The 115343-nt window shown below is 47.0% G+C and carries 119 protein-coding genes, 1 other RNA gene, 5 pseudogenes and 1 other annotated feature (1 of these 126 only partly in view); of the genes and pseudogenes, 29 read left to right on the plus strand and 96 right to left on the minus strand.

What is annotated here, in order from left to right; translation table 11 throughout:
- Positions 1-95: 95 nt before the first annotated feature.
- The 3 genes from ACFYU8_RS10110 to ACFYU8_RS10120 form a co-directional block, all read right to left on the minus strand.
- Positions 96-2012 carry an ABC transporter ATP-binding protein gene (locus tag ACFYU8_RS10110; protein WP_390297720.1) on the minus strand — a complete coding sequence of 639 codons (1917 nt, stop codon included), beginning with the start codon at positions 2010-2012 and terminating at the stop codon, positions 96-98.
- 296 nt (positions 2013-2308) lie between these two features.
- The gene (locus tag ACFYU8_RS10115; protein WP_390298604.1) at positions 2309-3031 is read right to left on the minus strand and encodes an NAD-dependent deacylase; all 723 of its coding nucleotides are present in this window, start codon (positions 3029-3031) and stop codon (positions 2309-2311) included.
- A gap of 102 nt (positions 3032-3133) precedes the next feature.
- A complete protein-coding gene (locus ACFYU8_RS10120) occupies positions 3134-3889 on the minus strand; it encodes a cupin domain-containing protein (protein ID WP_390297723.1) in 756 nt (251 codons plus the stop codon).
- 177 nt (positions 3890-4066) lie between these two features.
- Between ACFYU8_RS10120 and ACFYU8_RS10125 the strand changes: the two genes are divergently transcribed.
- From ACFYU8_RS10125 to ACFYU8_RS10150, 6 genes are all read left to right on the plus strand, one after another.
- On the plus strand, positions 4067-4852 hold the full coding sequence (locus tag ACFYU8_RS10125; RefSeq protein WP_390297726.1) for a metallophosphoesterase family protein: 786 nt from the start codon (positions 4067-4069) through the stop codon (positions 4850-4852).
- Between the two features lie 171 nt (positions 4853-5023).
- On the plus strand, positions 5024-5452 hold the full coding sequence (locus tag ACFYU8_RS10130; protein WP_047072664.1) for a disulfide oxidoreductase: 429 nt from the start codon (positions 5024-5026) through the stop codon (positions 5450-5452).
- A gap of 3 nt (positions 5453-5455) precedes the next feature.
- Positions 5456-5926 (plus strand): thioredoxin family protein, encoded by a 471-nt coding sequence (locus ACFYU8_RS10135; protein ID WP_390297730.1) that lies wholly within the window; start codon positions 5456-5458, stop codon positions 5924-5926.
- A 176-nt stretch (positions 5927-6102) separates the two neighbouring features.
- Positions 6103-6972 carry a cytochrome c oxidase assembly factor CtaG gene (gene ctaG, locus ACFYU8_RS10140; RefSeq protein ID WP_390297733.1) on the plus strand — a complete coding sequence of 290 codons (870 nt, stop codon included), beginning with the start codon at positions 6103-6105 and terminating at the stop codon, positions 6970-6972.
- Positions 6973-7005: 33 nt separating this feature from the next.
- Positions 7006-7620 carry an SCO family protein gene (locus ACFYU8_RS10145; protein ID WP_390297736.1) on the plus strand — a complete coding sequence of 205 codons (615 nt, stop codon included), beginning with the start codon at positions 7006-7008 and terminating at the stop codon, positions 7618-7620.
- 6 nt (positions 7621-7626) lie between these two features.
- Positions 7627-8400 (plus strand): FixH family protein, encoded by a 774-nt coding sequence (locus tag ACFYU8_RS10150; protein ID WP_390297739.1) that lies wholly within the window; start codon positions 7627-7629, stop codon positions 8398-8400.
- Positions 8401-8459: 59 nt separating this feature from the next.
- Here ACFYU8_RS10150 and ACFYU8_RS10155 read toward each other — a convergent pair whose 3' ends face one another.
- Both ACFYU8_RS10155 and ACFYU8_RS10160 read right to left on the minus strand, forming a co-directional pair.
- Complete coding sequence (locus ACFYU8_RS10155) at positions 8460-8801, minus strand: transporter (RefSeq protein ID WP_390297742.1); 342 nt, start codon at positions 8799-8801, stop codon at positions 8460-8462.
- Between the two features lie 146 nt (positions 8802-8947).
- Complete coding sequence (locus ACFYU8_RS10160) at positions 8948-10114, minus strand: UDP-N-acetylmuramoyl-tripeptide--D-alanyl-D-alanine ligase (protein WP_390297745.1); 1167 nt, start codon at positions 10112-10114, stop codon at positions 8948-8950.
- 152 nt (positions 10115-10266) lie between these two features.
- On the opposite strand from ACFYU8_RS10160, the gene ACFYU8_RS10165 reads away from it, so the two are divergent.
- Together ACFYU8_RS10165 and ACFYU8_RS10170 are read left to right on the plus strand one after the other, a co-directional pair.
- The gene (locus ACFYU8_RS10165; RefSeq protein WP_390297748.1) at positions 10267-11334 is read left to right on the plus strand and encodes a CapA family protein; all 1068 of its coding nucleotides are present in this window, start codon (positions 10267-10269) and stop codon (positions 11332-11334) included.
- A gap of 150 nt (positions 11335-11484) precedes the next feature.
- On the plus strand, positions 11485-12453 hold the full coding sequence (locus ACFYU8_RS10170) for a GNAT family N-acetyltransferase (protein WP_390297751.1): 969 nt from the start codon (positions 11485-11487) through the stop codon (positions 12451-12453).
- A gap of 66 nt (positions 12454-12519) precedes the next feature.
- Here ACFYU8_RS10170 and ACFYU8_RS10175 read toward each other — a convergent pair whose 3' ends face one another.
- The 5 genes and pseudogenes from ACFYU8_RS10175 to ACFYU8_RS10195 all read right to left on the minus strand — a co-directional run.
- Positions 12520-13023 (minus strand): CarD family transcriptional regulator, encoded by a 504-nt coding sequence (locus ACFYU8_RS10175; protein ID WP_390297753.1) that lies wholly within the window; start codon positions 13021-13023, stop codon positions 12520-12522.
- Between the two features lie 102 nt (positions 13024-13125).
- On the minus strand, positions 13126-13593 hold the full coding sequence (locus ACFYU8_RS10180; RefSeq protein ID WP_390297755.1) for a DMT family transporter: 468 nt from the start codon (positions 13591-13593) through the stop codon (positions 13126-13128).
- Positions 13594-13614: 21 nt separating this feature from the next.
- Positions 13615-14313, minus strand: coding sequence for a Crp/Fnr family transcriptional regulator (locus ACFYU8_RS10185; protein ID WP_390297757.1), 699 nt, complete (start codon positions 14311-14313; stop codon positions 13615-13617).
- Positions 14314-14336: 23 nt separating this feature from the next.
- Positions 14337-14762 (minus strand): DMT family transporter, encoded by a 426-nt coding sequence (locus ACFYU8_RS10190; protein ID WP_390297760.1) that lies wholly within the window; start codon positions 14760-14762, stop codon positions 14337-14339.
- A 137-nt stretch (positions 14763-14899) separates the two neighbouring features.
- Positions 14900-15361 (minus strand): annotated as a pseudogene (locus ACFYU8_RS10195) (DUF1648 domain-containing protein); the annotation flags it as partial.
- Here ACFYU8_RS10195 and ACFYU8_RS10200 point away from each other — a divergent pair.
- The gene (locus ACFYU8_RS10200; RefSeq protein ID WP_390297762.1) at positions 15289-15618 is read left to right on the plus strand and encodes a hypothetical protein; all 330 of its coding nucleotides are present in this window, start codon (positions 15289-15291) and stop codon (positions 15616-15618) included. The pseudogene ACFYU8_RS10195 and the gene ACFYU8_RS10200 overlap by 73 nt on opposite strands.
- Before the next feature lie 230 nt (positions 15619-15848).
- On the opposite strand, the gene ACFYU8_RS10205 is transcribed toward ACFYU8_RS10200, so the two are convergent.
- Positions 15849-15971: a hypothetical protein gene (locus ACFYU8_RS10205; protein WP_390297765.1), complete on the minus strand. Its 123-nt coding sequence runs from the start codon at positions 15969-15971 to the stop codon at positions 15849-15851.
- A gap of 177 nt (positions 15972-16148) precedes the next feature.
- Between ACFYU8_RS10205 and ACFYU8_RS10210 the strand changes: the two genes are divergently transcribed.
- Both ACFYU8_RS10210 and ACFYU8_RS10215 read left to right on the plus strand, forming a co-directional pair.
- Positions 16149-16940: a DUF2935 domain-containing protein gene (locus ACFYU8_RS10210; protein ID WP_390297768.1), complete on the plus strand. Its 792-nt coding sequence runs from the start codon at positions 16149-16151 to the stop codon at positions 16938-16940.
- A gap of 244 nt (positions 16941-17184) precedes the next feature.
- Positions 17185-18078: a discoidin domain-containing protein gene (locus tag ACFYU8_RS10215; RefSeq protein ID WP_390297771.1), complete on the plus strand. Its 894-nt coding sequence runs from the start codon at positions 17185-17187 to the stop codon at positions 18076-18078.
- A 108-nt stretch (positions 18079-18186) separates the two neighbouring features.
- Here ACFYU8_RS10215 and ACFYU8_RS10220 read toward each other — a convergent pair whose 3' ends face one another.
- Entirely contained in the window at positions 18187-18612 is a 426-nt protein-coding gene (locus ACFYU8_RS10220) for a DUF2059 domain-containing protein (protein ID WP_390297774.1), read from the minus strand.
- Positions 18613-19109: 497 nt separating this feature from the next.
- Between ACFYU8_RS10220 and ACFYU8_RS10225 the strand changes: the two genes are divergently transcribed.
- Entirely contained in the window at positions 19110-19538 is a 429-nt protein-coding gene (locus ACFYU8_RS10225; protein ID WP_390297777.1) for a NucA/NucB deoxyribonuclease domain-containing protein, read from the plus strand.
- Between the two features lie 65 nt (positions 19539-19603).
- On the opposite strand, the gene ACFYU8_RS10230 is transcribed toward ACFYU8_RS10225, so the two are convergent.
- From ACFYU8_RS10230 to sigK, 13 genes and pseudogenes are all read right to left on the minus strand, one after another.
- Positions 19604-19861, minus strand: a complete 258-nt coding sequence (locus tag ACFYU8_RS10230; RefSeq protein WP_390297780.1) for an SOS response-associated peptidase family protein — start codon at positions 19859-19861, stop codon at positions 19604-19606.
- Between the two features lie 139 nt (positions 19862-20000).
- Positions 20001-20597, minus strand: a complete 597-nt coding sequence (locus tag ACFYU8_RS10235; protein WP_390297783.1) for a hypothetical protein — start codon at positions 20595-20597, stop codon at positions 20001-20003.
- 46 nt (positions 20598-20643) lie between these two features.
- Positions 20644-21180, minus strand: coding sequence for a matrixin family metalloprotease (locus tag ACFYU8_RS10240; protein WP_390297786.1), 537 nt, complete (start codon positions 21178-21180; stop codon positions 20644-20646).
- Between the two features lie 525 nt (positions 21181-21705).
- Positions 21706-22257: a hypothetical protein gene (locus tag ACFYU8_RS10245; RefSeq protein WP_390297789.1), complete on the minus strand. Its 552-nt coding sequence runs from the start codon at positions 22255-22257 to the stop codon at positions 21706-21708.
- Positions 22258-22413: 156 nt separating this feature from the next.
- On the minus strand, positions 22414-23133 hold the full coding sequence (locus tag ACFYU8_RS10250; RefSeq protein ID WP_390297792.1) for a hypothetical protein: 720 nt from the start codon (positions 23131-23133) through the stop codon (positions 22414-22416).
- A gap of 319 nt (positions 23134-23452) precedes the next feature.
- On the minus strand, positions 23453-23851 hold the full coding sequence (locus ACFYU8_RS10255; RefSeq protein ID WP_390297795.1) for a hypothetical protein: 399 nt from the start codon (positions 23849-23851) through the stop codon (positions 23453-23455).
- Positions 23844-24117 (minus strand): annotated as a pseudogene (locus ACFYU8_RS10260) (hypothetical protein). Before ACFYU8_RS10260 ends, ACFYU8_RS10255 begins: the two are co-directional and overlap by 8 nt.
- 124 nt (positions 24118-24241) lie before the next feature.
- Positions 24242-24469, minus strand: a pseudogene (locus ACFYU8_RS10265) (DNA methyltransferase); the annotation flags it as partial.
- Between the two features lie 894 nt (positions 24470-25363).
- Positions 25364-25696: pseudogene (locus tag ACFYU8_RS10270) on the minus strand (sigma-70 family RNA polymerase sigma factor); the annotation flags it as partial.
- Positions 25697-25953: 257 nt separating this feature from the next.
- A complete protein-coding gene (locus ACFYU8_RS10275) occupies positions 25954-26508 on the minus strand; it encodes a GNAT family N-acetyltransferase (protein WP_390297798.1) in 555 nt (184 codons plus the stop codon).
- 198 nt (positions 26509-26706) lie between these two features.
- Positions 26707-27543: an MBL fold metallo-hydrolase gene (locus ACFYU8_RS10280; protein WP_390297801.1), complete on the minus strand. Its 837-nt coding sequence runs from the start codon at positions 27541-27543 to the stop codon at positions 26707-26709.
- A gap of 315 nt (positions 27544-27858) precedes the next feature.
- Positions 27859-28254, minus strand: a complete 396-nt coding sequence (locus tag ACFYU8_RS10285) for a VOC family protein (protein ID WP_390297804.1) — start codon at positions 28252-28254, stop codon at positions 27859-27861.
- 368 nt (positions 28255-28622) lie between these two features.
- Positions 28623-29333 (minus strand): RNA polymerase sporulation sigma factor SigK, encoded by a 711-nt coding sequence (gene sigK, locus ACFYU8_RS10290; RefSeq protein WP_007727902.1) that lies wholly within the window; start codon positions 29331-29333, stop codon positions 28623-28625.
- Positions 29334-29515: 182 nt separating this feature from the next.
- Between sigK and ACFYU8_RS10295 the strand changes: the two genes are divergently transcribed.
- Positions 29516-29713 (plus strand): hypothetical protein, encoded by a 198-nt coding sequence (locus ACFYU8_RS10295; RefSeq protein ID WP_390297807.1) that lies wholly within the window; start codon positions 29516-29518, stop codon positions 29711-29713.
- Positions 29714-29733: 20 nt separating this feature from the next.
- Here the strand turns inward: ACFYU8_RS10295 and ACFYU8_RS10300 are convergent, their stop codons facing one another.
- From ACFYU8_RS10300 to ACFYU8_RS10310, 3 genes are read right to left on the minus strand one after another with little or no spacing between them, the layout of a single operon-like run.
- Positions 29734-30228, minus strand: a complete 495-nt coding sequence (locus ACFYU8_RS10300; protein WP_390297810.1) for an ankyrin repeat domain-containing protein — start codon at positions 30226-30228, stop codon at positions 29734-29736.
- A gap of 13 nt (positions 30229-30241) precedes the next feature.
- Positions 30242-30670: an immunity 22 family protein gene (locus ACFYU8_RS10305; RefSeq protein WP_390297813.1), complete on the minus strand. Its 429-nt coding sequence runs from the start codon at positions 30668-30670 to the stop codon at positions 30242-30244.
- Between the two features lie 16 nt (positions 30671-30686).
- Complete coding sequence (locus ACFYU8_RS10310) at positions 30687-32006, minus strand: SMI1/KNR4 family protein (RefSeq protein WP_390297815.1); 1320 nt, start codon at positions 32004-32006, stop codon at positions 30687-30689.
- A 190-nt stretch (positions 32007-32196) separates the two neighbouring features.
- On the opposite strand from ACFYU8_RS10310, the gene ACFYU8_RS10315 reads away from it, so the two are divergent.
- The 4 genes from ACFYU8_RS10315 to ACFYU8_RS10330 all read left to right on the plus strand — a co-directional run bounded on the left by ACFYU8_RS10315 (position 32197) and on the right by ACFYU8_RS10330 (position 37402).
- A complete protein-coding gene (locus ACFYU8_RS10315) occupies positions 32197-33897 on the plus strand; it encodes a molecular chaperone HscC (RefSeq protein WP_390297818.1) in 1701 nt (566 codons plus the stop codon).
- On the plus strand, positions 33897-35822 hold the full coding sequence (locus ACFYU8_RS10320; RefSeq protein WP_390297821.1) for a tetratricopeptide repeat protein: 1926 nt from the start codon (positions 33897-33899) through the stop codon (positions 35820-35822). Before ACFYU8_RS10315 ends, ACFYU8_RS10320 begins: the two co-directional genes overlap by 1 nt.
- Positions 35823-35842: 20 nt before the next feature.
- Positions 35843-36535, plus strand: a complete 693-nt coding sequence (locus ACFYU8_RS10325; protein WP_390297824.1) for a DUF1266 domain-containing protein — start codon at positions 35843-35845, stop codon at positions 36533-36535.
- A gap of 237 nt (positions 36536-36772) precedes the next feature.
- A complete protein-coding gene (locus ACFYU8_RS10330; RefSeq protein WP_390297827.1) occupies positions 36773-37402 on the plus strand; it encodes a LysE family translocator in 630 nt (209 codons plus the stop codon).
- Between the two features lie 98 nt (positions 37403-37500).
- On the opposite strand, the gene ACFYU8_RS10335 is transcribed toward ACFYU8_RS10330, so the two are convergent.
- A complete protein-coding gene (locus tag ACFYU8_RS10335) occupies positions 37501-38058 on the minus strand; it encodes a GNAT family N-acetyltransferase (RefSeq protein WP_390297830.1) in 558 nt (185 codons plus the stop codon).
- A 190-nt stretch (positions 38059-38248) separates the two neighbouring features.
- Positions 38249-39313 (minus strand): HD-GYP domain-containing protein, encoded by a 1065-nt coding sequence (locus ACFYU8_RS10340; protein ID WP_390297833.1) that lies wholly within the window; start codon positions 39311-39313, stop codon positions 38249-38251.
- A gap of 217 nt (positions 39314-39530) precedes the next feature.
- Between ACFYU8_RS10340 and ACFYU8_RS10345 the strand changes: the two genes are divergently transcribed.
- On the plus strand, positions 39531-40022 hold the full coding sequence (locus tag ACFYU8_RS10345; RefSeq protein WP_390297836.1) for a Mov34/MPN/PAD-1 family protein: 492 nt from the start codon (positions 39531-39533) through the stop codon (positions 40020-40022).
- On the opposite strand, the gene ACFYU8_RS10350 is transcribed toward ACFYU8_RS10345, so the two are convergent.
- From ACFYU8_RS10350 to ACFYU8_RS10390, 9 genes are all read right to left on the minus strand, one after another.
- Positions 39934-41760, minus strand: a complete 1827-nt coding sequence (locus ACFYU8_RS10350) for a peptidoglycan D,D-transpeptidase FtsI family protein (protein ID WP_390297839.1) — start codon at positions 41758-41760, stop codon at positions 39934-39936. The genes ACFYU8_RS10345 and ACFYU8_RS10350 overlap by 89 nt on opposite strands.
- Positions 41761-41866: 106 nt before the next feature.
- Positions 41867-42511 (minus strand): uridine kinase, encoded by a 645-nt coding sequence (udk, locus tag ACFYU8_RS10355; protein ID WP_106839307.1) that lies wholly within the window; start codon positions 42509-42511, stop codon positions 41867-41869.
- Between the two features lie 51 nt (positions 42512-42562).
- Positions 42563-43198, minus strand: a complete 636-nt coding sequence (locus tag ACFYU8_RS10360; RefSeq protein ID WP_390297842.1) for an O-methyltransferase — start codon at positions 43196-43198, stop codon at positions 42563-42565.
- A 107-nt stretch (positions 43199-43305) separates the two neighbouring features.
- On the minus strand, positions 43306-44406 hold the full coding sequence (gene mltG, locus ACFYU8_RS10365; RefSeq protein WP_390297845.1) for an endolytic transglycosylase MltG: 1101 nt from the start codon (positions 44404-44406) through the stop codon (positions 43306-43308).
- Positions 44407-44556: 150 nt separating this feature from the next.
- Entirely contained in the window at positions 44557-44847 is a 291-nt protein-coding gene (locus ACFYU8_RS10370) for a DUF1292 domain-containing protein (RefSeq protein ID WP_390297848.1), read from the minus strand.
- A 5-nt stretch (positions 44848-44852) separates the two neighbouring features.
- Positions 44853-45269: a Holliday junction resolvase RuvX gene (gene ruvX / locus ACFYU8_RS10375; protein WP_390297851.1), complete on the minus strand. Its 417-nt coding sequence runs from the start codon at positions 45267-45269 to the stop codon at positions 44853-44855.
- A gap of 10 nt (positions 45270-45279) precedes the next feature.
- Positions 45280-45540, minus strand: coding sequence for an IreB family regulatory phosphoprotein (locus ACFYU8_RS10380; RefSeq protein WP_007727936.1), 261 nt, complete (start codon positions 45538-45540; stop codon positions 45280-45282).
- A 111-nt stretch (positions 45541-45651) separates the two neighbouring features.
- Positions 45652-48300: an alanine--tRNA ligase gene (gene alaS / locus ACFYU8_RS10385; protein WP_390297854.1), complete on the minus strand. Its 2649-nt coding sequence runs from the start codon at positions 48298-48300 to the stop codon at positions 45652-45654.
- A 313-nt stretch (positions 48301-48613) separates the two neighbouring features.
- The gene (locus ACFYU8_RS10390; RefSeq protein ID WP_390297857.1) at positions 48614-49678 is read right to left on the minus strand and encodes an AI-2E family transporter; all 1065 of its coding nucleotides are present in this window, start codon (positions 49676-49678) and stop codon (positions 48614-48616) included.
- A gap of 378 nt (positions 49679-50056) precedes the next feature.
- On the opposite strand from ACFYU8_RS10390, the gene ACFYU8_RS10395 reads away from it, so the two are divergent.
- The gene (locus tag ACFYU8_RS10395; RefSeq protein ID WP_390297860.1) at positions 50057-50743 is read left to right on the plus strand and encodes a TerC family protein; all 687 of its coding nucleotides are present in this window, start codon (positions 50057-50059) and stop codon (positions 50741-50743) included.
- Positions 50744-50852: 109 nt separating this feature from the next.
- On the opposite strand, the gene ACFYU8_RS10400 is transcribed toward ACFYU8_RS10395, so the two are convergent.
- The 7 genes from ACFYU8_RS10400 to cymR all read right to left on the minus strand — a co-directional run bounded on the left by ACFYU8_RS10400 (position 50853) and on the right by cymR (position 57639).
- Positions 50853-51047: a hypothetical protein gene (locus ACFYU8_RS10400; protein ID WP_390298607.1), complete on the minus strand. Its 195-nt coding sequence runs from the start codon at positions 51045-51047 to the stop codon at positions 50853-50855.
- Positions 51048-51074: 27 nt separating this feature from the next.
- Positions 51075-51281, minus strand: coding sequence for a hypothetical protein (locus ACFYU8_RS10405; RefSeq protein ID WP_007717618.1), 207 nt, complete (start codon positions 51279-51281; stop codon positions 51075-51077).
- 34 nt (positions 51282-51315) lie between these two features.
- Positions 51316-51795 carry a PRC-barrel domain-containing protein gene (locus ACFYU8_RS10410; RefSeq protein WP_390297863.1) on the minus strand — a complete coding sequence of 160 codons (480 nt, stop codon included), beginning with the start codon at positions 51793-51795 and terminating at the stop codon, positions 51316-51318.
- Between the two features lie 74 nt (positions 51796-51869).
- Entirely contained in the window at positions 51870-54131 is a 2262-nt protein-coding gene (recD2, locus tag ACFYU8_RS10415; RefSeq protein WP_390297866.1) for an SF1B family DNA helicase RecD2, read from the minus strand.
- An 80-nt stretch (positions 54132-54211) separates the two neighbouring features.
- Positions 54212-55876: a methyl-accepting chemotaxis protein gene (locus tag ACFYU8_RS10420; RefSeq protein WP_390297869.1), complete on the minus strand. Its 1665-nt coding sequence runs from the start codon at positions 55874-55876 to the stop codon at positions 54212-54214.
- A 170-nt stretch (positions 55877-56046) separates the two neighbouring features.
- Complete coding sequence (locus tag ACFYU8_RS10425) at positions 56047-57192, minus strand: cysteine desulfurase family protein (protein ID WP_390297872.1); 1146 nt, start codon at positions 57190-57192, stop codon at positions 56047-56049.
- Between the two features lie 27 nt (positions 57193-57219).
- Positions 57220-57639: a cysteine metabolism transcriptional regulator CymR gene (gene cymR / locus ACFYU8_RS10430; RefSeq protein WP_137029833.1), complete on the minus strand. Its 420-nt coding sequence runs from the start codon at positions 57637-57639 to the stop codon at positions 57220-57222.
- A 97-nt stretch (positions 57640-57736) separates the two neighbouring features.
- Here cymR and ACFYU8_RS10435 point away from each other — a divergent pair, with 97 nt between their 5' ends.
- Positions 57737-57910, plus strand: a complete 174-nt coding sequence (locus tag ACFYU8_RS10435; RefSeq protein WP_390297875.1) for a hypothetical protein — start codon at positions 57737-57739, stop codon at positions 57908-57910.
- A gap of 15 nt (positions 57911-57925) precedes the next feature.
- Here the strand turns inward: ACFYU8_RS10435 and ACFYU8_RS10440 are convergent, their stop codons facing one another.
- From ACFYU8_RS10440 to ACFYU8_RS10470, 7 genes are all read right to left on the minus strand, one after another.
- Entirely contained in the window at positions 57926-59284 is a 1359-nt protein-coding gene (locus ACFYU8_RS10440) for a replication-associated recombination protein A (RefSeq protein WP_390297878.1), read from the minus strand.
- Positions 59285-59290: 6 nt separating this feature from the next.
- Positions 59291-60046 (minus strand): tRNA threonylcarbamoyladenosine dehydratase, encoded by a 756-nt coding sequence (locus ACFYU8_RS10445; protein WP_390297881.1) that lies wholly within the window; start codon positions 60044-60046, stop codon positions 59291-59293.
- A 95-nt stretch (positions 60047-60141) separates the two neighbouring features.
- Positions 60142-60323: non-coding RNA, 6S RNA (gene ssrS, locus ACFYU8_RS10450), on the minus strand.
- Positions 60324-60373: 50 nt separating this feature from the next.
- Positions 60374-62164, minus strand: coding sequence for an aspartate--tRNA ligase (gene aspS / locus ACFYU8_RS10455; RefSeq protein ID WP_390297884.1), 1791 nt, complete (start codon positions 62162-62164; stop codon positions 60374-60376).
- A gap of 24 nt (positions 62165-62188) precedes the next feature.
- Positions 62189-63463, minus strand: coding sequence for a histidine--tRNA ligase (gene hisS, locus ACFYU8_RS10460; protein ID WP_390297887.1), 1275 nt, complete (start codon positions 63461-63463; stop codon positions 62189-62191).
- A gap of 488 nt (positions 63464-63951) precedes the next feature.
- A complete protein-coding gene (locus ACFYU8_RS10465) occupies positions 63952-65475 on the minus strand; it encodes a coproporphyrinogen III oxidase (protein WP_390297890.1) in 1524 nt (507 codons plus the stop codon).
- Positions 65476-65647: 172 nt separating this feature from the next.
- On the minus strand, positions 65648-65818 hold the full coding sequence (locus ACFYU8_RS10470; protein WP_390297892.1) for a hypothetical protein: 171 nt from the start codon (positions 65816-65818) through the stop codon (positions 65648-65650).
- Positions 65819-66028: 210 nt separating this feature from the next.
- Here ACFYU8_RS10470 and ACFYU8_RS10475 point away from each other — a divergent pair, with 210 nt between their 5' ends.
- From ACFYU8_RS10475 to ACFYU8_RS10485, 3 genes are all read left to right on the plus strand, one after another.
- Positions 66029-67858 carry an N-acetylmuramoyl-L-alanine amidase family protein gene (locus tag ACFYU8_RS10475; protein ID WP_483862284.1) on the plus strand — a complete coding sequence of 610 codons (1830 nt, stop codon included), beginning with the start codon at positions 66029-66031 and terminating at the stop codon, positions 67856-67858.
- Between the two features lie 239 nt (positions 67859-68097).
- Positions 68098-68592, plus strand: a complete 495-nt coding sequence (locus ACFYU8_RS10480; protein WP_390298610.1) for a DinB family protein — start codon at positions 68098-68100, stop codon at positions 68590-68592.
- Between the two features lie 290 nt (positions 68593-68882).
- Entirely contained in the window at positions 68883-69683 is an 801-nt protein-coding gene (locus ACFYU8_RS10485) for a cysteine hydrolase family protein (protein ID WP_390297898.1), read from the plus strand.
- 70 nt (positions 69684-69753) lie between these two features.
- Here ACFYU8_RS10485 and ACFYU8_RS10490 read toward each other — a convergent pair whose 3' ends face one another.
- The 8 genes from ACFYU8_RS10490 to ACFYU8_RS10525 form a co-directional block, all read right to left on the minus strand.
- Positions 69754-70305: a short-chain dehydrogenase gene (locus tag ACFYU8_RS10490; protein WP_390297901.1), complete on the minus strand. Its 552-nt coding sequence runs from the start codon at positions 70303-70305 to the stop codon at positions 69754-69756.
- Between the two features lie 26 nt (positions 70306-70331).
- On the minus strand, positions 70332-70769 hold the full coding sequence (dtd, locus tag ACFYU8_RS10495; RefSeq protein ID WP_142063218.1) for a D-aminoacyl-tRNA deacylase: 438 nt from the start codon (positions 70767-70769) through the stop codon (positions 70332-70334).
- A 51-nt stretch (positions 70770-70820) separates the two neighbouring features.
- Positions 70821-72992: a RelA/SpoT family protein gene (locus tag ACFYU8_RS10500; RefSeq protein ID WP_390297905.1), complete on the minus strand. Its 2172-nt coding sequence runs from the start codon at positions 72990-72992 to the stop codon at positions 70821-70823.
- Positions 72993-73375: 383 nt separating this feature from the next.
- Positions 73376-73888 carry an adenine phosphoribosyltransferase gene (locus ACFYU8_RS10505; RefSeq protein WP_137029842.1) on the minus strand — a complete coding sequence of 171 codons (513 nt, stop codon included), beginning with the start codon at positions 73886-73888 and terminating at the stop codon, positions 73376-73378.
- Between the two features lie 12 nt (positions 73889-73900).
- Positions 73901-76249 (minus strand): single-stranded-DNA-specific exonuclease RecJ, encoded by a 2349-nt coding sequence (gene recJ, locus ACFYU8_RS10510; protein ID WP_390297908.1) that lies wholly within the window; start codon positions 76247-76249, stop codon positions 73901-73903.
- A 163-nt stretch (positions 76250-76412) separates the two neighbouring features.
- Positions 76413-77330 (minus strand): protein translocase subunit SecF, encoded by a 918-nt coding sequence (gene secF / locus ACFYU8_RS10515; RefSeq protein WP_390297911.1) that lies wholly within the window; start codon positions 77328-77330, stop codon positions 76413-76415.
- Positions 77320-78558 (minus strand): protein translocase subunit SecD, encoded by a 1239-nt coding sequence (gene secD, locus ACFYU8_RS10520; protein ID WP_390297914.1) that lies wholly within the window; start codon positions 78556-78558, stop codon positions 77320-77322. Before secD ends, secF begins: the two co-directional genes overlap by 11 nt.
- A 185-nt stretch (positions 78559-78743) precedes the next feature.
- Entirely contained in the window at positions 78744-78980 is a 237-nt protein-coding gene (locus ACFYU8_RS10525; protein ID WP_390297917.1) for a post-transcriptional regulator, read from the minus strand.
- 87 nt (positions 78981-79067) lie between these two features.
- On the opposite strand from ACFYU8_RS10525, the gene spoVB reads away from it, so the two are divergent.
- Positions 79068-80654 (plus strand): stage V sporulation protein B, encoded by a 1587-nt coding sequence (spoVB, locus tag ACFYU8_RS10530; protein ID WP_390297920.1) that lies wholly within the window; start codon positions 79068-79070, stop codon positions 80652-80654.
- A 3-nt stretch (positions 80655-80657) separates the two neighbouring features.
- On the opposite strand, the gene ACFYU8_RS10535 is transcribed toward spoVB, so the two are convergent.
- Positions 80658-81371 carry a DUF421 domain-containing protein gene (locus ACFYU8_RS10535; RefSeq protein WP_390297923.1) on the minus strand — a complete coding sequence of 238 codons (714 nt, stop codon included), beginning with the start codon at positions 81369-81371 and terminating at the stop codon, positions 80658-80660.
- A gap of 68 nt (positions 81372-81439) precedes the next feature.
- Positions 81440-82417, minus strand: a complete 978-nt coding sequence (corA, locus tag ACFYU8_RS10540; protein ID WP_390297926.1) for a magnesium/cobalt transporter CorA — start codon at positions 82415-82417, stop codon at positions 81440-81442.
- Positions 82418-82547: 130 nt separating this feature from the next.
- Between corA and ACFYU8_RS10545 the strand changes: the two genes are divergently transcribed.
- A complete protein-coding gene (locus ACFYU8_RS10545) occupies positions 82548-82964 on the plus strand; it encodes a TIGR04086 family membrane protein (protein WP_390297929.1) in 417 nt (138 codons plus the stop codon).
- A 49-nt stretch (positions 82965-83013) separates the two neighbouring features.
- Here ACFYU8_RS10545 and yajC read toward each other — a convergent pair whose 3' ends face one another.
- From yajC to ACFYU8_RS10590, 9 genes are all read right to left on the minus strand, one after another.
- Positions 83014-83334, minus strand: a complete 321-nt coding sequence (gene yajC / locus ACFYU8_RS10550) for a preprotein translocase subunit YajC (protein ID WP_390297932.1) — start codon at positions 83332-83334, stop codon at positions 83014-83016.
- Positions 83335-83352: 18 nt separating this feature from the next.
- Positions 83353-84483 (minus strand): tRNA guanosine(34) transglycosylase Tgt, encoded by a 1131-nt coding sequence (gene tgt / locus ACFYU8_RS10555; RefSeq protein ID WP_390297935.1) that lies wholly within the window; start codon positions 84481-84483, stop codon positions 83353-83355.
- Positions 84484-84601: 118 nt separating this feature from the next.
- Positions 84602-85630, minus strand: a complete 1029-nt coding sequence (queA, locus tag ACFYU8_RS10560) for a tRNA preQ1(34) S-adenosylmethionine ribosyltransferase-isomerase QueA (protein WP_390297938.1) — start codon at positions 85628-85630, stop codon at positions 84602-84604.
- Positions 85631-85673: 43 nt separating this feature from the next.
- Entirely contained in the window at positions 85674-87608 is a 1935-nt protein-coding gene (locus tag ACFYU8_RS10565) for a SpoIID/LytB domain-containing protein (RefSeq protein ID WP_390297941.1), read from the minus strand.
- A gap of 157 nt (positions 87609-87765) precedes the next feature.
- Positions 87766-87984 (minus strand): DUF2905 domain-containing protein, encoded by a 219-nt coding sequence (locus ACFYU8_RS10570; protein WP_012685583.1) that lies wholly within the window; start codon positions 87982-87984, stop codon positions 87766-87768.
- A complete protein-coding gene (gene ruvB, locus ACFYU8_RS10575; RefSeq protein ID WP_390297944.1) occupies positions 87981-88979 on the minus strand; it encodes a Holliday junction branch migration DNA helicase RuvB in 999 nt (332 codons plus the stop codon). Before ruvB ends, ACFYU8_RS10570 begins: the two co-directional genes overlap by 4 nt.
- Positions 88980-88983: 4 nt before the next feature.
- Positions 88984-89601 (minus strand): Holliday junction branch migration protein RuvA, encoded by a 618-nt coding sequence (gene ruvA / locus ACFYU8_RS10580; RefSeq protein ID WP_390297947.1) that lies wholly within the window; start codon positions 89599-89601, stop codon positions 88984-88986.
- Complete coding sequence (gene ruvC / locus ACFYU8_RS10585) at positions 89598-90098, minus strand: crossover junction endodeoxyribonuclease RuvC (RefSeq protein WP_390297950.1); 501 nt, start codon at positions 90096-90098, stop codon at positions 89598-89600. Before ruvC ends, ruvA begins: the two co-directional genes overlap by 4 nt.
- Positions 90099-90262: 164 nt before the next feature.
- Positions 90263-90454 carry a hypothetical protein gene (locus ACFYU8_RS10590; protein WP_390297953.1) on the minus strand — a complete coding sequence of 64 codons (192 nt, stop codon included), beginning with the start codon at positions 90452-90454 and terminating at the stop codon, positions 90263-90265.
- A gap of 132 nt (positions 90455-90586) precedes the next feature.
- Between ACFYU8_RS10590 and ACFYU8_RS10595 the strand changes: the two genes are divergently transcribed.
- Positions 90587-91672 (plus strand): hypothetical protein, encoded by a 1086-nt coding sequence (locus ACFYU8_RS10595; RefSeq protein WP_390297956.1) that lies wholly within the window; start codon positions 90587-90589, stop codon positions 91670-91672.
- Positions 91673-91758: 86 nt separating this feature from the next.
- Here the strand turns inward: ACFYU8_RS10595 and ACFYU8_RS10600 are convergent, their stop codons facing one another.
- Positions 91759-92349, minus strand: coding sequence for a BofC C-terminal domain-containing protein (locus ACFYU8_RS10600; protein ID WP_390297959.1), 591 nt, complete (start codon positions 92347-92349; stop codon positions 91759-91761).
- A 196-nt stretch (positions 92350-92545) separates the two neighbouring features.
- On the opposite strand from ACFYU8_RS10600, the gene ACFYU8_RS10605 reads away from it, so the two are divergent.
- Positions 92546-94534, plus strand: coding sequence for a bifunctional 2',3'-cyclic-nucleotide 2'-phosphodiesterase/3'-nucleotidase (locus ACFYU8_RS10605; protein ID WP_390297962.1), 1989 nt, complete (start codon positions 92546-92548; stop codon positions 94532-94534).
- 47 nt (positions 94535-94581) lie between these two features.
- Here the strand turns inward: ACFYU8_RS10605 and ACFYU8_RS10610 are convergent, their stop codons facing one another.
- From ACFYU8_RS10610 to ACFYU8_RS10640, 7 genes are all read right to left on the minus strand, one after another.
- A complete protein-coding gene (locus ACFYU8_RS10610; RefSeq protein WP_390297965.1) occupies positions 94582-95610 on the minus strand; it encodes a phosphotransferase in 1029 nt (342 codons plus the stop codon).
- A 12-nt stretch (positions 95611-95622) separates the two neighbouring features.
- Positions 95623-97287 (minus strand): LysM peptidoglycan-binding domain-containing protein, encoded by a 1665-nt coding sequence (locus ACFYU8_RS10615; protein ID WP_390297968.1) that lies wholly within the window; start codon positions 97285-97287, stop codon positions 95623-95625.
- A gap of 116 nt (positions 97288-97403) precedes the next feature.
- Positions 97404-98267, minus strand: a complete 864-nt coding sequence (pheA, locus tag ACFYU8_RS10620; RefSeq protein WP_390297971.1) for a prephenate dehydratase — start codon at positions 98265-98267, stop codon at positions 97404-97406.
- Positions 98268-98289: 22 nt separating this feature from the next.
- On the minus strand, positions 98290-99219 hold the full coding sequence (thrB, locus tag ACFYU8_RS10625) for a homoserine kinase (protein WP_390297974.1): 930 nt from the start codon (positions 99217-99219) through the stop codon (positions 98290-98292).
- Entirely contained in the window at positions 99216-100298 is a 1083-nt protein-coding gene (gene thrC / locus ACFYU8_RS10630; protein ID WP_390297977.1) for a threonine synthase, read from the minus strand. The genes thrB and thrC overlap by 4 nt, the downstream gene beginning before the upstream one ends.
- On the minus strand, positions 100298-101599 hold the full coding sequence (locus ACFYU8_RS10635) for a homoserine dehydrogenase (protein ID WP_390297980.1): 1302 nt from the start codon (positions 101597-101599) through the stop codon (positions 100298-100300). The genes thrC and ACFYU8_RS10635 overlap by 1 nt, the downstream gene beginning before the upstream one ends.
- A gap of 38 nt (positions 101600-101637) precedes the next feature.
- On the minus strand, positions 101638-102081 hold the full coding sequence (locus ACFYU8_RS10640) for an ACT domain-containing protein (protein ID WP_390297983.1): 444 nt from the start codon (positions 102079-102081) through the stop codon (positions 101638-101640).
- 185 nt (positions 102082-102266) lie between these two features.
- Between ACFYU8_RS10640 and ACFYU8_RS10645 the strand changes: the two genes are divergently transcribed.
- Positions 102267-102419 carry a hypothetical protein gene (locus ACFYU8_RS10645; RefSeq protein ID WP_167402472.1) on the plus strand — a complete coding sequence of 51 codons (153 nt, stop codon included), beginning with the start codon at positions 102267-102269 and terminating at the stop codon, positions 102417-102419.
- 50 nt (positions 102420-102469) lie between these two features.
- On the opposite strand, the gene ACFYU8_RS10650 is transcribed toward ACFYU8_RS10645, so the two are convergent.
- The 9 genes from ACFYU8_RS10650 to ACFYU8_RS10690 all read right to left on the minus strand — a co-directional run bounded on the left by ACFYU8_RS10650 (position 102470) and on the right by ACFYU8_RS10690 (position 109699).
- Positions 102470-103648 carry an NAD(P)/FAD-dependent oxidoreductase gene (locus ACFYU8_RS10650; protein ID WP_390297987.1) on the minus strand — a complete coding sequence of 393 codons (1179 nt, stop codon included), beginning with the start codon at positions 103646-103648 and terminating at the stop codon, positions 102470-102472.
- A 42-nt stretch (positions 103649-103690) separates the two neighbouring features.
- A complete protein-coding gene (locus ACFYU8_RS10655; protein ID WP_007728644.1) occupies positions 103691-104146 on the minus strand; it encodes a helical membrane plugin domain-containing protein in 456 nt (151 codons plus the stop codon).
- A 296-nt stretch (positions 104147-104442) separates the two neighbouring features.
- Positions 104443-105108, minus strand: coding sequence for a PilZ domain-containing protein (locus ACFYU8_RS10660; protein WP_390297990.1), 666 nt, complete (start codon positions 105106-105108; stop codon positions 104443-104445).
- An 8-nt stretch (positions 105109-105116) separates the two neighbouring features.
- Positions 105117-106394: a GTPase ObgE gene (gene obgE, locus ACFYU8_RS10665; RefSeq protein WP_390297993.1), complete on the minus strand. Its 1278-nt coding sequence runs from the start codon at positions 106392-106394 to the stop codon at positions 105117-105119.
- Positions 106395-106407: 13 nt separating this feature from the next.
- Positions 106408-106992: a Spo0B C-terminal domain-containing protein gene (locus ACFYU8_RS10670; protein WP_390297996.1), complete on the minus strand. Its 585-nt coding sequence runs from the start codon at positions 106990-106992 to the stop codon at positions 106408-106410.
- Between the two features lie 108 nt (positions 106993-107100).
- The gene (gene rpmA / locus ACFYU8_RS10675) at positions 107101-107394 is read right to left on the minus strand and encodes a 50S ribosomal protein L27 (protein ID WP_005832382.1); all 294 of its coding nucleotides are present in this window, start codon (positions 107392-107394) and stop codon (positions 107101-107103) included.
- A 7-nt stretch (positions 107395-107401) separates the two neighbouring features.
- Positions 107402-107752 (minus strand): ribosomal-processing cysteine protease Prp, encoded by a 351-nt coding sequence (locus tag ACFYU8_RS10680; RefSeq protein ID WP_390297999.1) that lies wholly within the window; start codon positions 107750-107752, stop codon positions 107402-107404.
- Positions 107753-107765: 13 nt separating this feature from the next.
- Positions 107766-108077, minus strand: a complete 312-nt coding sequence (gene rplU / locus ACFYU8_RS10685) for a 50S ribosomal protein L21 (protein WP_144616760.1) — start codon at positions 108075-108077, stop codon at positions 107766-107768.
- A 10-nt stretch (positions 108078-108087) separates the two neighbouring features.
- Positions 108088-108166: a sequence feature (ribosomal protein L21 leader region), on the minus strand.
- A 57-nt stretch (positions 108167-108223) separates the two neighbouring features.
- Positions 108224-109699, minus strand: coding sequence for an Rne/Rng family ribonuclease (locus ACFYU8_RS10690; protein WP_390298002.1), 1476 nt, complete (start codon positions 109697-109699; stop codon positions 108224-108226).
- Positions 109700-109806: 107 nt separating this feature from the next.
- On the opposite strand from ACFYU8_RS10690, the pseudogene ACFYU8_RS10695 reads away from it, so the two are divergent.
- A pseudogene (locus ACFYU8_RS10695) lies at positions 109807-110213 on the plus strand (GNAT family N-acetyltransferase).
- A 3-nt stretch (positions 110214-110216) separates the two neighbouring features.
- Here the strand turns inward: ACFYU8_RS10695 and ACFYU8_RS10700 are convergent.
- The 7 genes from ACFYU8_RS10700 to ACFYU8_RS10730 form a co-directional block, all read right to left on the minus strand.
- Positions 110217-111053 carry a M50 family metallopeptidase gene (locus ACFYU8_RS10700; RefSeq protein WP_390298005.1) on the minus strand — a complete coding sequence of 279 codons (837 nt, stop codon included), beginning with the start codon at positions 111051-111053 and terminating at the stop codon, positions 110217-110219.
- Complete coding sequence (locus tag ACFYU8_RS10705; protein ID WP_390298008.1) at positions 111046-111834, minus strand: peptidoglycan DD-metalloendopeptidase family protein; 789 nt, start codon at positions 111832-111834, stop codon at positions 111046-111048. Before ACFYU8_RS10705 ends, ACFYU8_RS10700 begins: the two co-directional genes overlap by 8 nt.
- 157 nt (positions 111835-111991) lie before the next feature.
- The gene (locus ACFYU8_RS10710) at positions 111992-112192 is read right to left on the minus strand and encodes a cold-shock protein (protein ID WP_390298011.1); all 201 of its coding nucleotides are present in this window, start codon (positions 112190-112192) and stop codon (positions 111992-111994) included.
- A gap of 311 nt (positions 112193-112503) precedes the next feature.
- On the minus strand, positions 112504-113634 hold the full coding sequence (gene rodA / locus ACFYU8_RS10715; protein ID WP_390298015.1) for a rod shape-determining protein RodA: 1131 nt from the start codon (positions 113632-113634) through the stop codon (positions 112504-112506).
- Between the two features lie 59 nt (positions 113635-113693).
- Positions 113694-114488, minus strand: a complete 795-nt coding sequence (gene minD, locus ACFYU8_RS10720) for a septum site-determining protein MinD (RefSeq protein ID WP_390298018.1) — start codon at positions 114486-114488, stop codon at positions 113694-113696.
- 20 nt (positions 114489-114508) lie between these two features.
- Complete coding sequence (gene minC, locus ACFYU8_RS10725; protein ID WP_390298021.1) at positions 114509-115186, minus strand: septum site-determining protein MinC; 678 nt, start codon at positions 115184-115186, stop codon at positions 114509-114511.
- Positions 115187-115337: 151 nt separating this feature from the next.
- A protein-coding gene (locus ACFYU8_RS10730; protein WP_390298024.1) for a peptidoglycan D,D-transpeptidase FtsI family protein crosses the window boundary here: on the minus strand, positions 115338-115343 show its 3' end. 2427 nt of this gene lie beyond the right edge of the window; 6 of the gene's 2433 nt are visible here — the last part of the coding sequence; its start codon lies off the right edge, out of view — the gene reads right to left on this strand; its stop codon occupies positions 115338-115340.

The raw sequence follows: 115343 nt of genomic DNA on the forward strand, positions 1-115343 counted from the left end.
TCTACTCTAGTAATCTATTCTAGTCTACAGGTGGAAGCGTCGCTTTCCCAACCCTCAATTACTGGCTATACACACAGAGATTGGTACGCAACTAATTATTTCCCTTGCTCCAATTCCTCTACCAAAGCAGATAATTCCGCCCAACGCTCAACGGTTGCTTCCAGCTCTGCCGCCACTTGCTGTTCCTCTGCATAGAGCTTTTCAATTTTGCCGTAATCACTGCCAGACGCTGCAATCTCTTGCTTTAGTTTGACGCTGCGCTCTTCCAAAGCCGCGATCTTGCCTTCAATCGCATCCCATTCCTTCTGATCCTTGTAGGACAGCTTGCGCGTGCGGTTGTTGCCGCGATTAGCCCCGCTGTTGCTTTGCGCCTTTTCTGCCTGTTGATCCGCTTCTTCCACCTGTGCTGCTTTTTCCTGACGTCTTTCTTCCAGGTACTCAGAGTAGTTGCCGTAGTAATGACGAATGCTTCCTTGCCCTTCAAAAGCAAACAAATGGTCAACGGTACGATCAAGGAAATAGCGGTCATGCGATACCGTGATGACTGCGCCTGGGAACTGCTCGAGATAGTCCTCTAAAATACTGAGCGTTTGAATATCCAAATCATTCGTTGGCTCATCTAAAAACAGGACATTCGGCTCTCCCATCAGCGTACGGAGCAGATAGAGACGTCTGCGCTCTCCCCCAGACAGGCGGGAAATCGGCGTCCATTGCATATGCGGCGAAAACAGGAACCGCTCCAGCATTTGCGAAGCCGTAATCGACTCTCCATTGCTCGTCTGAATTACCTCTGCTGCTTCCTTTACATATTCGATGACGCGCAGCTTTTCATCCATCTCGATACTATCTTGGGTGTAGTAGGCGATTTTAACAGTCGTCCCGATTTCCAATGAACCGCTATCCGGTTGAATTCTTCCTGCCAGCATGTTCAAGAGCGTCGTTTTCCCGCTTCCGTTTGGCCCTATAATCCCCACACGATCACCTGGCAGGACGATATAGCTGAAATCGTTGATGAGTTTTTGCTCACCGTACGCTTTATGGATGTTGGTAAGCTCGATCACCTTTTTGCCGAGACGGCTGGCGCCGAGTGCCATTTCCATCTTGGCAGCAGGTCCATCTACGGCTTTATCTCGTAACTCCTCAGCACGTTGCACACGCGCCTTTTGTTTGGTCGTACGCGCTTTTGCTCCACGACGAAGCCATGCCAGCTCTCGACGAAGCAGATTTTGCCGCTTGCTCTCTACGGCAGCCTCATTTTCTTCACGCTCCGCCTTTTTCTCCAGAAACATACCGTAGTTGCCTTCATAGCTGTACAGCTTGCCGCGATCCAGCTCAAACGTGCGGTTCGTCACACGATCCAGGAAGTAACGATCATGGGTAACGAGCAGCAAAGCACCCTTGAAGCGGGACAAATACTCTTCCAGCCACTCGACTGTCTCATTATCAATATGGTTCGTAGGCTCATCCAAAATGAGCAGGTCTGCTGGTTGGATCAAAGCACGTGCCATTGCTACCCGCTTTCGTTGTCCACCGGAGAGCTCGCCTACCTTTTGCGAGAAATTGTGCAGTCCTAGCTTGGTCAAGATCATTTTGGCTTGCGTATTGCTCTCCCACGCATCAGCCGCATCCATCCTGTTTTGAACAGCAAACAATCGCGCCTGCTTTTTCTCGTCGTCAGGCGATTCCTGAACAGCCTCTAGTGCTGTTTCATAATCACGCAAAAGCTGAATGAGCGGTGAATCGCCGTAAAATACTTGTTCAAGTACGGAGGAGTTTTCGTCAAAATCGGGATTTTGCGGCAAATACTCCACATGGAAATGATTCGCGTGAACGATTTTCCCGCTATCCGCTGTATCCAAGCCCGCCACGATTTTGAGCAAAGAGGATTTTCCCGTACCATTTACACCAATCAGACCAATGCGCTCTTGCTCGGCAATATGAAAGGAAATGTTATCAAACAATACTTTTTCTCCATAGCCTTTGGAGAGGTTTTCTACTGATAATATTTGCATGAACGTCACCTGTACTTTTCTATTTGCTTATCGAGAAGCCATATGAATCTTACACTCGATGGTATCATGTTTTTCGCGCAAGCTCTAGGGTGATTCACATGGTTCGAACAAATATTGGAATACCGTCTCAATAATGGTAAAATATTGAATATAAATACTAATTGTACATGGTCGAAAATATAATAGGAAGCGTCACCGTCAATAAGGATGATCAATTGAACGCAAACACCATCAAGCAAGCATGTCAACGAGTCCGAACTGAAGAGGCATACTCTTTTCATCGAGCACGCCTGCTTTTATTCTCCTAACGACTGTCCTACTCTTTGCAGCACGTCGCCGATCTGTTCATTTTGGATGACCAAATCTGCCCACGCATCCAATGGAGTTGGTTCTTGATTGACAATGACCAGTTTGGCTCCTCTTTCTTTTGCATGCGGCGGGAACCAATTGGCTGGACTCACGGTAAGCGAAGAGCCTAAGACGATAAACAAATCGGCTTCTTCTGTCCACGAGATGGCTTGATCGACTTGCGATTGCGGCAATGATTCTCCAAACAGGACTACACCTGGACGCAAAAATCCTCCGCATGCGCAGATCGTTCCTTGTTCCTCCAGATAATGTGTGTTGGCATACTCGGTCCCGCAGGCGAGACAGCGGATTTTTGCAAGGGAGCCGTGCAGTTCGGCTACAGCCAAGCTTCCCGCCTCTTGATGAAAGCCATCTACATTTTGTGTAATGATCCCATGAATCAAGCCACGCCGCTCCCATTCCGCCAAGCATTCGTGTCCGGCATGTGGCTTGCAAGAGATCAGTCCTTGAATGCGCATTTGATAAAATTCCACAAACGCTTCCCGATTCTCCATCATCGCATGTGTACTCGCGAGCTGCATCGGATCTTTGCCGCGCCATAGCCCAGACTGTGAACGAAAATCAGGCAAGCCACTCTCTGTCGACATGCCTGCTCCGGTAAATACAACTGTATAGGAAGATGTCCGCAACCAGTGTGCCAGATGATCCATCATGGTCTCCCCTTCTTCTTTGAAAATGTTCTACTCCTGATTGTAATAGAAGAATGCTGGATTTGGGAGACCTGCTCATCAGGACGCCATCTGTCTTTCCATTCAATAAGATGGATAAACGGGCTGTGGCGGATATCCGGTATGGTAGGGTGGCGTGCCATAGTGCGGATAACCAGTCGGCTGTTGATAGACTGTGTGCTGTCCATATCCACCCTGCTGCACATAGTTGGCATCGTAATAACCGTAACTGTCTGGCAGTTGGCTCGAGTAGCCATAGTACGGGTACTGACTTGAGGCAGCTCTATCTGGTAACTGCCCTTGCTGCTGACATCCTACTGGCGGTCCAATCACGACTGTTTTGGTAAGAGGCGCAAATGTTTCTTTTACCTTTGCTTCGTCTAAACAATACGTATGTGCCCACACACTCGCTGGAGTCAAGCGCAAAATATCGGAGCCAAAGATCACCTCAGGAGTAGGCGCATCAAAAATAGCCAGTAAGTGCGTATCGTCAGTCAAGGCCATTTCATAGTGCCACCAGCCCTGCGGGATATTGGCAACTTGTCTCGGTTTCATATTGTAATTGAGCAATTGATTGGTAAAAGGATTGATTAAGGACACAATGGCCTCACCAGCGATGCAGTACACCAGCTCCGATGCATTTTGATGGATGTGTGGCTCGACAACGTTTCCGGTTGTCAGGAAAATATCCAGCAACGAACTGTTGCCTAATGTATTTAATTGTGCGATCCCCAGGGAATCGATGAAGTTCCGATCGTCCTTTTTGAAAAACAGATTATTTCTCATATCGTACGTAAACTGAGTATTTGGCGATGTATAGTCGCGATAGGAAGTAGCCATCGTCGTTTGATCCTCCCACCGTATGGGTATTTGACTCATTCTGTATCTCTATTCCCGTTCACAAAATATGTGCACCCATCTAAACAACCGAGAAAGAGACACACCCTTTCACCCTCCACTTTGCACAAACATATCCTACTAAAAGGCACAACGGGTAATCGAGGAGGATGATCTTGTTTGGCTACTTATTTGGTCTCAGACATACATGGTCAAAATCAGGCTTTTCAAAAGGCGCTGGGGGACGTTTCCTTCTCCCCTCAGGCTGGTGATCGGCTGTATGTATTGGGGGATATGATCGATCGGGGGCCTGAATCAAAGGAAGTTTTGCTCGATCTACTCGCTCTTCGGCAGGCGTATCCGAACCAAATCTATCTCATAAAAGGCAACCACGAGCAAATGCTCGAGGATTGGCTGTCTGGCAACGGCAATCCGGAGTTATACCTGCGCTACAATGGCGGCGATGCCACCATACGCTCTTTCTTAGGAAATCACCCGCTTCGGCGAGCTTTTCTTAACCGGATGCCTTCTTTGCAAGAACAAGAAGAAGCGCGGCAATTCATCCTTTCACGCTATCCAACAATTTTGCCAGCCTTGTCATCTCTTCCTTTGTATATAGAGCTGCCAGCCGATCCGAGAACAGGAGCTCCAGCCGTACTTTTGGTCCACGCAGGAATTCGACCCGGCATCCCCTTGCAGGAACAAAATCCGCACGATTTACTATGGATTCGCGAGCCGTTTTACCTTTATTATGATGGAGATCTCCCTGTCATTTTTGGCCATACGCCTGTTCCAGGATTACCTCAATACTCAGGCAACGGTCCTTGGCGCAGAGACAATATAGTAGGCATTGATGGTGGTGCAGGATATTGGCGAGGGGTCATGCTCGTCGAATGGCCTTCTCTCCAATCCATTTTCGTACCGATTCGGGATAGGCACTCCTCCCCACAAGTACGAGTCTACTGATCATGCTTGGGAAAACTGGGAGCTTACGCACTGGTGCTCCTACCTGCTGCAAGCGCATCGGGTAGTGCATCCAGTATGGTGCATGAGACAAGCCCAATCGTTCAACAAATTATTACTTTTTATAATCAACTTTCGATTTGTAATATGTTAATATATGAACGAGGTGTTTATATGAAACGTCAGCAAATCGTGGAACAAGCCATGTTTGCCGCATGGGGAGTCTCCCTAATCGCCACAGGAGGCAGTTTGTTTTTTTCAGAGGTGTTAAAGTACATACCGTGTGACCTGTGCTGGTACCAGCGAATCTTGATGTACCCGCTCGTCATCTTACTCGGGGTTGCCTCCGCGAAGAAAGATGACAAGATCGCGTCGTACGCCTTGATTCTCTCCATCATAGGAGGACTCACATCGCTGTATCATTACTCGATTCAAAAAATACCTGCCCTGCAAGATCTGGGTAGTGCTTGCGGCATTGTGCCATGCAACACGGACTATATTAACTGGCTTGGGTTTATCACCATTCCGTTCCTTGCGCTCATTGCCTTCACCTTGATCAGCATCCTGCTTGTCATCGTTATGAAAAATGCAAAGGAGAAATGATTCATGAAAAAAGTCATCTTTCTATCCATCCTTGTGGCTGCTATCCTGATCGGTGCAATCGTGTACGCTGATATTTCGAACCGTCAGCTTGCGGAAGGAAACCCTTATGGTAAAGCCAATTTGCATCCTTCCACTCTCGAACAATTGAGTGACCCGCTGTACGATAATCTCATCATGCCTGATGAGCTCAAAACCAAGCTCGATAATCAGGAGGACATGTTTGTATACTACTTCAGTCCACTCTGCGAGCATTGCAAAGCAACGACACCTGTCTTGGTGCCGATTGTCAAAAGCTTGGATATCGACATGAAAAAGCACAACCTGCTCGAATTCAATGGCAGCTACAACGATTACCAGATCGAGTTTACCCCGACCCTTGTTCATTACAAGGGCGGCAAGGAAGTAGCTCGACTCGTCGGCGGACGCGAAGCAAGCGAATGGAAAACTTGGTTGGAAGAACAGAAAAAATCATAACGTGTGGTAGCCTCCCTCGATTCTTTGTGGGAGGCTCTTTTCATTTGGACATACGTGACAAATATGTGAAGAATTCCGTTTCCTTGGAAGAAATAGCCCGAACGAGTCATTAGGCTTTTCCAGTTATTTGCCTATAATGAGTACTGGGGATAATCCTTGAAAACGGAGGTAATCGCATGACCCTCACTTATTTCACTGAAACCTTTGGCTTTCGGGCGACGTGGAATCCAGAGCTGATTCTTCTGACCTTCTTGATCGGTCTGGCTTATTTCGCGCTGATCGGACCATTACGCCAAACTTTTCAAGATTCCACACCTGTTACACGTAAGCAAAAGACTTTTTTCACTCTCGGCTTAATCGGTTTTTACTTTAGTATGGGGAGTCCCTTGAACGTAGCCGGGCATTTTTTGTTTAGCGCCCACATGCTGCAGCAGTCGCTGCTCTATCTCGTAATGCCCTTGCTGCTCTTGGCTGGTACCCCATCATGGTTGATCCGTTCCCTGTTCTATCGCCGGGGGCTCAAGATTTTCATGCGTATAGCGAGTCACCCGATACCCGCTATTCTCATGTTCAATGCCCTGTTCTCGTTTTACCATATGCCTGTTATTTTAGACTTGGCGATGAACAACCTGGCCCTACATAATTTGATTCATTTACTGTTGCTGGTGACTGCGATTTTGATGTGGATGCCTGTTATCGCACCAATACCAGAAATTCATCGTCTGTCGGAACTGCAAAAGCTTGCCTACATCTTTGCTAACGGTGTTTTGATTACACCTGCGTGCGCACTGATTATTTTTTCAGCAACACCATTGTATACGACATATGTAGACGGTCCTTCCCTGCTCTGCGCTCCATTCTTTTCCACGCCGATCGACAAATCGATGTTCGCCGTTCCACTGCCCCCTCTGGAAGATCAACGGCTGGGCGGAATTGTGATGAAGCTCATGCAGGAGCTGACGTACGGTGTCGTCCTGGCTTACATCTTCTCTACCTGGTATCGAAAAGAAAAGAATCAGGAAGAGGACGGACTCATGACACCATAGTCCAAATAGAATCAGAAAGGAGGCGATACTCACGTGAATATCGCCCCTGCTACCGCTATTCGAATCAGACGGTTGCTCTTGCTATTACCCATTCTTGTCCTTGTTGCTCTTGTCGCTTCTTGGGTTTGGTTCGGACCCAAAAATGCCCAGGCGAAATTACCAGATGACGTGACTCTGCAAACCATCGATGGACAATCCTATTCGTTGGCACCGCAAAAGAAAACGTTTCGTTTGGTGGAGCTGATTTATACCCGTTGCCCGGATATTTGTCCCACGACAACGGTAAAAATGGTTCAGCTGCAAAAACGCTTGCTTGAAGCAAACTTGATGGGGCAAGACGTTGAATTTTTGACCATCACGATTGATCCGCAAAACGACACTCCTGATGTCATGCGCTACTATGCCAAGCAGTTGGGGATTCAAGAACAAGGCTGGACCCTGCTTAGGGGTGATGACGAAACGATCAAAACGGTTACAAATTCACTTGGCTTTTTTTCCAATAAGATGGAAGATGGATTCATCTCTCATACATCGAGTACGTATCTCGTGGATGATAACAATGCCGTCATTCAAAAATTCGGCATGGGAGACGATTTCGATCCCGAACAAATTTATCAGGAACTGTTGAAATTGAAGAAGGAAGGGTAATCCAACATGAAACGTACAATGATTCTGCTCTTATCCATGCTCATGCTCCTTTTAGCCGCTTGTGGAAAAGAGAACGAGCAACAAGCCTTGCTACCCGGATCTCCCGTCGAGGCTGCCTTTACATTGGAACCAAAAGAGCTTGTAGCGGGCGACACGGTTACCTTCTCGGTTAAAGTTACACAAGATGGGCAACCCGTGGACGATGCCAAGGAAGTGAAGTTCGAATGGTGGAAAGATGGGCAAGAAAAGCATGAAACGATCCCGGCTGCGCTGCAAGGAGACGGTGTCTATACGGCCCAACAAACCATTAGCGAGCCAGGTTCCTACTTTGTCTACTACCACGTAACGGCACGTGATTTCCACAATATGCAGAAGACACCGTTTACCGTAAACAACAAGGGTGGCGAGACTCCCGGGGCGACGCCATCCACACCTCAAGCTGGCGCAGGTCAGTCACACGATCATGGGGCGGCAGGTCACGCAAATGCTCAAACAGTGGATTATCATTTCTCCCCAGCCGATAATATTCAAGTAGCAACACCAGCTGCTCTCACGGTTCATCTCATGAAAGACAACAAAGCGTTGGACAAAGCGACAGTCAAATTCGAGTTCTGGCTGGGAAATGCCGAGAAGCACAGCTTCGTCGATGCAACGGAAACTGCTGCAGGGCAGTATGGAGGCAATGTACAGTTCCCGACCACTGGGGATTATACAGTGAAGGTCCATGTGGAAAAAGGAGACATTCATGATCACAAGGATTTTTCACTCTCAATAAAATAAGTAGTTCAAAATAAAAAGGCCATCCTCCCAGGGAATGGCCTTTTTGCTTGTATATGGAGTTAGCAGGTGAAATAGGAAATCCGATCCAAGTCTGTCCCGTAATACTCCCAGCGATTTCCTCTCCAGCGGTATCCGGTTACAGAGTTGCGACTGACATAGACGGGATAAAACCAGAAAGAACGGCCATTTCGCAGCCAAACATACGTGTACCGATATAAACAGGGGCGGAATCCGCCAGCATCAATACGGCGTGTTCCCCCATAGCCTCTTGCTCCCGGTGCACTTGGCGTCCTACTCGGTGGAGGACCCGGTGGTGGTGGAGGAAAACCTCCCGGTGAACCGGGGGAACCTTGATAACCTGGGGAACCTTCTGAACCGCCAGGGGGAAATTGATATGACATGACGTGTCACCTCCTACTAGTCTCCCTATAGGAGATGCAGCAAACGCACAGATGGTATGTGCGTTTGCCCGTCGTCATTCACCTATTTTTTCCGCAATAGCCTGTATGCAATTCCTTGTCCGCCATCGAGGTTGCGTCCCACTTTTTCATCTTTTTCGCCTGTTTCGATTGGCTGTTACCCTGCACAAAAATTGTACAGTCTCTCCCATTTTCAACCGATTTGATCCTTTTACGAGGAATGCTGTATTTGGCTTCAACTGTTTTGCTAGACGCCGATGCAAGCCTGCCTTACTCAAGCAATGTCTGACCCGATTTGCCGGAAATCCGGAGAGAATCGCTGCTCTGGCAATATTCCTAGCACTTCTTCCCAGTGTATATAAGTAATCTATATTTTTCTGGCTCAAATATTTCCCGACATCTTCATGACCTTTCACGTCGTATTTGCCCATTTCCAACATACTGGCGAGCACTGCAATCTTTGTGGTATTCCCTACCTGGCTTAACACATCAATAGCCGCCTTGGCCGCATCCGGATTCGAGCTGTAGGTATCATCCAGCACCTGAATGTTATCCGCGAGTCTATAGCTAGTTAGTCGTTTGCGCTGTCCGCGAAACTGACTTAACCCGCGGCGAATATCATCGACGGGAATCCCCATCGTATGCGCGACAGCAATAGCAGCCAAAGCGTTGGACAAATTATGCTCTCCCGGAATAGGGACAAAAAATGACTCCTTCTCTCCGCGCAAAGAACAATCGAATCGCAACCCATTCCCCTCTAATTTCGTTCGTCCCGCCTTATAGTCCGCCTCCTGCTCCTTGCCAAATGTCACGATTTTTCCCGTGAACGAACCTAAGTAAGGCTGTTGAATAAACTCCCGAGAAAAGGGACAGTCCCAATTGAGAAAAATGGTTCCCGTGGATTTCATATGACGAATTAACTCCGTTTTGGCTAACGCCAGTTGCCTGGCATCACCGCCAAAATTTCCGATATGGGCCGTGCCAATATTCGTGATAACTCCCATAGACGGCTGTATGATTTTGCAATGCTGTCGCAAATGACCGCTTCGATATATACCATACTCAAGCACTACGGCCTTGTGCTCGTCCCGAATTCTTTTGGTATGCGCTCTTGTATTTCCCAGGAAGTTCTTGTTGTACATCGATTTATACGTGGGCATGCGTAGATTCAGGATGGAATAGATCATTTCCTTTGTTGTGGTCTTCCCTGCACTTCCCGTCACAGCGATAACCGGCTTGTCGAGAATTAGTGTCTTTACAGGTACAACAGCTCTTCTCTTCTTTTTCACGGGCATCACCCCCTTTGCCTCGTTCTTCTCTCGATCAGCTTTCCTATTGTATGAACGACATAGACAGCCTGTATAGACCATTATCTATGAAAACGTTCCGCTACTATCCAAATCAGACGGACGACTTCTGGAATAGAGTAGGAGGGGAGGTGAAGCGTATGAAAAAGAAGGCCACCATCGCTGCTGTAGGCGACATCCTTATGTGGAAAGAACAGGTGGCAACTGCTAGACTGCTTGGAGGCGATCAATTCTCTTTTATGGATATGTTTCTTCCCGTGGCACCGATTCTCTCAGCGGCAGATCTCACGATTGGCAATTTAGAAACCACCTTTTCCGGGAATACACAGCCCTATCAAATCGGTTCGGCACGAACTGGTTACCCACGCTTCAACTGTCCAGATGAACTGGCTCGGGACTTGAAAACATCTGGATTTGACGTATTGACTACAGTGAACAACCACTGTCTGGATGGCGGAGTAACCGGACTATGCCGAACCCTTGATGTTTTGGATCGATACAAGCTTGCTCATACCGGAACCTATCGAAGCCCCGAGGAGGCGAATACCTACCTGATCAAGGAGGTAAACGGCATTCGCATCGCCCTGCTTGCTTACACTTACGGGACAAACAAGCAGGTAATCCCCGCTCATACACCATGGATCGTCCGACTCCTTCAGCTTGACACGATTTTATCTGACTTAAGAAAAGTCCGTCCTCTCGTCGATGTTGTGATCATCTCTCTTCACTTTGGGATTGAATTCCGCTATACACCGACGACTCGCCAGCGGCAGTTCGTACAAAGCCTGCTCGACAACGGTGCTGATGTCATCCTCGGGGCTCATCCACATGTTCTGCAACCTGTTGTCACCCCGAGTATCACGACGGCTCAAGGAACAAAGAGACAAACGCTCGTCGCTTATTCTTTGGGCAATTTCACCTCTGAGAAAATGCTCTCGTTTGATCAATCCCAGTGCGGGGCAATCCTGCGATTTACTGTCGAAAAGGATGAGAGGAATCAGATTTCAATCGAGCAAATTTCGGTCATCCCAACGTATTCGCAGCGTTATGTAAGTCAAGGGCGTATATGCTTTCGTGTCATCCCCATGCGTTTGTATCTGAAAAGCCCTGATCTGTATTTGAGGCCCCTGCAGAGAAAAAAACTCCAGTTGCTGTGGAATCGCGCCATCCGCATCATAGGTAGGTCGCGGGGCGTATTGATTGAATAACACAGGAGCAAACAGGGAGCACGCATTTTGCTCCCTACCCTCCCTATTTTTCTACATAGACGACGATTGACGATTCACAGAACATTTTGGTAAAATCCATTTGTAACTAACGAAATTATTTTAGATAGTTACAAAGGAGAGATTACTTGCATGATCACCGTTCGCCGTATCCACCCGGAGGATTTACCAGCATTTATTGCATTCCCGGATCACCCTGCGTCAGTTCGAGATGATATTGCCGCTTACCTCGATAAAATGTTCACACAAGGAGCCATGCGTCAGGACTGGTGCTTCGTTCTGGAGGTACATGGTAAAATGGCTGGTCGTCTCGCCTTCTGGACATTGCCTGGCAGTGAGCAAGCGTCTGATTTGGGATTGTGGGAGCTACCATGGAAAGAATCAGAATGCCCTTCTCTCGGAGCTCATTTCTTACGCGAAGCCTTCACACTCATGGCGGGAAATCTTACGGAGAAAATCGGCTATGTTCTGGATTCACCATCCTCCTCTCCTCAATGGCAAACGAATCACCAAGAGCGAAGAAATGTTCTAGAAGCGCTCGGCTTTCGGATCAGCCGAGAAACAAACCGATTCGAACGGCATGCTCCGATTGAGGAAACTTCAATACCATCAGAAGAAACGCATGATCCGATCGTGTACCGCAGTCTTCCTGAGGTTGGTGAAGCTGCATTTGTGGATGCCATCCTGCGTGTCTCGCAATTCACCCATGATCAACAAATTGCAGAGGAGCGTTTGGAAAAAGGCCCACTAGCCCAAGCACAGGAAATGTTTCAAGATTTGCAACAAATGAAATACGAACCAGAATGGTGGCAGCTTGCCTATACAGCAAAAAATGAGCTGATCGGTTTTTTGATGCCTACGGTCAGCCCTACCTTTGCTACGATTGGTTACATCGGTGTTCTCCCCGAGCAAAGAGGACACGGCTATATTGATCGATTGCTGAAACAGGCCACAGACGTCCTTGTACAAGCAGGAGAAACATACATCCGCGCAGATACCGATGTAAAAAACACGCCAATGGCCAAAGCCTTTGTACGTGCTGGATACCACCATTTTGCCAGTCGCCAAGAATTTTCCCTGGATCATGGCTCGTTGCTCTAACGGACAAACAAAAAAGGGGGCGATTGTAGTAACAATCACTCCCCTTGCTTACTTGTATGACGATGTTTATGGCACAATCTCAGACATTTCTTCAGGGCAAACAGCATGTTTTAGCATTTCTGTTGCCTGTTCCGTATCTACACCTTTTACCAGTTCAATTTCACTAATAAGAAGCTGCTGCGCAGTATCCAGCATCATTTTGTCGCTCGTTCCCAATACTTTTTCTTTACTCATGCTAACCAAATCGCGAATGACCTCAGATTGCTCGTAAATATCGCCACTCTTCATTTTTTCTGTATGAAGCTTGTAGCGCTGTGCTGCATTCAAGGTGGTGTCGCGCTTCCCCTCTCGTATGGCGGCCAAAACATTCTCCAGAATGTCGGCTTCGACCACCTTTCGAATACCAAGAGCGGACATCTTTTCAACCGGGACCATGATGTTTAACTCTTTCAGCAGCATGTTGAGCACATAATAGAGGTGTTTTTCACCCAGAAATTCTTTATCCTCCATCGCCTCGATTACGCCTGCTCCGTGCATCGGATAAAAAACCTTGTCTCCAACTTGAAACATACGTCCACCTCCTTCAAAGCAATCTATAGCCATTATAGCACACTTATCGAATTTAAAATTTTTTATTTTATCATGACGCTTAAATTTTAGTCAACAAAAAATTTACATCTTACTGATTGAGCGTTTTTGTTGCCATTCGCCGCCTAGTTTAAATACGATCACACCCCCGACAATGACCAGAACACCAAACCATTGCGTAAAAGTTATCGGCACTTGAACCAGCCCTAACCAGCCGATTGAATCCGACCATAAAGCAAAGCCGAGCTGGGCAGTGAGAACGATGGAGATGGCGTACGTTGGGCCAAGCAGTCTCATCCCTTGCACCAGACAAAAAACCACCCCGACGCCGATCATGCCGCTGAACCAGTACCACGGTTGCATAGATGATAGCGAAAACAACTGATTTCCTTCGAAAATGAGCCCCATCGCCAAAGACGAAAGAAACCCCATCCCAAGCACAAGTGTCGTCGTAGACCATGTTCCTGCCTGTTCACTTACTTTTCTGTTGAAAATATTTTGCAGGCTAACCAACAAGCCAGCCAATAGCGCGAAGAATAACCCAACTACCATGATTTTGACACTCCTGTCCCATTATTTGTTCAGAGTCTCGCTCGCCATTTCAGCTAAACCTTCCCTATCCTTGATCAGGAGGAATCCATTGGAACGCTCAATCAGTCCCTCCTTACAGAACTGCTGGATGACCCGATTCAAATGTCTGTAACTCGTTCCTATCATATTCGCTGCATCCAAGAGATTACTCGTACTAATTTGTTCTTCAGTGGCAGGATTCCACTCTTCTATAGAAACGGACAACAAATAACGGGCGAATCGTACTTCTACGGGGTACAGTAGGTTGAAGCTTAATGAGTTGGACTTTACACAAAATTTATGCGTTATGATTTGCAATAAAAATTGCAGCAGGGGAGCGTAGTCTGTTCCGTATTTTTTCAACCAGCGATAATGAATCCCGATCATCTGAACAGACGAGGCCGCTTCCACTGAATTCAGATAAGGAATTCCCCTTACATACTCAATATCTCCAATCACTTCAAGCGGCTTTTTAAAGGAAAGAATCAGTGTTTTACCTTCGGAAGAAGTCGTAAAAATCTTCACTTTTCCCTTCACCAAAACATACAGATGACAAGCAGATTCCCCCTGGGTACAAATGAGCTCCCCTTGCTCAAATTGGTACAAGAACAAATGCGGCAGAAAAGGCTCATGAAAGACAGACGCTAACTGGTGATCATGGAGATATTGTTGCAAATGCTCGCGATTTTCGATTTCCTTCATTCCTCGGTTTCACCCTCTCGCCATCAGGCTCTCAGTATCAGCACACCCAGAATCATCATCCCGATCCCAATAAAATGCGGCAACCTCATCTTTTGTTTATCAACACCGAACCACCCATTACTGTCAATGAGAAAAGTCAGATTTAGCTGCGCAATCAAGAGGGCTGAAATCGTCATGGTTACCCCGATATGCTGGATGGCCGTCACATTGCTAAAAATGATAAACGCGGCGAATGCCCCACCTGTCAAATATAACGGCTTCACTCGCCTATATGCCTGCCATTTTCCATCTCGAAAAAACAACAGGAGTAAAAAAGCTGTGAGGAAGCCCGTTAACTGCGTAAGTGTCGCAGTTTGCCAAGTACCAATATCCTGACTGATCCTCGAATTCGCAACACCTTGCAAAGTAATGAAAACGCCGCCCAATATAGCAAAAACAATTCCTTTCATCCTCTCACCTCACACTGATCTGTTCCTAATTAAAAAGGATGGCAAGATGAATAGGGAAGGACATATGTCCTAATTATTTTCGTTGTAAAAAAACAAAGGAGAGGCCCTTCCTGTTAGAAGGACCTCTCTCACTCTTCTCATTGAATCTGTTTTTGTTTCACGATCCCGATCACAAGCAGAACGATCATCCCAATGATGGTGATAGGCAGAAACCACTTTCCAAAGCCGCCACCCCACCCTAGCGCAATGGAAACCGACTCCAACAAGATGACGGAAAAAATAATTAAGCAACTATTTTTTATTTGGTTCACGATTTTTCGACTGTGCAAATAAAACTGCTTGGCATTTGATTCATGGAAGCGTGCCGGATAATTATGTAGCTCTGGATGCTGTTCGAGTACCTGCATGAGGAAAATGATAAAGACTCCAATCCCAGGTAAAAGAAGCGGTTCCCATTTTGAGCCCCAGCGATCTACTTCCCCCAAAGCATTGTAATGGGCAGGCACCTCGTCAGGAAGCTTATTCCATGCAAAGACTAAAAAGAGTAGCGATCCCACGAAAAATAAAAAACCAACTACATCCCATAACCATTCGCTGCCTCCCCCCTTACTGCTGCTCCTCCTACAAGTATTTTATCATTTATGTCCATTTGGGAGTCAAGGAGCATCCGTTACACACTTCTGGGCGATCATGCCCGCTCAATGAGCTAGAAGAGTACGAACGAATCTTGCATGCTTTTCTCTCCGAAAGCTTGCCACCTGCCAATCACCCGGTAGAGCTCCACCTTCTGTGGCTATCCGATGCGGTAGGGCATGCAGCCAACGATTTACCAAACCGTTCGAACACCTTTACCTAAAAGCGGTGGAATTAGCCGGAAATTAACCTTGTGAGAACAGGGCGAAAGCTAGAGGATTTACGCCTCTTTTCCATTCATTCTTTGCATTCTCCACTCATGCATAAGCAAGCAGGAAGCTGTCCTCATATTCTATACAGTACCAACATTAAGGGGGAAGTGTCATGGATCCGATTGATCATCATAGGCAGAGAATGCATCATCACATGCGGCAAGCAGAACGTTTTCGCTCTTTAGCTTTTGAACATCGTCATGATCGCATGCGTCATCATACCTTTAGAGAAAGAGAACACTTCCATCGCATGCGGGCCCATCACCACAGAACGCAAATGCATTCGATGCGTCGCTATTGACATCGAAAACTCCCGTCACAGGGAGTTTTTTTTGTAGGACAAGCCAAATGAACGCCCGAGACAATCGCTAGAAGAAATGGGCTTTGTTCTTATGTAGATTCTGTGCTCATGCCCACTCACGGAACTGGGTAAACACATAGAAATACAATTATCCACCCAAATTCTTAATCGGAGGTCCATATGACAGATGTATTTGTTGATCGATCATTAGAGGAAATACGTTTTTGGTCTCGCATCATGAAAGAACATTCCTTGTTTCTCAAATTGGGCTTTAACTGTGAAGACACAAAATTAATTGAAGAAGCGAATCGCTTTTACAGCATTTTTGAAGAAATTGAAAGTCAAGCACTTGCCTTTTCTTCTGATGCAGACCCTCAACGAATCTATGACTTTAATCAAATCGTTCACAATGCCGTTTCGTATATTTGGGCCTTTAAACGCAAAGTACTCGGACTCATTATTCGTTGCAAAATTGGTGGTAACAACTTTCCACTGTTAGTCGATCATGTGAGCAGGGAAGCCAACTATTTTCGGAATCGATTAGAACAACTGAATACGGGAAACCTTGATCCCTTACCTGATGCGGTGATTAATGAGAATGTCTTCTTTCTACGAATCATGTCTGACCATGCCAAATTTATTAACCATTTGCTCGATCCTTCCGAAAGAAAGCTAGTGGACCAAGCTAGAGAATTCAGTCATGATTTTGATCAATTATTATTCCAAGCACAGGATCTTGATTCCATGCGCCCCCAGTCTCAAACGAAACCACTACTGAATCAATTCGTCGATCAAAATCGCGTATCCGTCCGTCAATTGCGTGACTTCAAAAAAACAGCTCATGATCTTATTGAGGAATGCAAAATAAAAAGCATCATCCCCCCATTGCTCGCTGACCATGTATTTAGAGAAGCCTCGCATTTTCTAGAGATTTTAGATGCCTTTGAGGTATCCCTTACACACGCAAAGTAGCGAATCTGGAGGAACATCTTCTATCTAACAAAATTCACAATCCAATTCTCAGAAATAAGAATAACCCGTCTCCTAAAATCAGGGACGGGTTTTGTATTTCTTGAACTAACTAAATAAATTCCCAAGTTTATCCTTTTATTTGTAATTTATCCCTTTTTATGTTTTGCTTAAACGAAAGAACTATACTATATTTTTATTGGAAATAGACGAATTATCCAGTTTTAACAATTCAAGGAGGTTCTTGATGTTTTTAGCAAAAAGGTATCGTAAGCAAATTTTTAGTTTGGCAATCATGTTTTCTGTTATATTTTCTGGTCAAAGCATTGGGCATGCAGAAGATCAAAACTCAGTTGATTTAGTTCCAACTATGACGAGTAACACATCACCTACAGGCATCGCAAGTGCGAATAACATTTGGAGTACAGAAACTGATGCATATAAAGCCTTCGACGATGATGAAAAAACCTCTTGGCATCCGGCTAATATTAGTAGTTTCCCTTATTATTTGGGATATGAATTCCCAACTGAAACAGTAGTAGGAAAGTATACGATAAAATTAGCCTCTGACATGACCTATAGACATTTAGAAGCTCCTACCACTTGGATGTTGGAAGGATGGAATGGTACTAACTGGATTAGCCTAGATGTAAAAACGAATATAACAGGATGGAAACTTGGTGAGAAAAGAGAATTTACATTTAATAACTCCAAGCCCTATAAAGCGTATCGTTTAAATATTACTGCCAATAATGGGCATGGCAATACTCATACTGTAATTAGTGAAATTGAATTCATGGAAGGAAATGCTGAGATGCCAGATCCAGATCCAAATCCAAATCCAGATCCGAATCCGAATCCAGACCCTAATCCAGAACCGAATCCAGACCCAAAACCTCAGCCATCTGGTGATAACGCACTTCTTGTTATCAAGATGATCAGTGGACTCGAGAAAGAGTTTGAATTAACTGCATCCGAAGTGCAGAACTTCATCGACTGGTATAATGATCGTGCAGACGGACGTGGAAAAGAAACCTATATGTTCGATAAGGACTTTAACAAGGGACCATTTACTGCTAGAAAAGATTATGTAGCATTCAGTAAGATCCAATCCTTTGAAGTCATGGAATATACCAAATAATACGATGAGGCACCTCCTATAAGACAGGATGGTGCCTCTATCACCGAACCCACCTCGATAAAAAAAGCACCCAAGAGGTGCTTTTTAGTCTATCTATAGAGTTAGCCATTACTTTAACATAAGATAAATAACCGTATCGTGACCTCTTGCCCCTCTAATTTCTACCGCGTTTGATACTGCGATTACATTATTGTTTTGGTCTAAAGCATAAGCATGTATTCTGTATAGTTTTCCAATACTGAAACTATAAATTTTTGTGCTAGTAGTGTACGAGGTACCACCCATATCCTCATATCCATCGGTTACATTGTAACGAACCCACTTATATCTATCTACATTTGGAACATGATTAAAACGCACCTCAATATCTTGAAACACATCTTCATACTTTTCATCTTCGTTAGAAGATACTTTTGATGCTGAATATTGAGCGGTTGCAGTAGTTGCAGGTGATTGCTGTCCCTCCTGTGCAAATGCAGGAACCGCTGAAGTCAATAATGCCACTATTGCTAAACTTGTCATAAACTTTTTCATCGTAAAACACTCCTTCTTAATCTTCTTTTTACTCGCCATCGGAAGAGAAGCAAGTTGATCGGGAGTGGACTTGGTAGCCGACATCTGAGCAATGGTATCATCGTAATCAAGGTGAGTCTCAGTGTAATTCGCACCAAGACTAAGATAGATCCCTCACTAATGTCACCTATCAATTTACATTTACTTCCAATTACACAGACATCATAACACGCATTTTTAAACAATACAACTGTACTATTTAAAATTTTTCTGGATTTTTTATTGTTGCAATTCCCGGAGCCATTTTAAAAATCTTGTGTTTAGTAAACATTGACAATCAAACAACAGCCCTCCAATATGTTTGATTGAAGAGTGATAGTTTTGAAACGATGCGGATATTTAGCATAATTGCCGATGTGTTAAGTGCTTACAGAAGGTTATAGGCAATCACAACGTTTCGATATAATGTTTGGCGGTGTTATTATTTGAAAAAGAACTTATATTTGGAGGACAAAAGCATGACACAGAGAAAAATGCTGATGTTGATTGTGGCGCTGTTGATAGGCGCCGCCTATTTCTTTGGACTTGTGCCAACAGAAAACAAAACAGTCAGCAACGGGAACGTTGACCATACGATTGTTTTTCCGTCTGATCGATACCCAGAGACGGCAAAGCATATAAAAGATGCGATTGCTTCTGGGAAGTCTGCTTTATGCACGATTGACCGCGATGGAGCCGATAAAAACCGTAATGAGTCCCTAAAAGGAATTCCCACAAAAAAGGGGTATGATCGGGACGAATGGCCAATGGCCATGTGTGCAGAGGGTGGCACAGGGGCACATATCAAATACATATCGCCTTCAGATAATCGAGGAGCCGGATCGTGGATTTCCAATCAGTTAGAGGATTTCCCTGACGGAACAAAGGTTGAAATCGTAGTCAAATAAAGTCCGTTTTGTGTGACCGCAGATTCCAGCTACACATAAACATTTCGCAGTAAAAACCCGTCTCCTTAAAACAGGGACGGGTTAGATATTTCTTGAATACATTCTGGCATGTCATTTTTTGGACTTCCAACCATTACTTGAACAGGGTAGGCTTTCATTTGTTCGTGATCATATGGTACTAGCAATGATTGGAGCAAGTCAGAATTAAACTTATCACGATCTAGCCTTATTCCCTCGTCTTCATGTCGCAGTATCACGGGCATATGATCATGAATATCAGCAACTACATCGTTTGGCTTTGTTGTGATGATTGTGCAGGACACCGTGTCCTCCTATATGCACGACTGTTAAATTGTCTGTTACAATTGCAACAATCATATCGGGAAAAATTAAGTGGGACTTGCAGGATTAAAACACTTGCACTCGCGTGTTTGCGGGGGCAAGTGTCTAGTGTCATTAATTTTATTCAAGTCCTAATTGACTTTCGCTTTTTACCTGCAATCCTTTGGCCACTCCGTTAGGAGACTGCAACTTACCTTCTTCTTCTAGGAATTTTCCTTGATATACCCCTTTAATTACGTACGCATCTTCGGCAACAGGACCTTCATATTTTTCTAAGTATACATACGCTTTTTCACCTGTTTCGAATACTTCATTACCTTCGAAAGTATACTCTGTTCCATCTTTATATCCGCCGGTCTCTAGTATTTTGATCACATTTTCCGGATCTACATCACCCTTATACACTTGCTTGACTTTTGCATCACTAATGGTAAATACGACGTTTTTATACTGGAAGCTCTCCGATTCATTGATTTCAACCTCGGCAATCACTTCAGCGCTTTCATTAAGCTTTTTGATACTGTCGAAACCCTCTACTACATCTCCCGATACATCTACTTTTTTTATAGTCTGCTTATCGCTTTTTGCTGGATTATGAGATGTTTGGTCGTAAGCACGACTCGTTTCGATTTTATTAGAATCTAAAAATAGATAGCCCCCACCGACAAGAACACCTAATGCAAGTGTAGATAATATGATTTGCTTTTTGTTCTTCATTACATTCTTCATCCTTCCCGTATGAGATTAATTCACTTTACATCTATTATTTGTATATCGATTTAATACCAGCAATATCATCTTTTCCAGGCTCTTTTACTTTCCGCCCATCTTTAGTAGTAGACATGACTTGTTGAGGATCTTTAACATGGTCTAGACCAAGAACATGACCGAGTTCGTGAGCAAAAACACCTTCTTTTTTACTTGCACTCATATCGTCCATGTAATAAGAGTTTAGATTCATCGAAGCATTTCTAATTAAATCTGATCCATCGTACGGAGTAACTGATGTTTCGGCAGTCCAGCCTGTTTTTCCATAGTCCTCCTCTTTGAAGATGAACACTCTGCTCTTTTTTGTATCTCGCCCAAAGGCTATATATTTTTCCACAGCATTATTCCATGAAGCTAAAGCGTCCTTCAACTCGTCTTCGTAATCACTACTCATATCATCAGCGTAGTTAAACCTAACTACACTATTATCCCAATAGTACCCTGTAGTGGAATAAGCAGAAGTGTTGTTTGGTACGGACAGTAAAGTGGCAATTGATATAAATCCTAGCATCAATGAGGTACTTTTTTTCATTTTACTTCCTCCATTTCTATTTTGTTACAAAAAATTAGAATACTATAACGTTTTCAAACTGTAAATATATGGTGTTTTTCCCCTTGCTTACTTTGACGAATTATTCTCACTTTTGTTTCACGACTAGTTCACCAATTTCTTCTGGGGAGTTGCTTTACTTGATGTCAACAAAAAACCCTCCCCGGATTGCTCCAAAGGAGGGATTCGCCTTTTAGAATGCAATTAAAATTAACTCAAAAAAACCCGTCTCCTCAAAACAGGGACGGGTTAGATATTTCTTGAATGGAATCAGGAACATCGTTTTTAGGGCACCCGACCATTGCTGGTACAGGATAGGCTCTCATCTGATCATGGTCATATGGCACGAGCAGTGACTGCAAAAGATTGGCGTCAAAGTTCTCCCGATCAAGCCAGATTGCTTCATCCTGCTACCGCAGTATTACAGGCATCCGGTCGTCTGCTCATACACAGATTTCATTTTCATGGAATAGTGAGCCTCGATTCAATGACTCTAATCATTTCTAGTTACAAAAAATCAACACAATACAACCACTGAGTAGCCCGTTTTATCCTGTCTTCATAATATTTATTGTTAAAACCGGACTTTATCATCAATTCACTGAATTTTATGGTTTCTACTAGGATGAATTCGACAAATTCCTTTTTAGGCAGAATAGTTTCTATCTCAAAATCAAAAATCGGGTCAGCCACTTTAACTGAATATTGAATTGTATTATTCGGAAGATCTACTAGTGAGAAATAACTCTGTGTAGTGAATTGAACATTAGCAAAATTAAATTTGATAAATTGACTCACGAGGGATAAAAGATCGCCCCAAAGATCCATATCGAAGACATGTTTATGCAACAATGTATCCTCGTTGAAGGTAAGATGAATTGCTGTATCAACATACCGGCGCTCTCTTTGACACGAGAGGTATTTATTCATTTCTTCACTATCGTCCAATGGGACAAAAACTAAATCAAAGCAGTCAATTAAGGTTTTGTTTTCTTTACACATTTCTTCTTGGTTTATGAACTGATTTGGTATTAAAATATATGTTTCTTGTGCGAACATATGGCGTTCCCTTTCTATATACCAATCATAAGTTTAGCTCGTAATCAAAAATATATATGTAATCGTAATATATTTCCCTTGTTACTCGCAACATTTTCGCCCTGTTTCATAAGGTATAGCCCTCTTTTATTAAAAAGAGGGCTATCAAATCTATCTTTAATCGTATGTTGCTTGGTTGATTTCTGTTGGATACAGTGTTGTTACATTACCGTCTCTAACCACCAACGTATACATGACATCATCACTGTAGCCAGTTACGGTATGCTTACCGTCCAAACCAAATTCAATAATGTCATTAATATTACCTCTATTGTAGTGACTTACATCCTTAATAATTTTCTCAATTGCTTCTGGATTAGCACGTTCCTCCGGGATAAAGGAATGTTCTTTTCCCCATCTGAATAATCCTGTCCAATATTCCGAAGTATGTTTACCTAAAATGTGAGTCAAGCCAAATTTATCAGGGTCTCCGAACGTAAGATACATATAATGATTAGATGAACCAAGCCTATAGCTTCTTATTTCCTCATCTTCGCATACGCCATACCAACAATTCTCTTCCAGATTATACTCATGTTTTACAATCGCTTCTAGCTTTGCTTCAGACATCTTTTCATAATGCTTACCACCAGCGATGAGAACACCTGCGGCTGTAATAATATATGGAATGAGTGGAGCAACTCGTACTTGTACTTCTTCTATTACCTCTTCTTCAGTTACAACTTCTTCTGTCAACTTGACTTCTTGACTTTTCTTTACCAATTTAGAAACTTCGACTTGCTCTTCTGCATAAGCTGCCGCAGTTGGCGAAAGAATTACTACAGTGGTTACGGATAAAGTTAAAACTATACTATTTATCTTTTTAATAAAACTCACAATTTCACCTCTGATATAATTAATGATAGGTTTAGGTGAACACCATTTGCATGCATGCTTTTGCAATTATAATAAATAACGGTATAATTGGCAGTATATAGATATAAATATATAATTATTTTATGATATCTTTTGGCAATCTGACTTGCGTGTCCCCCTCCTAAGCTTCTTGAAACGTGTTATTTAAACTCAATTTGCATAAAAAATTCCCTCCTCCTTGCACCTTTTCTTTTTAGGATTCCTCGCCATCTACATGACCACCATCTCACCACTTCATGAGGTTGTTTTCAAAAAAAAGAGCGCCCCGATTGGATGCTCTTTACTCTTCGATATTAATCATCATGCGAATTAATTTGAGTACTGCTACCGTCAGCATAATAAATGCCAACATACTACCAGCATAGATAAGCATATTAACCTTTTGAAAATAAACATTAAAAGAAAATCCACACAAAAACATATCTGAGAAAATCATCAGACAAAACAATTTAATCACGTTATATAAATCTTTCTTATTTTTCGAAAACTGATCTTTATGTTTTTGAGTTGCAGCTATCAAAGCTGCGTACCCCAACATCACAGTTACCTTTATTTGTGCAATTCCTTTAGTAAATTCCCCCCATGAAGCAAAATTTTCATCCCTAACAAAACTCAGCATAATAAGAAGCAGTGCTATGTAAACCAAAACATACAAAAAGAATTCCTTCAATTTAGCCATCTGCTCCCTCCTGTATATTTTTTACGTACAGAAGTGAAAATAGTCTCAAAAATTCCTTTTGCAGCTCAATGTCCAGCTCGATCAGCTTTTTCAGGTCATCCACCGTCTTAATCTCGATATGGCCTGATTTTAACCCACTTTGCAATAGCTGCTTATACGACTTTCCCATATTGCTCCTTTGATTCAATGATACTTTCGATGACGCCAATCTCGTATTGAAGAAGCAAGTCATCAGAAAAAGAGGAATGTTTGTTTGTATTTTTCAATGTGACACCCTCGGATTCCCTATAAAATGGAAGAAGAGATAGCGAGTGATGATGAGGTATCGCTATCTCTGCCGGGGTGACTCGGTTGCTTAGGGGGACGTTGACGCGTCTCCCTTTTGCTATTTTAAGCAGCTTCACCAAGTCTTCTAATGAGTACAGGTACAAGGCCTGTTGCTTCGAAGAACCTCCTCTTGATGACATCACAGTATTTTGGATCAAGTTCCATAGTTCTACAGCTACGCCCCATTTGTTCCCAAGTTATGAGTGTTGAGCTGCTGCCGCCAAAGAGATCTACAACGATGTCATCCTTTTGACTACTGTTACCGATCGGAATTGCCAACAATTCGAGTGGCTTTCGGGTAGGATGAACGTACTTGCTGAAGTCCCCACGTGAGACCTCCCAGACTGATTTGGCTCTTGTTGCTCAACTAGTAGACCTGAGCACCAAACAGTATTCTGCTTGCGATCGCCATACCATGCCGGAGCTTGTCCTATCAACTGCGCATAAAATACCAGTTCATATTTGAATTTGTACTGAGCAAATCCAAATGTAGCTGCATTCTTTACCCAGACACATTGCGTACGGACACGGACCACAATACCTGCTTCGCTCATTTTTTTAGTTTCAAACTCACGTTGATAGCTAGACGGATTTATACGTAAATTGCCGCTTTGTCATCCATTAGGTCCGAATAGTTCTAAAATGTGCACCCTAGAACTCCTCAAATTGTTCCTTTGCCATATCATCGTTCATTATGCTCGCCCTGCCTGCCATCTGCAACAAGCTCTGACGAAACACTCTTGAATGCAAAGTTATAGGGCGGGTCAGTTACAACCAGGGCCGCCTTTACTCCATCCATTAGAGTTGGGACATCATGTCGACTGGTAGAATCTCCACATTTGTCTCGGGCTCATTGGATCTCACCTAAAGGCTGCTGAACGTCAAAATCATCGTCAACGTTCGGTTACTCTCCCCTTCCACCTGCGTTTTGACTGATACAATAAAAGCATCCTGATCACAAGCAAATAGAAAAGCCACCCAGTATCCGGTGGCTTCATCTCATTCACTTGTCTGTATTTTTTTCAGAATGTTAAATATAACCATTTAAAGCGCTTCTTGTGTAAATTTTTGTAGTAAAATGTAATTTTTCGCAACTCATTATCATTCACTTTGAATGGAAGTATAGAACAAGCTACGAAAGGTTTCCCTCAAAATAGCGGCCTCCGCTGCGAAAAACTACCGATTCTACGGCTGCTTCATCCGATAAAACTCATTAAACAACTTCATTAACGCTCGCTTTTCAATACGGGATACATACGAACGAGAAATGCCCAGCTCACACGCAATTTCGCGCTGTGTCTTTTCTTTGTCCTGATCCAGCCCAAACCTGCCGATGATAACCTCTTTTTCGCGCTCGTCGAGGATGTGTATGTGCTGGTAAATTTTATTGGACTCCAGCTTGAGCTGTACAGCGTCGACCACTTCGTCGGTTTCTGTGCCAAGGACGTCGATTAATGTGATTTCATTGCCTTCTTTATCCGTCCCGATTGGGTCGTGCAAGGATACGTCTTTTTTGGTTTAGGAGTTGTTTCAGGAAAAATCTTCAGTCGTACAAAATAAGTTTTAGACTCATACTCACATCTAAAAAGCCGCTGACTATGACTTGAAAAATAAAGTCTTAGACTGCGGCTGCTTATTTTGCGCTAACGTTCTCCAATAGTTGAAAAGTGCTGTTGATCATGACGTTCTACATTTATTCCTAGACTTGGGGAATGTCTTAAAGAAGCTGCCATTATTTCGGCTTCTTAAGACATATGCTGAGGATCAATCACTTATTAATCAAGCAAGAGATACCAATATATTGCTATCTCATCACTCTCTTTATCTAGACCTCTGTAAACGTAGGAATCGAAACCTCCGATGACAAAACCACAACTTTCATAGAATTTACATGCGCGGACATTATTACTTTGTGTCTCCAGCATGATTCCCGTCATACCGCCATCCTTCATCCAGCGTTTAGCCTGTTCGATTAATTTTTTACCAACACCGTATCCTCTATATTGCTTGTCAACTTTGATATCTTCCACATAGGCATATTTGTTCCAATTTCTTTTCAAAACAATTCGACCCACAACTTGATTATTTACGAGCGCTAAATAAATGATTTGATGGGGATTGTCGATATAGTTCGAATAATCCTCAACAGTATCTTCTTCAAGCTGTTCATCATCGTAGCTTTTATTCCTAAGAGGTCTCTCCTTCACCGTATATCCGATTCGCTGTCCCATTAGTTGCAAGACAAGGGTAGAGTCCACGATAAAGCTACCATCAATGTTTGTACCACCCTCATCGTCCCCAGCCCTCAGTTCTCTAATTAAAATATCCATATTCGTCCTCCTATATTTTTATAAGGTGAGAATAGAGATATTATGGGGGACCACGGACTTAACGGAATACATATTGCTCCGTCATTTTCATAACCTCCTAGTATTATTTAGCATTTATGATTCTCTAGATAATTGTACAATCATTGCTTAGCAGGTGCGATAGCTTTTCAATTGTTAAGCCCGTTAGCTTAATGAATCTCATCTAAATTCAAGAGTTAAACCCACTCCAACCTCCAATACATTCGCCACATCTGATAATGCAATTTTCGATTTCAAATCTGTACAATGACAAGCATGTAAATATTTCGGTTTGACAGTCTGAAAATATTCCACGGTTTTGTTCATCTGGTATTCTCCAGGGTTTAGCAGATGAAACCCTCCGATTATATCGAGAATCCTATCGTCTCCACAAACTTTTTTGGCATATTCAATGGTATTGCAGATTCCTGAGTGTGAGCATGCAACAATGATGACAAGTCCGTTTTCAGCTTTATAAACCAGTGCAGAATCATCCAGCAGGTAGTCCTCTGAGATTTCGCCATCTCTTGCAATTTGTCCAATAGCGTTATCCGCTTCAAAAGGCATAGTCCTTTCCATTTCACCTAGGAAGACCAACTTCTCCGTCAGCCACACCGGCTTTTTGGTGTATTCCAATTTAAAATGCCTAGTGATTTTCTCAGCAGTTAGCAAACTCCCTATTTCTTCTCCATTCAAGAGTTTGCTGTAGAATACATCGGGATGAGCAATAATGGTTGGAAGTCTGAATTCTAATTGTTCAAGTTTCGCTTCAGAAAACATTCGTATGAGCGGATCCAATCCCCAGGTATGATCGTTATGTCCATGTGACAACGCAACGTAATCAAGTTTTCTCAAATCAATTCTCATCTTTTCTGAATTGCGAATGAATGCATCTGAGTATCCTACGTCGAACAGTATCCTCTTATCTTCATCTTCGATTAAATAAGAAACAGCTGGCTCACCAACAAAGTAGCGGTCGATGTAAGTGTTATTATCAACCAGCACAGTTAATTTCATTGAGATATCCTCCTCTTCATGTCGTAAGACCTAATGCCCCTCCACAAAACCAAGCAATTATATTATACCGAAATTTCTGCCACTAAATGGACGAAACTGCCCGTTAGCGTAATGACTCAAGTTAGTCTAAAACATTATTTTCTTAGTCTACAACTACATTTTCACAGTTTAATACTTTATTTTCAGTCAACACTAAATACCTTTCTCAGGCCTGCATTGCCGCCGTTTTAATCTCTTGCTTCAGCAATGGGAAATCGAAATCCATCGGGGCGACTCCTTCCGCGAACCCGTTAGTTCAATACTTTAAATCTGTTCCTATGGCAATTGTTTCGCGATCTCCCAGGCATGTCCTGCCGGATCGATGAATGAAGCCGTTCGCACTCCCCACGGCCGGTCGAATGGACCGTTCAGTAGAGCAACACCACGTTTTTTCAATTCTTCACAGACCTCATCCACGTCATCGACCCAAATGGTGAGTAGGAAACGGAATCCGGATTCACGTGTTGCGACTGTTCCCGGTTTCATCAATTCGTGTGACTCGGAAATATCCAAAAGGTTCACGCTCATATTCCCGAAGTTAAACACCGACGAGACTTCGTCTTCATATACGGCTTGAAATCCGAATACTTCCTGATAGAACGCCTTCACCTTCTGAAAATCCTCAACAAACAGCGTAATGACATCCACATTCATAGATCCTAAACTCTTCATATGAACACCCTGCTTTCTGCTTGTAAATTGTTATCATTAATTCAATCATAGCAGATATGAAAATTGATACTTCTTATGAATTGCTTTCTTTTCACTAAACCGCCACTCCTGTTTTTGTAATCCCCACGGTGATTGGACTTCCTTTAAATAACTCCACATTGACGATAAGTTTGAATTTGGTCTGGTGTTCGATTTGTCATTTGATTTTCTCCTTTGTAAAAGTAATTTGCGCTATGATCAGCAAGCAAATAGAAAAGCCACCCGGCATCCGAGTGGCTTCATCCCATTTACTTGTCTGTATTTCACCAAAATGTTAAATATAACCATTAAAAACGCTTGTTGTGTAAACTTTTGTAATGAAATGTTATTTACCGATTCTGCGGCTGCTTCGTCCGATAAAACTCATTAAACAACTTCATTAACGCTCTCTTTTCGATACGGGATACATACGAACGAGAAATGCCCAGCTCACGTGCAATTTCACGCTGTGTCTTTTCTTTGTCCTGATCCAGCCCAAACCTGCCGATGATGACCTCTTTTTCGCGCTCGTCGAGGATGTGTATGTGCTGGTAAATTTTATTGGACTCCAGCTTGAGCTGTACAGCGTCAACCACTTCGTCGGTTTCTGTGCCAAGGACGTCGATTAAGGTGATTTCATTGCCTTCTTTATCCGTCCCGATTGGGTCGTGCAAGGAAACGTCTTTTTTGGTTTTTTTCAGGCTTCTTAAATGCATGAGGATTTCATTCTCAATACAACGCGCAGCATACGTAGCCAACTTGGTGCCCTTATCCACCTGATAACTCTCGATTGCTTTGATCAAGCCGATGGTACCGATGGAAATCAGATCTTCACTGTCCTCACCCGTGTTCTCGAATTTCTTCACAATATGCGCCACCAAACGCAAATTGTGCTCAATCAGCTTGTTGCGGGCGTAAGGGTCGCCTTTGGCCATGAGTCGGAGGTACTTTTCTTCTTCGGTGTCCTGAAGCGGTTGCGGGAAAGCATTGTTCTTAACATAAGCCACGAAAACAAGAAGTTCTTTAAAAACAAGGGAAAGCGCCGCGATAATGCTGGACATGGCTGCCACCTCCACGTCTGGAATAGCTTACTTCTATCCTTATGTGGGCGGCAGCCTATGCGTGCCTGTACGCAGGGAGTTGTTGTCGATTAATTCACTGTTGCTTGTATCGCAAAGAATTGTTTCGAAAAAATGAGATATTTTGGTAAAATGAACAAAACGAATGACTGGAGTGATCACCCTTGGTAGAATTTGGCGCCGTATCGATCGAATGGGGTACTGTGCTCATTCAACTCGTCATGTTAGTACTGCCTTTAGCACTCGTCATTGCTTGCTGCTTGTTCATCGTAAGACGTACGGCAACCAAGCAAAAAGCAATCGACGAGCTGGAAAAACGTGTCGCAGCACTCGAGCAAGAAATAAAGCGTCCGAAATCATAACGGACGCTTCCCTTTTTCCCCTATTCAAATAAAGCCATCATCTCTTCGTCTTCTCTCTCGCGCGCAATATCGTATGGTGTTTGCCCCTCATGATCCTTGTTGTTAGGATTCGCACCTTTAGCCAGCAGCAACTCTACCACATCCACTCGCTCTTCACCATCCGCTACCTGAGTGTGCAGTGGGGTACTTCCATCATGAGCGCTGGCGTTTATGTCTGCACCATGAGCGATGAGGGCCTCTGCAACCTCTGGATAGATCGCGATATGCAACGGGGTAATACCCTCATCGTTTTTCGCATGGACATCCGCACCCTGCGCGATCAAATATGTAATGAGCTCTACATCATCCGTCATCACTGCTCTATGCAGTACGGAAAACTCATACTCATCCTTTTCATGCAGCAATTCCGGCTGTTTCGTCACGATCTTTTTTACGAGCTCAACGTCTCCCACTTCTGCCGCATCGTATAAAGCTGCGAAATTGTACGCCATTTCTGTCTCTCCTATCGTAAGCATTCTTCCCTGCTCCTTACCGCTCCTCTGTCTCAAATACAAATTTGGCGAGCAGGACCACTGGTGAACCTTTTTCTTGTCCGTCTTCTGTGAGATCGAATAATTTTTCATTAATCGGACCGTACCGCGATTCATTGCCGTACAGCAAAATCACATGCGGGTACGTGCCAATCTCCTCTGTTAGCTGTTTGGGCCATTCTTTTCTATCCAGTGTTGCATTCATCGCATATTCGTTTTCCAAATACGTGAAAAAGTCCGCTCTGGCCTCTGCATCCTGTACCTCATGCACTTCAAAAAAGTCCTCGTCTACCCATTCAAGGCCCGACGCTGTTAAAAAGCCAGACGGTATCACGTCCCCGTTCTCATCGTAAACCGGTGTCAAAAAATCCGCTAGCTCATCAGAAGACTGCAAGGTCGTTCCCCATACCGTTACCACATTTCTCATTGTCTTTCCCCCTCGCCTATTGCTTTGCTGTTTCCAAGGAAGAGCGAATGCGATCTACACGCTCCTTTTCCTTGCGCAGAATGGCTTTCTCGTATGCTACATCTAACAACTGATTAATTTCTTGCCAATTCGCTTCTCCAGAAGGTGTCTCACCATTTGTCAGCATTTTCCCCCAAGCACTTAATGCAATCTGCCTTTGTGCTTCATTTCCGTCCAGCCAGCGAATAAGATCGTTCCATTGTGGACATGACACCGCGAATAGCTCATCCCAGCCTTCAATTGGGTACGCCACATGTGGTTCCATCCACAAAATGACTTCTCGGGAGCAAAAGTGATGCAAATGACTATTGGCAGTATATCCTACCAGGCATTCTTTTCTGGCAACGACTTCGTCCATTTCAGCCAAAACTCGCTGCATGCCTTCTTCTTCTGGCAAACAAGCTGCCGTTACATAAGCACGTAGGCTTGAGCCTAGCCGTTCATAATGTGGCCCAGACTCCCATAGCGAGCGTACCCAGTTCTCCGCGTTCTTGCCAACTGTCTCGACAATGAGCTGGCACCAGAGCAACAGATTGCTTGATGAGATTTCCTCCTCGATTTGCGTTATCCATTTAAGCAAAACCGGCTCCCAATCGTACTGAGCAAATGCCTCTTGGATACGTTTATCTCCTGCACCGTGCATTTTGGCAAACAAGACCAGCTTCTCGAAATCTTGCGCAGCCTCTTCAAAGGTTAGCGTCCGATAGGTTCGCAGCCATTCTTTCCACTCTTGTGCGACTTGCCCTTCGACATCGAGTCCCTCTGCACTTGCAAGTGCCTCATAATTCCAGCACTCCGCCCCAATACAGCCCAGCTCCGTAACACGTTCAACGAACTCAGTGAAGCTTTTACCGAGCAATAGAAACTCGTCTGTCTCATGCCCCCAGGAATAGACAGGCGGGTCATCCGCGGCTGTCGATAAATCGAACAGCAGCATGTCGCCATTACCGCCAACGTGAAAACAGAGATACCTTTTCTCGTCCTCACTCTCTTCGTCCCCGCCAAAGTACGGCCACTCAAACGCATCCAATGACCAGCCCAAATCCCCACTGAGCGAAAATGGATCTAACGCCCGAGATGGCAGCGACCAATTTAATTGAACTTGACTGCTGCCCGCAAGCAAAATAGTACGGATCGTCGCGGGAAAGCTGATCCCGAGACTTTCCTCTCTTCTTTCGATTTCTTCCAGCCCCGCCGGTGGTTCTATGGTGAGCGGCCAAACCCGGGCTCCTTGTCGCTCCATATCATGCATAAGTAATTTCCACGCTTCAAACCACTTTTCCATTTGCTGCTGCATTGGCATAACGACCTCTCTCGTTTGTCGTTTTCTATCTTACGAATTCTATTTCTATTTTCTTTATCTAAAAATCGATTTCATATCCTACTAAAGCACCAATTATATCCATTTTTTTCATGGTAAAATTATCAACAAAGACTCTAATTTTGCCGATATTAGTAGAAATAACACGGAAATGAGGACCTAGCTGATGACCACCATTGGAATTGATTTGGGCACGACAAACAGTCTGGTGGCCTACTGGACTGATAATGGACCAGTGCTCATTCCCAACGCTCTCGGAGAGACACTGACTCCTTCTGCGGTCAGCGTCGATGAGAACGGCGAGATCTTGATTGGAAAAATCGCCAGAGAGCGCCTCTTGACTCACCCTGATCGTACTGCTTCTACCTTCAAACGGTTTATGGGGACAGAAAAAAGGTACCAACTAGGAAGATATTCCTTTTCTGCAGAAGACCTTTCCTCCTTTGTGATTAAATCTTTGAAGGCGGATGCAGAGGCTCATTTGGGACACCCCGTTCACGAAGCGGTTATTAGTGTGCCTGCCTATTTCAACGACACACAACGCAAAGCAACGAAACGAGCCGCGGAGCTTGCTGGCCTGAAGGTAGAGCGTTTGATAAGCGAACCGACTGCCGCCGCGATCTCATACGGGCTCCATCAGGAGGAATCCGAGACGCAATTCCTCGTATTCGACTTAGGTGGCGGAACGTTTGACGTTTCTATCTTGGAAATGTTCGAAGGTGTGATGGAAGTAAAATCAATCGCTGGTGACAACTTTTTGGGCGGAGAAGACTTTACCGATCTGATCGCCTCTTATTTCATAGAAGCCCATAGGCTCGATATCAACACGCTGGACAGCAAGACTCTTTCGTCTATCCACAAACAAGCTGAGTTGTGCAAGCGCGCCTTGTTTTCTGACCAAGAAGGGAAAATGAGTGTCAATATCCAGGGAGAGCCAGTTCAAACGACTCTCAGCAGGAATCAATTGGAAGATCTCGCGTTTCCTCTACTGCAACGACTGCGTCAACCGATCGAACGTGCTTTGCGAGACGCATCCATCTCACCTCAGGAATTGGACGCGATCGTGCTTATTGGCGGTGCTACGCGGATGCCGCTTATCAAATCCATCGTAAGCAAAATATTTGGGCGACTGCCCTATTCCCATATTAATCCCGATGAAGCTGTCGCATTGGGAACAGCGATTCAAGCAGCACTCAAGGAACGCAACGAAGCGTTAAACGAGCTCGTTCTGACAGATGTTTGCCCATACACACTCGGTACGGGTATTGTACAAACCATGGCAAACGGCAAACACGAGGATGGCTACTTCTTTCCGATCATCGAGCGCAATACACCCATCCCGGTCAGCCGAGTAGAACGGCTATACACCGTAATCGATTATCAACGCTCCATTCTCGTTGACGTGTATCAAGGGGAAAGCAGACGTGTCGAACATAACCTCAAGCTTGGCGAATTGAATGTAAAAGTTCCCCCTGCCAAAAAGGGCGAAGAGTCTATCGATGTTCGTTATACATATGACATCAACGGGATTCTCGAGGTCGAAGTGACCGTCGTATCTACAGGTGTCAAAACAAAAGCTGTCATCGAAAAAAATCCGGGCAGCCTAACAAAAAAAGAAATTGAGGAACGTTTTCAAGCTCTTCAAAACATTAAGATCCATCCCAGAGAACGAACCGAGAATCGATTACTTCTCGCAAAAGGCGAGCGTATGTATGAGGAAGCGTTGGGTGAAGACCGTATGATCATTGCGAACTACTTGCGCCGTTTTGAAAGTGTCCTCTCCACCCAAAATGAAAGAGACATCGCCAAAGCAGCAGAAGAATTGAAGCAGCAGCTGGATATGTTTGAAGGGTGGAATGAGTATTAATGGGGATTTGGGAGATTCTCGGGATTGAACCAACAGACAATCCTGCCCAGATAAAAAAGGCGTATGCCAAAAAATTGAAGGTGCACAATCCTGAAGTTGATCCTGAAGGCTTTCAGCGATTGCGAGAGGCGTATGACCTCGCCTTGAAGTACACGCGCAATACCAAGCGGAATCGTATGAGCGAAGAAACGTCGGATCATGAATCGGTAGAAGAATCTGTTCACCTCCAGCCGCCGAGACGTCTTTATGAGCTGTGGCATTCTGAACCAATAGAAGAAGAGCAGCCTAACTACGATCCACCCCAGCGGTACGATTTCACAGGGAGCTACGATCATTCCGAACGTTCCTTGAACCTCGATGACATGGTGGAGCGTTTTTTCCGCCGTACACACGAGCTGTACGATAACTATCACGAACGCATCCAGCTTGAAAACTGGCGTGAGTTACTGAATGACGAGGCCATGTGGAATGTCGGCTGCCATCAACTCATCGATACGCGATTTCTCCACTTTTTAGAAGAACACTATCATTTGCCTCATGAGGTATGGAAGCTGCTCGATTCCCATTTTCAATGGCGAGAGAAATCGGAGAAGTTCGCAAGCCAGCTGTCAGGACGCTTTGCCGCTTACCTGAACGGCCAGCTCAATCAGACCTTCACGCTGCGCTACCACACTTTTGAGAATCGCGATGACTTGGATATTGAAGCGTTTCTAGAATGGCGCAGCGATGCGTTATTTGCCCTCATGGAAAATGATTGGGAAACGGCACAGAGCTATTTGGCAAAAGCCCATGCCCTGTACGCTCTTGACCCCGATTTGATCCGTTTGGAGGGCGAATATTTTTTACGAACCGGAAATAAGAATCGTGCCTTTTACACCTTTGATCAATTAATACGTCTTGATCCCGATAACGTCGATGCTTATCTGTATCGTGCCCGTTTTTTCCTCGAAAAGGGAGATGCAGCTGATGCGATCAGAGATTGCGAGGAGATCCTCTCTCGCATGCCAGAACTGTCGGACGCTCGCAGCTTGCTGGGTAAGGCATATCTTCAGCTCGGCGATTGGGAGAAGGCTCAAGAGGTTTTTCAGGAGATCCTTCTGCATAATCCCTCCGATATCGACGCGAAAATATGCCTTACGCAAATACAATCACCGTTTGCCAGGATGACTGGACCCGTAGCGAACAAACAAGCCAAAGCAGCTAGGAGAAAAAACTTGCAAGCACTCGAGCTTCCTGGCAAGCTAGCAAGGCTCAAGCAATTTTTTCAAATCTACACGAGACGTAACATTTGGACGATGATTTTTCTCCTTCTCCTGCATGCCGTTGTATCCATGAATCTGGATATGACTTCGGAGCAGATGTTTGACTCCTTGGTCAATAAATTTAAGCCTGTCCAAATTAAGACGATGGACGAGTTGAAACAAACTCCCCTTGGCTACCAGGTGGAATTTACATTGACCAAAGCTTCTTATATCAATATGCTCCGTGTCTATGACAAAGAAAAGCATCCCGAGCCAAGAGCCGAGTTCATTCCTGCTCCCAAAGCCGAAGAACGGGATCTGTTAAACTCTGACACCGGCTATGTGAGTGTGGGTTACCTGGATCAACAAGCGATTATTGTCATTACGGACTACGACCATGCCAAAGAAATACATGACAAAAAATCCATTACGATGCAAGGAACGCTCAAGGCCATACCGGATGGCGAAATGTTACCTGTCATTGCGAATGCTTTGGAAGAACGCAAGCATCCGTACCAGTCGATTCTCGTGACCGATACGTATATCAATGCCAAGCCTGACTTAGAAGAAAAAGGATGGCAGGGGTCATGGCTTCTGGGCATTCTCGCGATGATTTCCATGTTGTATTACATCCGCATCATTCGTGAGATTCCCAAAACACGCAAAGCATTGACATTCCACTAAAGGAGGCAGAGAGAAATTCCATGACAAAAGAAGCAGAAGACGAAAAAGAGATCGACCCAAAGTTAAGCCGCTACTTGCATGCTCTCTCCTCGGTTTGTTTAACCCAGAAGCATCTCGCGTATTATTTGGCAATCCACGACTACCACCGCCTTCGCGATACGTTTCTGCGGCTTCGAATTGATAACAGATGGGACACGGGTGATGCTGCCAAAACGCAAGAGCGCTTGACCTGGTTTCTGGAGCATGGGCGAAGAGCCGAATTTGATCAGCATCGTTTCGTATTATCTGCGCTCAGTGTTGCCAACCGTTCCAACTACATCGCATCCTTAAAAAAAGGCGACACGGAGTCGGCCCGGCAGTTGATCGTGTACGCATACATGAACAGACTCCCATATGCCGGCATTGCCGCCTTTGATTACGCCTGGTATCTCATTATTTGCAAAGCTGGCGCCCAGCAGTCCTATCTTCCCAAGGCAGATGCCGTAGAAAGCATGCTGGACGTAGCCAAGCGAATCCAACTCGCTTATTCGAGCTGGGAAGAGTATTTATTTGCGTATGCATGTGGCAATCTTTACGACGAAGCAGGCGCGGCCAAAAATACGAGTAAAGCAACCGAAGCTCATATTTTGAAGCTCCTGACGGGCAAGTACAGCCCGATCCATGAATTTGACTGGAAGTTTGATCTCACACCTTACCTGCCCTCACCCAATTAATCTCTCTGTATCTCTTCCCTGCTCGACCTAGCTTGGTCTTGGCGTAAGCGCTCGTGATTTTTGGCGGATTGCCGATATATTCAATCCTTTAGCTGCCGGATGAGTTACAATACCAGCATGTGTGCAGAGATCAACTATCCGGCGGTTTAATGGAATAGTTGCAGCGTTCTTGGCAATTCCGTTCATTGGTAATAATGGTTTCTAACTTTGATGAACCACGGAGAGGAGTAATGAAAATTGGTGAGTTTTGGTACTCTTATTGCTTTTGTATTTGTTTCGCTTGGTATGGTCTGTTCTCCTGGTCCTAACATGATTTACCTCATTTCTCGTACGATTTCGCAAGGTCGCACAGCTGGAGTCATCTCGCTTCTTGGTGTTATACTTGGATTCGTAATTTACATGATCGCAACCATGCTCGGTCTCTCGGCGCTTTTCTTAACGGTTCCATTCGTTTACGAATCAGTCAAGTGGGCCGGGGCTGTCTACCTGCTCTGGCTCGCTTGGAATGCGGTCAAACCAGGTGCTGCTTCCATCCTCAAGCCTGATACTCTTCCTATTGAACCGCCGAAAAAGTTATTTTTGATGGGATTGATCACAAATCTACTGAACCCCAAAATTGCTATTTTGTATGTTTCACTCTTACCGCAGTTTGTAGATCCTGCGCAGGGATCGGTGCTCCTGCAAAGTGCTACGTTAGGTCTAACACAAATAGCTGTCAGCTTTACCATTAACCTGCTTATTGTTCTTGTAGCGAGCAGAGTTGCTCTGTGGTTTGGTACACGCCCAACATGGATACGGGTGCAGCGTTTGCTAATGGCAAGTGTCTTGACAGGTCTTGCTGCAAGTCTTGCTTTTGATCGCAGATAGTTCGCTCAATAAAAAACAGCGACCAGTCTAAGACTTTATTTTCAGGTCTTAGGTGGTCGCTGTTTTTTCAAGCCTCGATAGAGGTCCTCTTACGCCTTTTACGCTATGTCCTTCACCATATGGCTCAATTTATGCCCGCTTACGATCACTGTCCCGTCCTCACGGTAGCCAAGTGATTCATACAGCTTGCGCGCACGTGGTTTTTCCTCGTCAACGAGCAAAGCGATCCGGTCATGCCCGCGCTGAATCGCTTCTTTTTCAAAGGCATCGAGCAGAAGTGATCCGATCCCCTTCCCTCTGCATGAAGAATCAACCGCGACAGAATCCAAATAAAATTCGTCGTCCTTTGCTTCTTTTACGAGCGTAATCGTCTCACCAGTCAAACGTTGGACATGCTCAATAAAGGGGCGATCGAGCACCTCTGTTTGGCTTCCATGATAAAAGAGCGCCAGTCCTACCGGTACATCTCCATCCATGGCAATCACCGCGTTTTCGTAGCTGAGTCGGTTATTTGCCTTCGCAAAAAACTCCTCCATCACGCGAATCGCAACCTCTTCCTCCGTTGCACCTGTCAACGTATGCGCGATATCTCCAATGGCATCATAAATTAAGGGCGCAGCAAAAGCTGCATCTGTGGGTTCCGCTTTGCGTATCATGTGTTTCCTCCTTGCGTTTCGAGCATTCGCACGACACGACTCTTTTAGATTCTTTGTATATCATGCACTCTTTCATTGTGTCACAATCTGCCAAGCTGATCGAGCTTTCCCGACGATCGTTCACAGATCAGCAACAATGAAACCGCTCTCATTTTCCAGGAGCGGTTTCACCTTTTTTGCGTCGTCTTCTCTATCCAATCATTTTTTCAATTGTCAGCTTGCGATCATGCCGCAAATCGAGGAATTCACCCATTCTTCTTACCAACGGACGCATTGGTTCATCTTGATGGATGAGAATCACTTCGACTTCTTCCCCACTACTCAACCTCGCCTTCGCACCTACGTACAGCAAGGCAATGTAGCGGACAAACTGCGCAACGATCTCAACGTTCAACGTCCCATTACAAGCTTCCTTCCACAAGAGCTGTGCCGCCTCGAATGGGGACGTCCTCCCTTTGTACACCCGATCAGAGCAGATCGCGTCAAACATGTCGGCAACCGCGAGCACCTGACATTCGATCGGAATGCTATCGGCTTTTCTTTGCTCCGGATAACCAGATCCGTCGAGTCGCTCGTGATGCAGCAAGGCACACAATGCCAACAGCTCAGACGCACCCTTCATCTCACGGATTATTTCATAGCCGTAGACGGTATGCTTCTTCATGATCGCAAATTCTTCTGCACTTAGCTTGCCCGGCTTAAGCAATATTTCCTTCGGTACCCTCATTTTTCCAATATCATGCATAAATCCGGCTGTCCCCATGAATGCTACTCGCTCTTCATCCCATTTCATCAAGCGAGCAATGAGCGAACAGAGAATGCCTACATTTAATGAATGTCGGTATGTATAGCTGTCTGCCCCTTCCAGTACGTACAAGTTCCGGAACAAACCCAAATGCTTCGTCGATTTTTCTGCTACATCAAAAAAGATGTTGGAAAAATGATCAAGACTCGGTGCCCCGCCAACTGTCAGTTCATCGAAGAGAAGTCTCGTTTTGTCGAGAGCTTGTACATAAGCAGCAACGGTCTCAGAGTCTGCTTCTAGTTGAAAGAGTTGAGAAGTAACTTCCTTACCGTTTCCCTCCGTAAGGCTCTGAATAATGTCAACCTCACGCACTCGTTGTTTTTGCAATAAGATCACATGGGCAGCCGTGATCGTCGTGTTTTGTCCCAGCAGCAAAATTCCTTGTTCGGTGTACAAATCAGCCGCTAATACTTGCCCAATCAGTGAGAGATCAACAGGTGCCAAAGGCATACGATCAACCTTTCCAGTCTCCGTCTTTTTAGATGTTGTTCAAAAAGTGGACTTTTTGAACTTGCACTTTTACTCAAATTATAGAAAGGAAGAGGGGGAGTTACAATCTTTTTTTCGACAATTCATAACTTTGCTGGTCACCGTGACCTTTCACTATTCGCATACATATGATATCAAGCAAATGTCAGTGGTTTTATCAAGGAGGGACGAACGTCTCATGACGACGCTGTACATCACACCAAAAGCGTGGAAACAGATTGAGCAGGCCGTACGGAAAAAACCCTCTCTGGAAACAGGAGGGGTCATGATGGGATACCCACTTAGTGAGGATAGATGGGTCGTTACGTATGCAAGTGAACCAGGCCCAAATGCGATTCACCAGCCACATTCTATATTTTTCGATGATAGCCATCTCAATAAGCTCGTCCGCAAATTAAGTAGACATCGACAATGGAAATACATTGGTGATTGGCATAGCCATACGATAAAACGCCTATCTCCCAGCAAAGGTGATAAGAGAACGATCTGGTCAAAAGCGTCGCAATCCATGTACATGTCCTCCTCTCCCCTCATGTTGATCGTCGGACTAGGTAAAAACGATCAAATTAACGCAAGGGGCTTCATCCTCGGAGATACTCTTCGCGAGGTGGGGAAGATTGAACTGTATGATCAGCAAGCTCAGCGACAGCTCGGCGAAAAAGCTCCATAGCCTGATTTTTCCCCGAGCTCGGCTGATTTTCTGCCACAACACAAATAGCGTATCGCGGCTCTTCTAACGGAGCGTACCCGAGAAACCACAGATGGTTGTTTCCATTCGCATCCCCGATTTGCGCAGTCCCGCTTTTGCCCGCCACCTGCCAAGCGGAATGCATGAGCATCTGCCCTGTTCCCTCTGTGACGACTTTGCGCATCATTTTTCGCAATTTGTTGGCTGTGACGTAGTCAATTCCGTCCAAAGAGAGCTCCTGCTCTGGAAACGTGTGGAACGACTGTCCATTTCGGTATGCGATCTCTTTTACTAGCCGTACCTGAGAGCTTTGACCGCCACGCAAAATCGTTACCATCATGTTTGCTGCTTGCAAGGGGGATATTCGTACATCCCGCTGACCGATAGCGCTTTGAATCAGGACGCCTTCATCGTCGCGGGATACTCCCTCTGCAAAAACTCTGCCCGGCTCTTCTCCATCCAGCTGCTTGAAGTTGTTGAGTTTATATAGATGAGGGGTAATATGCCCTACTTGAGTGGTCAAGCCCAGCTTTTTCGCATATTCCTCCAACTTTTCTCCGCCCACCATCTTGGCGATATGTGCAATTGCAATATTGCAGGATTGGGCATACGCTTCTTCCAGTGTCACACTGCCGTGACCTTCTTTTTTCCAGCATGAGAATTGGTACTTCCCGTACTCCCCTGTACATGTGAAACGGTCAATTGGCGAAACGATTCCTTCCGCCAAGGCTGCTGCAGCCACTACTGTTTTATAGACGGAACCAGGCGGGAGTTGTTTGAACACGCGATTCTTCCAGTCGCTTGCGTTACCCGTGACATTCGTTTGATCATAAGTAGGGCGGCTAACAGCTGCAAGAACATCGGCTGTTTGTACGTCCAAAACGACGATACTTCCCTCTTTTAACCCTACTTGATCGGCTGCTGCCTCCATGCTTCGTTGGATTGCTGCATCCAAAGTAGTCGTTAATGACAACGGATAGTATTGATTCGATTGCTTCGTATAGCGAATATCCAGCCCTCGGAGCGGTTGTCCGTGTCCATCTACGTAATAGGACAAGACAGACGGCTCTACCCCCTGTAAAAATCGGTCAAAACTTCGCTCCAGACCAGATGCCCCCACCGTGCTCTCGGCATTCATTTTGCCACTGGACCATTCATCTGGATACAGCTTCTGCACCATGCCGGGGTTTTTATGGATAAAACCAATCAGATGCTTGGCTACTTCATCAGCGCGGTATCGCTCTGTCACCGCCAATGCCACAACTCCCGGAATGGCAAGTGCATTGATTTCCTCGGCCTGCCGCTCTGTGAGCATCACCAGCTTGCCTGACTCCTCTCGCATGAGCAGCGGCGCTTTTGCCCCTTCCATGGTCTCCGACAGCCGTTCCTTGGCTTCTCCGGTTATTTGAGCCAATCGCTGCAAGCCATCTGTTCCTTGCAAGCTCCCACGCGCCAACGGGAACAATATCAAGGCGAGATGCTCTTCTCCAGTAAAGGCGTATCCATTTCGATCCACGATATCGCCACGCCCGCTATGCAGCACGATGCTTTGCTGCCTTTGCTTTACGGCTGCCTTTACCAAATCAACGCCATGCCTGGAAAATCGATGGGGCGAACCGAGTTGAATCCACCACAATCGCACGACCAAACCGAGCCATAACAACGACATGGACAGCAGTACAAGAAAGTGACGTCTTTTGATTCGTCGATCCAGCTGCATCGAATTCCCTCCCTGGCTTTTTTCACCAGTATTGCCGGAATATCCGCGACAGAAACAACGAACAAAGAAAAAAGCACACCGTACGTCACGGTGCACTTTTAGGTGTTTAGGATTGATTGGCGAATTGTTGCTTCTCCAGCAAAATATTGCTGATCTTTGTGGATAACAGATCCAATGCTACTCGGTTGTAGCCGCCCTCTGGGATGATGACGTCTGCATATCTTTTGGTCGGCTCAATAAACTGCAAATGCATCGGTCGAACGACGTTTAAGTACTGTGTTACAACAGAATCGAGGGAACGACCGCGCTCTTCGATGTCACGTACGATTCGGCGTACAATACGCACGTCCGCATCGGTATCGACGAATACCTTGATATCCATCAAATCACGAATCCGCTCATCCTCCAGAATCAGCATTCCTTCCAGAATGATGACATCCTTCGGGTCGACCTGGATTTGCTCCGCCTTGCGGTTATGCTCCTTGAAGTCGTAAATCGGTTTTTGGATCGCTTTTCCTTGCATCAGCTCCTGCAAATGCGCAAGCAACAGATCATTGTCAAAAGCGAATGGATGGTCGTAGTTAGTCAACGCCCGCTCTTCTGGGCTCAAATGGCTTTGATCCTTGTAGTAGGAGTCCTGCTCAATCATCGTTACACTATCATTTTGGAACTGGCGGTACAGCTCCTTTGCTACAGTCGTTTTTCCAGAACCACTGCCTCCCGCTACCCCAATCAATACGGGGTTACCCATGCTTCATGTCCCCTTTCTCATGATGCTTTACACGTTTACGACCCTATGTTTTTATTTCTTTTTCAGACTGATGGCCAGCCCGTCTCCTACTGGGATAAACGTCGTCTCTAAATCAGGACGCTCCATCAGATGTGCATTATAAGAAAGCAGCTTGTCCACCATTGGACGCTGGCGCTTGCCCGCTTCTTCAGGGGTCGCCACTAATCCGCGGAACAGGACATTGTCGCTGATTACCAAACCGCCTTCACGTAGAAGCGGTAGATACAAATCGAGGAATGCTCGATACTGACCTTTCGCCGCATCGATAAACAAGCAGTCAAATTGATACGACTCCGGCAGCCCTAAGGTGGCATCACGTGAGAGAATCTCCACACGGTCTGCACATCCTGCTTCTTTTATATTTGCCCGTGCTCTCACCAATCGATCTTCATCTATGTCCATCGTGACAATTCGCGCTTCCGGTGCAGCTTCTGCAAGCCAAATGGTGGAATAGCCAATTGCCGTTCCCACTTCAAGAATCGCTTTGGGACGATGCAGCAATAACAACATCCGCATGACTTGAGCGGATGGGAGCTGCACAATCGGAATATTTTCCTCTGCCGCCTCCTGCTCCAGTCGCTTGAGCAGCGGAGAACGCTCGGGAACCAGGCTTGACACGTAGTCGTCAATTGCCGGATTGGTAATCATGATTTCACTCCTCTTTCGTTACAACCGAATTATTATAGCACACCTTAGGAAAACTTGGCTACGTCAAGCGCCGTTGATCGCATGCCAAAAAAAAAGAGGAAACTTGGTTAGTTTCCCCTGCTTTTCTTATCATTCGCTTCATGCTCTTGCAGTGTTTTGGAAAAGTAATGCTCAGACGTTCCATCTTTTTTCGTCACGTAGAAAAAGTAATCATGTTTAGCCGGATTCACCACTGCTTCAAGCGAAGCTCTGCCTGGGCTAGCAATCGGCCCCGGTGGCAGTCCAGGATTCGTGTACGTGTTGTACGGGCTTTTTACTTTCAGGTCCTCGAAGGTCAGACGGTCTCGTTGTTTGCCGAGAACAAATTGGACGGTAGCATCTGCCTGCAACGGCCATTTGTCGCGAATCCGATTGTAGTACACGCCTGCTACAAGTGGGCGCTCTTTGTCTGCAGTTACTTCACGCTCAACGATCGATGCGAGATTAACCGCTTCATCCAATGTTAAATCGTACTGCTTCAACTGCTCTGTCCACTCCAGGTTCCATTCCTTTTGGAATTGAGCCAGCATACGCGAAACGACATCATGTGCCGTAGCGTCTTTGTCCACCTCATACGTTTCCGGGAACAAATACCCTTCCAAACGATGTTTTCGGTCTGCATGTTTCGGTATGGCTGCGACAAAAGGATAGTCGGGGAATTTACCTTCATTTACTTCTTTTAAGAATGCCGCCTTCTCTACAATGCCTTCTTTATCGAGATGATCTGCGATCTGTTCGACATTCCAGCCTTCTGGGATCGTAAAGCGGTTCGCATTGATCACCGTGTTTCCTTCCACCATGGCTGTTAGTATCTCGTCGATGGCTTGCCCAGTCGTAAATTGGTATTCTCCCGCCTTAAGCTCAGGCGCCACACCTTTATACTTCACGTAGTAATTAAATACATCGGCATTTCGGATCAGACCTTGTTCTTCCAGTAGTCGACCGATTTTTTGTACGGATGAACCGGACGGAATCGCCACGTTCTTCACCGTTTGTTCACCTGCAACCGGCTGTAATTGCTGGTACACGTACCACGCTGCTCCCCCCGCAGCCAAAATGATCAATAAAAACAAGGCAACCAGCCACATCACAATTCTTCCGCCGCGTCTGCGTCGATGCGCCACTGGGCGGCCGGGGTTAAAATCAGGCTTCGCTGACATTGGTTTCAAGCTAGAAATCCTCCCTTTAGGGTCTCTTTATCTCCATCCCATTCATTATACAAGAGGCTTATCCACCTGTCACTTCATGGGTGATTTTGGCGAAAAAAGACAAACAAAAAAGAGAGCCCGTCAGTTGCGGACCCTCTTGCCACGAATCTATTAAATTCCGTCTTTCTCCAAATCAGCAATCAGAGTTTCGAAGGTAGCTTCTACTTGCTCCCACTCTTCATCATCCTCGATTGGCTGGAGCATGTCTGTACCGTCATAACGCAGGAAGTGAACCTCGTACTCTTCTTCCTCTTCCTGATCTACTGGTACGAGCACCAAATAGCTGCGGTCTTCAATGTCAAAAATGTACATGATACGAAAATCTCGCGGTACCTCGGTACCTTCTTCCGTCAGCGCGATCACATCGCCCACTTCGAACTCTTCCATCATCTCTTCACTCATTGTGGTCACCTCGATTTCGCGTCCATATATCCTTGGAGGATGAAAGTGGCCGCCATTTTATCTATCACTGTCTTCCGCTTTTGACGGCTGACATCAGCAGAGATCAGCATACGCTCTGCCGCCATCGTCGTCAAGCGTTCGTCCCACATGTGGACAGGAAGAGACGTGCGTTCCTCCAAAAGCTTGCCAAATGCTTGACACATTTCAGCACGCGGGCCTATGGTTCCGTTCATGTTTTTGGGCAAACCAACGACGAAAGCCCCAATTTGATACTGCGAAACTAATTCGCTCAGGCGGGCAAGATCCTTTTCCTTGGATTGTCGCTTGATGGTCTCTACTCCTTGCGCAGTCCATCCCAGCTCATCGCTGACAGCCACTCCAATCGTCTTGTCGCCTACATCCAACCCCATCAATCGTGTCATCGTTTTAGGTCTACTTGCGCTCTGACAAGTAAACGGTCACCAACTCTTCTATGATTTTGTCCCGTTCCAATTTGCCGATCAGGCTCCGCGCGTTGTTGTGGCGTGGGATAAACGCCGGGTCGCCAGAAAGCAAGTAACCGACGATCTGGGTGATCGGGTTGTATCCTTTTTCCTGCAGGGCTTTGTACACCTCTGTCAATGTTTCTTGCACATCCGCCGCATTCGCTTCCTTGGGCACCGTGAATTTCATGGTATTATCCAACGAACTCACAATCAACACCTCGATTTCCTTTGAGACTCTTTTTTATTACATACTCTTTCTGTATTCGACTCGGATTTCATTTACTCCTTGTCGATTGTACAAATTTCTCGCGCAATCGCACTATTTCGCTACTGCTTGACTCTTTACGAAGTCAACCACAGCATCCAGTGCTTCTTGTAGCTTGGATGGGTCCTTACCACCGGCTTGCGCCATGTCAGGACGTCCACCACCGCCGCCACCGCAACGCGTTGCGACTTCCTTGATGATCTTACCAGCGTGAATGCCTTGATCCATGAGATCTTTGGTTACACCTGCAACGAGGTTCACCTTGTCGCCATCGACCGCACCCAACACAATGACAGCGGAGCCGAGTTTGTTTTTCAGCTCGTCCACCATACCGCGCAGGTTGTCCATATCGACAGCGGAAACACGTGCAGCCAGTACATTCATGCCGTCTACTTGTTGGAGTTTATCCGTCAACGATGCTGCCTCGATGTTCCCCAGTTTTGCACGCAGGGACTCGTTTTCGCGCTGTACTTCTTTCAATTGTTGTTGCAGACCTTCTACACGTGCAGGTGCTTCAGCCAGTACTGGTGCTTTGAGTGCTTGCGCCACTTCTTTGAGTGTAGTGAACTGCTGGTTCAAGAACTGATAAGCGCCGCGTCCTGTTACTGCTTCGATCCGGCGCGTACCTGCACCGATACCGCTCTCGCTAACCAGCTTGAACAGACCGATTTCCGCGGTATTGTTCACATGGCATCCGCCGCACAGCTCCAGGCTATATTCGCCGACTTTTACAACGCGTACAACATCGCCATATTTTTCACCGAACAACGCCATCGCACCCATAGCTTTTGCCTCAGCCAACGCTTTGTTGGAGATCTCGACACTCAGGTTTGCCCACACTTTTTCATTCACGATTGCTTCGATACGCTCCAGCTCTTCTGGCGTAATGGAGCTAATGTGAGTAAAGTCAAAACGGAGACGCTCTGGTGCTACCAAGGAGCCTGCCTGATTAACATGCGTTCCCAGTACATCCTTGAGTGCTTGGTGCAGCAAGTGAGTCGCTGTATGGTTTTGTGTGATAGCCAGACGTGCTTCACGGTTTACTTCCGCGCGAATCTCAGCGCCTTTACGCAGGGTACCTGCTTCGACGATGACGGAATGTACGTTTTGACCCATTGGTCCTTTTTGTACATCTGTCACACGTGCTTTCACGACATCAGAAATCAGGAAACCTTCGTCATTGATCTGACCGCCGCTTTCTGCATAGAAAGGGGTTTGGCTCAAAACGACTTGTACGGTTTGACCTTCTTCTGCTTCTTCTACCAGCTGGTTGTCCAAAATAATTGCTTCAACTTTACCTGTTGCTACCAATTCAGTATAACCAACAAATTGGCTCGTAACCGTCAAATCAGACAATGGACCACCTTGGATTTGCATGCTGTCTACATCTTGACGTGCTGCACGTGCACGCTCACGCTGTTCTTCCATTGCTTGATCAAAGCCATCGCGATCGACAGTCAGTCCTTGCTCGTCTGCGAAGTCTTCCGTCAAATCAACAGGGAATCCGTAAGTATCGTACATTTTGAACACATCTTGACCAGACAGTTGTGTCTTTCCGCTTTCTTTTGCTGCCTTCACCATGTCAGACAGGATCGCCAGACCGTCGTTCAGTGTCTCGTGGAAACGATCTTCCTCGGCACGAATAACTTTTTCGATGAACGCACGCTTTTGGACAACCTCTGGGTAGAATTCGCCCATCATTGTGCCTACCGTCTCAGTCATGCTGTACAGGAATGGCTTCTCTACGCCCAGCTTTTTCCCCATACGTACGGCACGGCGAAGCAGACGGCGAATGACATAGCCACGTCCTTCATTGGATGGAAGCGCGCCGTCACCGATCGCAAACGCAACCGTACGTGCATGGTCAGCGATTACCTTCAAGGCTACATCCATCTCAGGGCTTGTTTTATACTTCACACCGGAGATTTCCGTGGTCTTTTCGATCAGAGGGAACAGCAAGTCTGTCTCAAAATTGTTATCTACGCCTTGGATGACAGACGCCATGCGCTCAAGACCCATCCCCGTATCAATGTTCTTCTTAGGCAGCGGCGTGTAGGTACCGTCTGGATTGTGGTTGAACTGGGAGAATACCAGGTTCCATACTTCTAGATAACGCTCGTTCTCCCCACCTGGGTACAGCTCAGGGTCGCTCGAGTCGTTTCCGAATGCTTCTCCACGGTCATAGAAAATCTCCGTGTTCGGTCCGCTCGGGCCTTCTCCGATATCCCAGAAGTTGCCCTCCAGTCGGATGATTCGCTCTTCTGGAACACCGATTTTCTTGCTCCACAGCTCAAATGCTTCTTCGTCCTCTGGGTGAATGGTAACGGAGAGCAGCTCCGGATCAAAGCCGATCCATTTTGGGCTCGTCAGAAACTCCCAAGCCCATTCAATCGCTTCTTCCTTGAAGTACTCCCCAATAGAGAAGTTACCCAGCATTTCGAAAAAGGTATGATGGCGAGCAGTACGTCCCACATTTTCAATATCGTTGGTACGAATAGACTTTTGCGAATTCGTGATGCGCGGGTTGTCCGGGATGATGCGGCCGTCAAAATATTTCTTGAGGGTCGCCACACCGCTATTGATCCACAGAAGGGTAGGATCGTCGATTGGAACCAATGGAGCGCTAGGCTCAATGCGATGTCCTTTTTCTACAAAAAAGTCGAGGAACATCTGGCGGATTTGATTGCCTGTCAGTTTCTTCATCTACATTCTCCTCATCTAAAAATAAAAAAAGCCCCCATCCCCTCAGGGACGAGAACTGATTTTCTCGCGGTACCACCCTGCTTACAGGCTCGCTACACGTATCTGAGCCAAGGCCTGTCGCTTAAGTGGCGTCTAACGGTGCCAAGCCGCCGGGTTTTGCCCGGTCTTAGGAGTAGCCTTCTGCTGCTCTTCTTTTGGTCGCCCTCTCAACCATGGAGCGTCCTCTCTGTAAAAGGTCTGCAACATACTCGTTCCCTCATTGATTTCACATAAATCACTTTGTCCATATTATAAATATTTTACCTGATCACTGTCAACTTTCATGCATCATGACAGCGATTCGGCTGACGATCACTTTGCAGACGGCAAGAATCGGGACAGCAACGATAAGCCCGATGATCCCCCCTACGGTCTCCCCTACCAGCAGTGCCAATATAATGAGAAGCGGGTGTAAATGCAAAGAACGACCAACGATGTTGGGAGACAGTATGTTCCCTTCCACGATCTGAATGATGAGATTGACAACGACGACGAGTAGTAGTGTCTTGGTGGAAATCGTAATCGCGATCACAACTGCTGGTGCCGCCCCAATCAATGGTCCGATATAGGGAATGATGTTGGTGAGACATACGAATGCAGCCAGTACAAAAGGATACGGCATGCCGATCCACCTGTAGCCCAAGTATGCGACCCCCCCTACGATCAGGGCTACAATCATTTGTCCATGTATGTATTTGCCCAAGGATTCATTAATATCCCGCAGGACGATCAGCACTTGCTTCCGATAAGCCTTCGGAACAACCGCCATCCCCGTCTCATGCAATTGCTTCATATCTTTCAAAAAGTAAAAAGCGATAAACGGCACGATAGCAAAGGCAAATAGCTTTCCCATTGAATGACGAGCGTTATCCACGATTTTCGCTACAGAATGAGACATCCCCTCATTCGACTGGATGATCACCCGGTCCACACCCTTCGAGATGCTATCCGGCAAGAAATACTTTCGTGCCTCCCACTCACTCATCCATGTATAGTACCAATCCATCAGCCGGGGAATATCGTCTGACAGCTCCACCAATTGTTTCGTGAAAACTGGAATCGCATTAATGATTGCAATGGTAATCACCAATACAAACGATCCATAAATGAGTAGGACTGCCATTAAGCGCGGAACCCTTCTTTTTTCCAGCAATTGCACAATCGGATGGAGTAAGTAAGCAATGACGAGTCCCAATATGACAGGAACGAGCACTTCCTTTATGAGCGAAAACAACTGTGACAGGACTGGTCGGAGCAGCCAAAGCAGATTGCCTATGACCAAAAGTGCGATGAGCCAAACAGCAGCAGCAAATAGACGACTTCGCCGAAGTTCATCCACGTTCCCCAACTCCTCCCTATTGAGTACATCTTTTTTAGCTTGTCTCATTCACATTAATTTCATGTAACCTATTGACACACAATTTCGTGTTCAGTAGTATGTAATTACAAGAGGATATCTCCAAAGGGGAGTAGCTTTTTCGCAACATAGTCGTCATTACGGGATTTTTCCCCGGCTATGTTGGCAACATTTACGAAAATGTTGTAAGCAAGACCTTTGCCGAACAGGTAAAAGGTCTATTTTTGTTTTTCAAACGACCTTTGCCTGTCCCGGGAAAGGTCGTTTTCTTTTTCGCCCCTTTACACACACTATAGGAGGTATCAAGAAAACGGCCAGCGGATTATTCGCTTCCAAAATGGATTAGGAGGAGGAAGAGAAATGGATTTATTGTTAACACCTGAGTTTTGGACTGCATTACTCTCTATTATCATCATCGACCTGGTGCTGGCCGGGGACAACGCGCTCGTCATCGGGATGGCCGCTCGCAACCTGCCTGCGCATCAGCAAAAGCAAGCGATCATTTGGGGAACGGTTGGTGCGATTGTCATTCGCGCGCTGGCGACATTAGCGGTTGTTTGGTTGCTGAAAATTCCTGGTCTGCTGCTTGTAGGTGGTTTGATTCTCATCTGGATCGCCCTCAAGTTGCTGACTCAAGATAATGGTCATGATAATATGAAAGCAAGTGGTACTCTTGGTGCAGCGATTTGGACGATTATCGTTGCCGACACCGTTATGGGCTTGGATAACGTTATCGCTGTAGCAGGTGCAGCACACGGTGATTTCCTTCTGGTAGTTATCGGCTTGATCATCAGTGTTCCGATCATGGTATGGGGTAGCACATTGATCTTGAAGCTGATCGAAAAATATCCGGTTGTCATTTATATCGGTTCTGCTGTATTGGCGTATACCGCTGCGGGCATGGTAACAAGCGAAAAGTTCCTCGCACCGTTCTTTGCATCTTACCCTTGGGTAAAATGGGTATTCATCGTAGCTGTTGTGGTTGGTGTCCTCTTGATCGGACGCATGAAAAGCCAACAGCAAAAACGCTTGGCAGAACAATCTTAATGCAAAACAAGACTCCGTCGTTTCCGCGACGGAGCTTTTTTCATGTATGTCGAAAAAAAAGCACCCGAACACAGTTTATGTTCGGGTGTTTATTTACGTTCCAATTGTGTTAACGAGTAACGGCACGCATCAGCTTGCGACCTGATTTCCACATACGCGTCACATCACGCATGGAGAAGGGCAACTGATTCCAATTCAATGAAAACCGACTGCGACGTCGCGGAGCCATCCAATAGCCAATGATCGCCACAATTCCGCTTGTGGCAAGAACCCGCAACAGGCTTCGAGTGAACAAGCGTGCCACCTCCATTGGTTTTGCCGCTCAAATCCACTACATATTCAAGTGAGCGGTTACTGTCTGATCCTCAATAAACAGATCGTTGAGCGAATGCAAGGATCCATCTTCCTCAACTTGGTAGACAGAAGCGATCTGCTCATTGGAAACGCTCATTTCTATAAAGCAGTTCCAGCAATAGTATTGATTGGTTCCAATCTTTCCTACGTCTTTGGAACTGCAATTCGGGCATATGACACGCATCACGCTTTTCCTCCCTTTCACGCCTGGCCACGAACTAGTCCGGCACGATCAGGTTCTCTTCCCCGACGATAACGGATGCTGGTGCAGGGAGGCGCTTTCGTCCTTCCGTAATATCTGCAAACCAGCCATTCGATAGTTCGTACCCTACAAGTTTCTCCCAGTTGGCTGAAAAGTAAACGTCTTCCAGCCTCCCCAAACACTCTCCGGATGCGGTAATCACCGCTTTTCCTTTTAGCTTCGTCTTTCCCGTCACAATGCCGACAGGCTCTAGTCCGGCGAGATGAGGTAAGGGCGTGATCGCGTCTTTTCCCGATACGGTAAGGCAGGACTCCCCGACCGCATGAATATGTTCGGTAGGAATATAGGTACCTGATTGGAACCAGCCCTGTTCGCTCAGCAAGACTCCTCGTACATGCCAAGTGGCGTCGCAAAGAATGTCACGCACGGTTCCAATCGTCTCCCCTGTTTGAAGGCAAACAACTGGCAATCCGACTGCATCCATTGCCTTGCGCATGTGGGACATCCCCCTTCCGCCTTGTTAGTATCAGGCGAAATGGACATGTCCATTCGGCGCAAATGGTTCCAACTTCACTCTTGCTTCAGCCGTTCCTCCAAGTAGCTGTACCGTACCCCCTCCTCATCAGACTCTACAGCAGCACGGAACGCATCCGGCTCTCCACACATGATGAGGAATGATTTGCTCCGGGTAATCCCGGTATAGACCAGCTTGCGTCTGAGCATACGATAGTAGCTTTTGACAAACGGCATGATCACAATCGGAAATTCGCTGCCTTGAGACTTATGAACCGAGCAGCAGTAAGCAAGCGTCAGCTGATGATAATCCGAACGCTTGTACACCACTTCCCGGTTATCAAAGGCAGCGACCAGCATCTCCTGGTTCTCCGCATTTTCATTCGGGAAAAAGATGGCGACGATCTCACCCATGTCACCGTTAAACACCTGTTCTTCAGCATTGTTCACCAATTGCAGAACCTTGTCTCCTGTACGGAAAGTCGTCTCTCCGAAAGTAACTTCACGCTTTTGCGGCGTTTTCGGATTAAACAACTCTTGCAATTCCTCATTCAACCGGTTCACACCGGCATTACCTTTATAGATAGGGGCTAATACCTGAACATCTTTTGCCGTATATCCTTTTTTTACGGCTCCGAAGCAAATTTGTTTCACTGCTTCCGGAACTTCTTGTGGCAAACTTGTGAAGAATCGCCGATCCGGGGTGGTGTGAAGCAAATCTGCCGGTACATTCCCCTTACGTACATCATGGGCCAACCGAATAATGGTAGACTCTTCTGCTTGCCGATAAATTTCTGTCAGCTGTACCAACGGCAGCAATCCAGATCGAATCATATCCAACAGGACGTTGCCTGGTCCTACGGAAGGTAACTGATCAGGGTCACCTACCATGATGATCTGCATGTCATCTGGGACCGCTCGAAACAATTGATTCGCGAGCCAGATATCGACCATGGACATTTCATCCACAATTAATAACCGCCCGCGGATTGGATGCTCCGCGTCATGCTCGAAGCTCTCCCCTTTGTAGCCGAGCAAGCGATGGATGGTCATTGCTGGTAAACCCGTAGTCTCTGTCATTCGTTTTGCTGCACGTCCAGTAGGAGCGACAAGAATGATCGGAAACGGATTTTCTTCGTTGTATTTTTTCAAGTCCAGAGACAATCCATGAAGCTGAGAAAAAACACGACAAATCCCACGAATGACTGTCGTTTTCCCCGTTCCAGGCCCCCCTGTCAAAAGCATCAGACCTGCTTTGATCGCCTGTTCAATGGCATCACGCTGTGTCTGGGCATACGTAATCCCTAGCTCATCCTCGACCGCCCCTAACGCACTGTAAAATTCCGAGGTCGGGAACGTACCGAACTCATCCCTGGCAGCGAAGTGACGCAGTCTTTTGGCAAGACCGAGCTCGGCAAAAAACAGCGAGGGCAAATACACCCGCTCATCTTCCCAGGCAATTTTGCTCGACACAAACAGGCCTTCCACTGCCAGTTGAATATCGTCGCCAGAAAAGACGTGCCCCCCGCACTCTTCGAGCAGGCGTAGCGTTTTTTCACAAAGCTCCTCCACAGGTAAATAAACATGTCCTTCTGAATACGAAGCCTCCTGCAAAACAAAGAGAGCCGCCGCCTTCACACGTTCTTCTGAGGAAGCTGCGATTCCAGTTGCTCGCGCAATGTCATCTGCTCGCTTAAAGCCGATTCCTACGACATCCTCGATCAACCGGTAAGGCTCTTCCTTCAGCACTGTCATCGTTTCCAGCTTGTAGGTCTGATAAATACGCAGCGCCATGTTTACACCAATGCCGAAGTCGTACAAGAAAACCATGGCACTTTCCAAGGAACGATGCTCGACCACTGAATCGTAGATCGTTTTGGCACGTTGTTCAGAAATACCTTGTACCTCAGCCAATCGCTCTGGGAAATCCGCGATAATCGACAGCGCATCTACGCCAAGCTGCTCGACAATCCGTTTGGCCATCTTCTTTCCGATCCCTTGAAACAAGCCACTGGCTAAGTATCGCTCAACCCCAGCCAATGTTTTCGGTGTTTCACGTTCATAGCGCTTTGCTACGTACTGCTGCCCAAAACGAGGGTGTGTCTTCCATTCACCGTAAAAGGTATAAAGCTCATCTGGGTGCGGACGAGGAAAATTACCAACAATAATAACTTCCGATTCTTTAATCGATTCGGTAGTCTCTTCTATCTTTAGACGGATAACTCCGTACCATGTTTCTTCTTTGTAAAAAATTTCTTGAGAAACAAATCCTCGAATGAAGTTTTCCGCAAACAGCGAGATTGACTGCTGCTCGTCCATCTAAACGCCTCCTTACATAAAAACCGTTCCAGAAAGGAAAAATCCACTTCTCTTGAAAGTGGATTTTTCATATGCTCGTCTTAAATTGTAAATCGTTTTACTTGTTCTGACAACTGCTCGGCCATTTTCGCAAGCGTTTCTGATGCTGCCGTCATTTCCTCAGAGGTTGCTGACTGTTCTTCAGACGCTGCTGCCACTTCCTGCGTATCTCTGGCCGCCGTTTCCGCAAGTCCAGCTATTTTTTCGGAGTGACTCACCAATTGGACTGTATCGCGATGAATCGCTTGGGCTGCATCGTTCATACGATGTACTTGCTGACTGACGTCTTGAACGGCTACCAATATTTGCTGGAAGCTGTCTCCTGCCTGGGCCACTCCTTCGCGTCCATCCTGTATAGCGACTGCCGTCGTTCCCATTGCAGATACCGCCGCGAGAATATCCGTATGGATCGTATGAATCAAGCCTGTGATCTCTTCTGCAGCCCCACCCGATTGCTCCGCCAGCTTACGCACCTCCTGGGCAACAACCGCAAAGCCGCGTCCCTGTTCACCCGCCCGTGCAGCCTCGATGGCAGCATTCAAAGCCAATAGATTCGTCTGGTTGGATATTTGACGAATGATCGTGATGATTCCGATGATTTGCTCGGATTGAGAGCCAAGCTCGCGGATAACCTGCTCCGTACTACGGGCATGATCCGTGATTTGATCCATTTCTTGTACGAGCTCTTGCAGCTTGCCTTCACCAAGCTGTGCCAATCGATTCGCGTCTGTCGCATCAGCATTTACTTGAGAAGTCGAGGCTGCAATGAGTTGGATATCTCCACCGATGCGAGACAAAAAGCGCACCGTATCCGTCACCGTTTGTTTTTGTTGTTCGGAACCTGTAGCGATTTCCGAAGAAGCCATGGAAATCTGTTCGGAGGCACGTGCACTTTCTGTCGCACTCGCTGTTAATTCTTCCGAAGCTGCCGCTACCTGTTGGGCTACTCGCTGCACCTCGTTGACCATGCTGCGAAATACCCCCATCATCTCATTGTACATCGCCGATAATTCCCCAAGCTCGTCCCGGGAATGGACAGTCACTTGCGTGGTCAAATCTCCTGTCTCTGCACGCTTCATTGCCAATACCAGCTCTTTTAGTGGCCGAACCAGCTTGTTGACAATAAAAATACCCGTTACCAGCGCTAATATAGCGCTTATCAGGTTGAGGAGAAACATCATCGGACGACTGCTCTCAATTGTCGTCAGCAAATCATTCTCATAGCTGCCAATGGCAAGAATCCACCCATTCGGCAGCTGCTTATACGCCGCCACTTTGGTAGAGCCACCGAATTCATATTCGATCCAGCCGTTTTTTTGGGCGAGCATGACTTGCGTGAATTCTTCATTCGCCAAGGAGGTATTCTCGACTTTCGGGTCTGGATGAAAAATTGCGATTCCACTCTCATCCAAGATATAGGCGTAGCCAACCATACCATTTGGCTTATAATACCGTTCGGCCACCTCACGCGTTATTTCAGTAATCTTCTGTCTGTTTTCCTCACTAATCGTTGCATCTTGGGCGTAAATCGAAAGCTCACGTGCCTTCATTTCCGTTATATATTGCAAGTCAGATACAGCCAGCTTGTATAGCGCGCTGCGTGCATTTTCAAATTGGATATAGCCGACGACCATTAATGGAAGCATGGTTAGGATGAGTATCGTAAACACCAGTTTGTAGCGAATAGAGTAGCGTCTGGCCAACATGAAAGTCCTCTCCTTATCGGATGATCCGAAATTATATAGTTCTTCAGGATTAGTCCCACAGAATCATTCTACCATCCTCTTCCACAATTCACCACAAACTCCCATAAGAAACCCGCTTTTGCTCAAATAAAAAAACCGCTTGGCTTCAACCAAACGGCTTTCTTCCTTCGTTATTCGCGTACCAAGCGCTTTACAATCGCAGCAACCGCTGTAGCAGCCTGCTTCGCCTCTTCCACTGTATTCGTAATCCCAAAGCTAAACCGAATGGCTGAATAAACAATCTTCTCGTCCAAGTGCATCGCTTTGAGAACGTGTGACAGCTCTAATGATCCGGATGTACAAGCTGAGCCACTCGCTGCTGCAATCTTGGCGATATCCAGATTCATCAGCATGGTTTCTGTATGTGTACCTGGGAAGGACACATTTAAAATATGTGGCAATGACTGCTCGCTATGTCCATTCAGGCAGAACGTAATTCCTGCTTCCCGCCAGACTGCGATCATCGTGGCTTTCATCTGCTCATACTTTTCAACCCGCTCGGCCATTTCCTCGCCAGCGACCTTTGTCGCTTCAGCAAAACCAACAATCCCAGCCAGATTTTCCGTTCCTGCTCTGCGTTTGCGTTCTTGTGAACCGCCGTGCAAAATCGGGGAAAACGGAACCTTACGCGCTATATACAATGCGCCGACTCCCTTTGGACCATTAATTTTATGGGCAGATACCGAGAGCATATCAACAGGCAGCTTCCGTGCATGGACAGGCAGTACACCAAAAGCCTGTACAGCATCGGTATGAAAAACAATTCCTTTTTCCCGCAGGAAGGTACCGATTTCCTCGATTGGCTGGATCGTTCCCACTTCGTTGTTCCCGTACATAATGGACACCAGTACCGTATCCGGGCGAACTGCTTGTTTCAGGTCATCCAAACGGACCATGCCTGTCTGATCAACAGGCAAGTACGTCACTTCAAATCCAGCCTGCTCCAAAAATTCACAAGTATGCAAGACTGCATGGTGCTCGATTTGTGAAGTAATGATGTGACGACCACGTTCGCGCTGTGCCATTGCAGCACCGATGATCGCCATATTGTCCGCTTCTGTCCCGCCACTCGTAAAGATGAGCGATTGCGGATCCGCATCCATAAAGTCGGCAATCGCGTCTCTCGCATGCTCCAAAGCTTTTCGCGCTTCACGACCTGCACCATGGACACTGGATGGATTCCCGAATACTTGAGTCAAATAGGGAGTCATAGCAGCAACTACACGCGGATGTACCGGCGTAGTAGCTGCATGGTCAAAATACAATAGATCTGACACTGCTCTCACCTTCTACCAACTTATATTCTAGATATAAAACATATAATTATCGGCAGGACTATCGTCTTCAAAGCTGATCAAGTCTTGAAGGGAAGTCGAATCCAGAACAGCAGAAATGCTATCCCGAATACGCAGCCATAAAAAGCGCTTAGCCGGATCTTCTTCCTCTGCAAATTCCACAGGGCTGATTGGTCCTTCCAGCACACGAATCACATCGCCAGCAGAAATCTCATCCGGCTGCTTCGCCAGGACGTAACCGCCATATGCGCCACGAATGCTTTTTACCAAACCTGCGTTACGCAGAGGTGCAATCAATTGCTCCAAATAATGCTCGGACAAATCGTGTTTTTGGGCGATGCTCCTTAGTGAAGTCGGCCCTTCTCCGCAACGGTTGGCCAATTCCATCATGATCGTCAGCCCGTAGCGTCCTTTCGTCGAAATCTTCACGTTAACAACTCTCCTCTTTGTATCGGTTATACGCGCCCGCCCCCTACATGTCTTCTGTATCGTGGGACACACTAACATCTTAGGGGGTGAAATGCAGATGGCAACGAACAAACGCTCGGAACGAGGTCCCAACCACCCGTCCGAAACCTTGTATGACCAACCCGCAGGCACGATCGCTCACAAAGCCCGTTACGGTGCGAGTGAGCAGAGCAAACAACCGAATGAAAACGGTGATTTGCCCAATAAACCAGGCGGAAACGTCCGCACTTAAATGTTAGCTCCCCCATTATTCGGGGGAGTTTTTCCTAGGCAATCCATGCTCATCCATCTTTTGTCTTTCTTCCTGAAAGCGGCGAATGTGACGCTCATAGCCGTGATCCTTTGGCTGGTAGAACGAGTAGTTTACACCGTCAGGCAGATACTGTTGAGGTACATACCCATATGGATAGTTGTGCGGATACAGATATCCCTGACCGTGTCCCAGCTTCGCAGCTCCCTTGTAAGCAGAATCTCGCAGATGAATCGGTACTTGCTTGTGACCATCAGTTCGAATACGATCCAACGCAGAATTAATTCCATTGTAAGCGGCATTGCTTTTGGGGGCGGTTGCCAGGTACGTCGTCGCTTGTGCTAAAGGGATACGCCCTTCAGGCATCCCCACCAATTCTACTGCCTGAAAGCAGGAAATCGCAACTGTGATCGCTTGCGGGTCAGCATTTCCGATATCCTCTGAAGCCGAAATGACCAAACGGCGGGAAATGAACCGCGGATCTTCTCCAGCATCAATCATTCTCGCCAACCAGTAAAGAGCTGCGTCCGGATCAGAACCACGAATGGATTTAATGAAAGCGGAGATCGTGTCGTAATGGTTGTCCCCACTCTTATCGTAACGTACAGCCCTGCGCTGAATGGATTCTACAGCGACGTCCAAGGTCACCGTAATTCGTCCATCCGCTCCTGGTTGCGTCGTTGTCACTGCCAGTTCCAATGCGTTCAGCAAACGTCTGGCATCCCCTTCCGCGTATTGAATCAAATGCTCTGCCGCTTCCGGTTCTACGGTGACAAATAGTTCCGCCAATCCATTCTTTTCATCAGTAAGTGCCCGATCCATGACCTGCTTCAATTCCTCATGAGAAAGCGATTGAAGGGAAAACACTTGTGAACGCGACAAAAGCGCCGGGTTCACCTCGAAAAAAGGATTCTCCGTCGTAGCCCCGATCAAAATGATCGTGCCTTCCTCCACGTAAGGAAGAAGGGCGTCTTGTTGCGATTTATTGAAGCGGTGAATCTCGTCTACGAACAACGTTGTCCGCTGATTGTCCATGACGAGCCGCTCTTTTGCCGCATCCACTACTTTGCGGATGTCAGCGACACCGGCCGTAACCGCATTTAACTCGGAGAAATGTGTGCGTGTGGTACCGGCGATTACTTTTGCCAGTGTTGTTTTCCCTGTACCTGGAGGTCCGTAAAAAATGACAGAGGATACTTGATCTGCTTCAATCGCGCGTCGGAGTAGCATCCCTGGAGCCAAAATATGCGATTGCCCGATCACATCTTGAATCGTTTGCGGCCGCATCCGTGCAGCCAATGGCTTCTGTTTGCCGCCACCTTGCTGGTCGTAGGCAAACGTGAATAAATCATCCATCTTCCACTATCCTTTTACAGGCTGCCACTCCAAAATATCGCGTGCCACCACACTGGCCAAAATTAAACCAGCCACAGAAGGCACGAAAGCATTGCTTGCTGGAGGCATCCGCACTTTGCTAATCGGTGAATTCGGGTTGGAAACGATCTGTTCGCGTACATCTACACGTACAGTTACTGGAATCTCACGGGAATATACAACTTTTACTCCTTTGTAGATACCGCTTTTCCGCAGCTCACGACGAATGACCTTTGCAATCGGATCATAACTCGTTTGGGAAATATCGGCAACCTCAAAACGAGTCGGGTCCATTTTGTTGGCCGCACCCATGCTAGAAATAATAGGGATTTTTCGACGCTTCGCTTCCTTAATCACATGGAGCTTTGCGGACATGGTATCCATGGCATCCACGATGTAATCCAGTTCATGCTCAAACAGCGCATCCGCTGTTTCTTCATTGTAGAACATATTGAGTGTGACGACCTCGCACTCTGGATTGATCGTCGCAATACGCTCCTTCATGAGCTCCGCCTTTTTTTGACCGACTGTGTTCAGCGTCGCATGGATTTGGCGGTTGATGTTCGTAATGTCTACTACATCCTTATCCACCAAAACGAGCTTGCCTACACCTGTACGCGCAAGTGCTTCCACGGTAAAGGAACCGACTCCACCAATTCCTAATACAGCAACGCTGCTATTTTTCATTTTTTCCAAACCTTCGGGACCGAAGGCCAATTCACAACGAGAAAATTGATGAAGCATATTTCGTGTCACCTTTCATTCGCAAGCGAGATTATTGTGGTTATTCAACACGGACTTATAGTCAATCGGAAAAGTAGGATTGAAGAGTAGAAAAAAGGAGCCCCATTATGTCGTGTTGCTCCTTAGTTTTGAACCTGCTTATCGCAGGTGGGTGTCTTGCCGAACTGTTACAGACGTCCACTCTAAGGAGGCATGCCTTTACAATCACGGACGAAAAACTCCCTATACAAACTTTGTGGCTCAAAACTATCGGATGTCACGAGCATCGCAGGGCTTTCATCATAGTATTACCAATGTATCAAAGAGCAATGCAGTTGCGCAAGTCGATTACGCTTCTACCTTTTCATCTTCTGTGACAATTGTTTCAATGGACAGCTCTTTCAATTGTTTTACGTCTACTACATCTGGAGCGTTTACCATCAGGTCGCTTGCACTTGCTGTTTTCGGGAATGCGATGACTTCACGCAGGTTGGTGCGGCCAGCCAAGAGCATGATCAGACGGTCCAAGCCAAGAGCGATTCCACCGTGTGGAGGTGTACCGTACTCGAATGCATCCATGAGGAAGCCGAATTGTTTACGTGCCTCTTCTGGTGAGAAGCCAAGTGCGGTAAACATTTTTTCTTGCACGTCGCGCTTGTAGATCCGCATGGAACCTCCGCCAAGCTCGTATCCGTTGAGAACCATGTCGTACGCTTGTGCGCGCATTTGACCTGGATCGGTGTCGAACAGGTGCAGGTCTTCGTCTTTTGGACGAGTAAACGGATGGTGCAGGGCAACGTAGCGTTTTCCATCCTCATCCCACTCAACCAGTGGGAAGTCTACTACCCAGAGGAATGCGAACTTGCTTTGGTCAATGAGACCAAGTTCAGCACCCAGCTTGGAACGAAGGGCACCCAATGCATCTGCTACTACTTTTGGTTTGTCAGCAACGAACAGGAGCAAGTCGCCTTCTTCTACCGCCAAGCGTGCTTTCATCTCGTTGATTTCTTCTTCTTTAAAGAACTTCGCAATTGGTCCTTTAATTTCGCCGTCTTTGAAGCCTATCCAAGCTAAGCCTTTCGCGCCATAACGGGAAGCGAATTTGCCCAGGTCGTCTGCTTCTTTGCGGGAGTAGTGTCCGCAACCTTTTGCGTTGATCGCTTTTACTTGTCCGCCGCCAGCTACTGCTGCCGCAAACACTTTAAAGTCACTTGTCGCAACCAGATCAGATACGTCTGTCAGCTCCATGCCGAAGCGTACGTCTGGTTTGTCAGAACCGTAACGCGCCATTGCATCCGCATACGTGAGACGAGGGAATGGAGTTGGAACATCTACGCCAACCGTTTGCTTGAATACGTGAGCAACCATCTTTTCCATCATCGGCAGAATTTCTTCCATAGACAGGAAAGAGGTCTCAATGTCGATTTGGGTAAATTCAGGCTGGCGGTCAGCACGCAGGTCTTCGTCACGGAAGCAACGAGCGATTTGGTAATAGCGCTCCAAACCGGATACCATCAAAAGCTGTTTGAACAGCTGTGGCGATTGCGGCAGTGCGTAAAACTCGCCTGGATGTACACGGGAAGGTACGAGGTAGTCACGTGCGCCCTCAGGAGTGCTCTTCTGGAGAATAGGTGTTTCGATTTCCAGGAAGTTGTTCTCATCCAGGTAGTCACGGAAAGCTTTCGCTGCTTTGCTGCGCAAAATCAGGGAGCGCTGCATTTCTGGACGGCGCAAGTCGAGGTAGCGGTATTTCAGACGAACTTGTTCATCTACATCGATCTCGTCTTCAATCAGGAACGGAGGCGTTTTTGCATCGTTCAGGATTTCAATTTCGGAGATGTGCACTTCTACTTCGCCGGTTTTCAGCTTCGGATTGATTGCTTCTGGTGCACGGTTCACGACTTTCCCTTTTACAACCAGTACGTATTCGCTACGCACTTTGTCAGCCGCTTCCCATGCTTCTTTATTGTACTCCGGGTTGAATACGATTTGGACGATGCCAGTGCGGTCACGGAAGTCGATGAAGATTACGCCTCCAAGGTCGCGACGCTTTTGTACCCATCCGTTCAGTACGACTTCTTGCCCAACGTGTGCTGTTGTTACTTCTCCACCATGTACGGTGCGATATTGCCAAGACATGATCATTTCCCCCAACGATTTGTTTTATTGATTCACTTTTGCAGCGAGTACCGAAACGAGTTCCTCGCGTTTCACTTCTTGTTGCTCGCCTGTTGCCATTTCCTTTAGAACAACCGTCCCATTCGCCAATTCAGACTCACCGATGATCGCCGTGAAGCGAGCCTGTAGACGATCTGCTTGCTTGAGCTGTGCTTTCATTTTCCGATCCAGATAATCCAGCTCAGCGGCGATTCCCGCTTGGCGCAATTGATCAACCAGCACGAAAGCGGTTGTCTTCGCTTCTGGTGTCTGCACCACTACGAAGCAGTCGATGCCACCCGAGATCGGCAGTTGAACACCTTGCTTTTCCAGAGCCAACAGCAGACGCTCGATACTAAGTGCGAAGCCGATGCCCGGCATATCGTCGCCGCCCAGCTCTGCCACAAGTCCGTTGTAGCGTCCACCACCGCAAAGCGTTTCTACCGCACCGATCTCTGCCATTTTGATTTCAAACGCGGTCAGTGTGTAGTAGTCCAAGCCGCGAACCAAACGCGGATTCACATGAAATGGAATACCCAGGGCAGTCAAGTAGCCTTGAACTGCTTCAAAGTGAGCGGCAGACTCTTCGCTCAAGTAGTCCAAAATGGACGGAGCATCCATCGTCAATGTTTTGCATTTTTCATTTTTGCAATCGAGCACGCGCAGCGGGTTGCGATCGATACGAGATTGGCAATCCTCGCACAGCTCGGAGCGAACGCCGTTCAAATGTGCGAGCAAATGCTCACGGTGATGCGCCCGGTCTTCTACCGTACCTACGCTGTTCAATTCCACAGAAAGTCCTGTCAATCCGAGCTCCTGATACAGACGAATCGCAAGGCCAATGACTTCTGCATCGATCGCTGGATCGCTTGAACCGATCGCTTCTGCACCGAATTGGACGAATTGGCGATAGCGGCCTGCTTGCGGACGCTCGTGGCGGAACATCGGTCCTAGGTAGTACAGCTTGGTAGGCTGATTAGGCACACCGTACAGCTTGTTTTCCACGTAGGAGCGAACAACACCCGCGGTCCCTTCCGGACGCAGCGTGAGCGCATCCGTACTGCGCGGATTGGCTACACTGTACATTTCTTTTTCCACGATGTCAGTCGTCTCGCCTACACCTCGTTGGAATAACTCTGTGCTCTCAAACAACGGCGTGCGAATTTCCGCGTAATTGGAGCGGCGACACAGATCGCGGGCCTTGGCCTCCACGTAGTGCCACAGCTCTACAGTACCAGGCATGATATCCTGCGTACCGCGTGGGATCTGGATTCTTGTCATTCCTCTCGAACCTCCATGTCTTTTCAAAAACTCGGGCTAAAGCCAAACCTCCAGGATCAAGGAACTTATTTATCGTCAAATAAAAAAGCCCCTCGCCTCCTGACATTTAGCAATTCGCCGCATGTCAGGGACGAGAGACTGGTTATACTCCCGTGGTGCCACCCTGTTTGAATAGCCCTCCATCACAAAAGGCTATCCCACTTATTAGCCGTTAACGCCGGCACACGCCTGCCAGTTACTGGGGAAAGAAATTTCTTTCAGCCGTTCACTGCGGTCTTCAGGGATGTCATTCACCAAGCCGTTATATGAAAGCACTCTCAGCCGCGGCGCTTCCTCTCTGGTTATCCGGTTCCTGGATACTTGTTCCCGTCATCAGATCATTGTCTATTCAATAAAAAAGCTTAATGTGAATCATAGCAAACCCGCCAACTGCCGTCAACAGGCGCTCATGTAAAACTTTTTTTATTAAGGATCAGTATATCCATCACTTACTTGCCAGATACCTGTCCAGCCGTTCTCGCACCTGAATAGACCTCATCCAAATCACGGAGTTTATTTTCGACCAGAACCTTGTACGTATCATTGTACGTTTTCGGGTCCTTCGGATTCGGAAAGCGCGTCAGCTTGCCGCTACCTGGAGCCATCAGCTTGGATACCGCTCCGCAACCAAGACCAAGGATGGTCTGCACCTCTTCCATGATCATGATGTTGTAGATGCTCTCCTGCCCTGGCTTGGCATATCCGACATTCTCCAGATTTCCCAAAATGTTTTTTTGCCGATACAAGTAGTATGGGTCATAACCATTCGCTGCGGTCCACTCCGAGGCCATCTCCATCATCTTGCTGATCTCATCCCGACTGGCGACCTTGTAGCGATCTTTGTTCTGCGTCATTTCTGATGCTCTTTTGAATGACAGCGTATGAACCGTCAGAGAGGCAGGCATCAGCTTTTCTACCTCTTGCAGACTATGCGCCAACTCGGCTACTCCTTCGTTTGGCAAGCCGATGATCAGGTCCATATTAATATTGGTCAAGCCCATCTCCATTGCCAGATGGTATTTCTCAATCGTCTCTTCGACGGTGTGATGACGTCCGATTGCCTGGAGCGTCTCCTGCGTGAACGACTGTGGATTAATGCTGATCCGATCCACTTCCCACTGCTTCATGACATCGAGCTTTTCACGTGTGATCGTGTCGGGTCTTCCCGCCTCAACCGTCAATTCACGCACATCTCCCATGTGTGGGAACGAACGATGCATCGTCTCAAACAGCTGGTTCATGTCATCTGCGGTAATACTCGTAGGGGTTCCGCCACCGAAATAAATGGACGTGATCCGCTGGTCATTCGCGCGAAGCCACTCCCCCATCCGCTCCATCTCGTAATGAAGACCTTCGAGAAACGGATTAACCGAAGCCGTATGACTGCGAATCGCATAAGCAGGAAACGTACAGTATGCACACTTCGTCGGACAAAACGGGATGCCGATATACACAGACAGCTCACGGTCAATCTGGTACAGATCAGGCACAACGTAGAGCTGTTTGTCTACAATCTCTTGCAAAAGCTTTAGCTTATATGGGCGCAAAATAACTTCCTGCTGCAATCTCTTGTGTGCTTCCTGTCTGTCTACACCAGCGGCGTGCAACTGATGCAGCAGTTTCGTCGGACGGATGCCAGTCAAAATACCCCAGCCTTGCTCCATGCCCGTGTATTCTTCCAGCATCAATAACAGCGCATAGCAAAGTGCTTGCTTGGCCGTCTTTTTCATCGCTTTTTCATCACGTGCTACGTAGTCTCTCTCCACCTGATGGGAGATGCTTCGTTTGCCGTCGAATAACTCTCCCGAAGCGACTACACCATTTTCATGCACGGTCAATGCCAGCTTGATTTTCAAATCAGCCTCACCTGTCCACTCGGGTACAAAGGCGAGCGCTGGATCTTCATAAAATAACGCGAGAATTAAGGAGAGTTCCCGCTCGAATGCGTGTCCCTCACATATGATCTGTATCATGGAGTTCACCTGCTTTTTTCAAAAATGCCACTCCTCATCATAGCCGACGAGAATTACTCGGGTCAACTAGACAAGTTGTGGCATCCGTGCAAGGTCACTTTCGGTGTTTGTGAAAAACGACTCGACGTTTTTCATTAATGTGGATGACACCGCTTGCGGTGGGCAAAAACGGTCATGACCGTTTTTGCCTAGGATGTTGGATATCTCTCAAGCCTGGATGAAAATCTTGGGCCATTTCTACATTTTGCTGTGACGTTTCTTTTTCCAAATCGTCTTGAAAATCGACAGAGAAAAACTGCCGATTCAATCCTTGCGCGAATGTTTCCTTCTTTGACTGCCTCACGATGAATTCCTCCTGAAAAGCTGTATGCACTAGCATCTAGTAAAATCTAGTATTGCCTTGCCTGCTGAAAAGCAATCAGGGAACGCATGCAGAACTTTGTCGTTTTTTGCAGGAAAAAGCAGGAGAAATAGCGAAGTGATTGTTTTGGTAAAAACATGCAAGATCGTATTGAAGTCAAAAAGCTACTTATTGTCGGAAAGGATGTCTATCGTGTTTGTTCGTCAAAAGTTCCTGAGGAGTCTCCTGACTATCGTCTGTGCCATTTCCCTCCCCGTTTCTGCAGCTTGGGCCGCCGGTTCTGTTCAGGTCACCGTGGACAAGCTCAATGTCCGTTCAGGTCCAAGCCTCCAAGACGCTATTGTCACCACACTGCCGAACAATACTGTGCTGCCCGTCATCTCCACCAAAAATGACTGGATTCAGGTAAAGCTTCCGAACGGCCAAAGTGGTTGGGTAGCGAACTGGCTCGTCAGCACACAGCAACAGAAACCTGCAACTGCATCTACCAAGCAAGTGGAGAGCACCACAATGAATCTCAATGTTCGTTCTGGACCCGGACAGACTTACGCAGTCGTTCAAACAATCAATCCAGGTACGCGCTACCCCATCGTGCAACAAAGTGGCGAGTGGTTCCAAATTCAACTAAATGCAGGAACAAAAGGCTGGGTCGCAAACTGGCTTGTAAAAGAAGTAGGTGCGGGACAAGCAGTTTCTCCTCCTTCTACAGGCAGCACACCCCCACCAACCAATCCTGCGGGCACAGGCTCACAAACGAAGCCTCCGGCTGTACAAGGAGCCAGCATGACCTTGGATTTCGCTCCATACGTATACGCCACACCAGATGCAAGTACACCTGCTATCGGTCAACTACATGCAGGCGAGAAGATCACGGTCTTGAACAGACAAAATGGTTGGATTCAATTCCCTTACGATGGAGTCAATGCTTGGCTCTCCACCGATCAAACCAACCCGGACACAAGTCAACCGACTCTGCCCGAAAATGGAAACGGCAGCACACAACCTCCGACTGGGCAACCATCTTCTTCAAGTCAAACCGCTACAGTAAAAACGGACGGATTGAATCTGCGCAGTGATCCGAACACAACCAGTGCCATCCAAGCTACACTTCCAGTCGGAAGCAAGCTGACTGTTTTGGAAAAACAAGGAGACTGGTACCGCATCAATACAGCTGCCGGAAAAACTGGCTGGGTGGCAGGCTGGCACATTACGGTGAATCAACCAGACATCCCTACTCCGAGCGGACCTTACGTGACGATCATGAATCCAGATACCAATGTTCGTTCTGGTCCCAGTACCGATCACAATGTTATCAAACAGGTACAGCCTGGCGAGAAATACGGGATTGCCAATAAAACAGGCGATTGGTTCCAAGTAAACTTCTCTGACGGCTCCACAGGCTATATTGCAGGCTGGCTCGTTTCTGCTAATGGTGCGTCGGCCGTGGTACGCAGTAATGATCTTGTCGGCAAAGTCATCGTCGTCGATGCTGGTCATGGTGGTACAGATGGTGGTTCGACCGGCTCCAGCTTCTCTACTTTAGAGAAAACCGTCAATCTGCAAGTATCTTTGCTCCTGCGCAACAAGTTGGAAGCAGCAGGTGCAAAAGTCATCATGACACGGGCTGATGATCGCAAGCTGACCTTGCAACAGCGCGTCGACATTGCGATTCAAAATCAGGCTGATATTTTTGTCAGCGTCCATCACAATACGCATCCAAACTCAGCAACGAATGGCTCGATTATTTTCTACTACAGCCAAGGCAACTCTAGCAAGCTCGCCTCCTTGGTCCAAACGGAACTGGTAAAAGCGACGAGCTACAAGGATATGAATTATCGTTACGGAAACTATTTCGTTCTACGCGAAAACCCGGTGCCATCCATTTTGGCCGAGATCTCCTTCTTATCCAATTACAACGATGAGATTCGCGCACGTTCCGAGAAACAGCAGGATCTTGCCGCAGACGGTCTATTCAAAGGGATTGTCCAATACTTTAATACACAAAGCAATCAGGGAGGTTGATTCCTCTCTTCCAATAACCCTCATGCGAATGAAGCTCTTCACGCGCTCTCGTATGGGGGTTTCTTTTATGGAGAAGCACGTAGCATCAAGGCAAGGCAGGCAGGAATTCCAAAAGGATTTGCGAATATCATAAGGCATCGAAAGGAGTGATGACGGATGAAAAACAATCACAACAGCATCAATCGCACGGTATGGACGCAGGTGATCACAAGTTAACCTTTGAAAATGGAGTGATTTCTATTAAAACTATGTTTGAGTACAATTGGATGGTTCGTGAAGAATGGCTGAAATGGTGTGAGGATGTTCCGATGGAAGAATTACTTCGTCCGCGCATCGGAGGTGTCGGGGGGATTTTACACACATTGTTCCATGTCATTGATGTAGAATGGAGCTGGATTCAAGTCATGCTGGGGAAGCCGGATTTCCAAGAAAGCTTCGACCTACACAACCGGTTGGAAAAGGTTCGTGAGTTGGAGGAGACTTTTCGCCCGGATGTGTTTCAATTTTTGGGCAATTGGGATGAAAGTATGGAAACAAGACCCTTTCTGGATACGAAACCTGACGGCAGCGTCGTTACCTACACATGGGGCGAAATTACTCGGCACATGATTGCTCATGAAATTCACCATATCGGACAGTTATCGATCTGGGCACGAGAAATCGGGAAAAAGCCGATTTCCGCAAACCTGATCGGCAAAAATCTGATCCTCCCTTCGCCCCATTACACGCACTGACCCGATTCAGTACTGAAACGACAAAAACGATTGCATTCGGCAATCGTTTTTTGTTTTTGACTTCGCTCTATGGTGTCTGATGATAATAATGTTTTAGACTGTTCCAATACAAGAAAAAGCGGTGGTTTAAGACCTTAATAATAAAGTCTTAGACTGCCGCTGCTGTTGTTCAACTATCATACCCGTTAGTTGCATAAATCCTAACACCCTACTTTTCTATCGATTCCTGTGATAACAATATCCTTTTCTCCTCTGTTGAATTGAATCAAATAATGAATAAGAGGCATAATATGCGTATTCCAAATGGTAAGGAGATCGCTATGAAAAAAATTCTATCGTGTTTCTTTGTATTTTCGCTTTTTGCCAATGTTGATCCTTATGGTTTTCATAAAAATATGGTAGCAGCACAAACCACATCACTTCCATCACCGGGAATGGCAGTGGATCAACACAACACCGCTTTGGTAATCACAGATCCGCAAAATGACTTTTTAAGCCCAAAAGGAGTTGCATGGGGTTTAGTTAAAGAAAGCGTTGCTAAAAATCATACGATTGAGAACATCGAATTATTATTAAAAACAGCAAAAGAAAATAAGTTTAAAGTATTTGTATCCCCTCATTACTATTATCCTTATGACCAAAAATGGATGTTTGGGGGAGCTATGGAACATGTGATGCACGATCTCAACATGTATCAACGAAAATCCCCATTATCACTTGAAGGATTTAAAGATTCTGGTGCCGACTTTCTGAAAAGATATAAGTCCTATATTGAAGATGGACAAACCGTAATAACAAGTCCGCATAAAATTTACGGACCCGAAGCCAATGACTTAGCTTTGCAGCTGCGAAAACAAGGAATTACCCGCGTGATTCTCGCAGGCATGTCTGGAAACCTGTGCGTCGAATCTCATATGCGTGAACTAATTGAACAAGGATTTGAAGTGGCAGTCGTTCATGATGCCACTGCTTCCGCAATAATGAAAGACTTGGATGGTGATGCAGCTGCAAAAACAAATTTTCGCATGATAGCCAGTGCTTCATGGTCTACAAATGAGGCCATCAATAAAATGAAATCTGCTCATAGATGAGAGCCTCCAGTTTGGAGGCTTTACTTGATTGGTGAGAAATTGAAGATAACCCGTAATCTGCACATATGGATTAATACGCCGGGCGTTTTTCCCACGGCTCGACTTGACCGACGATGGTTTGCCGTTCTTTTGCTTGCAGAGCGCCAATCACACCAGCCGCAATTTCATCATTCGTCAACCAGCGCAAATGCCCACCTGCACATGTAAACCCGAGGATGACCCGTCGATATGAACAGACTTCTGATGCAGGTTCTATTGGTGGATTTTTCCAAGCACCACTCCCACACACATGCAGCAATTGCCAGCGCTTCTCAGGACGCGACAGTTCTTCCACGATCACAGGCAGTGCATGCGGCGCAGTCGAATGAATCCACGCGACCACCACATCCATCGGCCCTCTCTTCTCTACGAGTTCGGCCATAGCCTGACGCAAGCGGTCTGTCTGGTGGTAGTCTTGTGGCAGCAAATGAATCGACTCTGGATGGGCGGAACCGTCTCTGACACGTCTTAATTTGACTGGATCACGACCGAGCACGGTTACTTGATAACCTTGGCGAGCCAACCATCGGGAGACCTCAGTCAGCATGCCACTCGCACCTATTACCAATGCTTCTTGGGCCATGTTTTCATCCTCCCTGATGGTTGTGCTTACGATTCCACAATCAGTGTGACAGGTCCATCATTTAACAGACGTACGTCCATCATCGCGCCAAAACGACCTGTTTCCACCTGGAGCCCTTTTTCACGCAGCTTGGCGTTAAACAGCTCGTACAGCGGTTCAGCCTGCTCTGGTCGTGCAGCAGCCATGAAGTTCGGTCTCCTGCCCTTTCTGCAATCGCCATACAACGTAAATTGTGATACGGACAAAATTTGACCACCCTTATCTAATACGGAGAAGTTCATTTTGCCTTCCTCGTCTTCAAAAATTCGCAAGTTCGCAATTTTGTCTGCTACAAATTCTACTTCTTTTTCTGTGTCTTCATGCGTAATTCCTACCAGCAGCATTAAGCCGTGATCGATTTGTCCGACGACCTCTCCTGCTACGGTAACACTCGCTTCTCTCGTTCTTTGTACGACAACCCTCACACTGACTCATCCTTCCTGTTAGGTAAACAAGAACACCCAACCCACGAGGGATTAGGTGCTCAATATCCGGCGAACCGAATAAATATCTTTGATGCGCTTGATGCGCTCTACTACTTTCAACAGATGATCCACATTGCTAATCGAGATGGTCATATGAATCGTTGCCACTCGATTTTTATCGGACTTGCCACTGACAGCCGCAATGTTCGTCTTCGTCTCAGCGACAACCTGCAATACATCGTTTAACAGTCCGCTTCGATCATTGCCCGTGATCTCGATCTCTACCTGGAAATTATGTTTGAAATCGGTATCCCATTCGACATCAATCAGGCGCTCTGTACATTCGTCAGTCAGCACGTTTGGACAATCCAGTCGATGCACCGATACCCCGCGGCCTCTTGTAATGAAACCGATAATCTGGTCGCCAGGGACAGGTGTACAGCACCGAGAAATACGAACGAGCAAATTATCCAAGCCACGGACCTTGACGCCGGACTCACTTTTCGCAGAACGATTTGCAGGATTCGGTTTAACCTCCGGAATCGTCGGGTTTTGCTCTTCGCGCTCTCGACGGAGTTTGTCTAGGAGACGAGTCGTAATTTGCGAAGCCGTAATGCCGCCATAGCCGACTGCGGCAAACATGTCTTCTGCCCCTTGGAAATTAAACCGGGCTGCCGCTTCCTTCAAGTTCGCTTCCGTCATCGCTTCTTTTACATCAAAGCTGCGCGACTTGATCTCTGCTTCCACCATCTGCTGACCTTTGGCGACGTTCTCTTCCCGCTTCTCTTTTTTAAACCACTGTTTAATTTTATTGCGAGCATGCGCGGATTTGGCCATCTTTAGCCAGTCCTGACTAGGACCGTAAGAATGCTTGGAAGTCAAGATTTCGACGATATCGCCTGTTTTCATTGCATAGTCCAGCGGTACGATCTTGCCGTTTACCTTGGCACCAATCGTTCTGTTTCCTACGGCAGAGTGAATCCGGTAGGAGAAGTCCAGCGGTACAGAGCCTTTTGGCAGCTCGACTACATCGCCTTTTGGCGTGAAGACGAAAACCGTATCGGAGAACAGATCCTGCTTGAGACTCTCCATGAACTCTTGTGCGTTCGGAGCTTCTTCCGATCCACCTTCGATAATCTCCCGCAAGCTGCCCAGCTTCTCTGCAAAAGAGCCTTGCACGATGCTTTTGCCTTCCTTGTACGCCCAGTGAGCCGCGATCCCGATCTCTGCTGTCTGATGCATATCCCATGTGCGGATTTGCACTTCCAATGGCTCACCTTTTGGCCCAATTACTGTGGTATGCAGAGATTGGTACATGTTCGTCTTTGGCATCGCAATGTAATCTTTGAATCTTCCCGGCATCGGCTTCCACAGGGTGTGTACGATACCGAGAACTGCATAACAATCGCGAATGTCATTCACGATGATACGCAACGCAAGCAGGTCATAAATCTCGTTGAACTGCTTGTTTTGCCTCGTCATCTTTTTAAAGATGCTGTAGATATGCTTCGGACGTCCCGAAATTTCTGCCTCGATGTTTAACTCGCCCAGCTTTTCCCGGATCGTATCCGATGCTTCATTCAGGTAGGCTTCGCGCTCCACCCGTTTCTTTTGCATCAAATTCACAATCCGATAATACTGTTGCGGATTCAAATAACGAAGCGCCGTATCTTCTAGTTCCCATTTGACGGAAGCGATCCCCAAGCGATGGGCAAGTGGTGCAAAGATTTCCAGCGTCTCATCAGAAATCTCGCGTTGCTTCTCCTCGGACATGTGCCGAAGTGTCCTCATGTTGTGCAGACGGTCTGCCAGCTTGATCATGATGACGCGGATGTCCTGTGCCATGGCAACCAGCATCTTGCGGTGGTTTTCGGCGAGCTGCTCTTCCTTGGACTTGTATTTAATTTTTTCCAGCTTGGTCACTCCATCAACCAGGAGAGCTACATCCGGCCCGAACTGCTCACGGAGATGATCAAGCGTAATCTCGGTATCTTCCACGACATCATGCAAAAATCCAGCCGCAATTGTAACAGCATCCATGTGCAGGTTTGCGAGAATACCTGCTACGGCGATTGGGTGCATAATGTAAGGAACACCTGATTTGCGTATTTGCCCTTCATGCGCTTTTTCGGCAAGCTGATAGGCACGTGTAATCAGGTCCATATCCGATTGTGATAAATAGGTGCTTGCTTTTTTTACTATCTCATCAATGCCGGTAATCATAGTTCCCTTCCCTTATCCTCTCAGTAAAATAACCTCGTTCGAGGCCTTCTCACGGAGGAGCGACCGCATTATAGCGGAAAGTTTCACCGAAGTATTGCCGGAAGCAGACGCTGAGGCACTTCGTGATGCGCTCCGGAAAGTTTAAGCCTGGACGCATTTCGCACTGCGAAGCACTTGAACTTTCCTATACGTCTAGAAAACTTGGGCTTTGCCAAGCCTATTGGCGCAGGCGAAGGCTTACTTGCACGTATCATGTCTGTCTATTTCATACTATTATCTTGTATGTCGTTCGTCTTGTAAAGCTGATTTCCCCTGTAAAGTATGTACAGCCAAAGAAAAAAGAAAAAAACGGGCATTTCACCCGTTTTTCCTTGTTGTATCAATTAATATTGAACAAGCGATTTGATAGGAATTTCACCTATTTTGCTACGTCCATCCAAATAGGACAGTTCGATGAAGAAGGCAGCTCCTACTACTTTACCACCGAGTTGCTCAATCAAATTGATTGTTGTCTCAATGGTTCCACCTGTCGCCAGCAAATCATCTGCAATCAGAACACGTTGACCTGGTTGGATAGCATCTACGTGTACGGCAAGTGCATCTTTTCCATACTCCAAGTCGTAATCCGCCTTGATGGATTCATATGGCAGTTTGCCAGACTTGCGGATTGGTATAAAGCCAATTCCCATTTCATAAGACAATGGAGCCCCTACTACGAATCCACGTGCTTCTGGACCCGCAATCACGTCTGCTTGTACTTCACGAGCGAAAACAGCCAAGTCTTGAATAGCTGCTTTGTAAGCAGGACCATCCTTCAACAGAGTAGTGATGTCCTTAAAGCGAATACCTGGTTGTGGAAAATCCGGGATAACACGAATGTATTGTTTAAAATCCATGAAAAATTCCTCCTAAACAGTGGTTGGTTCCACCAATTGATGAAGCGATTGAATCATTGCATCAGAAGAAGAAAGCAATAAATCCGTTGCAAGCTGTGCCTCTTCCTTCCAATTCGCGTAGAGCACAGAGCTCTCGAGCGGCCTTTTCGCAGAGTTGGCCTTGAGCGTGTACTGCTCGGCCTCTTCTACTAAAAACTCCAGCTCCATAAAGATGGCGATCATGCCGTCCAATAGATTTCTTTTCCATTGCAGCTTTTTGGCCAATGCATCCAAGTGGATTTTTTTAACAGTTGGCACATGTACGAAAAACTGGTACAACTGTTTAAAATGATCGCGGCCCGGACAGGAAAGCCGCTCCATTCCTAAATCCGGATCACCAAACAAACAGTATATGCGCTCCGCTTGTTTGAGCAAGACTCGAACCATTTCCAATTCGGAACGACGCGTCGGCAAATCATACAAAATCACATTGGTAGCGGTTGTGATGTTCGTCACCTCTCGACCAACCACGAGCAAGGAATTCACCTGATCGCTTGTCGCTTTCGCTGCCAATGGCTCATAGCTTTCCTCGCGAAACAGGATGGTCGCTGAATTTGACTCCGCCATCACTTGCTGCCACTTCTCTATCTTGTCACGGCTGCCTCGCCAGTCAAACACCTGCTGGTGTCCAACAGACAAATCACGAATCGTCAGCTGAGGCTTTCGATTTCCGTTCCATTCGTTTACAGACAATTCACCCAATACATGAAAACGTGCCTTCGGCGTTACTCTCTTTGTTACATGTGCCCAGTTGAAGCCAATTGCATCCAAAGAGGTGCCCGCTTTGTTCAACGTACACTTCAAATGATTGTCATCTCGCCCAATGGTGCGCATACCTTGTGTTTCTACTTCTTCTAACAAAACGAGCGGTGTTGAATTCCCCATTCCATATGGGGCGAGCTGTTCGAGTTGCTCCGCTGCGGTCAAGCTGATCTCTTCCATGCTCATCGCAACGTCCACTTTGGTCATCGGTGTGAAGTCTTCAGCGGACAACCACTCACCAGCTAGCTCGTTTAGTTTTTGCCGTAATAAATCGAGATTTTCTACAGGCAAGGTCATTCCCGCTGCCATTGTATGACCGCCATAGTGCGGCAACCACTCCTTGCAAGCAGTCAGACCTTCATACATGTCAAAACCTGCAATGCTTCTTGCCGAGCCTTTTGCCGTTCCTTTTTCGGGATCGATGCCAAGTACAATCGTTGGACGGTAAAAAAGCTCGACCAATCGGGATGCTACGATTCCTACTACACCCACGTTCCAGCCTTCTTTAGCCAGGACGAGGACATTGTTCTGGTCTGGCGGATACAGCTCATGCACCATCTGTACAGCTTCCTCAGTCATCGCTGCTACGATTTCCTGACGTTCGCGATTTAAGTCGTCCAGCGCCTGGGCGCATTTCTCTGCTTCGTCCATATCCGAAGTCGTCAGCAATTTCACAGCGGATTCAGCCGTCTCCAGCCTTCCACTTGCATTCAGACGTGGTCCAAGCGCAAAACCTACATGTCCCGCGGACAGCTCAGTATCGGCCAAGCCACAAACTCGGATTAAGGCTTGCAGACCAAGATTCCGTGTATGATTTAAGCGCTTTAATCCTGCTCGAGCAAGAATGCGATTTTCATCTACCAACGGCACTAGATCCGCTATCGTCCCCAATGCAGCCAAATCAGCCAAATGCAGAGGCGGCTCCTTCAGCAAGGCATGCCCCAACTTAAAGGCGACTCCCACTCCCGCCAACATATCAAACGGGTACGAACAGCCGGGCTTCTTGGGGTTAATCACAGCAAATGCCTCCGGGATGATTGCCGGAGGTTCGTGATGGTCGGTTACAATGACGTCAAGACCCAACTGATTCGCGTACGCTACCTGCTCCACTGCACTGATCCCTGTATCGACAGTGATGATCAGCTTATAGCCGCTATGATGCAGATGCGCCAATGCGTCTTTATGTAACCCATACCCTTCTGTAAAACGGTTGGGAATGTAGTAGTCAAAAACAGCGCCGAGTTGGCGCAATAGATGTACCATTAGCGATGTGGAGCTAACCCCATCGGCGTCGTAATCGCCGTATATGCAAATCGGTTCTTGCCTTTGAATGGCTTGTTGAATGCGATGCACGCTTTGTTCCATTCCATCCAGCAAGAAAGGGTCATGAAACAATTCTGGACCGGCTTGCAAAAAATCACGAGCCTTTTGTGATGTGTCAATGCCACGTATCACCAATAGCTTGGATACGAGCGGAGTAAGCTGGCAATCTGCGGCAATACTAGCAGCTAGCTGCTCATCATAGGTGGCCAGTTTCCAGCGTGTTTTCGCTTTCAGCATGGGCTTTCCTCCAATCCTCATTCATTATAGTGGATGGAGCAGGAAGCTGACAACTGCATAAAACATACCGTTTTATGCAAAACTCTCATGCGGCTCCAAACTGCGCCCAAAACGGAAATAGAAAATAAAAAACCGCAGGGTTCACCTGCGGTTTCGTCCACCGTTATACTACTTCTTTTTTCTTTTTCATATTCCGTTCTTTCAGATTCACCCATATTTGGGCTGCAATAAAGATAGAGGAATACGTACCACTCACCAGACCGAACAGCAGGGCCAGGGAGAAGTTCTGAATGCTCTCGCTTCCCAAAACAGCAAGTGCAAGAGCTGTGAAGAATACAGTCGCTACCGTGTATACAGAACGGCGCATGGTCTGCCAGAGTGACACGTTAACCAGATGCTCCAGTTCAGGAATTGTCTTGGATTTCATCGTTCTCAAGTTCTCCCGAATCCGGTCAAAAATAACGATTTTATCGTTAATCGAGTAACCCAAGATCGTCAGAAGCGCGGCGATGAAGGTAATGTCTACCTCCAACCCAAGGATAGAGAACAACGCAATCGGAATAAACACGTCATGCGCAAGTCCCACGACACACGCAATACCGAACAGCCATTGGAAGCGGATCGCGATGTAGATGGCAATTCCCACAGCAGCAATCGCAACCGCAATCCCTGCTTTTTTCACCATCTCTTGCGCGATACTCGGATCAACCGACGAAACCTGCTTCGAGACCTGCTCACCATATTTTGCTTTGAGAGCCATTTCCACTTTCATCAGTGTATCGGATGAAATGGTTTGGTCAAACCGTGTATAGGCCTGATTTGTACCGTACGGAGTAACCTTGCTAAAATTCACATCCGGAATCTCTTGTTTGATCAATGCTTCTAAATCTGTCGGATTGAATTGTTTTCCAATGAACATATCCAAGCGAGTTCCTGCCTTAAAGTCAACGCCAAGGTGAAGCCCTTGAAATAGCGTAAACAGAAGGCCGATGATAATAATCGCAGAGGAAAAGATAAAAAACTTCCTGCGATTTTTCACGATGTCAAACCTGATTACAGTATGGTCTTTATCATAGCTCACGGATCTCACTCTCCTTTACCCCGAACCAGAACGGCTTTTTAAACATGTTGGAACGGACAACCAGCCAGAGGAGGAAGCGAGACCCAAACACGTTGGTAATGATACTTACGATAATCGTCATCGCCAATACAACAGCGAAGCCTTGAACGGAGCTCGTCCCGAAAAAGAACAGTACGCCCGTTGCAATCAGTGTCGTCACGTGAGCATCGATAATCGTAACCAAGGAACGGCGTTCGCCTGCACGGAAGGCAGAGAGGACTGTCTTGCCAGAACGAATTTCTTCTTGGATGCGCTCATATGTAATGATGTTAGCATCCACGGCAATCCCCACGGCCAAAATAAATCCAGCAATACCTGGCAGCGTCAGCGTTGCATTCATCCAGTCGAGTACGACCATACAAAAATAGGTAAATCCAGCCAAGGTAATGTTCGCAATCATACCTGGCATACGGTAAACAACTACCATGAAAATAAAGATCAACGCTGCTCCGATATACCCTGCATACAAGGTTTTCTCCAGAGCCAGAGTTCCCAAGGAAGCTCCCACAGAGGTTACTTGCTTCTCAACCAGCTTCGCTGGCATCGCACCCGAATTCAGCAAATCAGCCAATTCCTGTGCCGTTTCCTGTGTGTAATTTCCAGTAATTTGCGCGCTACCACCAGTAATGACCGATTGAATGGTCGGACTGGTTTGCATCGTCTCATCCAAATAGATCGCCATTGGCTTGTGAAGGTTTGCACGTGTGACATCCTCTAGCTTCTTTGGATCAGAGAATTTCAGGGTAACGAGCGGGCGTTTCAGATCGTCGTAACCAACTGCTGCCCCGTTTGGAGCCAAGTCACTACCTTGCAGCATAATCTTGCCATTTTCATCACGGAACGTCAGATGAGCTGGCTTCCCGATCAAATCGCGAAGCTTGTCCTGATCCGCTGATTGTGATGCGATTTGAACACGAATCCGGTTTGGCAATTCCGTCGTGGTGACTGGTTCAGCCACGCCACCGATGTTAATCCGTTTTTCAATCATGTGTGCTGTTGATTTCAAAAGCTCGATATCAACTTGGTGCCCAGCCTCGAGAGGCTCTACCTCATACAGAATCTCAAACCCGCCCTGCAGGTCCAGGCCGAGTGTGATGTTTCCTGCCACCTGCTTGGTCGTAGTTGCCATGAGTGTAGCCAATAGCCCGACAACGACCAGAAACAGGAGGAATCTTCCCCATTTTATCATCGTAGTAATACCCCTCTTTCCTAACAGGGTCCCGTCCTAGACGAGAAACCAATATATCCATTATAGCGAAGTACAAAAAAACGTGTCAATTATTGCTGGAAAAGCGAACCATGGTAACCAACCCCTTGCGTTTTTCGCGACATGTTCGTATACGAAGAAGGCGGCAGGAAGTTTCTATAAAATCACTAAGAATTTTTGTACATTTGAATCATGAGGTAATTCATATACTTGTTTGGCTTCAAGGACAAAATGTCGTTGACAAGCTGGTGTATCGGTGGCATTTCTTTATAGCTGTTCGTGACGCATTCCCAAACGTCTACAGCTGCCACATTGTCGTACCCCAAGAGAGCAAATTCCTCTGCCTTGCTTACACAAAGAGTTGCGACTTGCCCATACCATTCCTGTTTTTGCGCTTGGTCCATCCCAATTTCCCCCTCAAAGTAGTCATGCCGACAGCGGCACGTCCATATTCTTTACTGAGTGAATTTATCCTTGCAAAGGAGCCTTCCATGAAACAATCCTTTTTTTACGGAACGGTCATCCTCATTATTGCTGGTGGCATCACCAAAGTGTTTGGCTTTGCTCATAGGATCGTGTTGTCGCGCATTATCGGAGCGGAAGGAATGGGGCTTTATCAGATGGTTGTGCCCCTTTTATACTTTCTGATTACTGTGACGACATTCGGACTTCCGGTTGCCATCGCGAAGCAAGTGGCAGAGACGGAAGCGGCTAATAATCCGCGGCTGACTCGCCGATTTCTGTTACTAGCCTTGTCGGTCGCCGGCGGGATCAGTCTCTTCATCTGTGTCCTGCTCCTCTTGTTCTCCCAATGGATTGCCGGAATGCTATTTGCAGACCCTCGTGCACACATCGTCCTGCTCGCAGCCATTCCGATCATCCCGATTTCCGGTATTTCTCTTGTCCTGCGAGGATACTTCCAAGGCAAGCAAAACATGATCCCTACTGCGGTCTCTCAGCTTGTAGAGCAGGTCGTCCGAATGGCATTGGTCGTTGTCATGACGATGTCGTTTCTTTCGTCAGGCATTGAGTACGCCACAGCAGGCGCTGTCGCCAGCATTATTTTTGGAGAAGCCGCCGGACTCTTGTACATTCTCTGGCAGTATCGCAAAGGCAGCAAAAAAGCAGCAGCTCAGCTTCTGGATAAGCCTCTTCTCATGACAGTTTCAGCTAGCAAAAAGAGCTTGTCGCAACTCATCCATGTCGCACTCCCTGTCACACTAAGCCGCGTCATCGGCTCCATTGCTTACGTGCTAGAGCCTATGCTCGTACCCTACGCACTCGTCATTGCTGGCTTTACCACCTCGACGGCTACTGGTTTGTACGGACAGTTTGCTGGGATGGCCGTTCCTTTGTTGCTTTTTCCCACTTTTTTAACGTATTCCTTGTCCGTTTCCCTCGTTCCTGCCGTGGCGGAAGCGGCCTATCAAAAAAATGCTCCACTCGTGCATCGCCGCATTTATCAAGCCATGCGGATTACACTCGTCATCGGAGCACCTTGTACCGTCTTGCTCACTATTTTTGCAGAACCTTTATGTGTCCTGCTTTACGGCAGTGAGTATCAGGAGGTTGGCGTGCTGCTAAAAGAGCTGGCACCATTCTCCGTCTTCCTGTTTTTCCAAGCACCGCTTGCCGCCGCCTTGCAAGGCCTCGATTATGCCCAGGTCGTTTTCCGAAATACGCTGATCAGTGCCATCGTCAAGACTGTCGCCATGTTTTTTTTCACGGCGCATCCAGCCTTCGGCATTCACGGCGCTGTCATTGCTCTTAATATCGGCATTACGCTTGGAACGTTATTGCATTTTGCTAGCCTGATCAAAAAAATCGGGTTTACCATCGACCTTTGGGAATTCGGCAAAATCGCTGTCGCCATGCTGGTCATGGGCTACTCCGGTTCCTACATTGCCAAGCACTGGTTTATGGACGTTTCGATTGGACAGCTATTGACTGTAAGCACCTTCATCAGCACCTTGCTTTACATTGTTCTGCTCGTCGCCATGCGTGTCTTGGGCAAACAGGACGTACGTCGCATTCCGTGGATCGGCGAACAACTCGCCGTGTTCTTCCCTCGCCGCTAGCGCTTATTGCAGCGGCTTGTCTTTTTTGTCCAAATACATGATTCCACGTTCGTCAATGCTGCAAAAAGAAACCTCTCGAATGTCCTTGATACCGTATTTCCGGATTTCTCGTTTCAGCCAAAGCTGGTTTTGCCCGATCTTGTTCAATGCCTCCGTCCTCACCTTTCCATCGAGAATCAGTGGGATGGGCAGACCTTTGTAAGAGACAGGACCGACTTGTGGCTTCTTCATCAACGATAAATCTTCCTTCGTAATCTTTTCTTTTTGCTCCTTCAAAAACACACTCATCTGTCCGGTTGGCTCCAACAACGCAAATTCAACATCGGCAATGTTTTTTACGTCTTTTTGCCGCAAATGAACCATCAAATCATCCATGTTCAAGCGATTGCGACGCATCGCCTGCTCCCTGATTTGCCCATTTTCTATAATCAAGTCGGCAGAACCATCCACGGTATCGCGGAATTTCTTGCTCTTTAATGACAGATAAGCAAAGGCGACTTCCAATAAGGCAATCAGCAGCATCGGCAAATAAAACCGAAGAGCAGGCTTATCGACATCCTCAATCGCCAGTGCAGCCATTTCTGCAAGCATGATCGAGATGACCACATCAAAAACGGACAGCTTTCCCAATTCCCGCTTTCCCATCAACCGCACTAAGATCAAGAGGAAAAAATACGAGAAAAGGGTGCGAAGTAACACCATTGTAAGATTATCCACTTACGCTGCCCCCCAAAGAACATTTGATACTAGTGTTCAGCAGGGGACAGGGAAAGTATTAGCACCAATTACAGCCACTTTCGCTTGAAGAAAATATGAAGCATGGCAAATGTCATGGCTAGCATAATCACAAGTGCCACGATCAGCATATACGGCTCTGCTTCTTCACCCAGCCATGCGAAAGTATTCATCCCGAATAGTCCGGTGATAAATGTCAACGGAAGGATGATCGTAGAAATAATCGTAAGAACCCGCATCGTCTCCGTTGTTTTGGCGCTAATGATAGTGTAGTACGTATCCAACGCACCGTTAACCAGATCACGGAAGGTTTCGGTTGAATCCGAAATCCTCTCCAAGTGGTCTGTTAGGTCGGTGTAGAACGGAACGTTTTCCTCGGAAATATCGAAGGAGTAACGGCCGTTGACGTTTGCGAAAATTCTTTTTTGCGGCATAATCACACGCCTGATTAAAATAATCGTTCGCTTCAACGCCAGGAACTCTTCGGTAATTTCCTCCATCTGATGTTCATAAATCTCGTCCTCCAGCTCGTCAATCCGCACACTAATCCGATCAATAATGGGAAAGTATTCATCGGTAATCCCGTCTACAATGGAATAGAGCAAATAGTCAGGACCTCTGTTCAAGTAAGAAATGTTGCGGTGACACATGGCAGCGATCCGACCGATTGTATTCATCGGTGACTTGTGGATCGTCACGATGTAGTTAGGGCCGAGAAAAACGTTCAGTTCTACCGTTGTGATCTCGTCATCGCTTTCTTCATTGTAACGCAGGGCGTGAAAAACGAAGAAATAGTAGTCATCGTACTTATCTACCTTGGCACGTGGACTGACGTGCAGGCAGTCCTCAATTGCCAGCGGGTGAAAGTCAAATATCTTGGCAATATAGGGCAGTTCATTATTTCCCACATCATACAGATCGATCCAGAGTAGATCCTCTGGTGATTTCAGCCATTGATCCTTCGTTGCCAGATCAACGTCGTGAAACATCTTCTGTTCAGAGTGGTTATAAAAGTACGTTTTGATCAATCTTCCTCACCCCCGTCTCGTTCCCCATCCATCATACGAAAATTCCTATCAATGTTCAACGCGAAGATGAATACGTGAGCCAAGCCTCTCATATAGATGTACAAACACTTCCAATGAGGGGGTAAATACCGTGCGAAGTGCATCCACCTCTGTGCTGACAGGTCTATTGTATACGACATGTCTTGTATTAATAGGAGCGTTGCTTGCGACCTTGCTCCTTAGCTTCACCTCGATACGGGAAGGCACGTTGCCCTATTTTACTTATGTGATCAATGCCATCGCGCTCTTGACCGGGGGATACGTCACTGGACGTCGCTGCGGCGGCAAGGGCTGGTACTACGGCGGACTTACCGGACTCACTTACTTCCTCTTCATTCTCTTGATCGGCTTCCTCGGCTTTGACGCTCCGATGCAATGGGGGACCTTCCTGTTCTTGTTCGGCGCTTTTGGAGTGGCTGCGTTAGGTGGGATTCTCGGCGTGAATTCGGCTAATTCCAACAACAAGCATAAAGGCGGTAAACCTAAAGTCATCAAGCCTCGCCGCTAAAACAAGACAGAAAAAAGCAGGTGGATTACCCACCTGCTTTTCGCATGTATTATTTGGATTCTTCTTTTGTTTCTTCGCTCTTCACTGGTTCACTCTTTGCAGGTTCGTTGCTGGAAGAAACTACGCTGTTGATCGCACCACGATCGAACGTAACGTTTACGTTGTGAGCAATACGCAACGTGACAGTATCATCAGACAGGTCTTGGATCGTTCCATGCACTCCACCGATTGTTACGATCTTGTCGCCTTTTTTAATAGCACCAAGCATAGCGTTGCGTTGTTTTGCCTTCTTTTGTTGCGGACGAATCAGCAAGAAGTAAAAAATCGCAAACATGATGATAATCGGTAAAAACTGAGTCAAGCCTTCCATGAAAAAAATCCCCCTCGATTAAAAAGATCTATCTTCACCCAATCCATATTGAGCGAAAAACTGGTCGCGGAAATCTTGCAAGCGGTCTTCGGCAATCGCCTGACGCACTTGTTCCATTAACTTCACCAAGAAGTACAGGTTATGGTAAGTAGTTAATCGAATGCCAAAGGTTTCCTCCGACTTGACCAGGTGTCGGATGTAAGCACGTGTGTAATTTTTGCAGGTGTAGCAATCGCAATTTGGATCAAGTGGGGTAAAGTCGCGCGCGTATTTTGCATTGCGGATGACCAGTCTTCCCTGGCTTGTCATGCATGTCCCATTGCGGGCAATTCTTGTCGGCAATACACAATCAAACATGTCGATGCCACGGATCGCTCCATCGATAAGAGCATCTGGTGAACCTACCCCCATCAAATAGCGGGCTTTGCTTGTCGGAAGCAGTGGAACGGTATGCTCCAGCACTTCGTACATCAAAGGAAACGGTTCTCCCACGCTCAAACCGCCGATCGCGTATCCTGGGAAATCCATGGAAACGAGATCTCGTGCACTTTGTGCGCGCAAATCGTTAAACATTCCACCCTGAACGATTCCAAACAACGCTTGTTCGTTTGGACGAGTATGCGCCTTCAGGCAACGCTCTGCCCAGCGGGTTGTTCGCTCCATCGATTTTTTTACGTAATCGTACTCCGCAGGGTACGGGGCACACTCATCGAATGCCATGAAAATATCGGCACCCAACGCGTTTTGAATCTGTGTAGCCTCTTCTGGGCCAATAAACAGCTTTTCTCCGCTTAGGTGGGAACGGAAGGATACCCCTTCCTCCGTAATTTTGCGGAGGTTACTAAGGCTAAATACTTGAAAACCGCCGGAATCAGTCAGAATGGCACGGTCCCAATTCATAAAGCCGTGCAATCCACCTGCCTCACGAACAATTTCATGCCCTGGACGAAGAAACAAATGGTACGTATTACTGAGGATGATGCCCGCGCCAATAGCTTTTAACTCCTCGGGGCTCATCGTCTTTACTGTCGCTTGTGTACCGACAGGCATAAAGACAGGGGTGTCAATCGTCCCATGAGGGGTATGTAGCTTACCGAGACGTGCACCAGTTTGCTTGCATGTTTTGATTAACTCGTAGCGTACAGCCAAATCTTTTGCACTCCTCAAGCTATGTATGTAAGTCTTACCTATTATAGAAAAACTTCTGGGTGAAGTAAACCCACCTGACTAATAAGTATACACTTATACAGGTGGGTTGTTCACATTTTTATAGAATTAGCATCGCATCGCCAAAACTGAAGAAGCGATACTCCTCTTCCACAGCCGTTTTATAAGCACGCATCACATTCTCTTTCCCAGCCAAGGCACTCACTAGCATTACGAGCGTAGACTTTGGCAAATGGAAATTCGTCAGGAGCCCGTCCAGGATAGAAAACGTGTAGCCCGGATAAATGAATATATCCGTCCAACCGGAGGTCGCGACCAGCTTTCCTCCATTCGCTCGCCCTACTGTCTCCAATGTGCGGCATGATGTTGTCCCGACAGCGATGACTCTTCTACCTTCAGCTTTTGCCAGGTTCACCAGCTCTACTGTTTCCTCGGGAATCTCATAGTACTCCGCGTGCATGACATGCTCTTCCACGGAATCCGCTGACACAGGGCGAAAGGTCCCAAGACCCACATGCAGTGTCACGTAAGCCAGCTGTACGCCTTTTGCAGCGATTTGCTCCAAGTACGGCTTCGTGAAATGAAGTCCGGCTGTCGGAGCTGCTGCTGAGCCGCGCTCCTTTGCATAGACTGTCTGGTAACGCTCACTGTCCTCCAGTTGCGCGTGAATATACGGAGGCAAAGGCATCGAGCCTAACTGGTCGAGAATCTCATAAAAGATTCCCTCGTACAAAAAGCGAACGATCCGTCCACCCGTCTCTGTCACATCTTCACAAACACAACGCAAAAGACCGTTGCCAAAAACCACTTCTGTCCCCGGCTTCATCCGCTTTCCGGGCTTCACCAGCGTCTCCCAGCGATCGTCACCGAGTGATTTCAACAACAGGATTTCTATTTTCGCACCAGTCTCAGCCTTTTCTCCAATCAATCTGGCAGGTAATACGCGGCTGTCATTCATGACGAGTACATCCCCAGCCTGGAGGTGATCGAGTAAATTGGTAAATTGCTGATGAATGATATTGCCTGTTTGTTTCTCTAACACGAGCAATCTCGATGATGTTCGGTCTTCTAAAGGGTGCTGGGCAATCAAATGCTCCGGCAAATCAAAATCAAATTGTTGCACGTCCACGAAATCGTTACTCCTTTTTGCGGTATATCTTGTGGCAAACGACTTACTTTTCGATTGTCACATCCTGGTAGTAGTGTTGCAAGATATCTTTGTAGTCATACCCTTCTTCTGCCATCGCACGAGCTCCGTATTGTGAGACGCCAAGACCATGTCCAAAGCCAGTACCACGGAAGATGAATTGCGAACCATTAATCATTTCCACTTCAAACTTCGTGCTGCGCAGAGAAGTTCCACCCTGTTGGAAAACGGAACGGAATGCATCTGGCGAGGAAACGACGATTGGCGTCCCATTGGCTTCCATCGCAATGACACGTCCCGATGGCCCACGCTTCGTCACTTTCAGGCTCGTTACGTTTCCTGAAATACGTGGAGCTTTGTTCTTGTCATGCGCGGCATTGATCATGGCTGCAATCTCTGTAGAGGTAAACGGACCGCGTGTCCATGAATACGCATTTTCTTCTTTTACTTCTGAGAGGATGGTTACCTCTGCTCCGGTAGGTAGTACGGACAACACACGATGAGTCGTTGTACTTGGACCTGAGCGCAAATTGGTATTCTCGGTCGAAATGACCGCCATTCTTTGTCCCTCTGAATTGCTCTGGCCTGTTTCGGTTACCAGATCATTTCTTACATAGCCGAGCGATCCATCCGCTAAAGCCACGCGATACCATATGCTCGCATTCTCCATCGGATATGTGTCTTTACTCTCGACAGAACGCAAATAAGGAACCGGATTGCCCCATACTTCTGTTCCGTCTGCAGTCATACCGCCTGCATTGGAATAAAATAGCGACTCAGCTGGTTTGCCTTGGTAGTAAATGATTTCGCCTTCTGTCTCGTCGACGGCCTCACGTACATCATCAGACTCTTTTGTATAGCCATAATACGCCTGTTCGAAAACCGTATCGGACACATTGGCAACTCCATACTTATTGCCTTGCCACACAGCACGAGTTCTCGACAGGATCGCCTGCGTTTTCAATGCTTCCATCGGCCAGCCTGGAGCCATTTCAGACCCAACAACTCCATACAGATACTCTTCCATTGGAAGTTCATTTACTAGTGTCAAGTGACCATTGTATTCCGATAGTTCCATCTCGCCGCGATATGTGCGTTGCTCTCGTTCGATAACGCCAATCACCGATGCATCGCCTGCTTTATTCGCTTCAACAGTCAGTTTTACTTGAGGGGAAAATACATACTTCCAAATCACTTCATCCGGTGATCCGTATACATCTTGCTTCAATATAACATAAGATTGGCTGGCTGGCTCCTGATAGGAGAAAGAAGGGAATGCGGCACTTGCTCTTCGCTTCAATTCTTTCACGGCATCTGGACTAGCCTCGTCCCCGATCCAAACCGCATATTTGACTTTATCCCCATCTGATACCATCACCGGATAAGCAGGGATACCTGTTGCTTCAAATGACGCTTGCCATTCTTGTGCTTCCTTTAAGCTTTTGAATTTGCCAGCTTCGAGTCGAAGTGGACCTTTTATAAGCGGATTCTGCCCGATCTCTTGGGCAACCGTTTTTGCCTGATTAGCTGCATCCTGATACGTGTCATAAGTTCCGCTTACGACCTGATAGACGGTCTGACCGTTACGCTTTGCCACCTGGATTGAGCCCTCGTATTTTCGTTGGCTCATTTGCTGTGCAATCTGCTGTGCGCGATTCCAGTCACTTGTTTCGACAACGATCAGATGATATTCATCAACCCGGTAACGAGCTGCATCTCCCTTTAATTCAGGTAAATCTGTCTTGCCCTCAGGTCCATTGAGCACGACATCCATTCCGTTTTCTGCGGTTAGCGTAATGGAAGGAACGATTCCCCGATAACCTTGTCCTGTATCCACAAATAGTGCAACCCTGATATTGTCGCCGGCTGCCTGCGCTGGTACTTGTCCTCCTACGAGAACTACTGATAGTAGGCCCACCGAAAGGACTTTCCCCATCCATTTCTTTCTCATGTCGTCCATTGTCCTTTCTTCACCTGATTTCCACAAAAATTGGCATGTCTTCCCATGTTTTTCGACAATACCAGGCTGATCTCCTGCCTTTTTCGTAAAATGGGACCAAACGCCCGCACGCAAAAAAGCCACCGGAACGATGAGCTCCGATGGCCTTCACACTTGCCTATTTGAACAGCCGGAATAAATACATGCCAAGCGACAGGACGATACTAATCACAATACAAGTCACAATCGGAAAGTAAAATTTGACGTTTTCCTTTTCTACCACGATATCTCCCGGCAAACGCCCCAGCGGCAAAAATCTGCCTCCTACCTGCCACAAAAGACCGATTACGATTAAAGCAGCACCACCAATAATAAGTAGCTTGGCTACAGGATTCACGATTTCATCTCCCGACCAAAGTGTTGGTACGCACTCGGGGTAAGAACACGCCCCCGCGGCGTCCGCTGCATAAAGCCAATCTGCATGAGATACGGCTCGCAAACATCCTCCACCGTTTGTGACTCTTCTCCAATTGTTGCTGCGATCGTATCCAGTCCAACCGGTCCACCGTCAAAGCGATCAATAATCGCTAGCAACAGTTTATGGTCGATATGATCGAGACCGCAGGTATCCACTTGCAATCTTTCCAGCGCTTCTTTGGCAATCTCTGTCGTAATGACGCCTTCGCCTTTTACTTGGGCAAAATCGCGAACCCGCTTCAGCAATCGGTTTGCCACCCGAGGTGTTCCACGTGAACGTCTGGCGATCTCCTCTGCTCCGCCTTCTCGAATGACGACCTGCAAGATGTCGGCCGCCCGCGAAACGATAAAGGTCAGTTCCGGGACCGTATAAAACTCCAGGCGATTTACAACCCCAAAGCGATCTCGAAGCGGCGCGGACAGCATTCCAGCCCGGGTCGTGGCTCCGACCAGTGTAAATGGCGGCAAATCCAAACGAACACTGCGAGCGCTTGGCCCTTTACCGATAATAATGTCCAGCGCAAAATCCTCCATAGCCGGATACAGAACTTCCTCTACGCTTCGGTTGAGCCTGTGAATCTCGTCAATAAACAGGACGTCACCCTCTTGCAAATTCGTCAAAATCGCTGCCAAATCACCCGGACGCTCAATTGCCGGACCAGACGTCGTGCGGATATTCACACCCAGCTCATTTGCGATAATTTGCGACAGGGTCGTCTTCCCCAGACCAGGCGGACCGTACAGCAGTACGTGATCCAACGACTCTTTACGCATTTTGGCTGCTTCAATAAAAATTTTCAGGTTTTCCTTCACGTGCTGTTGACCGATGTATTCGTTTAAATAGCGAGGACGGAGGCTCAGCTCCGCCGCATCTTCTTCCAAATTCAAATGCGTCGTGATGATCCGAGAATCCAAAATCCTACCCCCTCATGAGCAACGCAAGCCCTTGTTTGATAAGCTTTTCTACACCATCGCCCTCTTTTGATTTCTCAGACAGCGCGTTTCTGATTTTTTGCAGCTCACCATCCGAGTAACCCAATGCGGTCAATGCATCGAGTGCTTCGTTCAGTGCAGACACAGCTTGCTCGCCTGCTGTCAAATCACCCGCTGCAACAGTCAGAATCGCAGATGGCGTGTACCCTACCAATTTATCCTTCAAATCGAGGATAATGCGCTGGGCAGTCTTTTTCCCAATCCCCGGAAATTTCGTCAAATAGGTAACATTCTCCTGTTGAACCGCCATCACCAGCTGCTCAGGCGTCGCCGCAGCCAGAATTGCCAATCCGCCCTTTGGACCGATTCCGCTTACATCAAGCAGCTTGCGGAACAAATCGCGTTCGTCACGGGTAGCGAAGCCATATAGCAGGATGGCATCTTCGCGAACATGGTGGTGGGTAAACAATTTGGTTTTGCTGCCTTCATACCGAACGAATTGATACGGGTTTGGGCAAAACAGCCGATAACCGATTCCTCCGGTTTCAATAACTATGTATTCCGAATCGAGATAACAAAGTGTGCCTTCTACAAAATCAATCATTTCTGGACCCCTTCCGAAATGGAAATGAACGCGCGAAACTGTGCGTGCGTAATGGCAATGCCCAATGCGTCCGCCACGTCGTCAGGCTTCGGTACTTCTTTTAACCGCAATAGGAGCTTCGTCATTTCCTGTATTTGCTTCTTCTCTGCTCCCCCGTAGCCAGTTACGGCTTGCTTGACCTGCATCGGGGTATATTCATAAACCGGTACACCAGCCAGCTCTGAAGCAAGTAAAATAACCCCTCGCGCTTGGCCAACTGTAAAGGCCGTCGTCACGTTTTTATTGAAGAAAAGCTTTTCGACGGACATTTCATCGGGACGATATGTTTCCAGAAGACTCTGCATCGCCTCAAAAATCTGTTTCAACCTAAGCGGCACTGGCAATCCGGCTTCTGTCTGAATGCTGCCATACTGGACGGGACGCAATTGACTGCCCTCTTTATCCACAACCCCGAAACCAACAATCGCAATGCCAGGGTCAATTCCTAAAATGCGCATAGTCCACTCTCCGTGAGCAAAAGATTCTACTCTCTACTGTAACACAAAGCACCTAAAAAGCGAACGTGTATTTCCATTTTAAATCCGAGCTCAAAAAGTCAACTTTTTGAACAACCTAAGAAAAAACCCGCTCCCTATAAAAGGAGCGGGTTATACGGTGTCTGTTAGTGTTTGTTCATTCCGAGTGAATCCGACACATCATGCTGCGTGTGGGCATAGTCGTCCACACCACTCTGCATGTGCTCTTTGATCTTGTTGATCTGTTGGTAATTGAGCTTATTGTGCCCCTGGTTCAACTGAACGTACAAACGCTGATGGAACTGGTCTTTGTAGCTACCTCTAGGCATGGTAGACATGGTCTAAAGACTCCTCCTTCGATCACCGTATGAAAACAGTATGGCGTAAGCGCAATGGGGTTATGATACCAAGATTTACGCTACATGAACCAGACATCTTATTGAAACGATAAGCAGTGGAGGTGTTGATTGTTGCGGAGCAAAGTCCTTATTTTTTGCATATGTCTTTTCATAATCGCTCTGTCAATGCCGCACTCTACGTATGCCAAGGGCAAGAATGGCATCACGGTCACCGTTTCGGTGTCACCTGAGTCCTCCTTCCAAACTACAATGCCCTTTCGTGATCAAAATCATTTTACGAAGCGGCTAATGGGCTCATCTACCGTGGTCGCCTCCTACAACCCGCACTGGATACGTGCTACATTGACCGTAAAAAAACGAACATATGTATATGATCATGATGGCCAGCTTTATGAAAAAGAAATGCCTCATCGCTATGTATTGGGAAATGACGTTCGCCAGCGGATTGAAGAAATGGTCAAGTCCGTAGAGGCTGTCCATTTTGCACAAGCCATCCCTTGGGAACAGGTAAAAAAAACGTTGAAACGGATGGAGTTCGGTACCGTGATTGATTTAGAGACAGGCCAACGCTTTGATGTCCAGCGAAGAGCAGGCAGTCGCCACGCCGATGTTCAACCGTTGACACGCAAGGATACACAGATCATGAAGAACATTTATCAGGGGAAATGGTCGTGGAAGCGCAGAGCCATTCTAGTAGAGGTAGACGGTACTTATTTTGCAGCATCCATGCATGGAATGCCTCATGGCGCTGGTGCGATTAAAGGAAATGAATTCCCGGGGCATTTTTGCATCCACTTTTTCGGTAGCTCCACCCATCGACGCACAGAGCCAGATCCTAGTCACAGTATGATGATACTCAAGGCTTCCGGAGCACTTGCGGCCACAATAAAAGGGGCGTCACCTGAAGAGTTGGTCGGCTTTTTCCTCACTGCTCTGCATGAGCACGACACTCATACGATGCGGATGACAACGGACGGATTCTCACTTCCAGAAGGGCTGTCCTCAATCGAATCTGTGCGATCGTCAGAAATCGTCATCCCGTCAGACGAACGCGGTCCTCTCTTGATAGAGGTTCCTGTTCGGCTCACATACATCGCCCGGGAAGGGGGAAATTTTCGGAAGACATGGCAGTTTCTTTTGCGCCGCGAAGTGCCGTGGGAACGCTGGCGAATCATTGCGGTAATGCTGAATCCGTAGCGGTTGAAACAAAAATCCCTTTCCAGTCCAATACGTGCTAGTTACACGAAAGGCTCGAAAGGGATTGTTTTTCGGTCCACCAGATTTCATCGTCCACTCCATTGGTATTCGCCATAGGTGGACAATACACTGTTATACTCTGCCAAATTCCGAATGCGTATGCCCCGTTTCAGATTTTCCCATTCCTCTTTTGGCAGACTCGCTTCCATTTTCGCAATATCAATTCGATAAAAGGTTTGCACGACATCTTGTCCAGCAGGCAGGCCATGAAACAGGGCAAGCATGCCGTCCGCCGCTATTCCGAAATGTCCATTCTCTTTGCACGTTGGCGCTATATCCTGCTCTCGCTTCATCAGGGTCATTTTGACAGGTTCTGCACGGACAATTTCCCAACCATTGTAATTGCCCATGGCGTCTGCCAGTTGATTGGTACGAACTGACACATGTTCTTCCTCTCGCACTCCACACAAATAATGGCGAGCTAAAACCAACTCGTACGACGTACCCGCGACCACGTCCACTTTGCCTGTATGGGTCAACAAGCGAGCAAGACCCGAATCGTTTCCGTCCTTTCCTACTAGTAAGATGCCGACTACGACGCCTGTGGCTAATGCAGCACCCCACGCCACGTATACCATCCACTTTTTCTTCTCAGTCACCCTGAACCCCTTCTTCATAGTCTTTTCTTCCTATTATTTCCACGAGAGAAGAGGGACATACGCGACCATTGAGGGATTGACCTTCTATTTTTTTATTTTTGTCAATACAAAAAATTAATATACTATTTCATCAAGCTATCTATCCAGCGTCCAAATCTAATGATAAACTATTTTTGCTTGGCATTATTGTAAACTTATGGAGGTTATTTCAAACATGAAAAAAACGAACAAAAAAATGCTGACTGCTTTCCTCCTCAGCACTTCTTTGGTTGTTGGCGCACTCTCTTTTCCTCTTACTCCTGTAAGCGCGCAAACAGATTCTGTCCTCAAGCTCCGCCTGTTGGAAACGACAGATATCCACACTAACATCGTTAACTATGACTACTATCAAGACAAAAACACAGACGAGTTCGGCCTCGCAAAAACAGCTACATTGGTTAAAAAAGCAAGAGAAGAAGTGAAAAACAGCATCCTGATTGACAACGGTGACTTGTTGCAAGGAAACCCATTGGGCGACTATGTAGCAAAAATTGATCCGTTGAAAGCTGGCGAGACTCACCCTGCTTATAAAGCAATGAACATGATGGACTACGATGTTGCCAACATCGGTAACCACGAGTTCAACTTTGGTTTGGAGTTCTTGGACACTAGCTTGAAGGGTGCGAAATTCCCTTACATAAACTCCAACGTCTATGTAGACGACAAGGACAAAAACCCGGACAATGACAAAAACATGTACACTCCTTACGAAATTCTGGAGCGCACATTTAAAGATGAGAACGGTAAAGATGTAAAACTCAAAGTGGGCGTAATCGGTTTTGTTCCGCCACAAATCATGCAGTGGGACAAGGCTAACTTGGAAGGAAAAGTAATTGCGAAGGACATCGTGGAAACCGCCAACAAATTCGTACCTGAAATGAAGAAAAAAGGTGCAGATATCATCATCGCAGTTCCTCACTCCGGAATTGGCCCTGTTGAGGGTGGTGCCCAATTGGAAAACGCTAGCTACCAGCTGAGCAAAGTAGATGGTATTGATGCGATCCTGTTCGGACACTCCCACTCCGTATTCCCTGGTCCTGGATTCGATAAAATTCCAGGCGTTGATGCAGAAAAAGGAACGATCAACGGCAAACCAGCAGTTATGCCTGGTTTCTGGGGTAATCACCTCGGCGTGATCGACCTGACGCTGAAACAAGAAAACGGAAAATGGAAAGTGGCTGAGTCCGGTACTAAAGTAGTTCCAATCTATGACAAAGCAAACAAAGCATCCTTGGCTGATGCAGACAAAGCAATCGTAGATGCAGTGAAAGAAGATCACGATAAAACGGTTGAATGGGTTCGTTCTGCTGTTGGGAAAACATCTTCCCCGATCTTCAGCTACTTTGCACTCGTGCAAGATGATCCATCTATCCAAATCGTAACCAATGCACAAAAATGGTTCGTTGAGAAAAACGTGAAGGGTACAGAATACGATGGCATTCCAGTTCTGTCTGCTGGGGCACCATTTAAAGCAGGCGGCCGTAACGGAGTAAGCTACTACTCCAATATCCCAGCTGGTACAATCGCCATCAAAAACGTATCTGACCTGTACATCTACCCGAACACATTGAAAGCTGTTCTGGTAGATGGAGCAACCGTGAAAGAATGGCTAGAGCGCTCCGCTGGACAATTCAACCAAATCGATGTGAAGAAAACCGATGAGCAAGCGCTTATCAACGAGACTTTCCCAACGTACAACTTTGACGTAATCGACGGTGTTACTTATCAAATCGATGTAACCCAACCGTCCAAATACGCAGTAGATGGAAAAGTAGCAAACAAAGATGCAAACCGCATCAAAAACCTGTCTTTCAATGGCAAACCAGTTAAATCCGAAGACAAGTTCATCGTTGTAACCAACAACTACCGTGCAAGCGGCGGCGGTGCGTTCCCAGGTCTGGATGGCAAAAACATCGTTATTGATTCTCCAGATGAAAACCGTCAAATCGTAATCGACTACATCCTGAACCAAAAAAATATCGACCCAGCAGCAGACAACAACTGGTCTTTTGCTCCAGTAGATGCGAAGCTGAACGTTACATTCACTTCTTCTCCTGACGCGAAACCATTCGCTGAAAAAATGTCCAACATCAAATTTATCAATGTGTTGGAAACTGGCTTCGCGAAATTCTCGATTGATTTGTCCAAGCCTGCTTCCAAGTAAACTGGTCAACAACACAAACATCCCTCTTTCGAGAGGGATGTTTTGTTTTATCCGACAAAATGGTAATTTCCCCAAGGAGATCGCTGGAAAATTCGTTCTCCGTCGTTTAAAAAACGTTGGCGATTCGCCATCACTTTGCCTTCCATTAGGAGCAGCTGCATGACGCCCCGCATGTGGTAGCCTGGGCGATGGCTATACAAGCCCGTTACCTCCCGCAAGAAATTATCCGGATAGCGAAGCAATTGATGAACAGCCCAAATCTGGGTGTCAGATAAATAGTTGACGTTACTATAGGCTTCCATCGCTTCCACAAATGAATCCATGCGGTACTCCTGCATCAATAGCATTCGTGACATCAATTGTACGAGGTCAACAAGCTGAAGATCATGACCTACTGTATCAAGGTCAATCAAATAGCAACTGCCTCGCTCCGTAAGCAAGAAGTTATGGCTCGCCACATCTCTGTGTGCGAGTGTGCCCCTCTCCATCGCTAAAAACATTTCTGGCGTCAAAGGTAGCTTGTAGGCAGATTGCAGCAGCTCCTTGCCATCACGAAGGACGTGATCTGCCTGTTGGGAAATGAGTTGCTCCAGTTTGCTCTGGGGTCCTTTATGTTCGATCGACCACATCAACCGCTCAAAGTATTCCAAGCGGCTCTCCCATTTATCTAAAAGAGCCGGTTTTCCTTCATACGCATACGAGTGGGCAATAGGAAAGCCCTGGGCTGCAACATGAAAACGCGCTAATGTTTCTGCTGTCTTTTTGACATCGAAAAGAGAATCGTTATCTGCTTCATGCCCATCAATCATTTTCATGATGGTGTAATGACGGTCTTCCAATGCAAAAATTTTGGACCCTTCATGATTCGCCACATATTGCACGGTTTGATGAAAGCCCTTCTCATGTAGTGCATCCGCTAACTCTGTCACCCACACAGCTTTTTCGACCTGCTTATATCCCTTGAGTATCCAGTGGCCCCGGTCTGTTTTTAACAGGTTGACGTTTCGCTTCGGTTTTACCCCGTAGATTTGACAGCGAAAAGCCTTTTCAATGGTGGATAAGATTTCTTTGTTCATCCCATACCCTCTTTAGTAAGAAGAGGATTCTTCATGCCCATCTCCCCAGTTCGGCCAAACCCCTTGTTCAGGCATGGAAGCCATACACGGGGAAGGCGGAAACATCTTGTTATTGTGAATCTCCTGTGGAGAACGATTGTACTTGCCTTTTCGGCCTTTGTACTCCGGGACTTCAGAAGAACACTCACATGATGATGACTCCACTGGTTCCGGGCACACATGCTTCTTCACTCGTGGCCGCTTTAATGGCATGGGCGGAAATGGTGGTGGGCATGGATAAGGAAACGGCATCGGTCTGACCGGTGGTGGGCACATTGGAAATGGATTGATTGGTCGAATTTGTTCTGGACTCACAATCGGTCGTCTATTTGGAAAAAACGGTCCAATCCACGGATTCCCGCACGGTGGGCAAGGCGGAAATGGCGGGCATGGTGGCGGGAACGGTGGTGGGAACGGCGGGAATGGACGCACCTGTGGCGATGGCCTGCGCTCTTGCTCTGGTCTTACTTTCGTCGATGGCTTCAGCTTCTGTTGTGGGCTCACTTTTGAAGGTGGCTTGAGCTTCTGTTGTGGACTCACCTTCGAAGGCGGCTTAAGCGGTCGCAACGGACTCACCCGTGGCGGTGGATAGTTCGGCTGCATCGGTTGCAATGGACTTACCCGTGGCGGTGGGTAGTTTGGCTGCATCGGTTGCAATGGACTTACCCGTGGCGGTGGGTAGTTTGGCTGCATCGGTTGCAATGGACTTACCCGTGGCGGATAGTTTGGCTGCATCGGTTGCAATGGACTTACCCGTGGCGGATAGTTTGGCTGCATCGGTTGTAATGGGCTTACCCGTGGCGGTGGATAATTTGGCTGTGGGCAAGGTGGGCAATATGATGGCGGTTGTGTTGGCTGTAAGGGCAAGACCTGTGTTGGCGGTCTATATGGAATGTTGGGCACATTTTGATTCGGTGGAATCGCTGGTGGATAAATATACGGGCTCACTCTGGTTGGAGATGGAGTCGGCATGAGTGGACGTATTGGAATAGGCGGAATCGGAGGCAGCACATTTGGCTTGCCTGAAATGTTCGGCGGTTTATAAGGTGTTGGTTTTTCGATCGGTTTTTCGATCGGTTTTTCAATTGGTTTTTCGATCGGTTTTTCAATTGGTTTTTCAATCGGCTTTTCAATCGGCTTTTCAATTGGTTCTGTTGGTTTTGGTATGGGCCGGGTCGGTGGAGGTGGCGGTAATGTTGGTGGTGCCGTTGGCCTGACTACTTCTGGTGAAACAGAAGGGACTGGCGGCCTCGGCTTCTCCTTTGGTGGTTTCGTAGGAATGGGAGCCGGCGAGCGAGTAGGTCTGGTCTCCTCCCTGGATTCGATTTGCACCTCTCCTGATTCTTCCGGCTCAATTGGCCGCCTCTCGATTTGTTGCGGTACCTCCATCTCTTCCTCTTCCGTAATCGGTCTTTCTTTCACATAAGGGGCCGCCTCACTCATTCGGTGGGGGGGCGTCGTTCTTTGCTGTGGTCGGACGGGAACTTGTTTCGCCGGAATCTTGATTCTCGCTCCAGGATAAATTGTATCGGGAGTTTTTAATTGACTATTAAGGCGTAACAGTTCTTTGTAATCGACGCCGTATCTTTTGGCGATCTTCCACATCGTATCGCCTTTTTGGACGATGTGTATTCTCAATGTTTTTCTCCTCCCTTGCACCAAACTCCCTAACATCGTATGCAGTCATGGGCGTTTTGCTCCTTGACGCCACTCCTTTGTTGGGAAGGAGCAAAAAAAGAAAAAAACCAATCCCTCTAGGAATTGGTCTGATGCATATAAAATGGATACGTCCCGAGCTGACGAACTTGACAACCAATGGCTTCAATCTCCGCAAACGCTCCTGGCAATAAGACGTCGTCCATCTTCTGCTCAATATCGACGACAAAATAATAGCTTCCGAGTGCTTTCTTCGTCGGACGTGATTCGATGCGAGACAAGTTGACTTTTCTCCAAGCAAAAGCAGCAAGCACTTGATACAAGGCTCCCGGGAAATCTTCCGGCAGCGTGACCAGTATTGTCGTCTTTTCCTTGCGAGAAACCGGCAGATCAAGACTTTCCTGACCGACAAGAACAAAGCGCGTGTAGTTATTCGAATAATCTTGAATTTGTTCACGCGCAAACTCCAATGGATAAATCTCTACATTTAATCGAGTACCAACAGCAGCCCACGGCTCTTCTGGATGCTCACTCACCATTTTTGCAGCCAATGCCGTACTGTTTACCGTTTCGATCGCTGCTCCTGGCAAATTCTCACGCAAAAAATTATGGCTTTGTGCAATCGCTTGGGGATGTGACAACACTCTCGTAATCGCTGACAAAGGTAACGGGTGCTCTCTTTTTGCCACCAACAAGTTTTGCGTAATGGGCAGTGCAAGCTCCGCCAAAATGGGCAGATCTACTTCGTGAATGAGCCAATCCAATGTGGAATTGACTGTTCCTTCAATGGAGTTTTCCATCGGTACGACACCGAATGCCACTTCATTTTTGGAAACAGCGTCTAGTACTTCAATAATACTTGGGTACGAAACGAAAGATAGCTTTTGTCCGAGCGACAATATTCTCGCTGCTTCTTCGGTGAACGTTCCACGCGGTCCTAGAAAAGCAAGTTTCTTCTCCATGGCTACTCCTATCCACTATGCTCTATCTCTGATGGATTTCTACCTGTACGCCATTTTCGTCCGGTTGCAAGATCATCACGCGGTACGAGATGTCGTGTCCTTTCATCACTCTGTCCACAAATGCACGCAGCTTCTCTAATTCTTCATCCGAAGAGAAAAAGCAGAGGATCGTCGGTCCAGCACCGCTCAAAGCAGCCCCCAGTGCGCCGTGTTCAGTCGCTTTGTCCAGGATTTCGTTCAAGCCAGGTACAAGCTTTGCTCGATACGGCTGATGCAGCCGATCAGACATTGCCCGCCCCATCAGGTCTAGTCTGCCATGTGCCAGTGCAGCAACTAGCAAACTACTATGACCCACATTATATACAACATCCTCTCTGCTGTACACCTGCGGCAAGACGTTCCGCGCTTTTTCTGTCGAGAGCATGAATTCTGGGATCACGACGAGCGTCTGCAATCCTGCAGGAGCAGAAAACCGCACATAAGGAATAGGTTCACCTGGTACTTCCGGCATCGTCGCCACAATGATACCGCCAAACATCGAAGCTCCTGCATTATCCGGATGCCCTTCCAGGCGTGTTGCCTTTTCAAACAACTGTTCACGAGTAAATGGTTCGCCAGCGAGATGGTTGGCCGCTACGAGTGCACCTACAATCGCAGCGGCACTGCTCCCCAATCCCCTCGTCAGGGGAGCGTCACTTGAAGCACGGATCGCGAGCTCAGGAGTAGCGAGACCCGCTTCCTGAAACAACCCCGCCGCAACTTTGTAGAGAAGATTGTTTTTGTCCGTCGGTGTTCCTTGCAGTTCCTCACCGATCATCTCAACTGTCGTATGCTCACTGATTTCCATGTCGACGACAGAATACAATTGGAAAGCCATTCCCAGCGCATCGAATCCCGGTCCCAGATTCGCTGTCGTTGCCGGTATAGTTACTTTTACACGTCGTCCATTCATGATACAAATTCTCTCCCACTTTGACGAACCAGTTCCATCACAGCTTCATGTGTCGCCGGAACAGAACGCGGCTCTTCACCTACTAGCTTCAACGCGATATTTGGATCTTTCAGTCCGTTTCCAGTCAGTACGCACACGATCTGACTGCCGGGTTGAAGCCTTCCAGCCTCATGCAGTTTGATAATGCCAGCCAGCGATGCTGCCGAGGCAGGCTCACAAAACACCCCTTCACTCTTGGCCAACAAATGGTAGGCGTGCAATATTTCTTCGTCCGTCACACTATCGACGAGACCGCTTGATTTCGAAATGGCATTCAAAGCGCCATCCTTGCTCGCTGGGTTGCCGATGCGAATAGCGGTCGCAATCGTTTCAGGGTTGGCTACTGGTTCGCCATGAACCAACGGAGCTGCACCCGCTGCCTGGAATCCGTACATCTTAGGCAAACGACTCGATTTTTTGGCTGCGAAATATTCCTCGAAGCCCTTCCAGTATGCTGTAATGTTGCCTGCGTTGCCAACTGGAATTGCCAAAATGTCAGGTGCGTCTGAAAGCGCATCGCACACTTCAAATGCCGCGGTCTTCTGTCCTTCGATCCGGTAAGGGTTCACGGAATTCACCAGTGTAATCGGCTCTTTCGCTGTGATTTCGCGAACGATATCCAGTGCTTCATCAAAATTGCCGTCAATCGCGATGACTTCAGCGCCGTAGGCGATAGCCTGTGCCAGCTTGCCCAGCGCGATATTGCCATTCGGGATCAGGACGATGCAACGCAATCCTGAGCGTGCTGCATACGCCGCAGCCGCTGCTGATGTATTCCCCGTCGAAGCGCACATGATCGTGCTGCTTCCCTCTTCTACCGCTTTGGCTACAGCCATGACCATTCCTCTATCTTTGAAAGAGCCTGTCGGATTGAGCCCCTCGTACTTGACGTACAGCTCCACCCCAAATTGTTTGGATAGGTTCGGAGCATGGATCAGGGGAGTGTTTCCTTCATGCAAACTGATCAGTGGAGTTTTTTCTGAAATCGGGAGAAATTCCCGGTAATGTGCCAGGATGCCAGACTGTCGATTAGAACCCATTATTTGTCTCCCCCTTCTACACGGTAGCAGCTCTGCACAGTTGATACGATATCCATCTGTTCCATGTAAGCCAGTACCGCATCCATGTCACTTTTTGAGGACATGTGTGTGATCATGATAATCTCCGCTTCACGTCCGTTGTTAAACGGTTGTTGGATGACCTGCTCAAGGGAAATATTTTTGTCAGCCAAAAGCTGTGTAATTTGAGCAAGAACACCGCGTTTATCTGCAACTACGATGCGGAGGAAGTATTTAGAGAATTTTTCGCTGTCTTCTTTCAATACTTTTTCTTTGTATGGTGCAACCATTCCGCGTCCATTCACTCCTAGCTTTCTGTTTTTGACGACAGTAACCAGGTCAGACACAACGGCGGTAGCAGTCGGCAATTCACCTGCGCCCGGCCCGTAAAACATGGTTTCTCCTACTGCTTCCCCATGTACGTACACGGCATTAAAGACGCCATTTACGGAAGCGAGTGGATGGGATTTCGGAACCAGAGTCGGCTGCACACTTACCTCAATCGCCTCTTCGTCACGACGAGCCAGTCCGAGCAGCTTGATTTCATAGCCCAGTTGCTTGCCATAGGCGATATCTTCCTTACTCACGGAACTAATCCCTTTTACGTCCACATCTTCGAGCTTCATCGGTACACGGAAGCCCAGCGTTGCCAGAATCGCCATTTTGCGGGCGGCATCAAAGCCCTCCACATCGGAGGTAGGGTCTTGCTCCGCATAGCCTAGCGCTTGCGCTTCTTTCAATACCTCGCTATACTCCGCGCCCTCCTGACTCATTTTGGTCATGATGTAATTGGTCGTCCCGTTGACGATTCCCATCATTTTTGCGATACGGTCTGAGGAGAACCCTTCTACTAACGCGCGTAAAATCGGTATTCCACCTGCCACGCTTGCCTCGTAGAAAACGTCACAGCCCTTTTCTTGTGCCTTCTCTAAAATTTCGGCGCCGTGCAAAGCCATCAGATCTTTGTTGGCTGTTACTACGTGCTTGCCTCGTTCGAGTGCACCCAAAATATATTCCTTTGCAGGGTGAATTCCGCCAATCACTTCTACGATGACTTCAATTTCTGGATCATCCAAAAGACTAGCTGGATTAGTGGTCAGTGCGCTCTCCATCAATGGAATATTGCGAGATTTTTCTGCGTCCTTAACGAGAATCCGGGAAATCTCAATACTGAGGCCGGTTTGCTTTTGCAAATCCTCCTGATGCGCTTGAATAATGCGCACTACACCAGTTCCGACTGTCCCAAAACCCATTAATCCCAATTTAATGCTCTGCTTCTCCATGTCTCTCTCCCCTGCCTTTTCTTTGATTATTATTTTGCTTAGCCTCTACCGACGATCATCGCTTTGCGAACGCCTGGGATCTGCTGCAGGCCATCCAAAAACTCTGTGCTAGATACGCGGAGATTAGCCATATCGACTGACATGGATATGGTAGCAATCCCTTGTAGTGGTATCGTCTGATTGATGGTCAATACGTTTCCACCTTGATCTGCTACATATGTGAGCACTTTGGACAAGTAACCTGACATGTGATCCAAAGAGAAAGTAAACGTCATAATTTTTTCGCTCATCATTGCGTTGAACGGAAAAATGCCATCTTTGTATTTATAAAAAGCACTGCGGCTCAATCCCACCCGTTCAACCGCTTCATTCACGGTATCCACTTCGCCGGATTCAAGCATCTTCTTGGCTTCAATCGTTTTGGCAATTGATTCTGGCAGGATGTCAGATCGAATCAAGTAGAATTTTTCTTCCTTTTTCATGCCTTGTGTCCTCCTGAGAAAAACAGTTGTTTCTTTATAGAGGACATTATAACGGAAAGCACGTAATGTGACAATCCTTATCCATCACTTTTTTTCATCGGATCATATTTGGTTTACTTTGATTACATGAGGGGGAGCTTCTTCGCGCACAATAATGCGTATCGTATGGAGGAGGTGAAAGGCAAATGGCCGGACGTGGAAAGTCAGATAAATCGGAGCGCCGTAATAATCACCCAGCTGGTAAGCCAAGCAGTCTCGAACAGTTTGGCAATGACACTCGAGGCAAAAAGATGGCACAATCCCCAAACGTGATTGAAGATCCTAGCGGAAACGGATAAACAAGCACAAAAAACCCGGGACATCATGATCCCGGGTTTTCCTGATTCGATTAGTATGCCAAAGAGGACAGACCGTTAATATGAGTCAAGTAGCGAACGTTACTCGCTTCTTTCATCAAGGTTGCAGGCAAGCCTTTCAGCTTCAGTTGGCTTGCACCAATTGTTCCGATCGCGTCTTTACGGCCGAGGCTACCCAGTGTACCGGAGAAAACCGGTTTGAAGGTATCCATTTTGGTGCCGTTGAAGTGTGCGAAGAGATTGTGACCCACTACTTCACCCATTTGCCAAGCCAATTGCGCAGTTGGAGGGAATGGACGACCTTCTGGCCCCATTACTACCGCACTGTCACCTGCGAGGAATACATCAGGGTGAGAAGTGGATTGCAGGAATTCTGTAACAGTTGCACGCCCGCGATTTACTTCCACGCCGCACTCTGCTACTACGCGATTTCCTTGTACGCCACCTGTCCATACCATTGTTTTGGTTTCAATGGTACCGCCATCTTTTAAGCAAACCGTGGTTTCTTTCATTTCCGTTACAGGTACGCCTGTCAGGAACTGAACGCCACGTTTTTCCAAGCTCGTTTTCGCACGCTCAACCAAGTCAGGAGCAAAACCAGCCAAAATGGATGGACCTGCTTCTACGCAGTAGATGGATACGTCTGCAAAGTCTACGCCGTGTTTGTGGCACAGATTTGGCAGCATATCAGCGAATTCCCCAACAAGCTCGATACCTGTCAGACCGCCACCACCTACAACGAAGGAAGCATCTGCTTTATTCTTGCTCGTCTTGTATTCAATCACGCGCTCTTCGAGGTGTGCACGCAGACGATTTGCTTCCTCTACAGACTTCAGTGTGAAGCTGTACTCTTGCAGACCTGGGATTCCGAAGAATGCTGTTTCGCTACCCAGCGCAATCACCAATGCATCATATTTGATGGACTCGCCGCTCGCCAGTGTTACGCGTTGGGAATCGAGACCAATATTTTCTACCGCGTCTACTACGAGGTTAATATCTTTGCCACGCAGCAATCTTTCCAGAGGGAGCGCCACGTTTTGTTCAGACAGGTTTCCTACTGCCAAGCGGTGCAGTTCCGTAATGATTTGGTGAGTAGGAAAACGGTTTACCACCGTGATCGACGCTTCTTCAGCCGTCATGTATTTACGTGCAGTCAATGCGCTGAGCAAACCGCCATAACCGCCGCCTAGAATCAGAATATGCTTCGCCATGCCCAATCCTCCGTCCTTGTCTTACATTCCATAATGAAAAAACTAGCGTTTTTGTTGTTGACGTTCTGCCGACACTTCCAAGAATGCTTGTGCGAAACGCAATGTTTTTTGTACTTGCGGATCTTTGAGCATTTTGAGAATACCGAACAAACCGATAGTAGACTCTTCTACATGAACACGGTCATTGGCTTCAATGGCTGCTTGCGCAATACCTTTCGCTTTATCAGAGATCGGTTTTACGAACTCTTCCATTCCGCCTTTGATGTCGTCGATCAATACGTGATCATTTGCTACCGTTTGTACCAAATCATACGTTTTGGTCAAAAGAGTTGTCAGTTCCGCCAATTTAGGCAGGTTCGCCACCAATACGTTAAGTGACTCTTGGATTTCTGGTTTCATCAACTGATCGAGTACATCTTGTTGTTGCGCTGGCGCCAGAGTAGCAGTGCTTGCTACTTCAGCAGCAGCTTGAGCTTGTTGCGTAGTTGTTTGAGACATAAAAAAAACGTCCTCCTTTGCTTTGGAATAGAGGCCTTTTCATTCTCGATGCCTGTTCATACGAGTAACGGCCGCTATTCTCCCTGAAAATCCAGAAATAAAAATTACTTGTAACATTTTTCACAAAGTTAAGCAAACAACGGATTCGAATAATCAAAAGTGAATGATTTCACAAGAATTTATTCAGATGAAAGCGTACACAACAAATCCATTAAGTGAACAGGCTCGATTTAGAACTCTATGTACTCTACTATATACCTTCTTCACAGGAACATCAAAGGAAAAAAACCGCTTCCTTAGGAAGAAGCGGTAGTTGAGAGCTTTTTATAGTAATCTTTGATGAGTTCATGGTGCTTTTCATTGATATCCGTAAAGATTAATTCAATGATTGATTGTTTGTCTTGAAACGTTTTTTCCACGATTTTCGCCATCATGACGATCTCCTGCGCTTGCTTCGGTATCTTAAAAGACAAGTGGAGAAAATCGCCCTTCGACACATAACCGTCCGTTCCCAAAACAAGACGGGTAGGAGAGAATTTCAGCAGCACTGCCTCGCCTTTTTCTTCGATCGGTCTAGCTCCCATCACCTTGTAAGGGACAGAAATACCGAGATCTGGGGAGATGGGATCCTGCTTGCGCTTTGGTGAAATTTCTACCCCTACACTAATCGGAATCATCCCTAAAAGCTTGATTGGCCAAAGCGTTTGCTCCGAAACCACTTCCAAATCAATTGTGTTCACTGCCGAATCCGTTTCCCAACGAATGCGTACAGTTGATCCGAGGAGCTCTGCTTTCGTTTCAAGCTTCATCTCATAGGAAGCTACGAGATAACTGCCCTTTACATGTTCGACCAAAACTTGGACAGGTGTCTTCACCTGTTTGGAGATGATTAGCGGTAGCGTCGCACCGCGTTGGAGTCGTTTATCCCCCATAAAGGGGTTCAGTGATGGGACATCAATCATGGTTTTTGTCACTCCACAAAGTCAAACTCTAATTTGCCGATCCGGACGGTATCCCCGTCTTTTGCTCCAAGCTTACGCAGAGCATCATCTACACCCATACTGCGCATTTGTCTTGCAAAACGCTGGGCTGCATCATAGCTGTTCAGATTGGTCATGCGTACGAGCTTCTCAATCGTCTCGCCGCTGACGACAAACACTTCGCTATCACGCGTAATTTCGAATGCCTCTGGTTCTTTTTCTGCTCGGAAGACAACGCGCTCTTCCACTTCGGCAACTTCCTCGACAGCAGGCTTGTCCGGAATCGTCGCCAAGGTATCCCCAATCGCATACATCAATCCTTGTACGCCTTGACTGGTTGCAGCGGAAATCTCGTACACCTTCACATCTGGAGCCTTTTCCTTGAAAATACGCAGGTTTTCCTCTGCTTCTGGCAGTTCCATTTTGTTCGCGACTACAATTTGCGGACGATCTTCGAGCTTCAGGTTATACATAGTCAGCTCTCGGTTGATCTGCAAATAATCCTCGTACGGATCGCGTCCATCTACCGCTGCCATATCAATCACATGGACGATCAAGCGCGTACGCTCTACGTGACGCAGGAATTGGTGACCAAGACCCACACCTTCATGCGCGCCTTCAATCAATCCTGGCAAGTCAGCCATCACGAAGCTCTGCTCGCCCAAGTCCACAACACCCAGATTAGGTGTCAGTGTTGTAAAGTGGTACGCAGCGATTTTTGGCTTCGCCGCTGTTACACTGGACAACAACGTGGATTTTCCGACACTCGGATAGCCAACCAAGCCCACATCAGCAATCAACTTGAGCTCCATGACAATATAACGCTCTTGACCTGGCTCTCCGTTCTCCGAGATGTGTGGGGCTGGATTCGAAGAGTTGGCAAAACGAATATTGCCTCGTCCACCACGTCCGCCTTTTGCGATCACAGCACGTTGTCCCTGCTCCACGAGATCGACAATCACTTCTTTGGTATCATCATCAATGACAGTTGTTCCCGGTGGCACGCGCACGACCATATCTTCCGCGCCTGCTCCGTGCTGAGATTTGTTGCGCCCATGCTCTCCGCGAGGTGCTTTGAAATGTCGTTGATAGCGGAAATCTACCAGTGTGCGCAGACCTTCATCCACGACAAACACGACATCTCCACCTAGACCGCCATCTCCACCTGCTGGACCTCCCAGCGGTACGTACTTCTCCCGGCGAAAGGAAACGGCTCCGTTACCACCGTCCCCGCCTTTTACATATACTTTTACCTGATCGACAAACATGGTGTCACCTCTTTCATTCCGCGAATGGGACCACCAATTTCAGGACCCATTCTTCTTCCGTATGTATCCACTCGGTGACCTCCACCGTACTCTGTTCGCTTTTACGTATCAGCTTTTCCAATTCTTCCATTCCGGATGCACGAAGTACACCGGCCAGGTCAAAACGAAAATGAACGCCACCCTCATCCATCTGCAAGCTTACCTGCATGCTGGCTGCTTCGTACCCGCTCTGGTCTACATGATCGTTCACTGTGCATAATATCTCTGACACCAACTGAAACAAGTCTTGCTCGTTCAAAACTACTCGCGTGAGATCCACATGATTGCACACGTCTACTTCTAAAAGCAATTCATTGTTCAGTGCATTAAATGTCAAGAAGAAGACGGACAACAAGGAGCTATTCAATCGGGCAACCATCGATTCCTGCATCGCCATCTGTGCGATGCGCTTCAAATGGGCCTCTCCTTGTTCAGTACGGTTCAAATGCAAATAGCCGAGCAGAACCTGAACGTGGTTCAACCAGTCATGCCGCTGCCTGTTCAGAACGGTCAGCAGTTGGTCTGTCTGATGCGTAAACAGCCTCCGCTCGTCCCCCATCACATTCACCCAAGTCGATAAGAATATCTTTCCCACCTATTGTACCATAAAAAAGAGCCGGACAAAAAGAAAACCCAGCTATATCGCTGGGTTTTTCTTAACAAATATTTACGCTTCGGAAGCAACTGGCTCGATCACAACTTGTTTGCGATCACGGCCCAGACGCTTGAAACGAACAACACCATCTGCAGTTGCAAACAGAGTGTCGTCTCCGCCTTTCATTACGTTCGCACCTGGGTAAATCTTTGTTCCGCGTTGACGAACGAGAATGTTACCAGCAGTAACGAATTGCCCGTCGCCACGTTTCACGCCCAGACGTTTGGAAATGGAATCGCGACCGTTCTTTGTGGAACCTACCCCTTTTTTCGATGCGAAAAACTGAAGGTCCAAGTTAAACAGCATGTTCATATCAGACACCTCCCTGCCATTTACGATCATTTACTTTTACGTATTTACCGTAATTCGCCTCAACTGACAAAAGAGCAATTACCATGCTCTCTGCCAAAAGCTGTTGTTTCTCGCGCGTAGCCTCATCATCCGAAGAAGAAAGACTCCACTTCAAGAACCCACCGCCTTCTTGTGCGACAGCGACATCAGGAGTGATGCCGGTCAAAGGTTGGATGGCGTTTAATATACCAAAGCTGATGCCTGATACAGCAGAACAAACGATATCTGCCCCATAGGCACCCGCATTGGCATGTCCGGAAATACTAATTTCATGGATACCGTGCTTCGCACGGCTCACGATCACTTCAATCATAACAAGTCACCAATTAAGCGTTGATCTTTTCGATCACAACTTTAGTGAATGGTTGACGGTGACCTTGTTTGCGACGGTAGTTTTTCTTGGCTTTGTATTTGTACACGATAATTTTCTTCGCTTTACCGTGTTTTTCTACTTTACCAGTTACCGTAGCACCAGCTACTGTAGGAACTCCTGCAGTAACTTTGCCGTCTTTGTTTACGAGAAGAACCTTGTCAAAAGTAACTACTTCACCTTCAACGTCAGCCAATTTCTCGATGAAGAGAACTGCTCCCTCTTCAACCTTGTATTGCTTTCCACCGGTTTCAATAATTGCGTACACTGTGTGCACCTCCTATACTCAGACTCGCCTTTACAGGTGCGTCGTCTGGCGACGGCTTATGTACCTGATTCGTGCGGTTACAGTATGCACGAGGCATATCTGCATGACAACCATTAGGTTATCATAGCTACAATGGCCCAGTCAAGTTATTTCGATACTAAACGCTGTGCCTCTGCGCGATTTCCGACGTATCCAATCCGAAACTCATCTGGGCTCATCGCAGGAACAAGCTGCTTGTAGACATGAACAGGCCATGTAATTGCCTCTGCCCGTTCCCACTCCTCTATCATGTCCAACAATCTTGGCGGCATGTCCACGAGAACAGCCTCCACGTCCTGACTCTTTGCCAATGCGGTGACTTCGGCATACAAACGCCGGAACAGCTCGTCTACACGCCAAACTCTCCCTCGTCCCTTACATACATCACACGGCTCTGTCAGCCGCTCCGTCAGACTCGCACGCACTCTTTTTCGCGTCATCTCAACTAATCCAAGCGTCGTCATCCCGAGAACAGTCGAAGGGACAAGATCTTTCGCCAGCTCTTGTTTCAATCGCGAGATCACTCGTTCCTTATTGTTCTGCTCCTTCATATCGATGAAATCAATGATCACGATACCACCGATGTCTCGCAGACGCAGCTGCCGGGCGATTTCCGTTACCGCCTCCAGATTGGTCGCAGTCACTGCCTGCTCCCGCTGCTGTCCTCCCCCACCAGTGAACGAACCGGTATTTACATCGATGACCGTCATTGCTTCCGTCCTATCGATGACCAAGGACCCTCCACTCTTGAGCAGCACTTGACGATCACGAGCACGAATCAGCTCCGCCTCGACACCCAAGTAGTCAAAGAGCGGCTGTTTGCCCTGATACCAGCGAAGCTTCTCTTGTACTTCCGGAGCAAAAGCAGCCACCGCCGCTTTTACCTGCTGATGAGTCTGCGCACCTTCTACCAAGAGCTCATCCATACCGTTTTCCAAGCCATCTCGAAGCGCCACCTCAATCAACTCTGCATCCTGAAAAATCCGCCCAGTCGAGCGCAGTCCCTCCGCTGTTCGCAGCATGTCCTGCCAGCGATTGCGCAAATAGGCTAGTTCATTAATGAGTGTCTGCTCTTCTGCTTCCGCCGCTTCTGTGCGCAGAATACACCCTTCTCCTTGCCCTACTGTCGAGGAGATCACCTGTAGCAGTCGTTTTCGTTTTGTATCATCGGTTATTTTACGTGAAAGCGATATACTTTCTTCAGTCGGCAGGTACACCAGGTAACGACCCTGCAAGCTGATCCGCATCGTGATTTTTGGCGCCTTCATTTCCAACGCTTCTTTACTCACTTGAACCAATACCTTTTGCCCTACGTGAACGCGTTCCGCAATGCTTGGTTTCGCTGCTCCGCCTACCTTCACACCGACCGTATCATCTACGTACAAATAAGCATTTTGGCCTGTACCAATATCAACAAAAGCGGATTGGATGCCAGGCTTCACATCCGCGATGCGTCCTTGGTAGATGTCACCAACGCTTGCGTGTGCCCCCACATCCTGTGTACGCCATTCCTGCAATCTTCCGTTTTCCATAAATGCGATGCGGATGGTGCCGCCTTGTGTACTTATCGCTATTTGCTTCACTGCCTTCACTCCTTATTCCCCGTACAAACATTGCCCAAAAGAAGGATAACCGGGCTCATAGGAAGTAATCTAACATAGCTGCCAAGTCAAGGTAAAGGAGATAATCCATGTTTCATGCTGGTGATCTAAAAATACGAGCCTTATCACCCAATGATACCGCTCCCTTAGTCAAATGGCTTTCTGACGAGCGTATTTTGCCTATTATGAAGGTCGTGATCGGCCACATGACGAGACCCTCGTGCAACAAAGCTTTTTTCCGGAAGACGACGGTGAGACTCTCTGCCTGATCCTTTACGCGGACAAACCGATTGGCTATGCGCAATTTTATCCACTTGATACCCCTGAAAAACGAGCACAAAAAGTAGCCATTGACCCGCAAGTCTGGAATGAACGAGCCCTCTGTTGCTACGAAAAATGCGGCTTTCGAAAAATAAAAGAGCTTCCTCTGCACGAATGGCACGAAGGAAGCATGCGCGATTGCTGGCTGATGGAATGGATTCCTCCTGTTGACTAAAGCCTAAAGGAGCTTGCCCACTGCCGCGTCGTGCTTTTGCTCAAACAGAAGGGCATATAGAAGCTGTTCCTCTACCAAGAGACCCGCCCCTTGCACGTAAAAAAGATGGGAACATCCCCGCCGCAGCTTGTGTGAGACAGCCAATACCGTTTCCTCGGGATGCACACGTATCGCTTGAACGGCAGCTTCTTCTTGCTGCCGTTCGTATTTTTCCACAAGAAAGCGAAAAAATTGATAAGGAAACCGTAAAAATGCCTGAATGTTCAACGCTAATAAATAAATTCCGATCACTGCCAAATTGTACTTCAAATCCAAGCTGGACAACCCCACCATGATCCCCGCAAACAGCGTACTACCTGTCATCGATATCATCGTCGCCTGCCTATACGACATAAACCAGCAAAGAATGGACAACAAAATTCTTCCGCCATCCAAGGGCCAGATTGGCAACAGGTTAAACAACGCAATCGTCAAATTGCTTACCAAGAAAAAGCGAGCCCACTCCTCCGTCCATATCCCCATAAACCAAAACAAGTACGAAGCACCCATCATCACCATATTTAAGAAGGGCCCTGCTAGTGCTACGACAATCTCATCCATTGGGTCCGTGGCGTACGAGTCTTCCATCGTCGCTACTCCACCAAAAGGCAGAAGCTGCACTTCTTTTACGGTCCATCCGAGCTCACGCGCCATCGCTACATGCCCCAATTCATGGATCAGGACGATGACAAACAAAGTAATGACCTCCAAAAAATGGCCTGTCACCACTGACAGGCCGATCACCGCCCAAAATAGAAGGTGAATGCGAATCCGAATGTCCAGCCAGCCTCCCCTATTCAAACGGAATCACTTCCAGCGGATTGACAAATTGCTCATTCGCTTTCGCCCCTAAATACAGATGACGTGATGTCTGGTCCATTACTCGAGCAGTTCCGATGACTTGACCAGGAATAAGGACCTCGTCCTTCGTCACCCCTATACTATCGAGATTGCCCAGCCATATTTCCCGCCCTTTGGTTAGACGGACAATCACTGTCGTCCCATAATCAGGCTTTTCTCCGACAAAAGCGACCCAGCCAGCTTCTCCAATCGTGATTTGATCGTTCATTCCCGTATGCAGGATCACATTTGCGCTCTCTGGATCATAGGATTTTACGACTTTCCAGCTACTGGGGAGCTTCCACACAGCCGCTGCGTCCTTTGTTGTACTCGTTGCTGGCACGGCAGGAGGGCTCGTAGATATCGTAGGAAGCATTGTGGGAATCGGACCAAATCTCGCTTCATACCAGTCCGCTACCCCAGAAAAATTAAACTCGCGTGTCATGACTTCCCGCGCAGAGCTTTTCCAAGAGGTAGGGATCAGCGTTGTTTGAAACAAAACATAAGCAGCACCAATCAATAAGACAGATGCTAAAATTTGCACGCCCCACTTTTCATGGGACGGTGGCTGCTGGTCCATCATATCGTTCTCGCGCGGCGAGTAACTGAATGGGTTTGGCGTTTCTTCGATGGGATCTTTCCAATCATCGACGTAGGGAGTATAGCTGTCTCGTGACTGTGTACGAATTTTTTCCAAACGCTCCCTCCGTCTTTCTTTTACTCGATCTACTCTTTCAAACATGTCCATCCCTCCGCAGGCCAAGCCTTTAGTATCATCCTATGACTTGTCTACCTGCTTTATGACGACCGTTGCCGCTCTCCAACGACCTAGCATATCGGGCGAAAACACGCAAAAAAGACAGTCTCCCATTGAGAGACTGCCTTTGAATCTGTCAATTTTACAGTTTAGCTACGCTAGCAGCTTGTGGTCCACGGCTACCTTGAACGATTTCGAACTCAACCTTTTGACCTTCGTCAAGAGATTTGAAACCTTCTGACTGGATTGCGCTGTAGTGTACGAATACGTCGTCGCCACCCTCAATTTGGATGAAGCCGTATCCTTTTTCTGCGTAAAACCATTTTACGATACCTTGTTGCATGAAACAAAACCTCCCTGAACATTACGCCTCACGAGGCGAAAGAGTGTAGCGTTAACCTCTTTTTTACAGATAAGCCTTTTGCGTCAAGGAAAAAAAGTCATACGAATTGCGATTGACAATTGGTGACGTCACTCGCAATACGTACGACTCCATACCAATCATTCAAACACTATAACTTGTAAAAATGGTTACCTTAGGATTATTTTAGCATAAATATTTGCGTTTGTCACACATTTCATAAATGTTCAAAAAGTCTTCTATTCAGCACCGAGAAATTGGCGTGAACCTGAAGACTTTTTGAACAGCCTTATTTAATCAAAACGCAATTTTTCCTTGCGCATCCCAATATTGAGCACCACACCAATGATCAGGAAGTTGGTTATGAGCGAGCTCCCTCCGTAGCTAATGAACGGAAGCGGAATACCCGTAATCGGCATCAACTGAATCGTCATCCCGATATTCTCAAAGATCTGGAAGGTAAGCATCCCTACGACACCCGCGACAACGTAGGAGCCGAACGGATCTTTAGCCTCCATCGCAATGCGGATCATTCGGTAAATCAAGACGAAAAACATAATCATCAGCAAGCCCGCTCCAACAAAGCCCAGCTTCTCTGCAATGACGGTAAAGATAAAATCACTTTCTCCTACCGGCACCCATCCAAAGCTCGCTTGCGTCGGCGTATCAATCCCTTTTCCGAACAATTGCCCTGAGCCGATGGCAATCATTGCTTGCTTGAGCTGGAATCCTCGTCCCATCGGTTCAAGATCTGGGTCCATCCAAAAGAGGATTCGATCCCATTGATACGGCTTGATAATCTTGAAAAAGATATCCTGCTTGTACTGATGCAACAGCGTCATGGCGGCAAAGAAGCTGCCGACCAATCCTCCCATGTACAATAGATGCTTCATCCGTACGCCACCCACGATTAGCATTGTGGCAAGCATTCCTGTAAAAACCATGGCCGTACCCAAATCGGGCTGAACCAAAATCAAAAGCAATGGTACACCAACCAAGGCCAATACCGGAAGCAGCTTATAGAAATAGTAAAATCGATCTGGATCATTTGCCCTCTTCGACAAGAAGCGGGCCACCGTTATGATCGTGAACAGCTTCATCGGTTCAGAAGGCTGAACCGAGATAGGACCAAGGTCATACCAGCTCGTGGTATTGTTAATCGGCTTCGTTTGGAATACCCCGATCAAAAGAATTAGACCGAACACATATAAAACATAAGCCATGTTGTGGAATAGACGATAGTCAAATACCAATGACACACCTAGCACAATAAAGCCGATGACATACCACAGGACCTGCTGATGCGCCTTATCTACACCTGCCGCAGAACCAGAAATCCCCAAATAACTGAAGACACCCAGCCCTGCCAAAATCAAAATGATGGTCCAGTCAATTGTTTTTAAATGACGTTTTTCCAGGTCCATCCGTTACCTCCTAGAAAACGTGACTCCCTTCTATAATAAAGAAGGAAGCCATGTATTACCTATTTTAATCCAAAGAATTTACGCATTTTGTGGAACACGCCCGCTTTTTCTTCCAAAGGTTGCAATGGAACAGCTTCACCCAAAAGGCGACGAGCGACGTTCCGATACGCGATGGAAGCACGCGATTCGTGGTTCATCACAGCCGGCTCACCTTGGTTCGCGGATTTAATGACATGATCATCATCCGGTACTACACCAATTAAGTCAATGGCTAACAAATCCAAAATGTCTTCTACATCCAGCATGTCGCCATTTTTCACCATGTGGGAGCGAACGCGATTGATTACCAGCTTAGGCATTCCGATTTTTTCTCGTTCTAATAGGCCAATAATCCTATCAGCATCACGCACAGCGGCTTTTTCAGGTGTAGTCACGACGATTGCTTGATCAGCCCCTGCCACAGCATTGCGGAAGCCTTGCTCAATACCCGCAGGACAATCGATGATGACATAATCATACTCCCGCTTCAGTTGCGTGACGATTTCCTCCATCTGCTCGGGAGTTACTGCTGATTTGTCTTTGGTTTGTGCAGCCGGGAGTAATGCCAGATTGTCAAACCGCTTGTCTTTGATCAGAGCTTGCGGCAGTCGGCATGCGCCTTCTGCAACGTCTACCAGATCATAAATAATTCGGTTCTCGAGTCCCATAACTACATCCAGATTGCGCAAGCCAATATCGGTATCTACCATGCATACTTTTTGTCCCAACAATGCGAGCGCAGTTCCCAAATTGGCGGAAGTGGTCGTCTTACCCACGCCGCCTTTACCGGAAGTTACGACAATTCCAATCCCCACGTCCGTTCCTCCTCTTTCCCTCAACCCTCACGCTTTTTCTCACCCAGATCAGGGCGGATTCGCGACAAGTAGTTCATTTTCGCTACCAGCATGATCTCATCTTCCAGATAGGCAAATTCTGTGCCTCCGGAATTATTCGTCCATTCCTCTCCCGGCTTGCTGATCACATCTGCAATCCGCAACTGGGTAGGACTCATGACTGCAGCCGCAATAATTACCTGTGAGTCACCGGAAATACCTGCGTGCGCGTACCCTCTGAGATGCCCAAGCACGTAGATGCTTCCTGTACTGCGAACCGTCCCCCCGGGATTGACATCTCCCAATAAGAGCAAATCACCGTCAAACTCTAGCACTTGCCCAGAGCGTACCGTATTTACCTGTATGGAAAAATGGGTTTTCAGGCGTTCAGCCATTGCTTCTTCCCGCGTGATCAAATCAGATTCGATTGTATGGATCACCAGGTTGCCCTTCGTTCGAATAATTTGAGTCAACTGCTCTTGTTGCTCGGGTGAGCAGTATCGTTTTCCCAATTTTATAGATACCCGAATGAGTGGCCCCGACAAAATCTGTTGGTGGCTATGCTCTATTTTTTCACGCATATCGGCCAGCAGTTCGTCGAAGGAACAGGTATCATCCATAAAGAAGACGAGACCCTCTTTAGTCCCTTTGATCGTGACCTTGCTTTTCACAGTCGTCACCGGTTTCACCTCGACCGATACCATTCGCCATGCAGAAAGATTTTTCCTGCTCTACATGAAAAAATTGCCGAATTGGGTCAGATGCTGGCACTTTACAAGAGCTTGACTCCATTATTCTCTCGGGCTTGATTGCTTTGGATAACCATCGCGGTTACTT

This window comes from Brevibacillus sp. NPDC003359, from assembly GCF_042878995.1.
GTDB lineage: Bacteria > Bacillota > Bacilli > Brevibacillales > Brevibacillaceae > Brevibacillus.

What these genes read in the sequence shown, in the direction of transcription:
- ACFYU8_RS10445 (WP_390297881.1), bottom strand. Translation starts at nt 60,046, where the DNA reads ATGCTTCATCAATTTTCTCGTTGTGAATTGGCCTTCGGTCCCGAAGGT.
- ACFYU8_RS10605 (WP_390297962.1), top strand. Translation starts at nt 92,546, where the DNA reads ATGAAAAAAACGAACAAAAAAATGCTGACTGCTTTCCTCCTCAGCACT.
- ACFYU8_RS10320 (WP_390297821.1), top strand. Translation starts at nt 33,897, where the DNA reads ATGGGGATTTGGGAGATTCTCGGGATTGAACCAACAGACAATCCTGCC.
- ACFYU8_RS10465 (WP_390297890.1), bottom strand. Translation starts at nt 65,475, where the DNA reads ATGATACAGATCATATGTGAGGGACACGCATTCGAGCGGGAACTCTCC.
- ACFYU8_RS10170 (WP_390297751.1), top strand. Translation starts at nt 11,485, where the DNA reads ATGATCACCGTTCGCCGTATCCACCCGGAGGATTTACCAGCATTTATT.
- ruvX (WP_390297851.1), bottom strand. Translation starts at nt 45,269, where the DNA reads ATGACACGATTGATGGGGTTGGATGTAGGCGACAAGACGATTGGAGTG.
- ACFYU8_RS10395 (WP_390297860.1), top strand. Translation starts at nt 50,057, where the DNA reads ATGGATTTATTGTTAACACCTGAGTTTTGGACTGCATTACTCTCTATT.
- ACFYU8_RS10185 (WP_390297757.1), bottom strand. Translation starts at nt 14,313, where the DNA reads ATGAAGGAAATCGAAAATCGCGAGCATTTGCAACAATATCTCCATGAT.
- ACFYU8_RS10235 (WP_390297783.1), bottom strand. Translation starts at nt 20,597, where the DNA reads ATGAAGAACAAAAAGCAAATCATATTATCTACACTTGCATTAGGTGTT.
- ACFYU8_RS10275 (WP_390297798.1), bottom strand. Translation starts at nt 26,508, where the DNA reads ATGGATATTTTAATTAGAGAACTGAGGGCTGGGGACGATGAGGGTGGT.
- ACFYU8_RS10680 (WP_390297999.1), bottom strand. Translation starts at nt 107,752, where the DNA reads ATGATTGAAGTGATCGTGAGCCGTGCGAAGCACGGTATCCATGAAATT.
- ACFYU8_RS10525 (WP_390297917.1), bottom strand. Translation starts at nt 78,980, where the DNA reads ATGGACCAAGCGCAAAAACAGGAATGGTATGGGCAAGTCGCAACTCTT.
- ACFYU8_RS10410 (WP_390297863.1), bottom strand. Translation starts at nt 51,795, where the DNA reads ATGCGCAAGGCAATGGATGCAGTCGGATTGCCAGTTGTTTGCCTTCAA.
- ACFYU8_RS10285 (WP_390297804.1), bottom strand. Translation starts at nt 28,254, where the DNA reads ATGAAGAGTTTAGGATCTATGAATGTGGATGTCATTACGCTGTTTGTT.
- ACFYU8_RS10325 (WP_390297824.1), top strand. Translation starts at nt 35,843, where the DNA reads ATGACAAAAGAAGCAGAAGACGAAAAAGAGATCGACCCAAAGTTAAGC.
- yajC (WP_390297932.1), bottom strand. Translation starts at nt 83,334, where the DNA reads ATGGAAGGCTTGACTCAGTTTTTACCGATTATCATCATGTTTGCGATT.
- ACFYU8_RS10160 (WP_390297745.1), bottom strand. Translation starts at nt 10,114, where the DNA reads ATGCCCGTGAAAAAGAAGAGAAGAGCTGTTGTACCTGTAAAGACACTA.
- ACFYU8_RS10710 (WP_390298011.1), bottom strand. Translation starts at nt 112,192, where the DNA reads ATGCAACAAGGTATCGTAAAATGGTTTTACGCAGAAAAAGGATACGGC.
- ACFYU8_RS10485 (WP_390297898.1), top strand. Translation starts at nt 68,883, where the DNA reads ATGCGTATTCCAAATGGTAAGGAGATCGCTATGAAAAAAATTCTATCG.
- ACFYU8_RS10150 (WP_390297739.1), top strand. Translation starts at nt 7,627, where the DNA reads ATGAAACGTACAATGATTCTGCTCTTATCCATGCTCATGCTCCTTTTA.
- ACFYU8_RS10610 (WP_390297965.1), bottom strand. Translation starts at nt 95,610, where the DNA reads ATGAACAAAGAAATCTTATCCACCATTGAAAAGGCTTTTCGCTGTCAA.
- ACFYU8_RS10645 (WP_167402472.1), top strand. Translation starts at nt 102,267, where the DNA reads ATGGCCGGACGTGGAAAGTCAGATAAATCGGAGCGCCGTAATAATCAC.
- thrC (WP_390297977.1), bottom strand. Translation starts at nt 100,298, where the DNA reads ATGGGTTCTAATCGACAGTCTGGCATCCTGGCACATTACCGGGAATTT.
- ACFYU8_RS10255 (WP_390297795.1), bottom strand. Translation starts at nt 23,851, where the DNA reads ATGGCTAAATTGAAGGAATTCTTTTTGTATGTTTTGGTTTACATAGCA.
- ACFYU8_RS10440 (WP_390297878.1), bottom strand. Translation starts at nt 59,284, where the DNA reads ATGGATGATTTATTCACGTTTGCCTACGACCAGCAAGGTGGCGGCAAA.
- ACFYU8_RS10220 (WP_390297774.1), bottom strand. Translation starts at nt 18,612, where the DNA reads ATGAAAAAGTTTATGACAAGTTTAGCAATAGTGGCATTATTGACTTCA.
- ACFYU8_RS10650 (WP_390297987.1), bottom strand. Translation starts at nt 103,648, where the DNA reads ATGGCGAAGCATATTCTGATTCTAGGCGGCGGTTATGGCGGTTTGCTC.
- ACFYU8_RS10240 (WP_390297786.1), bottom strand. Translation starts at nt 21,180, where the DNA reads ATGAAAAAAAGTACCTCATTGATGCTAGGATTTATATCAATTGCCACT.
- spoVB (WP_390297920.1), top strand. Translation starts at nt 79,068, where the DNA reads ATGAAACAATCCTTTTTTTACGGAACGGTCATCCTCATTATTGCTGGT.
- ACFYU8_RS10500 (WP_390297905.1), bottom strand. Translation starts at nt 72,992, where the DNA reads ATGATTACCGGCATTGATGAGATAGTAAAAAAAGCAAGCACCTATTTA.
- hisS (WP_390297887.1), bottom strand. Translation starts at nt 63,463, where the DNA reads ATGACAAGAATCCAGATCCCACGCGGTACGCAGGATATCATGCCTGGT.
- ACFYU8_RS10350 (WP_390297839.1), bottom strand. Translation starts at nt 41,760, where the DNA reads ATGCAGCTGGATCGACGAATCAAAAGACGTCACTTTCTTGTACTGCTG.
- ruvC (WP_390297950.1), bottom strand. Translation starts at nt 90,098, where the DNA reads ATGCGCATTTTAGGAATTGACCCTGGCATTGCGATTGTTGGTTTCGGG.
- ACFYU8_RS10670 (WP_390297996.1), bottom strand. Translation starts at nt 106,992, where the DNA reads ATGGGGGACGAGCGGAGGCTGTTTACGCATCAGACAGACCAACTGCTG.
- ACFYU8_RS10420 (WP_390297869.1), bottom strand. Translation starts at nt 55,876, where the DNA reads ATGTTGGCCAGACGCTACTCTATTCGCTACAAACTGGTGTTTACGATA.
- rpmA (WP_005832382.1), bottom strand. Translation starts at nt 107,394, where the DNA reads ATGCTGTTTAACTTGGACCTTCAGTTTTTCGCATCGAAAAAAGGGGTA.
- ACFYU8_RS10315 (WP_390297818.1), top strand. Translation starts at nt 32,197, where the DNA reads ATGACCACCATTGGAATTGATTTGGGCACGACAAACAGTCTGGTGGCC.
- ACFYU8_RS10215 (WP_390297771.1), top strand. Translation starts at nt 17,185, where the DNA reads ATGTTTTTAGCAAAAAGGTATCGTAAGCAAATTTTTAGTTTGGCAATC.
- recJ (WP_390297908.1), bottom strand. Translation starts at nt 76,249, where the DNA reads ATGCTGAAAGCGAAAACACGCTGGAAACTGGCCACCTATGATGAGCAG.
- ACFYU8_RS10505 (WP_137029842.1), bottom strand. Translation starts at nt 73,888, where the DNA reads ATGGATTTTAAACAATACATTCGTGTTATCCCGGATTTTCCACAACCA.
- ACFYU8_RS10565 (WP_390297941.1), bottom strand. Translation starts at nt 87,608, where the DNA reads ATGGACGACATGAGAAAGAAATGGATGGGGAAAGTCCTTTCGGTGGGC.
- ACFYU8_RS10660 (WP_390297990.1), bottom strand. Translation starts at nt 105,108, where the DNA reads ATGATTGATGTCCCATCACTGAACCCCTTTATGGGGGATAAACGACTC.
- ACFYU8_RS10115 (WP_390298604.1), bottom strand. Translation starts at nt 3,031, where the DNA reads ATGGATCATCTGGCACACTGGTTGCGGACATCTTCCTATACAGTTGTA.
- secD (WP_390297914.1), bottom strand. Translation starts at nt 78,558, where the DNA reads ATGATAAAATGGGGAAGATTCCTCCTGTTTCTGGTCGTTGTCGGGCTA.
- aspS (WP_390297884.1), bottom strand. Translation starts at nt 62,164, where the DNA reads ATGTCTTGGCAATATCGCACCGTACATGGTGGAGAAGTAACAACAGCA.
- alaS (WP_390297854.1), bottom strand. Translation starts at nt 48,300, where the DNA reads ATGAAGAAACTGACAGGCAATCAAATCCGCCAGATGTTCCTCGACTTT.
- ACFYU8_RS10120 (WP_390297723.1), bottom strand. Translation starts at nt 3,889, where the DNA reads ATGGCTACTTCCTATCGCGACTATACATCGCCAAATACTCAGTTTACG.
- ACFYU8_RS10340 (WP_390297833.1), bottom strand. Translation starts at nt 39,313, where the DNA reads ATGCCTTTGGCACCTGTTGATCTCTCACTGATTGGGCAAGTATTAGCG.
- ACFYU8_RS10205 (WP_390297765.1), bottom strand. Translation starts at nt 15,971, where the DNA reads ATGTCAATAGCGACGCATCGAATGCATTTGCGTTCTGTGGTGATGGGC.
- ACFYU8_RS10640 (WP_390297983.1), bottom strand. Translation starts at nt 102,081, where the DNA reads ATGAAAAAGGAAGAAAAATTCTACTTGATTCGATCTGACATCCTGCCA.
- recD2 (WP_390297866.1), bottom strand. Translation starts at nt 54,131, where the DNA reads ATGGACGAGCAGCAGTCAATCTCGCTGTTTGCGGAAAACTTCATTCGA.
- ACFYU8_RS10490 (WP_390297901.1), bottom strand. Translation starts at nt 70,305, where the DNA reads ATGGCCCAAGAAGCATTGGTAATAGGTGCGAGTGGCATGCTGACTGAG.
- ACFYU8_RS10655 (WP_007728644.1), bottom strand. Translation starts at nt 104,146, where the DNA reads ATGTCTCAAACAACTACGCAACAAGCTCAAGCTGCTGCTGAAGTAGCA.
- ACFYU8_RS10600 (WP_390297959.1), bottom strand. Translation starts at nt 92,349, where the DNA reads ATGAAGAAGGGGTTCAGGGTGACTGAGAAGAAAAAGTGGATGGTATAC.
- sigK (WP_007727902.1), bottom strand. Translation starts at nt 29,333, where the DNA reads ATGTCCAGCATTATCGCGGCGCTTTCCCTTGTTTTTAAAGAACTTCTT.
- ruvA (WP_390297947.1), bottom strand. Translation starts at nt 89,601, where the DNA reads ATGATTGATTTTGTAGAAGGCACACTTTGTTATCTCGATTCGGAATAC.
- obgE (WP_390297993.1), bottom strand. Translation starts at nt 106,394, where the DNA reads ATGTTTGTCGATCAGGTAAAAGTATATGTAAAAGGCGGGGACGGTGGT.
- ACFYU8_RS10210 (WP_390297768.1), top strand. Translation starts at nt 16,149, where the DNA reads ATGACAGATGTATTTGTTGATCGATCATTAGAGGAAATACGTTTTTGG.
- ACFYU8_RS10405 (WP_007717618.1), bottom strand. Translation starts at nt 51,281, where the DNA reads ATGCGTGTCATATGCCCGAATTGCAGTTCCAAAGACGTAGGAAAGATT.
- ACFYU8_RS10130 (WP_047072664.1), top strand. Translation starts at nt 5,024, where the DNA reads ATGAAACGTCAGCAAATCGTGGAACAAGCCATGTTTGCCGCATGGGGA.
- ACFYU8_RS10280 (WP_390297801.1), bottom strand. Translation starts at nt 27,543, where the DNA reads ATGAAATTAACTGTGCTGGTTGATAATAACACTTACATCGACCGCTAC.
- ACFYU8_RS10635 (WP_390297980.1), bottom strand. Translation starts at nt 101,599, where the DNA reads ATGGAGAAGCAGAGCATTAAATTGGGATTAATGGGTTTTGGGACAGTC.
- ACFYU8_RS10175 (WP_390297753.1), bottom strand. Translation starts at nt 13,023, where the DNA reads ATGTTTCAAGTTGGAGACAAGGTTTTTTATCCGATGCACGGAGCAGGC.
- ACFYU8_RS10245 (WP_390297789.1), bottom strand. Translation starts at nt 22,257, where the DNA reads ATGTTCGCACAAGAAACATATATTTTAATACCAAATCAGTTCATAAAC.
- ACFYU8_RS10360 (WP_390297842.1), bottom strand. Translation starts at nt 43,198, where the DNA reads ATGATTACCAATCCGGCAATTGACGACTACGTGTCAAGCCTGGTTCCC.
- rodA (WP_390298015.1), bottom strand. Translation starts at nt 113,634, where the DNA reads ATGGACCTGGAAAAACGTCATTTAAAAACAATTGACTGGACCATCATT.
- ACFYU8_RS10335 (WP_390297830.1), bottom strand. Translation starts at nt 38,058, where the DNA reads ATGATACGCAAAGCGGAACCCACAGATGCAGCTTTTGCTGCGCCCTTA.
- ctaG (WP_390297733.1), top strand. Translation starts at nt 6,103, where the DNA reads ATGACCCTCACTTATTTCACTGAAACCTTTGGCTTTCGGGCGACGTGG.
- ACFYU8_RS10705 (WP_390298008.1), bottom strand. Translation starts at nt 111,834, where the DNA reads ATGTTTGAAAGAGTAGATCGAGTAAAAGAAAGACGGAGGGAGCGTTTG.
- ACFYU8_RS10225 (WP_390297777.1), top strand. Translation starts at nt 19,110, where the DNA reads ATGACACAGAGAAAAATGCTGATGTTGATTGTGGCGCTGTTGATAGGC.
- ACFYU8_RS10180 (WP_390297755.1), bottom strand. Translation starts at nt 13,593, where the DNA reads ATGGTAGTTGGGTTATTCTTCGCGCTATTGGCTGGCTTGTTGGTTAGC.
- ACFYU8_RS10435 (WP_390297875.1), top strand. Translation starts at nt 57,737, where the DNA reads ATGGCAACGAACAAACGCTCGGAACGAGGTCCCAACCACCCGTCCGAA.
- ACFYU8_RS10305 (WP_390297813.1), bottom strand. Translation starts at nt 30,670, where the DNA reads ATGAGAAATGTGGTAACGGTATGGGGAACGACCTTGCAGTCTTCTGAT.
- ACFYU8_RS10590 (WP_390297953.1), bottom strand. Translation starts at nt 90,454, where the DNA reads ATGTCTACCATGCCTAGAGGTAGCTACAAAGACCAGTTCCATCAGCGT.
- ACFYU8_RS10345 (WP_390297836.1), top strand. Translation starts at nt 39,531, where the DNA reads ATGACGACGCTGTACATCACACCAAAAGCGTGGAAACAGATTGAGCAG.
- pheA (WP_390297971.1), bottom strand. Translation starts at nt 98,267, where the DNA reads ATGGAGAAGAAACTTGCTTTTCTAGGACCGCGTGGAACGTTCACCGAA.
- ACFYU8_RS10300 (WP_390297810.1), bottom strand. Translation starts at nt 30,228, where the DNA reads ATGCTTACGATAGGAGAGACAGAAATGGCGTACAATTTCGCAGCTTTA.
- ACFYU8_RS10165 (WP_390297748.1), top strand. Translation starts at nt 10,267, where the DNA reads ATGAAAAAGAAGGCCACCATCGCTGCTGTAGGCGACATCCTTATGTGG.
- thrB (WP_390297974.1), bottom strand. Translation starts at nt 99,219, where the DNA reads ATGAATGGACGACGTGTAAAAGTAACTATACCGGCAACGACAGCGAAT.
- ACFYU8_RS10310 (WP_390297815.1), bottom strand. Translation starts at nt 32,006, where the DNA reads ATGCAGCAGCAAATGGAAAAGTGGTTTGAAGCGTGGAAATTACTTATG.
- ACFYU8_RS10370 (WP_390297848.1), bottom strand. Translation starts at nt 44,847, where the DNA reads ATGAGTGAAGAGATGATGGAAGAGTTCGAAGTGGGCGATGTGATCGCG.
- udk (WP_106839307.1), bottom strand. Translation starts at nt 42,511, where the DNA reads ATGGGTAACCCCGTATTGATTGGGGTAGCGGGAGGCAGTGGTTCTGGA.
- ACFYU8_RS10190 (WP_390297760.1), bottom strand. Translation starts at nt 14,762, where the DNA reads ATGAAAGGAATTGTTTTTGCTATATTGGGCGGCGTTTTCATTACTTTG.
- ACFYU8_RS10200 (WP_390297762.1), top strand. Translation starts at nt 15,289, where the DNA reads ATGCAAAGACTAAAAAGAGTAGCGATCCCACGAAAAATAAAAAACCAA.
- ACFYU8_RS10135 (WP_390297730.1), top strand. Translation starts at nt 5,456, where the DNA reads ATGAAAAAAGTCATCTTTCTATCCATCCTTGTGGCTGCTATCCTGATC.
- ACFYU8_RS10155 (WP_390297742.1), bottom strand. Translation starts at nt 8,801, where the DNA reads ATGTCATATCAATTTCCCCCTGGCGGTTCAGAAGGTTCCCCAGGTTAT.
- ACFYU8_RS10110 (WP_390297720.1), bottom strand. Translation starts at nt 2,012, where the DNA reads ATGCAAATATTATCAGTAGAAAACCTCTCCAAAGGCTATGGAGAAAAA.